111 protein-coding genes, 1 tRNA gene and 1 pseudogene (2 of these 113 running past the window's edge) are annotated in these 111,157 nt (G+C 69.1%); 73 read left to right on the top strand and 40 right to left on the bottom strand.

All coding sequences use genetic code 11. The features are described from left to right. A protein-coding gene (locus EJ913_RS09105; protein ID WP_126996953.1) for a porin crosses the window boundary here: on the bottom strand, window positions 1-435 show its start. It extends 657 nt beyond the left edge of the window; only the first 435 of its 1,092 coding nucleotides appear in the window; its start codon is at window positions 433-435; its stop codon lies beyond the left edge, outside the window. 304 nt (window positions 436-739) lie between these two features. Continuing rightward, window positions 740-1,900 (bottom strand): porin, encoded by a 1,161-nt coding sequence (locus EJ913_RS09100; protein WP_126997124.1) that lies wholly within the window; start codon window positions 1,898-1,900, stop codon window positions 740-742. Window positions 1,901-2,202: 302 nt separating this feature from the next. Here EJ913_RS09100 and EJ913_RS09095 point away from each other — a divergent pair, with 302 nt between their 5' ends. Genes EJ913_RS09095 through holA form a run of 4 tightly spaced genes read left to right on the top strand, consistent with a single transcriptional unit; the run spans window position 2,203 to window position 6,932 of the window. Beyond that, window positions 2,203-2,742 carry a DUF3576 domain-containing protein gene (locus EJ913_RS09095; protein WP_126996951.1) on the top strand — a complete coding sequence of 180 codons (540 nt, stop codon included), beginning with the start codon at window positions 2,203-2,205 and terminating at the stop codon, window positions 2,740-2,742. 55 nt (window positions 2,743-2,797) lie between these two features. Next, window positions 2,798-5,368, top strand: coding sequence for a leucine--tRNA ligase (leuS, locus tag EJ913_RS09090; protein WP_126996949.1), 2,571 nt, complete (start codon window positions 2,798-2,800; stop codon window positions 5,366-5,368). Further along, entirely contained in the window at window positions 5,355-5,885 is a 531-nt protein-coding gene (lptE, locus tag EJ913_RS09085; protein ID WP_126996947.1) for an LPS assembly lipoprotein LptE, read from the top strand. Before leuS ends, lptE begins: the two co-directional genes overlap by 14 nt. A gap of 21 nt (window positions 5,886-5,906) precedes the next feature. Beyond that, window positions 5,907-6,932 carry a DNA polymerase III subunit delta gene (gene holA, locus EJ913_RS09080; protein ID WP_126996945.1) on the top strand — a complete coding sequence of 342 codons (1,026 nt, stop codon included), beginning with the start codon at window positions 5,907-5,909 and terminating at the stop codon, window positions 6,930-6,932. Window positions 6,933-7,070: 138 nt separating this feature from the next. Here holA and EJ913_RS09075 read toward each other — a convergent pair whose 3' ends face one another. Beyond that, the gene (locus EJ913_RS09075) at window positions 7,071-8,225 is read right to left on the bottom strand and encodes a penicillin-binding protein activator (RefSeq protein WP_244939295.1); all 1,155 of its coding nucleotides are present in this window, start codon (window positions 8,223-8,225) and stop codon (window positions 7,071-7,073) included. A 41-nt stretch (window positions 8,226-8,266) separates the two neighbouring features. On the opposite strand from EJ913_RS09075, the gene rsmI reads away from it, so the two are divergent. The 6 genes from rsmI (at window position 8,267) to EJ913_RS09045 (ending at window position 13,518) form a co-directional block, all read left to right on the top strand. Further along, window positions 8,267-9,220 carry a 16S rRNA (cytidine(1402)-2'-O)-methyltransferase gene (gene rsmI / locus EJ913_RS09070; RefSeq protein ID WP_425321108.1) on the top strand — a complete coding sequence of 318 codons (954 nt, stop codon included), beginning with the start codon at window positions 8,267-8,269 and terminating at the stop codon, window positions 9,218-9,220. Then, on the top strand, window positions 9,213-9,581 hold the full coding sequence (locus tag EJ913_RS09065; protein ID WP_126996941.1) for a YraN family protein: 369 nt from the start codon (window positions 9,213-9,215) through the stop codon (window positions 9,579-9,581). The genes rsmI and EJ913_RS09065 overlap by 8 nt, the downstream gene beginning before the upstream one ends. A gap of 40 nt (window positions 9,582-9,621) precedes the next feature. Then, window positions 9,622-10,455: a SirB1 family protein gene (locus EJ913_RS09060; RefSeq protein ID WP_126996939.1), complete on the top strand. Its 834-nt coding sequence runs from the start codon at window positions 9,622-9,624 to the stop codon at window positions 10,453-10,455. A gap of 44 nt (window positions 10,456-10,499) precedes the next feature. Beyond that, window positions 10,500-11,447: a glutathione synthase gene (gene gshB, locus EJ913_RS09055; protein ID WP_126996937.1), complete on the top strand. Its 948-nt coding sequence runs from the start codon at window positions 10,500-10,502 to the stop codon at window positions 11,445-11,447. 438 nt (window positions 11,448-11,885) lie between these two features. Then, a complete protein-coding gene (gene trpS, locus EJ913_RS09050; RefSeq protein ID WP_126996935.1) occupies window positions 11,886-12,884 on the top strand; it encodes a tryptophan--tRNA ligase in 999 nt (332 codons plus the stop codon). Window positions 12,885-12,897: 13 nt separating this feature from the next. Continuing rightward, complete coding sequence (locus EJ913_RS09045; RefSeq protein ID WP_126996933.1) at window positions 12,898-13,518, top strand: pyroglutamyl-peptidase I; 621 nt, start codon at window positions 12,898-12,900, stop codon at window positions 13,516-13,518. A gap of 32 nt (window positions 13,519-13,550) precedes the next feature. Here the strand turns inward: EJ913_RS09045 and EJ913_RS09040 are convergent, their stop codons facing one another. Both EJ913_RS09040 and EJ913_RS09035 read right to left on the bottom strand, forming a co-directional pair. Beyond that, a complete protein-coding gene (locus EJ913_RS09040) occupies window positions 13,551-13,925 on the bottom strand; it encodes a helix-turn-helix domain-containing protein (RefSeq protein ID WP_126996931.1) in 375 nt (124 codons plus the stop codon). Window positions 13,926-14,353: 428 nt separating this feature from the next. After that, entirely contained in the window at window positions 14,354-14,551 is a 198-nt protein-coding gene (locus tag EJ913_RS09035; RefSeq protein WP_126996929.1) for a hypothetical protein, read from the bottom strand. A 268-nt stretch (window positions 14,552-14,819) separates the two neighbouring features. Between EJ913_RS09035 and EJ913_RS09030 the strand changes: the two genes are divergently transcribed. Next, the gene (locus tag EJ913_RS09030) at window positions 14,820-16,385 is read left to right on the top strand and encodes an alpha/beta hydrolase (protein WP_244939293.1); all 1,566 of its coding nucleotides are present in this window, start codon (window positions 14,820-14,822) and stop codon (window positions 16,383-16,385) included. A 66-nt stretch (window positions 16,386-16,451) separates the two neighbouring features. Here EJ913_RS09030 and EJ913_RS09025 read toward each other — a convergent pair whose 3' ends face one another. The 3 genes from EJ913_RS09025 to EJ913_RS09015 form a co-directional block, all read right to left on the bottom strand. Further along, a complete protein-coding gene (locus EJ913_RS09025; RefSeq protein WP_126996927.1) occupies window positions 16,452-19,355 on the bottom strand; it encodes a hypothetical protein in 2,904 nt (967 codons plus the stop codon). 124 nt (window positions 19,356-19,479) lie between these two features. Then, complete coding sequence (locus tag EJ913_RS09020) at window positions 19,480-19,674, bottom strand: hypothetical protein (RefSeq protein ID WP_126996925.1); 195 nt, start codon at window positions 19,672-19,674, stop codon at window positions 19,480-19,482. Window positions 19,675-20,107: 433 nt separating this feature from the next. Then, on the bottom strand, window positions 20,108-21,631 hold the full coding sequence (locus EJ913_RS09015) for a YifB family Mg chelatase-like AAA ATPase (protein WP_126996923.1): 1,524 nt from the start codon (window positions 21,629-21,631) through the stop codon (window positions 20,108-20,110). Between the two features lie 196 nt (window positions 21,632-21,827). Here EJ913_RS09015 and EJ913_RS09010 point away from each other — a divergent pair, with 196 nt between their 5' ends. The 4 genes and pseudogenes from EJ913_RS09010 (at window position 21,828) to EJ913_RS08995 (ending at window position 24,923) form a co-directional block, all read left to right on the top strand. Further along, window positions 21,828-22,574 (top strand): creatininase family protein, encoded by a 747-nt coding sequence (locus EJ913_RS09010; protein WP_126996921.1) that lies wholly within the window; start codon window positions 21,828-21,830, stop codon window positions 22,572-22,574. Between the two features lie 121 nt (window positions 22,575-22,695). Beyond that, window positions 22,696-23,736: a heat-inducible transcriptional repressor HrcA gene (gene hrcA / locus EJ913_RS09005; RefSeq protein ID WP_126996919.1), complete on the top strand. Its 1,041-nt coding sequence runs from the start codon at window positions 22,696-22,698 to the stop codon at window positions 23,734-23,736. 47 nt (window positions 23,737-23,783) lie between these two features. Next, window positions 23,784-24,401, top strand: a pseudogene (gene grpE, locus EJ913_RS09000) (nucleotide exchange factor GrpE); the annotation flags it as partial. Between the two features lie 156 nt (window positions 24,402-24,557). Further along, the gene (locus tag EJ913_RS08995) at window positions 24,558-24,923 is read left to right on the top strand and encodes a response regulator (RefSeq protein WP_126996915.1); all 366 of its coding nucleotides are present in this window, start codon (window positions 24,558-24,560) and stop codon (window positions 24,921-24,923) included. A gap of 7 nt (window positions 24,924-24,930) precedes the next feature. Here EJ913_RS08995 and EJ913_RS08990 read toward each other — a convergent pair whose 3' ends face one another. Then, entirely contained in the window at window positions 24,931-25,809 is an 879-nt protein-coding gene (locus EJ913_RS08990) for a DUF1848 domain-containing protein (RefSeq protein WP_126996913.1), read from the bottom strand. 127 nt (window positions 25,810-25,936) lie between these two features. On the opposite strand from EJ913_RS08990, the gene EJ913_RS08985 reads away from it, so the two are divergent. After that, the gene (locus EJ913_RS08985; RefSeq protein ID WP_126996911.1) at window positions 25,937-26,461 is read left to right on the top strand and encodes a hypothetical protein; all 525 of its coding nucleotides are present in this window, start codon (window positions 25,937-25,939) and stop codon (window positions 26,459-26,461) included. A gap of 27 nt (window positions 26,462-26,488) precedes the next feature. Here the strand turns inward: EJ913_RS08985 and EJ913_RS08980 are convergent, their stop codons facing one another. Next, window positions 26,489-26,692 (bottom strand): hypothetical protein, encoded by a 204-nt coding sequence (locus EJ913_RS08980; RefSeq protein WP_126996909.1) that lies wholly within the window; start codon window positions 26,690-26,692, stop codon window positions 26,489-26,491. Between the two features lie 585 nt (window positions 26,693-27,277). Between EJ913_RS08980 and dnaK the strand changes: the two genes are divergently transcribed. From dnaK to EJ913_RS08960, 4 genes are all read left to right on the top strand, one after another. Further along, window positions 27,278-29,200, top strand: a complete 1,923-nt coding sequence (dnaK, locus tag EJ913_RS08975; protein WP_126996907.1) for a molecular chaperone DnaK — start codon at window positions 27,278-27,280, stop codon at window positions 29,198-29,200. Between the two features lie 143 nt (window positions 29,201-29,343). Continuing rightward, window positions 29,344-30,504: a molecular chaperone DnaJ gene (gene dnaJ / locus EJ913_RS08970; RefSeq protein WP_126996905.1), complete on the top strand. Its 1,161-nt coding sequence runs from the start codon at window positions 29,344-29,346 to the stop codon at window positions 30,502-30,504. 188 nt (window positions 30,505-30,692) lie between these two features. Further along, window positions 30,693-31,844: a GGDEF domain-containing protein gene (locus tag EJ913_RS08965; RefSeq protein WP_126996903.1), complete on the top strand. Its 1,152-nt coding sequence runs from the start codon at window positions 30,693-30,695 to the stop codon at window positions 31,842-31,844. Window positions 31,845-31,933: 89 nt separating this feature from the next. Beyond that, window positions 31,934-32,662, top strand: a complete 729-nt coding sequence (locus tag EJ913_RS08960; RefSeq protein ID WP_126996901.1) for a hypothetical protein — start codon at window positions 31,934-31,936, stop codon at window positions 32,660-32,662. 78 nt (window positions 32,663-32,740) lie between these two features. Here EJ913_RS08960 and EJ913_RS08955 read toward each other — a convergent pair whose 3' ends face one another. The 3 genes from EJ913_RS08955 to EJ913_RS08945 form a co-directional block, all read right to left on the bottom strand. Continuing rightward, the gene (locus EJ913_RS08955; protein ID WP_126996899.1) at window positions 32,741-33,466 is read right to left on the bottom strand and encodes a Bax inhibitor-1/YccA family protein; all 726 of its coding nucleotides are present in this window, start codon (window positions 33,464-33,466) and stop codon (window positions 32,741-32,743) included. A gap of 149 nt (window positions 33,467-33,615) precedes the next feature. Beyond that, on the bottom strand, window positions 33,616-36,165 hold the full coding sequence (locus EJ913_RS08950) for an ABC transporter permease (RefSeq protein WP_126996897.1): 2,550 nt from the start codon (window positions 36,163-36,165) through the stop codon (window positions 33,616-33,618). Window positions 36,166-36,170: 5 nt separating this feature from the next. Then, entirely contained in the window at window positions 36,171-36,929 is a 759-nt protein-coding gene (locus EJ913_RS08945; RefSeq protein WP_126997118.1) for an ABC transporter ATP-binding protein, read from the bottom strand. A 40-nt stretch (window positions 36,930-36,969) separates the two neighbouring features. On the opposite strand from EJ913_RS08945, the gene EJ913_RS08940 reads away from it, so the two are divergent. From EJ913_RS08940 to EJ913_RS08910, 7 genes are all read left to right on the top strand, one after another. After that, the gene (locus EJ913_RS08940; protein WP_244939292.1) at window positions 36,970-37,632 is read left to right on the top strand and encodes an arylesterase; all 663 of its coding nucleotides are present in this window, start codon (window positions 36,970-36,972) and stop codon (window positions 37,630-37,632) included. 7 nt (window positions 37,633-37,639) lie between these two features. Next, window positions 37,640-38,806, top strand: coding sequence for an FIST signal transduction protein (locus tag EJ913_RS08935; RefSeq protein WP_126996893.1), 1,167 nt, complete (start codon window positions 37,640-37,642; stop codon window positions 38,804-38,806). Between the two features lie 12 nt (window positions 38,807-38,818). Continuing rightward, complete coding sequence (locus EJ913_RS08930) at window positions 38,819-39,862, top strand: NADP(H)-dependent aldo-keto reductase (protein WP_126996892.1); 1,044 nt, start codon at window positions 38,819-38,821, stop codon at window positions 39,860-39,862. 19 nt (window positions 39,863-39,881) lie between these two features. After that, window positions 39,882-40,451 (top strand): RNA 2',3'-cyclic phosphodiesterase, encoded by a 570-nt coding sequence (thpR, locus tag EJ913_RS08925; RefSeq protein WP_126996890.1) that lies wholly within the window; start codon window positions 39,882-39,884, stop codon window positions 40,449-40,451. 120 nt (window positions 40,452-40,571) lie between these two features. Then, on the top strand, window positions 40,572-41,147 hold the full coding sequence (locus EJ913_RS08920) for a Smr/MutS family protein (RefSeq protein ID WP_126996888.1): 576 nt from the start codon (window positions 40,572-40,574) through the stop codon (window positions 41,145-41,147). A gap of 43 nt (window positions 41,148-41,190) precedes the next feature. After that, window positions 41,191-41,589 carry a helix-turn-helix domain-containing protein gene (locus EJ913_RS08915; protein WP_126996886.1) on the top strand — a complete coding sequence of 133 codons (399 nt, stop codon included), beginning with the start codon at window positions 41,191-41,193 and terminating at the stop codon, window positions 41,587-41,589. Window positions 41,590-41,690: 101 nt separating this feature from the next. Continuing rightward, on the top strand, window positions 41,691-42,860 hold the full coding sequence (locus EJ913_RS08910; RefSeq protein WP_185909721.1) for a two-component system sensor histidine kinase NtrB: 1,170 nt from the start codon (window positions 41,691-41,693) through the stop codon (window positions 42,858-42,860). Between the two features lie 31 nt (window positions 42,861-42,891). On the opposite strand, the gene hslU is transcribed toward EJ913_RS08910, so the two are convergent. The 3 genes from hslU to EJ913_RS08895 all read right to left on the bottom strand — a co-directional run bounded on the left by hslU (window position 42,892) and on the right by EJ913_RS08895 (window position 46,415). Further along, the gene (gene hslU / locus EJ913_RS08905) at window positions 42,892-44,208 is read right to left on the bottom strand and encodes an ATP-dependent protease ATPase subunit HslU (protein ID WP_126996883.1); all 1,317 of its coding nucleotides are present in this window, start codon (window positions 44,206-44,208) and stop codon (window positions 42,892-42,894) included. Window positions 44,209-44,237: 29 nt separating this feature from the next. Beyond that, window positions 44,238-44,801 carry an ATP-dependent protease subunit HslV gene (hslV, locus tag EJ913_RS08900; protein ID WP_126996881.1) on the bottom strand — a complete coding sequence of 188 codons (564 nt, stop codon included), beginning with the start codon at window positions 44,799-44,801 and terminating at the stop codon, window positions 44,238-44,240. Between the two features lie 108 nt (window positions 44,802-44,909). Next, the gene (locus EJ913_RS08895; protein ID WP_126996879.1) at window positions 44,910-46,415 is read right to left on the bottom strand and encodes a serine protease; all 1,506 of its coding nucleotides are present in this window, start codon (window positions 46,413-46,415) and stop codon (window positions 44,910-44,912) included. Between the two features lie 133 nt (window positions 46,416-46,548). Here EJ913_RS08895 and hisB point away from each other — a divergent pair, with 133 nt between their 5' ends. The 7 genes from hisB to EJ913_RS08860 all read left to right on the top strand — a co-directional run bounded on the left by hisB (window position 46,549) and on the right by EJ913_RS08860 (window position 50,716). Then, on the top strand, window positions 46,549-47,172 hold the full coding sequence (hisB, locus tag EJ913_RS08890) for an imidazoleglycerol-phosphate dehydratase HisB (protein WP_126996878.1): 624 nt from the start codon (window positions 46,549-46,551) through the stop codon (window positions 47,170-47,172). 61 nt (window positions 47,173-47,233) lie between these two features. Next, complete coding sequence (gene hisH, locus EJ913_RS08885) at window positions 47,234-47,878, top strand: imidazole glycerol phosphate synthase subunit HisH (RefSeq protein WP_126996876.1); 645 nt, start codon at window positions 47,234-47,236, stop codon at window positions 47,876-47,878. Window positions 47,879-47,880: 2 nt separating this feature from the next. Further along, window positions 47,881-48,429: a GNAT family N-acetyltransferase gene (locus tag EJ913_RS08880; RefSeq protein WP_126996874.1), complete on the top strand. Its 549-nt coding sequence runs from the start codon at window positions 47,881-47,883 to the stop codon at window positions 48,427-48,429. Then, complete coding sequence (gene hisA / locus EJ913_RS08875) at window positions 48,426-49,172, top strand: 1-(5-phosphoribosyl)-5-[(5-phosphoribosylamino)methylideneamino]imidazole-4-carboxamide isomerase (protein ID WP_126996872.1); 747 nt, start codon at window positions 48,426-48,428, stop codon at window positions 49,170-49,172. Before EJ913_RS08880 ends, hisA begins: the two co-directional genes overlap by 4 nt. Beyond that, window positions 49,172-49,963, top strand: coding sequence for an imidazole glycerol phosphate synthase subunit HisF (gene hisF / locus EJ913_RS08870; RefSeq protein WP_126996870.1), 792 nt, complete (start codon window positions 49,172-49,174; stop codon window positions 49,961-49,963). The genes hisA and hisF overlap by 1 nt, the downstream gene beginning before the upstream one ends. After that, a complete protein-coding gene (locus EJ913_RS08865) occupies window positions 49,956-50,309 on the top strand; it encodes a phosphoribosyl-ATP diphosphatase (RefSeq protein ID WP_126996868.1) in 354 nt (117 codons plus the stop codon). The genes hisF and EJ913_RS08865 overlap by 8 nt, the downstream gene beginning before the upstream one ends. 38 nt (window positions 50,310-50,347) lie before the next feature. Beyond that, window positions 50,348-50,716, top strand: coding sequence for a histidine triad nucleotide-binding protein (locus EJ913_RS08860; protein WP_126996866.1), 369 nt, complete (start codon window positions 50,348-50,350; stop codon window positions 50,714-50,716). A gap of 79 nt (window positions 50,717-50,795) precedes the next feature. Here the strand turns inward: EJ913_RS08860 and mltA are convergent, their stop codons facing one another. Both mltA and EJ913_RS08850 read right to left on the bottom strand, forming a co-directional pair. Further along, window positions 50,796-51,953, bottom strand: a complete 1,158-nt coding sequence (gene mltA / locus EJ913_RS08855) for a murein transglycosylase A (protein WP_238521073.1) — start codon at window positions 51,951-51,953, stop codon at window positions 50,796-50,798. Between the two features lie 41 nt (window positions 51,954-51,994). Then, the gene (locus EJ913_RS08850; RefSeq protein ID WP_126996862.1) at window positions 51,995-52,669 is read right to left on the bottom strand and encodes a Tim44/TimA family putative adaptor protein; all 675 of its coding nucleotides are present in this window, start codon (window positions 52,667-52,669) and stop codon (window positions 51,995-51,997) included. Between the two features lie 201 nt (window positions 52,670-52,870). Here EJ913_RS08850 and EJ913_RS08845 point away from each other — a divergent pair, with 201 nt between their 5' ends. Continuing rightward, a complete protein-coding gene (locus EJ913_RS08845; protein WP_126996860.1) occupies window positions 52,871-53,476 on the top strand; it encodes an FxsA family protein in 606 nt (201 codons plus the stop codon). Window positions 53,477-53,600: 124 nt separating this feature from the next. Beyond that, complete coding sequence (secB, locus tag EJ913_RS08840) at window positions 53,601-54,107, top strand: protein-export chaperone SecB (protein WP_126996858.1); 507 nt, start codon at window positions 53,601-53,603, stop codon at window positions 54,105-54,107. 140 nt (window positions 54,108-54,247) lie between these two features. Here secB and rho read toward each other — a convergent pair whose 3' ends face one another. The 4 genes from rho to hemE form a co-directional block, all read right to left on the bottom strand. Further along, window positions 54,248-55,504: a transcription termination factor Rho gene (gene rho, locus EJ913_RS08835; RefSeq protein WP_126996856.1), complete on the bottom strand. Its 1,257-nt coding sequence runs from the start codon at window positions 55,502-55,504 to the stop codon at window positions 54,248-54,250. Window positions 55,505-55,822: 318 nt separating this feature from the next. Beyond that, window positions 55,823-56,251 (bottom strand): protoporphyrinogen oxidase HemJ, encoded by a 429-nt coding sequence (hemJ, locus tag EJ913_RS08830; protein WP_126996854.1) that lies wholly within the window; start codon window positions 56,249-56,251, stop codon window positions 55,823-55,825. A 29-nt stretch (window positions 56,252-56,280) separates the two neighbouring features. Further along, window positions 56,281-57,372: a ferrochelatase gene (gene hemH, locus EJ913_RS08825; RefSeq protein WP_126996852.1), complete on the bottom strand. Its 1,092-nt coding sequence runs from the start codon at window positions 57,370-57,372 to the stop codon at window positions 56,281-56,283. 64 nt (window positions 57,373-57,436) lie between these two features. Then, complete coding sequence (gene hemE, locus EJ913_RS08820) at window positions 57,437-58,462, bottom strand: uroporphyrinogen decarboxylase (protein WP_126997116.1); 1,026 nt, start codon at window positions 58,460-58,462, stop codon at window positions 57,437-57,439. 452 nt (window positions 58,463-58,914) lie between these two features. Between hemE and EJ913_RS08815 the strand changes: the two genes are divergently transcribed. Genes EJ913_RS08815 through dnaQ form a run of 5 tightly spaced genes read left to right on the top strand, consistent with a single transcriptional unit; the run spans window position 58,915 to window position 62,567 of the window. Then, window positions 58,915-59,766, top strand: a complete 852-nt coding sequence (locus tag EJ913_RS08815) for a pyruvate, water dikinase regulatory protein (RefSeq protein ID WP_126996850.1) — start codon at window positions 58,915-58,917, stop codon at window positions 59,764-59,766. Next, a complete protein-coding gene (locus EJ913_RS08810) occupies window positions 59,766-60,377 on the top strand; it encodes a Maf family protein (protein WP_126996848.1) in 612 nt (203 codons plus the stop codon). Before EJ913_RS08815 ends, EJ913_RS08810 begins: the two co-directional genes overlap by 1 nt. Beyond that, a complete protein-coding gene (locus EJ913_RS08805) occupies window positions 60,374-61,213 on the top strand; it encodes a shikimate dehydrogenase (RefSeq protein ID WP_185909720.1) in 840 nt (279 codons plus the stop codon). Before EJ913_RS08810 ends, EJ913_RS08805 begins: the two co-directional genes overlap by 4 nt. 21 nt (window positions 61,214-61,234) lie before the next feature. Next, window positions 61,235-61,894: a dephospho-CoA kinase gene (gene coaE / locus EJ913_RS08800; RefSeq protein ID WP_126996846.1), complete on the top strand. Its 660-nt coding sequence runs from the start codon at window positions 61,235-61,237 to the stop codon at window positions 61,892-61,894. Then, window positions 61,887-62,567, top strand: coding sequence for a DNA polymerase III subunit epsilon (dnaQ, locus tag EJ913_RS08795; RefSeq protein WP_126996844.1), 681 nt, complete (start codon window positions 61,887-61,889; stop codon window positions 62,565-62,567). The genes coaE and dnaQ overlap by 8 nt, the downstream gene beginning before the upstream one ends. Window positions 62,568-62,663: 96 nt before the next feature. On the opposite strand, the gene EJ913_RS08790 is transcribed toward dnaQ, so the two are convergent. From EJ913_RS08790 to EJ913_RS08780, 3 genes are read right to left on the bottom strand one after another with little or no spacing between them, the layout of a single operon-like run. Continuing rightward, complete coding sequence (locus EJ913_RS08790; RefSeq protein WP_126996843.1) at window positions 62,664-63,638, bottom strand: quinone oxidoreductase family protein; 975 nt, start codon at window positions 63,636-63,638, stop codon at window positions 62,664-62,666. A gap of 48 nt (window positions 63,639-63,686) precedes the next feature. After that, window positions 63,687-64,199 (bottom strand): methylated-DNA--[protein]-cysteine S-methyltransferase, encoded by a 513-nt coding sequence (locus EJ913_RS08785; protein ID WP_126996841.1) that lies wholly within the window; start codon window positions 64,197-64,199, stop codon window positions 63,687-63,689. 38 nt (window positions 64,200-64,237) lie between these two features. Continuing rightward, window positions 64,238-66,280, bottom strand: a complete 2,043-nt coding sequence (locus tag EJ913_RS08780; protein WP_126996839.1) for a thioredoxin domain-containing protein — start codon at window positions 66,278-66,280, stop codon at window positions 64,238-64,240. A gap of 189 nt (window positions 66,281-66,469) precedes the next feature. On the opposite strand from EJ913_RS08780, the gene EJ913_RS08775 reads away from it, so the two are divergent. The 7 genes from EJ913_RS08775 (at window position 66,470) to EJ913_RS08745 (ending at window position 72,790) form a co-directional block, all read left to right on the top strand. Continuing rightward, window positions 66,470-66,721, top strand: a complete 252-nt coding sequence (locus EJ913_RS08775) for a DUF6489 family protein (RefSeq protein WP_126996837.1) — start codon at window positions 66,470-66,472, stop codon at window positions 66,719-66,721. After that, window positions 66,718-67,077 (top strand): (2Fe-2S) ferredoxin domain-containing protein, encoded by a 360-nt coding sequence (locus EJ913_RS08770; protein WP_126996835.1) that lies wholly within the window; start codon window positions 66,718-66,720, stop codon window positions 67,075-67,077. Before EJ913_RS08775 ends, EJ913_RS08770 begins: the two co-directional genes overlap by 4 nt. Before the next feature lie 19 nt (window positions 67,078-67,096). Continuing rightward, window positions 67,097-68,428, top strand: coding sequence for a tRNA uridine-5-carboxymethylaminomethyl(34) synthesis GTPase MnmE (gene mnmE, locus EJ913_RS08765; protein WP_126996833.1), 1,332 nt, complete (start codon window positions 67,097-67,099; stop codon window positions 68,426-68,428). A gap of 115 nt (window positions 68,429-68,543) precedes the next feature. Beyond that, complete coding sequence (mnmG, locus tag EJ913_RS08760) at window positions 68,544-70,412, top strand: tRNA uridine-5-carboxymethylaminomethyl(34) synthesis enzyme MnmG (RefSeq protein WP_185909719.1); 1,869 nt, start codon at window positions 68,544-68,546, stop codon at window positions 70,410-70,412. After that, window positions 70,412-71,026, top strand: coding sequence for a 16S rRNA (guanine(527)-N(7))-methyltransferase RsmG (gene rsmG / locus EJ913_RS08755; RefSeq protein ID WP_126997112.1), 615 nt, complete (start codon window positions 70,412-70,414; stop codon window positions 71,024-71,026). Before mnmG ends, rsmG begins: the two co-directional genes overlap by 1 nt. A 49-nt stretch (window positions 71,027-71,075) precedes the next feature. Further along, window positions 71,076-71,873, top strand: a complete 798-nt coding sequence (locus EJ913_RS08750; protein ID WP_126996829.1) for a ParA family protein — start codon at window positions 71,076-71,078, stop codon at window positions 71,871-71,873. Next, window positions 71,870-72,790, top strand: coding sequence for a ParB/RepB/Spo0J family partition protein (locus EJ913_RS08745; protein WP_126996827.1), 921 nt, complete (start codon window positions 71,870-71,872; stop codon window positions 72,788-72,790). The genes EJ913_RS08750 and EJ913_RS08745 overlap by 4 nt, the downstream gene beginning before the upstream one ends. Here the strand turns inward: EJ913_RS08745 and EJ913_RS08740 are convergent, their stop codons facing one another. From EJ913_RS08740 to rph, 4 genes are all read right to left on the bottom strand, one after another. Further along, on the bottom strand, window positions 72,791-73,285 hold the full coding sequence (locus EJ913_RS08740) for a dihydrofolate reductase (RefSeq protein ID WP_126996825.1): 495 nt from the start codon (window positions 73,283-73,285) through the stop codon (window positions 72,791-72,793). Between the two features lie 163 nt (window positions 73,286-73,448). Then, window positions 73,449-74,630 carry a radical SAM family heme chaperone HemW gene (gene hemW, locus EJ913_RS08735; protein ID WP_185909718.1) on the bottom strand — a complete coding sequence of 394 codons (1,182 nt, stop codon included), beginning with the start codon at window positions 74,628-74,630 and terminating at the stop codon, window positions 73,449-73,451. Further along, the gene (gene rdgB / locus EJ913_RS08730; RefSeq protein WP_126996821.1) at window positions 74,618-75,217 is read right to left on the bottom strand and encodes an RdgB/HAM1 family non-canonical purine NTP pyrophosphatase; all 600 of its coding nucleotides are present in this window, start codon (window positions 75,215-75,217) and stop codon (window positions 74,618-74,620) included. The genes hemW and rdgB overlap by 13 nt, the downstream gene beginning before the upstream one ends. Before the next feature lie 26 nt (window positions 75,218-75,243). Beyond that, on the bottom strand, window positions 75,244-75,963 hold the full coding sequence (gene rph, locus EJ913_RS08725; RefSeq protein WP_126996819.1) for a ribonuclease PH: 720 nt from the start codon (window positions 75,961-75,963) through the stop codon (window positions 75,244-75,246). Between the two features lie 302 nt (window positions 75,964-76,265). On the opposite strand from rph, the gene EJ913_RS08720 reads away from it, so the two are divergent. The 7 genes from EJ913_RS08720 (at window position 76,266) to phoB (ending at window position 85,907) form a co-directional block, all read left to right on the top strand. Beyond that, window positions 76,266-78,530, top strand: coding sequence for an NADP-dependent malic enzyme (locus EJ913_RS08720; RefSeq protein WP_126996817.1), 2,265 nt, complete (start codon window positions 76,266-76,268; stop codon window positions 78,528-78,530). 156 nt (window positions 78,531-78,686) lie between these two features. Beyond that, window positions 78,687-80,234 (top strand): ATP-binding protein, encoded by a 1,548-nt coding sequence (locus EJ913_RS08715; protein ID WP_126996815.1) that lies wholly within the window; start codon window positions 78,687-78,689, stop codon window positions 80,232-80,234. Between the two features lie 202 nt (window positions 80,235-80,436). Continuing rightward, window positions 80,437-81,480 (top strand): PstS family phosphate ABC transporter substrate-binding protein, encoded by a 1,044-nt coding sequence (locus EJ913_RS08710; protein WP_238521089.1) that lies wholly within the window; start codon window positions 80,437-80,439, stop codon window positions 81,478-81,480. A gap of 109 nt (window positions 81,481-81,589) precedes the next feature. Then, a complete protein-coding gene (gene pstC, locus EJ913_RS08705) occupies window positions 81,590-82,972 on the top strand; it encodes a phosphate ABC transporter permease subunit PstC (RefSeq protein WP_126996811.1) in 1,383 nt (460 codons plus the stop codon). A 25-nt stretch (window positions 82,973-82,997) separates the two neighbouring features. Continuing rightward, window positions 82,998-84,263: a phosphate ABC transporter permease PstA gene (gene pstA, locus EJ913_RS08700; RefSeq protein ID WP_238521091.1), complete on the top strand. Its 1,266-nt coding sequence runs from the start codon at window positions 82,998-83,000 to the stop codon at window positions 84,261-84,263. A 5-nt stretch (window positions 84,264-84,268) separates the two neighbouring features. After that, window positions 84,269-85,087 (top strand): phosphate ABC transporter ATP-binding protein PstB, encoded by an 819-nt coding sequence (gene pstB, locus EJ913_RS08695; protein ID WP_126996807.1) that lies wholly within the window; start codon window positions 84,269-84,271, stop codon window positions 85,085-85,087. Window positions 85,088-85,202: 115 nt separating this feature from the next. Beyond that, window positions 85,203-85,907, top strand: a complete 705-nt coding sequence (phoB, locus tag EJ913_RS08690; RefSeq protein ID WP_126997110.1) for a phosphate regulon transcriptional regulator PhoB — start codon at window positions 85,203-85,205, stop codon at window positions 85,905-85,907. Between the two features lie 173 nt (window positions 85,908-86,080). On the opposite strand, the gene EJ913_RS08685 is transcribed toward phoB, so the two are convergent. The 4 genes from EJ913_RS08685 to EJ913_RS08670 form a co-directional block, all read right to left on the bottom strand. After that, on the bottom strand, window positions 86,081-86,938 hold the full coding sequence (locus EJ913_RS08685; RefSeq protein ID WP_126996805.1) for a bactofilin family protein: 858 nt from the start codon (window positions 86,936-86,938) through the stop codon (window positions 86,081-86,083). 125 nt (window positions 86,939-87,063) lie between these two features. Next, on the bottom strand, window positions 87,064-87,741 hold the full coding sequence (locus EJ913_RS08680) for an EI24 domain-containing protein (protein WP_244939291.1): 678 nt from the start codon (window positions 87,739-87,741) through the stop codon (window positions 87,064-87,066). A gap of 118 nt (window positions 87,742-87,859) precedes the next feature. Continuing rightward, entirely contained in the window at window positions 87,860-89,116 is a 1,257-nt protein-coding gene (gene fabF, locus EJ913_RS08675; RefSeq protein WP_126996803.1) for a beta-ketoacyl-ACP synthase II, read from the bottom strand. Then, on the bottom strand, window positions 89,113-89,598 hold the full coding sequence (locus EJ913_RS08670) for a winged helix-turn-helix transcriptional regulator (RefSeq protein ID WP_126996801.1): 486 nt from the start codon (window positions 89,596-89,598) through the stop codon (window positions 89,113-89,115). Before EJ913_RS08670 ends, fabF begins: the two co-directional genes overlap by 4 nt. A 134-nt stretch (window positions 89,599-89,732) precedes the next feature. Between EJ913_RS08670 and EJ913_RS08665 the strand changes: the two genes are divergently transcribed. Further along, window positions 89,733-90,728: an adenosine kinase gene (locus EJ913_RS08665; protein WP_126996799.1), complete on the top strand. Its 996-nt coding sequence runs from the start codon at window positions 89,733-89,735 to the stop codon at window positions 90,726-90,728. 92 nt (window positions 90,729-90,820) lie between these two features. Here EJ913_RS08665 and EJ913_RS08660 read toward each other — a convergent pair whose 3' ends face one another. Then, window positions 90,821-91,309 (bottom strand): hypothetical protein, encoded by a 489-nt coding sequence (locus tag EJ913_RS08660; RefSeq protein WP_126996797.1) that lies wholly within the window; start codon window positions 91,307-91,309, stop codon window positions 90,821-90,823. Window positions 91,310-91,464: 155 nt separating this feature from the next. Between EJ913_RS08660 and EJ913_RS08655 the strand changes: the two genes are divergently transcribed. The 4 genes from EJ913_RS08655 (at window position 91,465) to EJ913_RS08640 (ending at window position 94,301) form a co-directional block, all read left to right on the top strand. Continuing rightward, on the top strand, window positions 91,465-91,983 hold the full coding sequence (locus tag EJ913_RS08655; protein WP_126996795.1) for a hypothetical protein: 519 nt from the start codon (window positions 91,465-91,467) through the stop codon (window positions 91,981-91,983). Window positions 91,984-92,051: 68 nt separating this feature from the next. Beyond that, window positions 92,052-92,969, top strand: a complete 918-nt coding sequence (locus EJ913_RS08650; protein WP_126996793.1) for a sulfite exporter TauE/SafE family protein — start codon at window positions 92,052-92,054, stop codon at window positions 92,967-92,969. Beyond that, window positions 92,969-93,736 carry a TIGR02186 family protein gene (locus tag EJ913_RS08645; RefSeq protein ID WP_126996791.1) on the top strand — a complete coding sequence of 256 codons (768 nt, stop codon included), beginning with the start codon at window positions 92,969-92,971 and terminating at the stop codon, window positions 93,734-93,736. Before EJ913_RS08650 ends, EJ913_RS08645 begins: the two co-directional genes overlap by 1 nt. 67 nt (window positions 93,737-93,803) lie before the next feature. Continuing rightward, the gene (locus EJ913_RS08640; protein ID WP_126996789.1) at window positions 93,804-94,301 is read left to right on the top strand and encodes a universal stress protein; all 498 of its coding nucleotides are present in this window, start codon (window positions 93,804-93,806) and stop codon (window positions 94,299-94,301) included. A 39-nt stretch (window positions 94,302-94,340) separates the two neighbouring features. On the opposite strand, the gene nth is transcribed toward EJ913_RS08640, so the two are convergent. Continuing rightward, window positions 94,341-94,988: an endonuclease III gene (gene nth, locus EJ913_RS08635; protein WP_126996787.1), complete on the bottom strand. Its 648-nt coding sequence runs from the start codon at window positions 94,986-94,988 to the stop codon at window positions 94,341-94,343. Between the two features lie 326 nt (window positions 94,989-95,314). Here nth and EJ913_RS08630 point away from each other — a divergent pair, with 326 nt between their 5' ends. Both EJ913_RS08630 and EJ913_RS08625 read left to right on the top strand, forming a co-directional pair. Then, a complete protein-coding gene (locus EJ913_RS08630; RefSeq protein ID WP_126996785.1) occupies window positions 95,315-95,746 on the top strand; it encodes a hypothetical protein in 432 nt (143 codons plus the stop codon). Window positions 95,747-95,794: 48 nt separating this feature from the next. Beyond that, window positions 95,795-96,322, top strand: a complete 528-nt coding sequence (locus EJ913_RS08625; RefSeq protein ID WP_126996783.1) for a DUF2244 domain-containing protein — start codon at window positions 95,795-95,797, stop codon at window positions 96,320-96,322. Window positions 96,323-96,350: 28 nt separating this feature from the next. Here the strand turns inward: EJ913_RS08625 and EJ913_RS08620 are convergent, their stop codons facing one another. Together EJ913_RS08620 and EJ913_RS08615 are read right to left on the bottom strand one after the other, a co-directional pair. Beyond that, on the bottom strand, window positions 96,351-96,812 hold the full coding sequence (locus EJ913_RS08620; RefSeq protein WP_126996781.1) for a low affinity iron permease family protein: 462 nt from the start codon (window positions 96,810-96,812) through the stop codon (window positions 96,351-96,353). Window positions 96,813-96,919: 107 nt separating this feature from the next. Next, entirely contained in the window at window positions 96,920-99,256 is a 2,337-nt protein-coding gene (locus EJ913_RS08615) for a mechanosensitive ion channel domain-containing protein (RefSeq protein ID WP_126996779.1), read from the bottom strand. 146 nt (window positions 99,257-99,402) lie between these two features. On the opposite strand from EJ913_RS08615, the gene EJ913_RS08610 reads away from it, so the two are divergent. Both EJ913_RS08610 and EJ913_RS08605 read left to right on the top strand, forming a co-directional pair. Beyond that, a complete protein-coding gene (locus EJ913_RS08610; RefSeq protein WP_126996777.1) occupies window positions 99,403-100,101 on the top strand; it encodes a sulfite oxidase-like oxidoreductase in 699 nt (232 codons plus the stop codon). Window positions 100,102-100,168: 67 nt separating this feature from the next. Next, a tRNA-Arg gene (locus tag EJ913_RS08605) sits at window positions 100,169-100,245 on the top strand. A gap of 79 nt (window positions 100,246-100,324) precedes the next feature. Here EJ913_RS08605 and ybaK read toward each other — a convergent pair. Further along, window positions 100,325-100,807 (bottom strand): Cys-tRNA(Pro) deacylase, encoded by a 483-nt coding sequence (gene ybaK, locus EJ913_RS08600; RefSeq protein ID WP_185909717.1) that lies wholly within the window; start codon window positions 100,805-100,807, stop codon window positions 100,325-100,327. A 188-nt stretch (window positions 100,808-100,995) separates the two neighbouring features. Here ybaK and EJ913_RS08595 point away from each other — a divergent pair, with 188 nt between their 5' ends. Continuing rightward, the gene (locus EJ913_RS08595; RefSeq protein WP_126996775.1) at window positions 100,996-101,559 is read left to right on the top strand and encodes a helix-turn-helix domain-containing protein; all 564 of its coding nucleotides are present in this window, start codon (window positions 100,996-100,998) and stop codon (window positions 101,557-101,559) included. A gap of 21 nt (window positions 101,560-101,580) precedes the next feature. On the opposite strand, the gene folE is transcribed toward EJ913_RS08595, so the two are convergent. Together folE and apaG are read right to left on the bottom strand one after the other, a co-directional pair. Further along, window positions 101,581-102,237, bottom strand: coding sequence for a GTP cyclohydrolase I FolE (folE, locus tag EJ913_RS08590; protein WP_126996773.1), 657 nt, complete (start codon window positions 102,235-102,237; stop codon window positions 101,581-101,583). Between the two features lie 109 nt (window positions 102,238-102,346). Further along, complete coding sequence (gene apaG / locus EJ913_RS08585) at window positions 102,347-102,739, bottom strand: Co2+/Mg2+ efflux facilitator ApaG/CorD (RefSeq protein ID WP_126997106.1); 393 nt, start codon at window positions 102,737-102,739, stop codon at window positions 102,347-102,349. Between the two features lie 551 nt (window positions 102,740-103,290). Between apaG and EJ913_RS08580 the strand changes: the two genes are divergently transcribed. The 8 genes from EJ913_RS08580 to metK all read left to right on the top strand — a co-directional run. Continuing rightward, complete coding sequence (locus EJ913_RS08580) at window positions 103,291-103,911, top strand: GNAT family N-acetyltransferase (protein ID WP_126996771.1); 621 nt, start codon at window positions 103,291-103,293, stop codon at window positions 103,909-103,911. A 162-nt stretch (window positions 103,912-104,073) separates the two neighbouring features. Further along, the gene (miaB, locus tag EJ913_RS08575) at window positions 104,074-105,471 is read left to right on the top strand and encodes a tRNA (N6-isopentenyl adenosine(37)-C2)-methylthiotransferase MiaB (protein ID WP_126996769.1); all 1,398 of its coding nucleotides are present in this window, start codon (window positions 104,074-104,076) and stop codon (window positions 105,469-105,471) included. Then, complete coding sequence (locus EJ913_RS08570; protein WP_404322635.1) at window positions 105,468-106,508, top strand: PhoH family protein; 1,041 nt, start codon at window positions 105,468-105,470, stop codon at window positions 106,506-106,508. Before miaB ends, EJ913_RS08570 begins: the two co-directional genes overlap by 4 nt. Then, window positions 106,508-107,050, top strand: a complete 543-nt coding sequence (gene ybeY / locus EJ913_RS08565) for an rRNA maturation RNase YbeY (protein ID WP_126997102.1) — start codon at window positions 106,508-106,510, stop codon at window positions 107,048-107,050. The genes EJ913_RS08570 and ybeY overlap by 1 nt, the downstream gene beginning before the upstream one ends. Then, window positions 107,047-108,009 (top strand): hemolysin family protein, encoded by a 963-nt coding sequence (locus EJ913_RS08560; RefSeq protein WP_126996767.1) that lies wholly within the window; start codon window positions 107,047-107,049, stop codon window positions 108,007-108,009. Before ybeY ends, EJ913_RS08560 begins: the two co-directional genes overlap by 4 nt. 220 nt (window positions 108,010-108,229) lie before the next feature. Beyond that, the gene (gene lnt / locus EJ913_RS08555; protein ID WP_126996765.1) at window positions 108,230-109,831 is read left to right on the top strand and encodes an apolipoprotein N-acyltransferase; all 1,602 of its coding nucleotides are present in this window, start codon (window positions 108,230-108,232) and stop codon (window positions 109,829-109,831) included. Window positions 109,832-109,944: 113 nt separating this feature from the next. Continuing rightward, on the top strand, window positions 109,945-110,439 hold the full coding sequence (locus tag EJ913_RS08550) for a helix-turn-helix domain-containing protein (RefSeq protein WP_126996763.1): 495 nt from the start codon (window positions 109,945-109,947) through the stop codon (window positions 110,437-110,439). A 236-nt stretch (window positions 110,440-110,675) separates the two neighbouring features. Then, window positions 110,676-111,157, top strand: the start of a protein-coding gene (gene metK, locus EJ913_RS08545; RefSeq protein ID WP_126996761.1) for a methionine adenosyltransferase. It continues 688 nt past the right edge of the window; 482 of the gene's 1,170 nt are visible here — the first part of the coding sequence; the start codon lies at window positions 110,676-110,678; its stop codon lies off the right edge, out of view.

Here is a 111,157-nt window from a genome sequence, read left to right as displayed (position 1 = left end):
GTTCACGTAATAGTTGATGTACTGGGCGTCCGGCGAACCGGCGATGCCTTCGACGTTCGGGCTGATGATGCCGTATTCGTCCGACAGGCCGTTGATCACGCCGGCCTGGAGGGTACCGAACGAGCCGTTCGCGAAGATGAACGCGCGGTCGTTGTCGGTGCCGCGGCTGTTGCCGGCGCCGTTGTTGGCGCGCAGGCGCAGGCGAGCGCCGTATTCCAGACCGTTGTCGGCCTTGGCCGTCGGGGTGATGGTCAGGCGGAAGCGGTTGGCGAATTCGGTCTCGCGCAGGCCGGTGTCGATGTCCTGGTCGACGTAGGCGGCCTGGAAGTAGGCGTCGCCGCCGACCACGATGTCGAACTTGGATTGGGCGGAGGCGGTGGCGCAACCGGCGGCGAGGGCAACGGCGGCGCAGCCGAGAACGAGAGAACGCTTCATGGATTGTCCATCCTTTTGGCAGGCACCCCTGTTGCGGGGCCAAGCGGTTGTCTTTGTGACTTTGACTTAACCGCGCCGCTCGCCCTCAGGCAAGGGGCAAAGTGTCATCCACTCTCCCCTCGTGTCACATAGTGGCAAGGATGACACAACATTAGTGCGTTGATTTTAAAGAGAATTATCGCCTTGCTGCAAAAACAGCACATCTCCTGCCCAGAGAAAAGGCGATGCGCGCAAAAATTGAGCATAAAAAAAAAAGGCGGTGGCCGAAGCCACCGCCCTTCTTCATCCGAAACCGAACGTTCTATTAGAACGCCAGGATCGTGCGGACGAGGACGACGTTGCCCTTGTCGTCGCGGTCAACGGCCGCGGTCGACAGGTCGCTGTCAGCCTTGAAGTAGTCGTACTGAGCCTGCAGGGTCAGACCCGGAGCGACGGTGTAGCCGACGCCGATTTCGTAGACCTGCAGCTCGCGGTCGCCATTGACGGCCAGCGAACCGGCGTCCTTGCCGTTCTTGTAGTTGGCACCGACCACGATCGGACCGGCGGTGTACTGGACACCGGCCTGCCACATGCGGCTGTTCTCGGTGAAGAAGCCGGGACGCTCGTTCTGGCCCGACTTGCCGAAGTCGGTGTAGTTACCACCGACCACGAAGCCGGCGTAGCCCAGCTGGGCGCCGAGCTGGTAGGCGTTCAGGTCCTTGTAGTTCGAACCGACGACGTTGTCGACGGCCTGACCCCAGAAGTAGCCGGCGCTGGCCTTGACCAACACACCACCGAAGGTGTTGTTGTAGTTCGCACCGACTTCGACCATGTCCTGGAAGATCGGGTTGAACTGGCCGAGGGCGGCGCCGACCGGCTTGGTGCGGTTGACGTCGGTGGCCGAGCTGTCGTTGCGCGGCAGGTAGCTGGCGCCGAACTGGAAGCCGGCGAAGCGCGGCGAGAAGTACACGATCTTCGTCGAGTTGTTCTCAACGACCAGCGACTGGTTGATCATGCTGCCGTTCAGGCTGGCCAGACCACCGGTGATGTCGGCGTTGCCGAGCCAGGCGGTCACGCCGTCATAGATGCCGAGCGGCAGGTAATCCTGCGGCGCCGAGACGTAGGTCTCGTCGTTGAAGGAGTTCTGGACGCCGAGGCGGACCTGACCGAAGCTGCCCTGCGCGTAGATGTACGCACGGTCGGCATCGGTGGTGCGGGCGTTGCCGGCGCCGGCGTTGGCGCGGATACGGATGCGCGCACCGTACTCCAGGCCGTTGTCGGCCTTGGCGGACGGGATGATGTTGATGCGCATGCGGTTACGGAATTCCGTCGAACGGAGGCCCGAGTCGAGATCCTGGTCGACATAGCCCGCTTCGAAGTAGGCGTCGCCGCCCACCTTGACTTCGAACTTGGCCTGGGCGTTGGCAGCGCCAGCACCGAGGGCGAGAGCAACGGCGGCGGAGCCGGCCAGCAGATAACGGTTCATAATAGGTGCCTCCATCCTGGCAGCAGATGTTTTCAGCCTGGTTGACGTCCTGGCTGAGACTTTCGTACGCACCTGGGACCAAGCCAGCAAGCGTCAAATCGGAAGGAATGCAGCATTGAGGGGACAGTGTGTCGCACGGAGCACACTGAGTTCGCCCCCTTCGGCGGTGCACACAGAGCTGTCGGGCAGGGCTGCCCGAACGCTTCCGCTGTTGCGCGGCCCCGTCCAGTTATGGTCTTTACTGCGGCATTCCGCGCGCGGTTCGCGCGTGGCGCCCCCATTCTTGATCCGGGTTCCCGACCATGCGCCGCCTGACCGCCCTTCGCCTTGCTCCCGTCCTGCTCGCGGCCTCCCTCGGCGTCGCCGGTTGCGCCAGCTGGGGTGGCAAGACCGAGACCATGGAAGAGCAGATTAAGAACAAGGACTACAAGTTCGGCAGCCTGCTCGGCACCGAGGGTGGCCTGAACCTGTTCGGCAAGAACAAGCGCGGCGGCGACCAGGACAACGCCAACGGCCTCAGCGTCAACAGCTTCCTGTGGCGCGCCTCGCTCGACACGCTCTCCTTCATGCCGATCGCCTCGGCCGACCCGTTCGGCGGCGTGATCCTGACCGACTGGTACACCCCGCCCGACTCGCCGAACGAGCGCTTCAAGGTGAACCTCTACATCCTGGACCGCCAGCTGCGCGCCGACGGCGTGCGCGTGTCGGTGTTCAAGCAGCAGCGCAGCGGCGCCGACTGGCGCGACACCAACGTCGGGCCGGAAACCGCCGGCACGCTGGAGGACGCGGTGCTGACCCGCGCCCGCCAGCTCCGCGTCGCGCAGAACGCCGCCGCGCGCTAAGGCTGCGGCCGCTCTGAAGTCAAGCTGATCGAACAACGGGAAACGGCGTCTCCTCATGTCGCGTTACAATGTCAAGGAAACCGAGGCGAAATGGCAATCCGCGTGGGAGAGCCAAGGCTGCTTCACCGCGCGTGAGGACGCCTCCCGTCCGAAATACTATGTGCTGGAGATGTTCCCCTATCCGTCGGGGCGCATCCACATGGGCCACGTCCGCAACTACACCATCGGCGACGTGATCGCCCGGTTCAAGCGGGCCAAGGGCTTCAACGTCCTGCACCCGATGGGCTGGGACGCCTTCGGCCTGCCCGCCGAGAACGCGGCGCTGGAGAAGAAGACCCACCCGGCGAGCTGGACCCGCGAGAACATCGCGACCATGCGCGGCCAGTTGAAGACGATGGGCCTGTCCATCGACTGGGAGCGCGAGATCGCCACCTGCGACGTGGAGTATTACCGCCACGAGCAGAAGATGTTCCTGGACTTCCTGAAGGCAGGCCTCGCCTACCGCAAGGAATCCTGGGTCAACTGGGATCCGGTGGACAACACCGTGCTGGCCAACGAGCAGGTGATCGACGGGCGCGGCTGGCGCACCGGCGCGCTGGTCGAGAAGCGCAAGCTGTCCCAGTGGTTCCTCAAGATCACCGCCTTCGCGGAAGACCTGCTGAAGGGGCTGGAGACGCTGGACCGCTGGCCCGAGCGCGTCCGCATCATGCAGGAGAACTGGATCGGCAAGTCGACCGGCCTGCGTTTCCGCTTCGCGCTGAAGGACCGCGCCGATACCCTCGAGGTCTTCACGACCCGGCCCGACACGCTGTTCGGCGCCTCTTTCGCGGCGATCTCGCCCAACCACCCGCTGGCCGGCGAGCTGGCGGCGAACAACCCGGAACTGGCCGAGTTCATCGCCGAGTGCAACCGGCTGGGCACCAGCGAGGAGGCCATCGAGACGGCGGAGAAGCGCGGCTTCGACACCGGTCTCAAGGTGATTCACCCGCTCGACCCGAGCTGGGAGCTGCCGGTCTACGTCGCCAACTTCGTGCTGATGGAATACGGCACGGGCGCGATCTTCGCCTGCCCGGCGCACGACCAGCGCGATCTGGACTTCGCCCGCAAATACGGCCTGCCGGTCCGCCCGGTGGTGATCCCCGAGGACGCCGATCCCGCGACCTTCGACGTCGGCACCGAGGCCTACACCGGCCCCGGCCTGCTGCGGAATTCGTCCTTCCTCGACGGCCTCGACAGCGAGGCGGGCAAGCGGGCGGTCGGCGAGCGGCTCGAGTCGACCGGCCAGGGCGAGCGCACCACGCAGTACCGCCTGCGCGACTGGGGCGTGTCGCGCCAGCGCTATTGGGGCTGCCCGATCCCGGTCATCCACTGCGACGCCTGCGGCATCGTTCCGGTCCCGGCCGAGCAGCTCCCCGTGGTGCTGCCGGAGGACGTGACCTTCGACAAGCCCGGCAACCCGCTGGCGCACCACCCGACCTGGAAGCACACGACCTGCCCGCATTGCGGCAATCCGGCGACGCGCGAGACCGACACCTTCGACACCTTCATCGAGTCGTCCTGGTATTTCGCCCGCTTCTGCTCGCCCAAGGAGGAAGGCACCGCCTTCACCCGCGAGTCGGTGGACTACTGGCTGGGCGTCGACCAGTACATCGGCGGCATCGAACACGCGGTTCTGCACCTGCTCTACTCGCGCTTCTGGACCCGCGCGCTGAAAACCTGCGGCTACCTGAACCTGGACGAGCCGTTCACCGGCCTGTTCACCCAGGGCATGGTCAACCACGAGACCTACAAGGACGCCGACACCAACGCGTGGCTGGCTCCGACCGACCTGACGCGGAACGACAAGGGCGAGTGGGTCCGCGAGGACACCGGCGCGCCGGTCACCGTCGGCCGCGTCGAGAAGATGTCGAAGTCCAAGAAGAACGTGGTGGACCCGGCGCACATCATCGGCACCTACGGGGCCGACGCCGCCCGCCTGTTCATGCTGTCCGACAGCCCGCCGGAACGCGACCTGGAATGGACCGAGGCCGGCATCGACGGCGCGTGGCGTTACATCAACCGCCTGTGGCGGATGATCACGGAAGCCCCGGTCGCCCTGCCCGCCCCCGGCACGCCCAAGCCCGCCGCGTTCAGCCCCAAGGCCGAGGCCGCCCGCCGCCTGGTCCACAAGGCCATCGCCGGCATGTCCGACGACCTCGACAAGTTCCGCTTCAACAAGGCGGTGGCCCGCGTCCGCGAGCTGTCGAACGCGCTGGGCGAACTCGACGGCAAGGGTGACGGCGAGGCCTGGGTTCTGCGCGAGGGCTTCGAGTCGGTGGTCCGCCTGATCGGCCCGATGATGCCGCATCTGGCTGAAGAGCTGTGGGTTCAGCTGGGCCACGACGGCCTGCTGACCGACCAGCCCTGGCCGGAAGCCGACGCCGCGCTGGTGGTCGAGGACAGCGTCACCATGGCCGTGCAGGTCAACGGCAAGCTCCGCGCCACGCTGGAGCTGCCGCGCGACATGGCCAAGGACGCCGCCGAACAGGCGGCGCTCGCCGATCCGAACGTCCAGCGCGCGCTGGAGGGCAAGCCGGTGCGCAAAGTCATCGTCGTCCCGAACCGGGTGATCAATGTCGTCGTCTGACCTCGGCGGGCTCCGCCGCTTCCTCACGCGGGGGCTTCTCGCCCTCGCGGTCTCCGCCACGGCGGCCTGCGGCTTCCAGCCGCTCTACGGCGACCGCGGCGTCGGGGCCGGAGCGGCGGAGAAGCTGAACAGCGTCGAGATCGCCTCGATCCCCGACCGGGAAGGGCAGAAGCTGCGCAACCTGCTGATCGACCGCTTCTACGAGTCGAGCCGGCCGGGCAACCCGCGCTACCGCCTGGACGTCGTCCTGACGGCGACCGAGCAGAAGCTGGCCCTGCAGAAGGACGCCTCGGCGGTCCGTGCCCAGCTTCTGGTCAACGCGCCCTACCGGCTGACCGACACGGCGGACGGCAAGGTGGTGTTCGCGTCGAGCGCCCGGTCGATGATCAGTTACAACATTCTGGAACAGCATTACGCCGGAGTGCTGACGGTGGAGAACGCCTATGACCGGGCGTTGCAGGAGATCTCCAACGACATCACGACCCGCGTCGCGATGCATCTCGGCCGTGGGTCGTAACCCGGCGGAAGGCCGCTTCCGGTGAAGCTGCAAGCCAAGGCCATCGACGGTTTCCTGCGCAAGCCCGACCCCAAGGTGCGGGCGGTGCTGCTCTACGGTCCCGATTCCGGGCTGGTGCGCGACCGTGCCCAGACGCTCGGCCGCACCGTGGTGGAGGATCTGGCCGATCCCTTCCGCGTCGCCGAGTTCCATGGCCGCGCCATCGCCGACGACCCGGCCAAGCTGGCCGACGAGGCGGCGGCGCTGTCCTTCACCGGAGGGCGCCGCCTGATCCGCGTGCGCGACGCCGAGGACAACGCGACCTCCGCCTTCACCGCCTTCCTCGACAACCTGCCGCCCGGCGACAGCCTCGTGGTCGTCGAGGCGGGCGATCTCGGCGCGCGGTCGAAGCTGCGTCTGCTGTTCGAGGGGGAGGATTCCGCCGCCGCCATCCCCTGCTACGTGGAGGAGGAGGCCTCGCTCGGCCGGGTCATCGCCGACATCCTGCACGGCCACGGCCTGACCGCCGATCCCGACGCGCTGACCTTCCTGGCCGGCAACCTCGTCGGCGACCGCATGGTCGCGCGCGGCGAGGCGGAGAAGCTGGCGCTCTACATGGGCACGACCAAGCGCGTGACGCTGGAGGACGCCCAGGCCTGCATCGGCGACAGCGCCGCCCTGTCGATGGACGAACCGGTCTGGGCGGCGGCGGAGGGCGATTTCGCCACGCTCGACCGCTCCCTGGCCCGGCTGTTCGCGGAGGGCACCTCGCCGGTGCCGATCCTGCGCGGGGCGCAGCGCCATTTCCAGCGCCTGCATTTGATCGGCGCCCAAGTCGCGGCCGGAAAATCCGCCGAGGCCGCCATCGAGTCGATCCGCCCGCCGGTCTTCTTCAAGCTGAAAACCCGGTTGGTCGGGCAGACCCGCCGCTGGTCGCCAAACCTCGTCCGTCAGGCGCTGGAGCGGCTGGTGGATGCCGAGGCCGACTGCAAGCGCACCAACATGCCCGATCAGACCATCTGCGCGCGGGTGCTGTTCCAGCTCGCCTCGCTGGCGGCGCGGCGGTAGGGGAAGCCACAACGACGCTGTTGCCCCCTCCCCGACCCTCCCCCGCTTCGCGGGAGAGGGGGCCAGGAGCTTTGTCGAAATCCAGCGGCAGTCCCCTCTCCCGCGCAGCGGGGGAGGGTTAGGGAGGGGGCAAACGCCTCACTGTCCCAGAACGTCGAAGTTCGGCGGCGCCGGATCGACCACGCGCGATCCGGTGGGCGTCACCTCCAGCACCGCCAGACCACGTTCCACCAGACCGTTCGGGCGCAGGCGGAACAGCCCGTCGATGCCCTCGAAGCCGCTGGGGTTGGTCAGCGCCGTGCGGTCGAAGGGCGCCGCCGGTCCGCCGATCCGCGCCAGAACGGCGGCGATCGCCGTCGCGTCGTAGGACAGCGTCGCGATGCGCGGCGGCTTGCGCCCGTAGGTCTGCTCGAATTTCGCCTCGAACTCGGCGCGGGGCTGCGGGGCCGGGGCGGCGTACCACGCGCCGACCAGCGCCGGCTCCTGACCCAGATTGGTGGTCTGGGCGTCGTCCCACAGCCCGGTGCCCAGCAGCTTGACCTGCTGCGGCGCCACGCCATTCGACGCCAGCGCCGACGCGATGCCTTGCGCGCGGGCGCCACCCTCGGCCAGCAGCACCGCCTGCGGCTGGCTCTGGGCCTGCGCCACCTGCTTGGCCGGGATCGACAGATCCGGCACCGCCGGATCGTACCGTTCCACCTGCGCAACGGTCCCGCCCAGCCGCTGGCTGACCGTCTGCAACGCGCTGACCACCGCGTCGCCATAGGGGGTGCGCGGCGCCAGCGCGACGTAGCGGGTGATGCCCTGCGAACGGGCGTAGCCGGCGACGCGCTCCACCTGATAGGCCGGCACGAAGCCCATCACATAGGCGCCGGGACCGCCCTGGGTCCAATCGTTGGTGAAGGCCAGCAGCTCGACGCCGGCGTTCTGGGCCACCGGCTTGACCGCCGCGACCTCCGCCCCGAACAGCGGGCCGAGAATCAGCCGCGCCCCCTCGGCGATGGCCTGACGCGCCGCGTCGGCGGCGCCGTTGGGCGTTCCCTTGGTGTCGCGCGGCAGCAGCTCGAACCCCTCGCCGGCCATGTCGAACAGGGCGAGCTGCGCCGCGTCGAGCATCGGCTGGCCGATCTGGGCGCTCGGCCCGGTCAGCGGCAGCAGAAGCGCCACCTTGACCGTCTGGGGGGCGACCGGCTGCGCCATCGGGGCGGGAAGCGGTTGCGGCGCTTGTGCCACGGGCGGCGGGGCCTTTACAGTCGAGCAGGCCGACAGCCCGGCGACCAACAAGGCTGCCACGCCGTAACGTTTCAGACCTTGTGAGAAAGCTGTTGCCAAGCGTGCCACCGATCGTCTCCACATCCGCTGCGGCCCAAAGTGGCGCTCAAGGTAGCGGCCCGGACGCCGCAAGTAAACTCGCGCCCGGACTTTATGTCGTGGCTACCCCCATCGGAAACGCCGCCGACATCACCCTGCGTGCCTTGGACACCCTGACCCGCGCCACCGCGATCGCCTGCGAGGACACGCGGGTGACGGCGAAGCTGATGGGCATCCACGGCATCCACACGCCCTTCGTCTCCTACCACGAGCACAACGCGGCAAGGATGCGTCCGATCCTGATCGAGCGCATGAAAGCCGGCGAGTCCATCGCGCTGGTCACCGACGCCGGCACGCCGCTGGTCTCCGACCCCGGCTACAAGCTGGTGCGGGAGTGCGTGGCGGAAGGGGTGGCGGTCACCACCCTGCCCGGCGCCTCGGCCCCGCTGGTGGCGCTGGTGCTGTCCGGGCTGCCGACCGACCGCTTCCTGTTCGCGGGCTTCCTGCCCAACAAGAGCAGCGCGCGCCGCGCCACCGCTGGCGAGCTGAAGAACGTCCCGGCCACGCTGGTCTTCTTCGAATCCCCGCAGCGCCTGCCGGAGTCGCTGGCCGACCTCGCCGAGATCCTGGGACCGCGCGAGGCCGCCGTCGCCCGCGAGTTGACCAAATACTACGAGGAGGTCCGGCGCGGCCCCCTGCCCGAGTTGGCCGCCCATTACGCCGAGGCCGGCCCGCCAAAGGGCGAGGTGGTGCTGGTGATCGGCCCGCCCGGCGAGGAGGATACCCCCGGCGAGGCCGACATCGACGCCCTGCTGTGCGAAGCGCTGACCCGGCTGCGGGTGCGCGACGCCGCGGCCGACGTCGCCGCCCGCACCGGCCAGCCCAAGCGCGCGGTCTACGCCCGCGCCCTGGAACTGGCGCGCGAGCAGCCGGCGGATGAAAAGCCGGCGCGCGGCGGAGGGGAGCGCCATGGCTGAGCTGGACGCGCTGCGCCGCCGCGCGGAGTTCTTCGGCCGGCTGGCCGAGGGGCTGTGCCGGCTGTCGCTGCGTCTGAAAGGCTACCGCATCCTCGCCACCCGGCTGCGCACCCCGATGGGCGAGATCGACATCGTGGCCAAGCGCGGCCGCACCATCGCCATCGTCGAGGTCAAGGCGCGCAACGACTGGGACACCGCCAACGAGGCGGTCGGCGCCCGCCAGCGCGGCCGGCTCGCCCGCGCCGCCCACGTCTACCTCGCCGCCAACCCGCGCTACGCGGGCTATGTCTTGCGCTTCGACGTGATGCTCGTTACGCCTTGGGCCTGGCCGCGCCACCTGATCGACGCGTGGCGGATCTGAGAGAGCGACGGGAAGGACAGCCCCCCTTGAGGACAGCCCCTTGACCAGCGATGCCGAAGCCCGCGAGATCCTGCGCCGCACCGGCGACCTGCCGGACGACGAGATCGATCTGGCCGAAGCCGCCCTGGCGCTCGGTGCGCTGGAACGGCCCAACACCGATCTCGGCGGCTACCGCCGGCACATCCAGGCCATCGTCGCGGATCTGGCCGAGCGCGCCGACGCGGACGCCGACGGGCTGGAGGACCGCATCGCGTCGCTGCACGCGGTGATCGGCGAACGGCACGGCTATTCCGGCGACCACGACACCTACGACGACCTCCAGAACGCCAACATGCTGCGCGTGATCGACCGGCGGCGCGGGCTTCCGGTGGCGCTGGGCATCCTCTATCTGCACGCCGCCCGCTCGCGCGGCTGGGCGATGGTCGGGCTGAACTTCCCCGGCCATTTCCTGGTCCGCATCGACAAGGGTCCGGTCCGCGCCATCATCGACCCCTTCAACGAGGGGCAGGTCAGGACGGTCGTCGACCTGCGCGACCTGCTGAAGGCCACCGCCGGCAGCGCCGCCGAGCTGGAGCCCGAGCATTACCAGCCGGTGTCGAACCGCGACGTGCTGCTGCGGCTCCAGAACAACATCAAGCTGCGGCACCTGTCGGCGCACGACGTGCCGAAGGCGCTGGAGGTGCTGTCGGGCATGCGCCTGTTCGCCCCCCACGAGCCGGCGCTGTGGCGCGAGACCGGCCTGCTGGAAGCCCACGCCGGCAACCTCAAGGACGCCATCACGGCGCTGGAAACCTTCATGGCGCTGACCGGCGACGAGCACCACCGGCACCAGACCGCCTCGCTGATCCAGCAGTTGAAGAAGCGCCTGAACTGACGAAGACCCAACCGAATGGCCGATTCACCGGCCGGAGACCCGCCATGAGCCTCGCCGTCGCGTTCCAGATGGACCCCATCGAGTCGATCAACATCGACACCGATTCCAGCTTCATGATGGCGCTGGAGGCGCAGAAGCGCGGCCACCGCCTGTACCACTACCACCCGCGCGACCTCAGCCTGACCGGCAACAAGCTGACCGCCCGCGTGCGGGAGATGACCGTGGTGCGCCAGCGCGGCGCGCATTACACGCTGGGCGAGGCGAAGCTGGTGGATCTGAGCACGATGGACATCATCATGCTGCGCCAGGACCCGCCCTTCGACATGGCCTACATCACCTCCACCCATCTGCTGGAGCATGTGCAGCCCAAGGTGCTGGTGCTGAACGACCCGGCCGAGGTGCGCAACGCGCCGGAGAAGATCTTCATCACCCGCTTCCCCGACCTGATGCCGCCGACGCTGATCACCAGCGACAAGCAGGCCATTTTGGACTTCCGGGCCGAGCACAAGGACATCATCGTCAAGCCGCTGTTCGGCAACGGCGGGGCCGGCGTCTTCCACCTGAAGCCGGACGACGAGAATCTGGGCTCCCTGCTGGAGCTGTTCACCCAGCTCTACCGCGAGCCGGTGATCGTCCAGCGCTACCTGCCGGAAATCCGCCAAGGCGACAAGCGCATCATCCTGATCGACGGCGAGCCGGCCGGCGCCGTCAGCCGCATGCCGCAGGAGGGCGAGGCCCGCGCCAACTTCCACGCCGGCGGCAGCGCCAAGAAGACCGAGCTGACCGAGCGTGAGCGCGCCATCTGCGCCGCCATCGGCCCGGTGCTGCGCGAGAAGGGGCTGGTCTTCGTCGGCATCGACGTGATCGGCGACTACATGACGGAAATCAACGTCACCTCGCCGACCGGCATTCAGGAGATCAACCGGCTGGACGGCGTGCAATTGGAGGCCCAGCTCTGGGACGCCATCGAACGCCGCCGCGCGGCGGCGTGAGGAAGACTTTTACAGCTTCCCCGTGTCTTTCGAGCTGACCCACCCTTGAAGGCGGACGGGCTCGGGCGTATCTTGGTGACCATGGGGACGGCGGTTGCCTCCACCGCCCCCAGGTCCAGTCCTTAGCGGAAGAGATCGAGCAGGCGCTTGATCACTTCCAGCAGCAGGACCAGAAGGGTAAGGATGTCGCGCATCCTTCATCTCCTCCTGTGTGGCGGGGGCGGTCGGTCCGCCCCCTCCAGACCACACCGCGTTGCGGTAGCACACAAAGGCGTTCTTCGCAACCGAAGCGCTTATGTCCACGCTCCAACACACGTCTCTCCTCTCCCGCCACTCCGGTAGCCCTTGCCGCACCCTGGTTTTGCGCGGCGTGCCTTGACCACCGCGCCGGGGGGGGCGATAACTCCGGCCTCCCAGAGTTTTCGAGCGAGACGACCCGTGAACCGCATCTTTTCCGGCATGCAGCCGACCCGGCAGCTTCACCTCGGCAACTATCTGGGGGCGCTGCGCAATTGGGTGCAGCTGCAGAACAGCTACGAATGCATCTTCTGCGTCGTCGATCTGCACGCCCTGACCATCGACCAGGACCCCGAGGTCCTGCGCAACAACATCCGCGAGGTCGCCGCCGCCTACATCGCGGCCGGCATCGACCCGGAGAAGAACATCCTCTTCAACCAGTCCTATGTTTCCGGCCACGCCGAACTGGGGTGGATCCTGTCCTGCCACACGCCGCTCGGCTGGCTGAACCGGATGACCCAGTTCAAGGAGAAGGCCGGCAAGCAGAAGGACATGGCCAACCTCGGCCTCTACGCCTACCCGACGCTGATGGCCGCCGACATCCTGCTCTACAAGGCGACCCACGTCCCGGTCGGCGAGGACCAGAAGCAGCATCTGGAGCTGGCCCGCGACATCGCCGGCGCCTTCAACCGCCGCTACGAGACCGAGTTCTTCCCGCAGCCCGAGCCGCAGATCCTGGGCGAGGCGACCCGCGTGATGAGCCTGCGCGACGGCAAGAAGAAGATGTCGAAGTCGGACGAGTCCGAATACTCGCGCATCAACATGACCGACGACGCCGACACCATCGCGCAGAAGATCCGCAAGGCCAAGACCGACCCGGAACCCCTGCCCGAAACCGTCACCGAGCTGGAGGCGCGGCCCGAGGCCGACAACCTCGTGACGATCTACTCGGCGCTCGCCGGCCAGTCGCGCGAACAGACGCTGGCCCAGTTCGCGGGCGCCCAGTTCTCCGGCTTCAAGGCGGCGCTGGTCGACCTGTCGGTCGCCAAGCTGGCGCCGATGACGACGCGCATGAAGGAACTGCTCGACGACAAGGCGGAAATCGACCGTCTGCTGCGCCAGGGCGGCGAGCGCGCCGCCGCCATCGCCGAGAAGACGCTGAACGACGTCAAGGACACCATCGGCCTGCTGCGCCCGTAAGGACGATCCAGCGATGACGGCCCCCATCCTGCTCACCGGCTTCCAACCCATCGGCGAGGGAACGGTCGATCCGACCGCCTTGCTGATGGAGCGGCTGGCTGGGGAGCCGGGGGTCGTCACCGCCATCCTTACCCCGGTCTACGACCGCTGCGGCGACGAGTTCGCCGAACTGCTCGACCGGCACGCCCCGATGGCGGCGCTGGGCTTCGCCCTCGCGGAGGCGACCGATTACATCCGGGTCGAGCGCATCGCCTGGAACTGCGACGAAAGCCCCCGCCCCGACGAGGCCGGCACGATCCGGGAGCAACAGGCCATCGCTCCGGACGGACCGACCGCCTACGGATCGACGCTGCCGATCCCGCGCGTGATGCGGGAGCTGGCCATGGCCGGGCTGCCGGTGACCTTCGGGGATTTTTCCGGCGGCTTTCTCGGCAACCACCTGTTCTACCGCGCCCGCCACGCCATCGAGACGGCGGGGCTGGACGTGCCGATGGGGTTCTTCCACATGCCGCCGCTGCCCGAGCGGGTGGCGGAGGTGCGGGGCCGGGCCGGCCTGCCGCTGGAGCGCCAGGAACTGGCGGCGCGCGTCCTGCTGGACATGCTGTGGCGCGCGCTGGGCGGACCCCATAAATAAGGATGGGTAAGTAAGGATAGAGGAAGGACCCGTCAGGCCGATTTCGCGGCGCGGCGGCTGTCGGCCGGGTTGACGATGGCGCGCAGGTCGGCGAGGAACGCGCGGCCGGAATCGGTCAGCGTGACGATCTTGCGGCGGCGCTCGCGCGGGTCTTCCTGCGCCTGCACCAGATCCAGCCCGGCCTTGCCGAAGCTGTGCCAGCGACTGAGCGCCGCGACGTTGCGCGACGCCGACGATTGGGCGATGCCCAGGCGTTCCGCCAACTCGCCGATGGAAATGCCTTCGCTCTGCGCGATGGTCATGAAACTCAACGCGTATTGGATCGGCAGGTCGGGGTCGAGCTTGCGGAACGCCTCAAGCACCTGGACGACGGTGGCGACCTCGTCGTGACGCGCGCGGGCCGGCATTAAAGCGCCTCCGCGCCGTTCGGCGCTAGGTCGTGCGCGATGGTGGTCCCCAGCGGGCCGGTGTGTAGATGACGTTCAGGCGTCCAAGCCATAGGATGACTTCCCCGTTTTCCCGCCGCAGGTCGAACGACCCGGCCGGCGATGCCCAGAGGGCGTGTTCAACGAAGAGACGATGGCCGCAAAAGCCCAGAAACACTGACATGGGATCCTCTCGATATCCGGAATTCAAGCTCGCCCAAGGGGTCAAGGGCCGGGGTGCGATGGTTGCGCATGGTGGCGTGATTGGCGGCTTGGGCGGCCGGATCGCCGGATCGGATGATCCAGGTGGCGGGTACGACGGTTTTCATCGTGATGCTCCAGGGGTTGAGGAAGGCTTGAGGGTTGACTGATGCCGGGGGCGGCGCCACCGGCGAATCCGGTATCGCCGGTCAGCGATACGGTTGCAACGTCAAAAATGTCCGCGCGTCCGAAAGGTTCCGATCGCGGATGTGACGCGGCGCGTGGGACCGCTGGTCCTCGGCGCTGAGGGCGATGTCGCGCCGCAGATGCTCGCCGAGGCGATCCATCCCGGCGCCGCCGCCGGAATCGAGCCAGCGGCTCCGCATCGAGGTCCATAAGGTCGGCATGACGGTGCTCCTTCCGATGTCGCGCCGGCCGCGATGGCCGGCGCCCAAGATCGAAATAATTCCGCAGTCGGATGTGTTGCGTCAAGCGCTCATCCGACCTCGGATGGATGGATCGGCTTCCGCCTGTTGCCGTTATGCATCATACCGGCGGCGTTTTGTGGCATGGAAGACAACAGCCCGGCGCGGCTGGACAATTGCGGGTGGCTCGGTCAAACAAAACGGGGCCGCTTGGCCCACCCCGTTCACGCTTCTCCCGAGTGCTTGGCCCGTGTCCGTCTGCGCCCGTCCCGCGCGGCCCTGGTGGTCGCGGATCACCCCGCCGACGCCGGCCGGGACCGCCTTGGCCTGGGCGATGCTGGCCCAGGCGATTTTGGTTGGCGCAGCGCTTGTCGGCGTGCCCGCCCCGGCGGCGGCGGAGGCGCGCTTCACGCCCGGCCCCTGCTGGTTCAGCGTGCCGGAGGGCGAGGCGGCGCTGTGCGGCACCGTCACCGTCCCCGAACGGCGCGACCGCCCGGCGTCCGGCAGCTTCCGGCTTCCCGTCGCCGTGCTGCTGAGCACCGCCCGCCAGCCCGCCGCCGACCCGGTCCTGTTCCTGGAGGGCGGCCCCGGCGCCTCCCCCTTCGGCAGCGGCGAGGCGACGGAGGAGCGGATGGAGGTGTGGTGGGAGCTGTCCGCCCCCTTCCGCCGCTCGCGCAACGTGATCCTGTTCGACCCGCGCGGCGTCGGCCGGGCGGAACCGGACACCGATTGCCCGGAGCTGGACGCGGTCGGCGCCCAGCCCCGCCTCCGACCGCTGTCGCGCGACCAGCGCGCCACGGCGGAACGCACGGCGCTGGGCGCTTGCGTCAACCGGTTCAAGGCGGTCGGGTTGGACGGCGCGTCGTTCTCCACCCCCGTCGCCGCCGACGACGCGCTGGAGGTGGCGACCGCGTTGGGCGCCCAGCGCGTCAACCTGTTCGCGGTGTCCTACGGCACCCGCGTCGCGCTGGAGATCCTTCGCCGCAACGGCGGGCGCGTGCGCAGCGCCGTGCTGGACTCCGTCTACCCGCCCGACGTGAACGCGCAGGAGGAGGCGCCTTGGCTGGCCCAGCGCGCCTTCCGCCGGCTGTTCGACGATTGCGCCGCCAACCGGGCCTGCCGCGCCGCCTACCCCGATCTGGAAAAGCGCTTCCTCGACCTCGTGCAGCGGCTCGACCGCAACCCGGTCGATCTGATCGTCGGCGATTCCGATGGCCGCCACGCCCTGCGCCTGACCGGCGCCTCGGTCGTCTCCGCCGGGCTGGAGGCGATGTCCACCGGGGAGGCGGTGCCCACGGTGCCGGCGATGATCGACCGGGCCGTGCGCGGCCGTTATGACCTGGTGGCGGAATGGGCGCCGGCCAGCTGGCTGGGCGATTTGGAGATCGCCGATGGCTTGGCCTTCTCCGTCGAATGCCGCGAGACGGTGAATCCGGCCGACCCGCTGAAAAGGGCCGAGAGCGCCCGCCGCTTCCCGCCCTACGGCACCATCGCCGCCGACGACCCGTCGCAGCGGGTCTGCCGCCTGTGGCCGGCGGGCCAGCAGGAGCCGCTGGAGCGCCTGCCGGTGGCCAGCGCCGTCCCGGTCCTGCTGCTGTCGGGCGCCTACGACCCGGTGACGCCGCCGGAATGGGGCGAGCGCGCGGCGGCAACCCTGCCCAAGAGCCGCCATCTGGTGTTCCGCAGCGCCGGCCATCTCGTGACGTCGGGCGAGGACTGCGCGATGGCCGCCGCCGTCACCTTCGTGGAAACCGAGGCCCTGCCCGTCAACGCCTGCCCCGGCGCCGCCAAGCCGCCCCAGTTCGACGTGCCTTGAGGGCATCGGCCCGCCTTGCCCCGGCGGGGCCGCCCACCGCGCCATCGGGATGGACCAACGCCGGCGTCAGCCGGCCGGGCCGTCAACCTTGCCGGCTCGCGGAGCGCTGAACTTGAAGCGGCGCTTCCGCGCCGGCTGTTCCGGCGCGGCCGTCGGGGATGGGGCCGTTGAGGGTGCAGCGCTCCGCCGCGCGTTGCGTATGGCGGTAAGAAGCACGTTGGGCAGTTCCTCGGTCCAATCCGAGATGATCTCCAGCTCCCCGGCCATGCCGTTTCCGGCATTGTGCAAGGCAACGCACAGGCTGGCCAAGGCACAACGCCCGTCAGCGGAGAGCCCAGCGCCGTTCCGCCCGATCCAGTCCTTTATCAGCGGGCAAAGACTTTGGGCCTCCACCGCTTGGCCGGGCCAGTGATGCAGCAACCGGTCGATCATGTGCAGGAAAAGGGCGCGCGCCGGTCCTTCCCGCTCGGCGGACGCCAGCGCGGCAAGACCGGACGTCATCGCGACGCTGGAAGCCGCGGCGGCGGGAGCCGATTGTCCATGGACGAAGATGTCGGCCCATTCCCGCACGATGTTCATCCGGTCATGATCGTCGTACCGCTGATCGCCAAGCAGGTCACGGATTTCGATTTCGGCGTCGCGGCTGGTGCGGATGCGTTCGCTGCCATGCTGCTCCCTCCAATCCGCCTTGATCGGAAACGCAGCCTTGAGAAGCGAGCCGCAACGCTTCTCGACCAGTTTCTGAGCCTCTTCGAGCATCAGTCGGTCGCGGTCGAGCCTCAGCTTGCTGTAACGGCCCGAGGCGTTCGTCAGCACCCACGCGTCGCCATCGCCTTCCGGGGGCCGCAGTTCTCCGGAGATGCGCGCGCGGGCGCCTCCGATCAGGGTCGGATGCCCCAGCTTGGGCGACGCGGCGTCGTCCTGGTCCGATGGCGCGTCCTCCCCGATGACCAGATTGCAATACTCGTCGATCAGCCAGATGGCGACCCGATTTTCCGCCCGCAATTCGTCGAGGAAACCCTTCAACCGCTTGGACAGCGGCGTCATGCCGCCCGCCGGCTCGGCGTCCGCGTCCGGCTGGTCGGCCAGCACGAAGCACCGCTCCTTGGTCCAGGGCAGGTTCTGCTGATTGTAGACCATATGGCTGTGCATCTCGTGCGGTTTCAGCCAGCGCGGCGGGTGGGGATGGCCATACCGTTCGTCGGCGTCGATGACCGGGATCATCCGGGGCGGCAGGAAATGGCGCGCCAACCCGTCGATCAGGTCGGAGACCCGGCTGTAGGTCCACCAAGGATCGGAGATGTCCTCCTTCGGAACGAGGAGTTCCTTGAAGGTGAGCAGGACCGTCGTGTCGTAAAAGACCGGCGTCAGCAGCGAGCGCACCTGGATGGTGTCGGTCGCGTCGATGACCAGATCGACCAGAGGCTTGCCGGTTTCCCTCCCATAGGCGGTGGCCCGCCAGACATAGCGCGGCCATCCGGCCGTCATCACCCGAAGCGCCTCGGCGGACAAATTCCCCCGCACCTGCGCATCGCTTCTGTCGGCGAAACGGTCGCACGCGGTCAGCGCGTCGCGAACGGCGCTCTTGACCGCCGTGCTGTCGGCAACATAGACGTCCCACACCAGATGCTCGCCGGACACGCCGAAGAACGGCGTCAGCGACTCGATCGGCTCCGCGCCGGAGGCGAACAGGTAGCGGCCCAGCTCCTCGATGTATGGAATGACGTCCTTCAACTGCACGCGGATCTTATGGTAAGTCGCCAAGGCGACGAGACCGGGAACCTGGACCGTCGTGTCCGGATCGTGACCGCCGACGTTCAGCTTCGTGCCCTTGAATTCTTCCAACGCGTAGGACAGGACGGCGCTGGTCGTGATCGGGGTGCCGTGGATGCGGACCCGCCCCGGTTTCTTCCTGATGGCCATGGCACAGAACGGCCCCACCCGGTCGTCGTGCACAAGGAAGTGGGTTATGGCGTCGGCCCGCATGCGCAGCCCGCCGGACGCATCGGCCGGTGGCAGGCCCCCGCGACTTTCATCGAAGCGGTAGCCGAGAACCGTGATCGCGTGGCGGGCGAACCCCGCCGCCTCGCCGTCCTCCTCGCCGCCGGCCACGTCCTCACAGAGATAAACACCCATGATCGGAGCCGCCACGCCCCCGCGCAGATAGGCGTAGATGGTTCGCTTTGCCTCACAAATTCCATCACCCTCCCCCAGCGCCGTGTCTCCGGGCAAAGGGCGGAAGTCCTGCACCACCACCTCGTACTGCTCCCGTTTGAGGGCGCGGACGATCATGTCCATGTCCAGTCCCCGGTTTGGGAACATCCGCTGCGCGCCGCCTTGATCGGGAGCGGCCCGGCGCGTGATGTTGCCCGGCGACGGAATGAGGTGGTGGTCGCCGTGGGCGTTCAGGGCGAACCAGACCGCGCAGGTCGCACAGGCGGCGACGATGCTGTCCTGCTCCTGAAAGGCCACCGTGCCGCCCACGCTCAGATTGATGCCGAAGAGCCTGGCGGAGTAGCTCTGCAGAAGCGGCGTGGTCCAATCCTCGTCGATGGGTGTCTTCAGGCAGGTGCGGCCGATGAATTTTCCGGGAAGCGGGCGCACGATCATGAAGCCAAGATAGGAGTCCCGCAGCCCATCGATGGACGCCGCGTCCGTGGTCAGGCCGGTGACGATGGACTGGAAGAACGAGGGCGCCAGCGGGCGGTGGAAGAAGTGGAGGCGGGTGCAGAAGCGGTCGTAGGGCTGAAAGCTGCGCGCGTGGAAATGCGTGTAGTCGGACAGATAGTCGCGATCGACGTAGTTGCGCTCCACCACGAGGGTATGGGCGCCGACATCCTCCAGGCGCTTCATCATGAAAAGAAACTGGGCTGTTCCCAAGATGGTCGGAAGGGACAGGCCGGTCGTCTCGGCGATGACTGAAGCGACGGTGTTGTGCTCGTAGTTATAAACGGAAAACGCCTCTGCCATGACCGATCACCCTCTTGGCGGGATTTTCTCTCGCGCCGCTCGCCCAAAATATTCATTGCGGGGCAAAAAAAAATCTGGCAGAGAAATTCTGCCAGACCTCTTAAATTTTGCCCGAAAATAACAATCAGAAGTTGAAAACTTCTTTCATCCTCTCGGGGGAGGGCTCACGTTGTTCAGCGACCCGGTTGTGGCGCGCGCGCGCAAGCTCGGTCTCGGTCTGATAGCGCTTCAGAAATTCTTCGGTCCGCCGCGCCTCGCGCGCCCGCCGAAGATTGAGGATATCCGCTTCGCTTAACGCCCCCGCCTCGCTTAACGCCATCGATCCCTTCTCCCTGGGTGCGCCATGAGCACCGTCTGTGGCCAAGTTCAACCAGCGCCTCGGTGACTGACGCCATGCAAAAAAGCTCGCCCGGTCGCAAGCGACCAGCGTTGGCGGAAGGACTATAAGAATTTCTCTTCCCCTGTCAAGTCCAACATTGTCTCTAGTGGCTCGCAAACAATCCATGGGTCCAAGCCCCGCCTCTCGATCAAGCCAGCCGCTCCGTCGGCTCAAGCCGGCGCTTTGGGGGTGGATTACTCCTGTATTCATTATCCTTTTGGTTATCGGCACCGATGTGAACTCTCGTCATCCCTTGTGACGGCATCTGAAGATTTTCCACCCGCCAACGCCAAGACGTTACAATCGCTCTTCTTTGCGTAAGTTCCTTGCCGATGGAATGGAATCGAGGGCAGGCATGCCCCATGCCCCTCCCTCACCGTCCCGGCGCGATGCGGCGGTAGCTCAGCGCCTCGGCGATGTGGCGGCGGCGGACGCCCTCGGCGCCGTCCAGGTCGGCCAGGGTGCGCGCCACCCGCATCACTCGGTGGTAGCCGCGCGCCGACAGCTTCAACCGTTCCGCCGCTTCGGTCAGCAGGGCGCGGCCGGAGGCGTCGGGGCCGGCGACCCTCTCCAGCAGCTCCCCGTCGGCCTCCGCGTTGGTGCGCAAGGGCCGCGCCCCGCCCTGCCCCGCGTAGCGCTCCGCCTGGATGGCACGGGCCACGGCGACGCGGGCGGCGATCTCGGCGCTGCCCTCCGCCGGGGGCGGTAGGCTGAGGTCGGCCGGGCTGACGGCGGGCACGTCGATGTGCAGGTCGATGCGGTCGAACAGCGGACCGCTGATCTTCGACTGGTAATCGGCGGCGCATTTCGGCGCGCGGGCGCAGGCCAGCGCGGCGTCGTCGAGATGCCCGCAGCGGCACGGGTTCATCGCCGCGACCAGCTGCACCCGCGCCGGGTAGGTGACGTGGTGGTTGGCGCGGCTGACCACCGCCTTGCCGGTCTCCAGCGGTTGACGCAACGCCTCCAGCAGCGGCCGGGGGAACTCCGGCAACTCGTCGAGGAACAGCACGCCCTGATGCGCCAGCGAGATCTCGCCCGGCTTGGCCCGCGACCCGCCACCGACCAGCGCCGGCAGGCTGGCCGACTGGTGCGGCGCCCGGTAGGGCCGCTGGCGCAGCAGCCGGCCGCCCTCCAGCAACCCGCCGACGCTGTGGATCATCGACACCTCCAGCGCCTCCGCCGGGTCGAGCGGCGGCAGCAGGCCGGGCAGCCGCGCCGCCAGCATCGACTTGCCGGATCCGGGCGGCCCGACCATCAATAAATTATGAGAACCGGCCGCCGCCACTTCCAGCGCGCGCTTGGCGGTCTCGTTGCCCTTCACGTCGCGCAGGTCGGGCGGCCGGGCCTCCTCCTCCTGAAGGCGCGGCTTGGGCGGGGTCAGGACCTGGCTGCCCTTGAAGTGGTTGATCAGCGCCAGCAGGTTGACCGGCGCCAGCACGTCCAGCCCCGGCCCGGCCCAAGCCGCCTCCCCGCCACAGGCCGCCGGGCAGATCAGCCCGCGATCCTGGGCCAGCGCGTCGATCGCCGCCGGCAGCACCCCCGCCACCGGGGTCAGCGCGCCGTCCAACGCCAGCTCGCCCAGCGCCACGTAACGGGCCATCTCGACGTCGGGCAGCACGCCCATGACGGTCAGCAGGGCCAGCGCGATGGGAAGGTCGAAATGGCTTCCCTCCTTCAGCACGTCCGCCGGGGCGAGGTTGACGGTGATGCGCTTGGCCGGCAGCGCCAGCCCCAGCGCGTGGAGCGAGGCGCGCACCCGCTCCCGGCTCTCCCCCACCGCCTTGTCCGGCAGCCCGACCACGGTGAAGGCGACGATCCCGCCGGACATCTGGACCTGGACGTCGATGCCCAGAACCTCGATGCCCTGGAACGCCACCGTGTTGACGCGCGCAACCACCGACACTTCCCTTTCGGCCGTAATGCACGCGATTGTATGTCGCGATGACGGAAACCACCAGCGTCGGATGCGGGGAAACGGCCCGGCCCCGACGAAACCGCCGGGCGGACCGTACGATTGAACGATTGCCCGGACCCGCCGACGCTCTAGGATTGCTGGCTCGTGTCTTTCCCCGCATCCCGAAGGATCGTTGACCGTGCAGCTTCACCTGAGCACCTGGGCCGAGGTCGAGACCTACCTGCAATCCTCCAAGGGCGTCATCCTGCCCATCGGATCGACCGAGCAGCACGGTCCGAACGGCCTCGTCGGCACCGACGCCATCTGCGCGGAGGTCATCGCGCGCGGCGTCGGCGACGCGACCGGCGCGCTGGTTGGTCCGACCATCCCGGTCGGCATGGCCGTGCACCACATGGAGTTCCCCGGCTCCATGACGCTGAAGCCCTCCACCCTGATCGCGCTGCTGCGCGACTACGTCGGCTCGCTGGTCGAGCACGGGTTCGAGCGCTTCTTCTTCGTCAACGGCCATGGCGGCAACATCGCCACGGTGCGCGCCGCCTTCTACGAGATCCACGCCGAGCAGCGCGCGCTGAAGGGCCGCAGCGGCCCCGACCTGCGCTTCACCCTGGTCAGCTGGTGGGAGAACGCCGAGATCGGCCGGCTGTCGCGCGAGTTCTACCAGGGCAAGGAGGGCTCGCACGCCACCCCCAGCGAGGTCTCGCTGACGCAATACGCCTACCCCGACGCGATCAAGACCGTGGCGATGGAGCCCGAACAGGCCCCGGCCGGCGGTTTCCACGACGCCCGCGACTTCCGCCGCCGCTACCCGGACGGGCGCATCGGATCGGCGCCGGGCCTCGCCAGCCCGGAGCACGGCAAGCAGCTCTACGACGCGGCGGTCGGCGCCATCGCGGCGCAATACCGCAGCTTCCTGGCCGAGTCCTGACCGGAACCGCAGGCCTCCTTTCGGAAGGCCGGCGCCCGGCACGTTGATTCGGCCGCCCGACCCGCCTAAATTCGGACGCGTCGACGGACTTCCCGTCGATGCGTCCTTTCCTGTCCGGGTCATGATCAACGAGTTGAACCAGCGGTCGCGCGAAATTTTCCGGTTGATCGTCGACGCCTATGTGGCGTCGGGCGAGCCGGTCGGGTCGCGCACGATCTCGCGGCGGCTCGGCATGGCCCTGTCGCCGGCGACCATCCGCAACGTGATGGCCGATCTGGAGGAACAGGGGCTGCTCTACGCCCCCCATGCCTCGGCCGGCCGCATCCCGACCGACGCCGGCCTGCGCATGTTCGTCAACGGCCTGCTGGAGATCGGCTCGCTCAGCGAGGACGAGCGCGTTTCCATCGAGGCGAAATGCTCCGCCTCCGGCCGCGCCCTGCCCGACGTGATGTCGGAGGCCTCGGCGATGCTGGCCGGGCTGTCGCACTGCGCCGGGCTGGTGATGGCGCCCAAGACCGACCGGCCGCTCAAGCACATCGAATTCGTCTCGCTGGGGCCGGGCCGCGCGCTGGTCGTGCTGGTCAACGAGGACGGGCTGGTCGAGAACCGCGTCATCGAGGTGCCGCTCGGCCTGCCCGCCTCCACCTTGCAGATGGTGTCGAACTACCTCAGCGCCCGTCTGGTCGGCCGCACCCTGGACGAGGCGCGCCAGGACGTGCTGCAGGAAATCCAGGAGCAGAAGACCGAGCTGGACGAGCTGTCCCGCCGCGTCGTTGCCGCCGGTCTGGCGACCTGGGCCGGCAGCGGCGGGGCCAAGGCCGGGCAGCTCATCGTGCGCGGCCAGTCCAAGCTGCTGGAGGACGTCACCGCGCTCTCCGACCTGGAGCGCGTGCGCTCCTTGTTCGAGGCGCTGGAGACCAAGGAGGCCATGCTGCGCATGCTGGACGCCACCGGCAAGGGCGACGGCGTCCAGATCTTCATCGGGGCCGAGAATGTGTTGTTCAACCATTCCGGTTGCACGATGATCATCTCGCCCTTCCAGAACAGCCGCGAACAGGTCATCGGCGCCATCGGCGTCATCGGCCCGACGCGCATCAACTACGCCCGCATCATTCCCTTGGTGGATTACACCGCCAAGGTCGTCAGCCGGCTGGTCGGATAGCACCGATCGGCTGAGCTTCCGCCTCACCCCGCCTCAATCGACCGAACGAAGAAGCCGAGAATCCCATGAGCGAAGAGCAGAACAAGCCCGCCGACGCCGAGGTCGAGCCGACCGCCGCCAAAGACGCCGCCGCCGCTCCCGAAGCCGGCTCCACGGACGACCGCACCGCCAAGCTGGAGGCCGAGGTCGCCAGCCTGAAGGACCAGCTTCTCCGCGCCATGGCCGAGACGGAGAACACCCGCCGCCGCGCCCAGCGTGACCGCGAGGACGCCAGCAAATACGCCGTGTCCAGCTTCGCCAAGGAGCTGGTGACGGTGGCCGACAACCTGCGCCGCGCGCTCGACGCCGTTCCGGCCGAGGGCCGCGAGCAGGACGAGATGCTCAAGGGCCTGACCGTCGGCGTCGAGGCGACCGAGCGCCAGCTCTTCGCCGCCTTCGACCGCGCCGGCATCAAGCGCATCGACCCGACCGGCGAGATGTTCGACCCGAACTTCCATCAGGTGATGTTCGAGATCGAGCACACCGGCAAGCCGGCCGGCACCGTCGTGCAGATCCTCCAGCCCGGCTACACCATCCACGGCCGCCTGCTGCGCGAGGCGATGGTCGGTGTCGCCAAGGGCGGCCCGAACGAGCCCGGCGGCCAGCACGTCGATACGAAGGCGTAACGGTTTTTTCCTCCGCAAGCCCCGCACGCCATCGGTGACGGCGGGCGGGGCTTGCGGCCCTGTCTTGACGCGCGCCTTGAAAACCCCTACGCCTTTTGTCCGATTGCCGGTCGCAATCCTCGACGCCGCGCGACCGACCGATGAGAGAGCAGACCGATGCCCAAGAGCGTTCTGACCGTCGACGATTCCAAGACCATCCGCGACATGGTCAGCTTCACGCTGAAAAAGGCCGGCTACGACGTGACCGAGGCGGCGGACGGCAGCGCCGGGCTGACCATCGCCACCCGGCAGAAGTTCGACTGCATCATCACCGACCTGAACATGCCGGGCCTCGACGGGCTGGCCCTGACCAAGGCCATCCGCGCCAACCCGAGCAACCGGGCGACCCCCATCCTGCTGCTGACCACCGAGGCCGACCCGGCCAAGAAGGCCGCCGGCCGCGAGGCCGGGGCGACCGGCTGGCTGGTGAAGCCCTTCAACCCGGAAAAGCTGGTCGAGACGGTCCGCAAGGTCTGCCCGTAAGCGATCCTTACCCGGTTCGCCGGGGGAACAAAAACTCTCCCTCCGGGTCGTGCTCGGCGAAACGCCGTTGCGCGGTCGTCCGGTTCGCCACCGCGTAGCAATAGACGCAGCCGTGCGGGCAGGTGTCGTAATCGCCGATGTCCCGGCTTTCGGCGCAGAAGCAGCCCGGCCGGTTCCCCTTCTCCCGCACCGCCAGCGCCCGCCCGGCCAATTCCGACAGCCGCAGCGCGTCGACGCAGCGCGCCGCGCCCACCCCCGGAACCCCGGCCAATTCCGGCTGGGTGCAGAGCGTGAGCGCCATCCCCTCCCCGGCCGCAATGCCGGCCAGATCGGCCAGCAGCGCCCGCTTCTCGTCGGCCTCCGGGTCGCGCCAGTCGATCCCGGCGGCGGCGAGGTTGCGCGCCGTCTTGCGGTAGGGCTGGAGGAAGGACACCACCACCTCGTCGGTGACGCCGCGCAGCGCGCCGGCCAGCCGCCCGAAGGTCTCGCGGTGCCACGCGGGCGGCGTCGCGTCGGTCACCGCGACGGGGTCGTAGCGCCACACCCCGGCGCGCGGCCCCCAGCGGTCGCGCAAAATCTCCATCTGCGCGACCGAACGCCGCCAGTCGGGAACCGAGCGCTCCAGCGCGGTCGGCAGGCCGGTGATGCTGTACTGGACGATGAAGGGGAAGCCGGCCTCCGACACCGTGCCGAGCCCGTCGAGGAACGGCCCGAGATTCTTCGTCCAGAACACGAAGCCGTCCACCGCCGGCCGCGTCAGGTCGACGCGGTGGGTCTGCCCGCCGTAAGGATTCACCATCCGGCAGTAACCGGCGTCGAGACGGTTCAGGAACCAGCGGCCGTAGAAGGCCGGAATGTCGGTCTTGTAGCTGGCGGAGACGATCATCGCTCAAAGCATGGGAGGGAGGACGCTCCGCATCAAGAGCGGCGGAACGGGAGACTGCCAGGAAGAGGATTGGATCGCTCCGCTCGACCGCCTAAAGTGCGGCCCTCGGACAAGGGCGGGACACGGCATGAACGGCGAGCACAGCCACAGCGACAACGGGCGCGGCGACGACAGCGACGGCCGCATCATCGGCTGGAACGACACCGTTCGGTTCCGCCTGCCGTCCGGCTGGGCCGCCGAGGTGGAGGAGCACGAGGGGCAGCCCGTCGCCACCTTCCGCCCGCCACCGCCGGCCGGCGGCACGCTGCGTCTGGTGACCGACCGGGTGACGCCCAAGCCGGAGGCCGGCGGCGTCGCCGCCACGCTGCGGGAGATGGCGCTGCGCTTCGTGCGACCCCAGGACCAACGCGCGGGCGACCGCACGGTCGAGACCCGGGCCGACGGCGCCCTGGTCGCGCAGGCCGTGATGATGACCGACGAGGACGGCCGGGCCGAGACCCATTACCTCTGGCTGGTCGGGGCGGAACGCGACGGCCAAGCCGCCGTCGCGATGTTCAGCTACGCCCTGCCCGCGATCCTGGACGGGGACGAGTCCTGCGCGGCGATGCTGGGCCGCATCGACGCCGCCATCCAGACCGCGGAGCTTCTTTAAGCAGGCGCCGCCCCCAGCGCCCGCCCGTCAGCAGTGGCCGGCGCCACCCGACATCAGGGCCTTGAGCTGCGCGCTCTTGGCGTCGTTGGCGACCGCCGCTTCCTCGGCGGCCAGCGCGGCGAGGCCGAGAAAGCGCGCGAGATCGTCGAGATCGCAGCGCGACGCATCGTTCAGCAAGCTGTCCAGGCAGGATTTGATGGCCAGGGCCACGTCGCGCCGTTCGTCAATCATCGCGCTTCCCTTTCACGCTGGGCCGCTTGTCCGCTTGTCCGCCACGCCGGCGATGCCGCCCGAAGATGGGAGGGCCGTTTGCCGGCAAGGCAACGGACAGCAACGCCCTCGTACCTCCAAAGGAGATACCATAATCCTTTCTGGGTTTCACTATTAGAATCTCGAAAACGTGAATAAACGGGGCAACTGGCAATTGATTTCTCGCAACCAATCACACCGATGCTTGTTAATGAAAAGTTAATGACCGAGTCTACTTATCGGACTGCCTGTTAAAGACTTGTAACAATGGAAACGATATGATTCAAACGGGGTGAATACGCGGGTATATACTGCCGTGTGCTTGAATACGCGCGTATTCCATTCCGAAGCGAGGCCGCCGCCGCGCCGCCCCTCCGGCGCCCGTCCCGTGCCTTTCCCCGCTTTTGCGGGTTGAAACCGATCAGCGCACCGTTGCAGCCAGAAACCGACCCGCCTATATCTCCGCCAGCAGTGATCCACCCCAACCGTTCCACCGACCCCATGGGGATCGCGGCGGTGCCGGAAGCGACGGGCCGCCACGCATCTGCCGAACACAAGAGGCTGAACATGAGCAAAGTCATCGGTATCGACCTCGGCACCACCAACTCCTGCGTCGCCGTCATGGAAGGCGGCACCGCCAAGGTGATCGAGAACGCGGAGGGTGCGCGCACCACGCCGTCCATGGTCGCCTTCGCCCAGAGCGGCGAGCGTCTGGTCGGCCAGCCCGCCAAGCGTCAGGCCGTGACCAACCCGGAAAACACCCTCTTCGCGATCAAGCGTCTGATCGGCCGCCGCTACGACGATCCGCTGACCAAGAAGGACCAGGGCCTCGTCCCCTACAAGATCATTTCCGGCGACAACGGCGACGCCTGGACCGAGGCGCACGGCAAGAAGTACAGCCCGAGCCAGATCAGCGCCTTCATCCTCGGCAAGATGAAGGAGACGGCCGAGAACTACCTGGGTGAGAAGGTCACCCAGGCGGTCATCACCGTCCCGGCCTACTTCAACGACAGCCAGCGCCAGGCCACCAAGGACGCCGGCAAGATCGCCGGCCTGGAAGTGCTGCGCATCATCAACGAGCCGACGGCCGCCGCGCTCGCCTACGGCATGGAGAAGAAGGGCACCGGCATCGTCGCGGTCTATGACCTCGGCGGCGGCACCTTCGACATCTCGGTGCTGGAGATCGGCGACGGCGTGTTCGAGGTGAAGTCGACCAACGGCGACACCTTCCTGGGCGGCGAGGACTTCGACGCGCGGATCATCGAGTACCTCGCGGAGGAGTTCAACAAGGAGCAGGGCATCGACCTGCGCAAGGACAAGCTCGCCCTCCAGCGGCTGAAGGAAGCCGCCGAGAAGGCGAAGATCGAGCTGTCCTCGACGACGCAGACCGAAGTCAACCTGCCCTTCATCACCGCCGACCAGACCGGTCCGAAGCACCTGAACATCAAGGTGACCCGCGCCAAGCTGGAAGCCCTGGTGGACGATCTGGTCCAGCGCACGATCGAGCCCTGCAAGGCGGCCCTCAAGGACGCCGGGCTGAAGGCGAGCGAGATCGACGAGGTGATCCTGGTCGGCGGCATGACCCGCATGCCCAAGGTCATCGACGCGGTGAAGCAGTTCTTCGGCCGTGAGCCGCACCGCGGCGTCAACCCGGACGAGGTCGTCGCCATCGGCGCCGCCATCCAGGGCGGCGTGCTGAAGGGCGAGGTCAAGGACGTCCTGCTGCTCGACGTGACCCCGCTGTCGCTCGGCATCGAGACGCTGGGCGGCGTGTTCACCCGCCTGATCGACCGCAACACCACGGTGCCGACCAAGAAGGGCCAGACCTTCTCGACCGCCGAGGACAACCAGAACGCCGTCACCATCCGCGTCTTCCAGGGCGAGCGCGAGATGGCGCAGGACAACAAGCCGCTCGGCCAGTTCGACCTGGTCGGCATCCCGCCGGCCCCGCGCGGCGTGCCGCAGATCGAGGTGATCTTCGACATCGACGCCAACGGCATCGTCAGCGTCACCGCCAAGGACAAGGCGACCGGCAAGGAGCAGCAGATCCGCATCCAGGCCTCCGGCGGCCTGTCGGACGCCGACATCCAGAAGATGGTGAAGGACGCCGAGGCGCACTCGGCCGACGACAAGAAGCGCCGTGAGCTGGTCGACGCCCGCAACCACGCGGACGCGCTGATCCACACCACGGAGCGGACCATCAAGGAGAACGCGGACAAGATCCCGGCCTCCGACAAGTCCGCCGCCGAGGCCGCCGTCACCGAGCTGAAGGGCGTGCTCGACAGCGAGGATCTGGAGACGCTGAAGGCGAAGACCGAGGCTCTGGCCCAGGTCTCGATGAAGCTGGGCGAGGCGATGTACAAGGCCGGCCAGGGCGAGGCCCCGGCGGCCGGCGGCGACGCCGGTCCCGACGCCCAGAAGCCCAACGAGTCGGGCGTCGTCGACGCCGACTTCGAGGAAGTGCACGACGACAAGAAGAAGTCGGCCTGACCCGGCCCTCTTCTTTTTGACACGGACCTGACGCGAGCATCGACGGCCCGCCGCCTTTTCCCGGCGGCGGGCTTTCGGTATGCTGGGGTCGAGGTCCAGCGTGACCCGGACAGTTTGGACCAGATGTAAGGCGGTCGGCCCCCATGGCGAAACAGGATTATTACGAGCTGCTCGGCGTGGAAAAGGGCGCCAGCGCGGATGAGCTGAAAAAGGCTTATCGCAAGATGGCGATGCAGTACCACCCGGACCGCAACCAGGGTGACAAGGACGCCGAGCACAAGTTCAAGGAAGTCAGCGAAGCCTACGAGATTCTCAAGGACGACCAGAAGCGCGCGGCCTACGACCGCTTCGGCCACGCCGCCTTCGAGAACGGCGGCGGTCGCGGCGGACCGGGCGCCGGGGGCGGCGGCTTCAACTTCGACTTCGGCGGTGGGGGCGGCGGCTTCGCCGACATCTTCGACGAGATGTTCGGGGAGTTCATGGGCGGCCGGCGCGGCGGTGGCGGCGGGGCGTCCGGCCGTGGCCAGGATCTGCGCTACAACCTGGAGATCGGGCTGGAGGAGGCCTTCAAGGGCACCCAGACCAACGTCCGCGTGCCGACGTCGGTCCAGTGCGACGGCTGCAACGGCTCGGGCGCCGCGGCCGGGACCCAGCCGATCACCTGCCCGACCTGCCAGGGCCACGGCAAGATCCGCGCCCAGCAGGGCTTCTTCACCATCGAGCGCACCTGCCCCGGCTGCCACGGCGCCGGCAAGGTGATCAAGGACGCCTGCAAGACCTGCGGCGGCGCCGGACGGCTGCGCAAGGAGAAGACCCTCCAGGTCAACATCCCGGCGGGCGTCGAGGACGGCACCCGCATCCGTCTGGCCGGCGAGGGCGAGGCGGGGCTCAGAGGCGCGCCGGCGGGAGATCTCTACATCTTCCTCGCCATCGCGCCGCACCCGATCTTCCAGCGCGACGGGGCCAACATCCAGTGCCGCGTGCCGATCCCGATGACCACGGCGGCGCTGGGCGGCACGGTGGAGGTGCCGACCATCGACGGCACCCGCACCAAGGTGACGGTGCCGCCCGGCACCCAGTCCGGCCACCAGTTCCGCATCAAGAGCAAGGGCATGTCGGTGCTGCGCAGCGCCCAGCGCGGCGACATGTACATCCAGGCGGTTGTGGAGACCCCGGTCAACCTCACCAAGCGCCAGCAGGAATTGCTGCGCGAATTCGAGAGCGGCGGGAAGGAAGGCTCCAACCCGCAATCGGAAGGTTTCTTCGCCAAGGTCAAGGAACTCTGGGAAGACCTGAAGGACTGATATATCGGATCGGCAGGAAACATTGTGGAGGCGGCCCCTGGCCGCCTCTTTTTTTGCATGTTGTTTGTCCCAGCCAACCTATCCTGATAGGGTACCATCTTTGGCGAGGAACACCCCGCCGGGCGCCAGCGTCCGCGTGACCCGCCGCCGTGCTTCCTCCATTCAGCTCTGTCGGGAACTGCCGCGTCATGCTCGGTGCCTCGTCCTTTGCGGATTTCATCCGTGGCGACCAGATCGGGGATCTGATCCTTCCGGGCGGGCATTCGCCCATCCTGAACCGGCGGCGTGCCGCGATGATCCATTCGCGCGTGCGGATGGTGGCGATGGTCTTCGGGCTGTTGACCCCGCTGTGGATCATCATCGACGTGACGGTGTTCACGTGGCCGCTGTCCGCCGGTCTGGCGGTGCTGCGGCTGATCGCCAGCGCCGCCTTCCTGGCGCTCGCGCTCGACCGCCGCCCTTGCGAGGACATCGTGGGCGCGTGGTGGCGGCTGGCCGCGCTGCTGGCGATCCCGACGCTGTTCTTCTGCGTCTCGCACCCGCTGCTGTACGAGCAGGGGGTGGACGATCTGCGGATCGCCGTCACCGCCGGCTATGGCTATCTGCCCTTCGTCATGGTGGCGGGCCTCAGCGTGTTCCCGCTGACGGCCACCGAGGGGGCGGCCTTCGCCACGCCGATGCTGCTGGCGCATCTGGGCGCCGGCTTCTACGGCTCGCTGGTGCTGCCCTTCCCGTCCTACCTCAGCGCGCTCTGGCTGCTGGTGCTGATCGCGGTGGTGGCGACGCTGGCCGCCATCAGCCAGCTGCATTTCATGATCGCCCTGCTGGAGCAGGCGGCCCACGACGTGCTGACCGGCGCGCTGTCGCGCCGCATCGGCGAGGAGCTGCTGAAGCTCCAGGTGGCGCACGCCCAGCGGGTCGAGCAGCCGCTCTCGGCGATCTTCGTCGACCTCGACGACTTCAAGGCGGTGAACGACCGCTTCGGCCACGACGAGGGCGACCGCGTGCTGCGCCACGCCGCCAACACGATCCGCAGCCTGCTGCGGGAGTCCGACGCGCTGGTCCGCTGGGGCGGCGAGGAGTTCCTGGTCATCATGCCCGACACCCCGGTCGGCGGCGCGATGGTCGCGGTGGAGCGGATGCGCAAGGCCGGCTTCGGCAAGCGCCCGGACGGCGCCTTCCAGACCGCCAGCATCGGCGTCGCCGAGCAGGGCGCCGACCGGTCCATCGGTTGGGAAGCCCTGGTCGAGCTGGCCGACCAGCGGATGTACCAGGCCAAGCAGGCCGGCAAGAACCGCGTGGTCGGCGTCGGGTTGGACGCCGCCGCGGCACCCCCCTGACGGGCACACCGGTGACCGGCACACCAGCGGCGTGGTAGCTTCAGGCTTGCACCCGTCACGACGGCGGGTCTGCCTCCCGGAGACGATTCGTGCCCTTCAGCAGCATGCTCGGCAAGTCCCTGACCGTCCTGACCGCCCATCGGTTCAACGCGCAGCGACCGGTTTCGCAAGTCATCGATGTCGGACCGGGGCTCGGGACCTATGGGCGCCTGCTGCGCCCCGTCCTTCCCGACGCCCGCTTCGTCGCGGTCGAGATCTGGGGGCCCTACGTCAAGGAATACGGTCTGGCTGAGATTTACGACGCCGTTCACGTCGCCGATGCGCGTGTCTTCGACTACCGCCATCTCGACCGTGGCGGCATCGCCGTGCTGGGCGACGTCCTGGAACACATGACCAAGGACGAGGCGCAGCGTGTGGTGCTGGCGCTGCTGGAACGCTGCGACATGGTCATCCTGTCGATCCCCATCGGGAATTGGCCGCAGGACGAGTATATGGGAAACCCTTGGGAAGCCCATGTCGCCAGCTACGGCCCGGGCGACGTGCGGCGTGTGTTCCCCTACAACGTCGCGGAAATAACCTTCAACATCAACGATGACGCCAGCGCCGGCATCGGTGTCTTCGTGCTGTCCCAGAAGCTCGGCTTGCAGGATTCGATCTCTTCCTGCTTCATAGAGTCCATCGATCTGGTCAAGGCCAACCCCGGTTTGATGTTCTGCGGCCTGCCGAACATGACCGATCTCTCGGACCCGGCGCTGGTCGCGCGCTTCTTCGAGGAACTCTCCCCCTTCCTGGACGCCTTCCCCGGCCAGCCCGCCTGAGCCAAAGAAAAACCGCCCGGAAGCGGCTGCTTCCGGGCGGTTCGTCATGTGTCGGAGCCCTACGCGACGGGCGGTGGCTCAGTCGTTGTTGCGCACGCCCAGGAACTGAAGCAGGAACTGGAACAGGTTGACGAAGTCCAGGTACAGCGTCAGGGCGCCCATCAGGGCCAGCTTGCCGGTGCTCTCGTGGTCGTAGCCCTCGGCGTAGCTTTCCTTGATCGCCTGGGTGTCGTAGGCGGTCAGGCCGGTGAAGATCAGCACGCCGATGGCCGAGATCGCGAAGTGCAGGGCCGGCGACTGGAAGAAAATGTTCGCCAAGCCGGCGATCACCAGACCGATCACGCCCATCATCAGGAACGAGCCCATCTTCGACAGGTCGGCCTTCGTCGTGTAGCCGTAGAGGCTCATCGACAGGAAGGTCGCGGCGGTGACGAAGAAGGTCAGCGCGATCGAGGCCCCGGTGAAGACCAGGAAGATCGCCGACATCGACAGGCCCATCGCGCCGCAATAGGCCCAGAAGATCATCTGCGCCGAGGCGAAGGACAGGCGTTGGATGCCGAACGACAGCACCATGACGAAGGCCAGCGGGGCCAGCATGACGACCCACTTCAGCGGCGTGCCGAAGATGGCGGCCATCATCGCCGGGCTGGACGACACGAGCGCCGCCACCAGACCCGTCAGGACCAGGCCGGCGCCCATGTAGTTGTACACGCGCAGCATGTGCTGCCGCAGGCCCTCGTCGAAGTATCCCCGATCTGTCGCGCGGCCTGCGGTCGCGAAGCGGTTGAAGGTCGGGTCAGCCATGGTGGTTTCCTCTTAGGTCAAAAGAAGGTTGTCCCGTCGACCTGACATATTGGCGAGTCCGCCAAGCCGTTCAATAGGAATCGCGGCGGAGTCCGCAGGATGAAAAAGCTTTCACGATTCGGTCAAGACACCGCTTCGTCCCGGCCTCGTCATTCGTTGCGAAGCAAAGGCGCCGACGGCTGTCCCAAGGCCCGCCAAGTACCATAGAACCCGAAGGCCAACGTGATCGCCGTGCTGAGCAGCGCCGTCGTCAGCACCGAGGACGGCAGGAAGGTCCACTCCCAGCGCATCAGGAAGCGCATCACCGCCCAGGCGGTCAGCGTGCCGATGGCCCCGGCGATGATCGCGGTCAGCACCCCCAGCAACCCGTATTCCAGCAGGAAGGCGCGCAACACGTCGGCCCGCGTCGCCCCCAGCACCTTCAGCACCACCGCGTCGTAGACCCGGCGGCGGTGCCCGGCGGCGACGGCCCCGGCCAGCACCAGCGTGCCGGCGATCAGCGTGATGCCGGCGACGATGCGCACCGCCGTGCCGATGTGCGACAGCATGTCGCCCACCGTGTCGAGCGCGTCCTTCACCCGCACCAGCGTGATGTTGGGAAAGCGGTGCAACACCGCGCGCTGGACCGCCTCCTCGGCCTCAGGGGCGGAACGGATCGTGGCGATCCAGGTCTGGGGGGCGCCTTCCAGCGCGCCGGGGGCGAAGACCATGGTGAAGTTGATCGCCATGGTGCTGAAATCGGCGGCGCGGACGTTGGCCACCGTCGCCTCGATGGTCCGGCCCAGGATGTTGACCGCCAGCTTGGCGCCGGGACCGATGTTGAACGCCTCGGCGACGCTCTGGTGGATCGAGATCAGCGGCGGCCCGGCGTAGTCCGCCGCCCACCACGACCCGGCCACCACCTGCGAGCGCTCCGGCAGCTTGGCGGCGTAGGTGATGCCGCGGTCGCCGGCCAGGATCCAGGCCTGCTCGGGGTTGGCCAGCGCCTTTTCGGCCTCCACCCCGTTGACGCTCTCGATCCGGCCACGCAGGCTCGGCACCGCCTCGAAGGCGCTCGTGCCGGGCACCTCGGTGACGGTGGCCTTCAGCGGCTCGAACTGGTCGCGCTGGATGTCCACGAAGAAGAAGCTGGGCGCGTCCTTGGGGATCGTCTCCGACACCCGGCGGGCGAAGTTGCCCTGCACCAGCGCGATGGCGACCAGCACGGTCAGCCCCAGCCCCAGCGACAGCACCACCGCCGCCGTCGGGTTGCCCGGCCGGTGCAGATTGGCGAGCGCCAGCCGCAGCCCCGGCCGCCGCACCCGCCCGATCCTGGCGGCGCCCCACGTCACCAGCCCGGCCGCCGCGCGGAAGGCGCCGAAGGTGGCGATGGAGCCGCCGACGAACCACAGCGCGAACAGCTTGTTGTCGGCCGTCGCCACCGCCAGCCCGGCCAGCGCCAGCGCCGACAGCCCCATGGCGGCGAGGTACGGCGCCTTCGGCCGTCCCTGCGCCGGGGCGATCACGTCGCGGAACAGGGCGCCGGCCGGGACCTCGCGCGCCCGGCCCAGCGGCCACAGCGAGAAGGTCAGCGCGGTCAGCACGCCGTAGAGCGCCGCCAGCGCCAGCGCGCCCGGATAGACGCCGATGTGCGCCGACACCGGCAGCACGTCCTCCAGCAAACGGCTCAGCGCCAGCGGCGCCACGGCGCCCAGCGCCAGCCCGAACAGGATGCCGACCAGCGCCAGCGCCAGGATCTGCGCCAGATAGAGCTGGAACACCAGGGCGCCCGGCGCGCCGATGCACTTCATCATGGCGATGGTGCGGGCGCGGGAGTCGAGATGGCTGCGCACCGCGTTGCCCACCCCGACCCCGCCGACCAGCAGCGCGGTCAGCCCGACCAGCGTCAGGAACAGCGTCATCCGGTCGATGAAGCGCTCGATTTGCGGCGAGGCGTTGGTGAAGTCGCGGACGCGCCAAGCGGCGTCGGGGAAGCGGGCCTTCACCCCCTCCTGCCACGCCAGCCGGTCGGTGCCGTCGGGCAGCGCCACCTTGGCGCTCCACCATGTCAGGCTGCCCGGTTGCAGCAGCCCCGTCTCCGGCAACGAGTCCAGCGCCACCAGCAGGCGCGGCCCGAGCGAAAAGGCGTTGGAGGAGGCGCGATCGGGCTCGCGGTCGAGGATGCCGGCCAGACGGTAGACGCTGTCGCCCAGATGGACCGGGTCGCCCAGCTTGACGCCCAGCCGGTCCACGAGGCTGGCCTCGACCACCGCGCCCCAGCGCCCGTCGCGCTTGGCCAGCGCCGCCTTGACGTCGCCGCCGTCGCGCAGGGTCACGGCACCATAGAGCGGGTAGACATCGTCCACCGCCTTCAGCTCGACCAGCGAGGCGCGGACCTCGTCGTCGGCCCGCGCCATCGCCCGCATCTCGGCGGAGTTGGAGACGCGTCCGCCGCCCTCGGCCAGCGCCGCCTTCTGCTCGTCGGTCGGCGGGGTGTAGAGCTGGCGGAAGGCCACGTCGCCGCCCAGGATGGCGCGCCCGTCGCTGGCCAGCCCGTCGAGCAGCCCACTCGACACCGACTGGACCGAGGCGATGGCCGCGACCCCCAGCGTCAGGCAGGCCAGGAAGATCCAGAACCCCTTCAACCCGCCCCGCAGCTCGCGGCGGGCCAGTCGCAAGGCGAGCGGCAGATTGGCGAAAAACCCGTTGGCGGCGCCCATCCCCCTTATTCCCCCGCCAGCCGGACGCGCTCGCGGCGCGACGACTGGCCGTCGTCGGCGATCCGCCCGTCGGCCAGCCGCACCGTGCGGTCGCAACGCGCCGCCAGCGCCGGGTCGTGGGTGATCAGCACCAGCGTGGTGCCGCGCCGCTCGGCCAGATCGAACAGCAGCTTGACGATGGTGGCGCCGGTGTCGATGTCGAGGTTGCCGGTCGGCTCGTCGGCCAGCAGCAGGGCCGGCTCGGCGACGAAGGCGCGGGCCAGCGCGGTGCGCTGCTGCTCGCCGCCCGAGAGCTGCCCCGGGTAATGGTGGATGCGGTGGCCCAGCCCGACCGCCTCCAGCCCCAGCCGGGCGCGGTCGAAGGCGTCGGACACCCCGGCGAACTCCAGCGGGATCGCCACGTTCTCCAGCGCCGTCATGGTCGGCACCAGATGGAAGGCCTGGAAGACGATGCCGACATGGTCGCGGCGGAAGCGCGCCAAGCCATCCTCGTTCAACGACCCCAGATCCCGACCGGCGACCCGGATCCGGCCGGCGCTGGGGCGTTCCAGCCCGGCCATCACCATCATCATGGTGGACTTGCCCGAGCCGCTGGGGCCGACCACGCCGACCCGCTCGCCACGACCGACCTGAAGATTAACGCCCCTCAGGATGTTGACGGGTCCGGCCCCGCTGTCCAATCTCAAGTGGACGTCGTCGAGATCGACAATGATTTGATCGGCGATGGTTTTGGACGACGTTGCATCGGATTGGACCTTGGACATGCGTCTCTCGATCATGCGGAACGGACCTTCGCCATATGGCATGACCCGCCGCGCTTTCAACACGGGGCTGGCGCTGCTGGCCGCCCTGGGGGTGTCGATGACGATTCTTCCGGCCGCGCAAGCCGCCAACGCCCCGGTCAAGCTTCTGGCGCTGGGCGACAGCCTGACCGCCGGCTACGGCCTGCCCGAGCCGCAGGGCTTCGCCAGCCAGTTGCAGAAGGCGCTGACCGCCAAGGGCTACGCCGTCACGGTGGTCAACGCCGGCGTGTCGGGCGACACCACGGCGGGCGGTCTCGCCCGGCTCGACTGGGCGCTCGCCGACAAGCCGGACGCGGCGCTCGTCGAACTCGGCGCCAACGACATGCTGCGCGGGCTGGATCCGGGGGCGGCGAAGGCCAATCTGGACGCCATCCTGGCCAAGCTTGGGGAGCGCAGGATCCCGACCCTGCTGGCCGGCATGCTGGCCTCGCCCAGCCTCGGCCGCCCCTACACGGAGCGCTTCAACGGAATGTATCCCGATCTGGCGAAGAGCCACGACGTGCCGCTCTACCCCTTCTTCCTCGACGGGGTGGCGACCGAGCGGACGCTGGTCCAGCCGGACGGCCTGCACCCCAACGCCCAGGGCGTCGCCATCATCGTCGAGCGCATCCTGCCCCACGTCACCCGCCTGCTCGATTCCCTGCCCACCAAGACCGGAGGCTGACCCCATCATGACCAGCGCAACGGCCACCAGCTCCTTAGCCGGGGAGCCGTTCTTCCGCGCGGCCAGCGCCGCCGGCAACGATTGGGGACCGACGGTGAAGGCCTGCCTCGACCGGCTGGGGCCGGTGGAGGGCTGCAACCTCGGCATCCTCTACATCACCGACGGGCTGGCGGAGCACGCCACCAGCATCGTCACGCTGCTGCGCGGCGTCACCGGCATCCGCGACTGGACCGGAACGGTCGGCATCGGCGTCTGCGCCAACGGCGACGTCCTGTTCGACGAGCCGGGGCTTGCGATCATGGTCGCCCGGCTGCCCGAAGACGGCTTCCGTCCCTTCCCGCCGGTCAAGGCCGGGCTGGAGCCGTTGCGCGACGCGGCCGGCGGCTGGCTCGACAAGCACGGCGCGGCGCTCGCGCTCGTCCACGCCGACCCGCGCGTCCAGGGGCTGGCCGGGCTGGTCGCCAGCCTGTCGGAAACCACCGGCGCCTTCCTGGTCGGCGGCACCAGCGCGTCGCGCGCCGAGTACCCGCAATTCACCACCCCCGGCGGCTCCAGCGGGCCGGTCGAGGAGGGCGGCGTGTCGGGCGTGCTGTTCGCGCCCTCGGTCGCGGTCGCCACGGCGCGCACCCAGGGCTGCCTGCCCATCGGGCCGAAGCGGACCATCACCGCCAGCGACGACAACGTCGTGTTGGAGATCGACGGCCGCCCCGCGCTCGACGTGTTCAAGGAGGACATCGGACCGGATCTGGCCGCCGACTTGCGTCAAGTGGCCGGGCTGATCAGCGCCGGACTGCCCATCGCCGGGTCCGACACGCAGGATTACCTGGTGCGCGACCTCGTCGCCATCGACCCGCGCGCCGGCTGGCTCTCCATCGCCGAGCCGGTGACGACCGGCCAGCCCATCCTGTTCACCCGCCGCGACCGCGACAGCGCCACCGCCGATCTGCGCCGGATGCTCGACGGGCTGAAGAAGCGGGTGAAGACCCCGCCCAAGGGCGCCGTCTACGTCAGCTGCATCGCGCGCGGCCCCAGCCTGTTCGGCGAAGCCAACGCCGAGCTGACGATGATCCGCGAGACCTTCGGCGAGGTGCCGCTGGTCGGCTTCTTCGCCTCGGGCGAGATTTCCCACAACCGCCTGTATGGTTACACAGGCGTACTGACCCTTTTCCTGTAAGGATCGTTTCGGATGCAATACCGTTCGCTTGGCCGCACCGGCCTGTCGGTCAGCGCCATCGGCCTGGGCACCATGACCTGGGGAAGCCAGAACACGGAGGCCGAGGGCCACGCCCAGATGGACGCGGCGCTCGACCGCGGCATCAATTTCTGGGACACGGCGGAGATGTACGCCATCCCGCCGACCGCCGAAAGCTACGGCCGGACCGAATCCATCATCGGCTCCTGGTTCCAGGCGCGCGGCGGGCGCGACAAGGTGATCCTCGCCTCCAAGATCATCGGGGCGCCGGCCGGTGGCTTCGGCTGGGTGCGCGAGGGCAAGTCGCGGCTCGACCGCGCCAACCTGTTCGCGGCGGTCGAGGCCAGCCTGTCGCGGCTGAAGACCGACTACATCGACCTCTACCAGCTCCACTGGCCCGACCGCGTTTCCAACCGCTTCGGCAACCGCGTCTACACCCACAAACCCGAGAAGGACGGCGTTCCCATCGAGGAGACGCTGGCCGCGCTGGGCGAACTGGTCGCCGCCGGCAAGATCCGCCACGTCGGCCTGTCGAACGACACGCCCTGGGGCGTCATGCGCTTCCTACGCGCCGCCGAAATGGCCGGGCTGCCGCGCGTCGCCTCGATCCAGAACGCCTACAACCTGCTGAACCGCACCTTCGAGCAGGGGCTGTCCGAAGTCGCGTTGCGCGAGGAGGTCGGCCTGCTGGCCTACGCGCCGCTGGGCGCCGGCACGCTGACCGGCAAGTACCTGAACGGCGCCATGCCCGCCGGTTCGCGCCGCTCCATCGACCCGCGCCCGTCGCGCTACGTCACCGTCAACGCCGACGCGGCGACCGAGGCCTACCTCGACATCGCGCGGCGCCACGGGCTGTCGCCGTCGCAGATGGCCATCGCCTTCACCCTGCGCCAGCCCTTCGTCGCCTCCTCGCTGATCGGCGCCACGACGATGGAGACGCTGGTCTCCAACATGGACGCCATCGACGTGACCCTGTCCGACGAGGTGCTGGCGGAGATCGACGCGGTGCACAACCGCCTGCCCGACCCCTGCCCGTAACCATGAGGGGGGACGGCGCATGATCCGCCTCTTCGTCGCGCTCGACGTCACCGACGCCGTCCGCCAGCGCCTCGCCGGCCTGTCCGGCGGGGTGCCGGGCGCACGCTGGATGGATCCGGAGAGCCTGCACCTGACCCTGCGCTTCATCGGCGAGGTGCCGGAGGACCAGGCCATCGACATCGACGAGGCGCTCGCGGGTCTGCGCGCGCCGCCCTTCGAGCTGATGCTCGACGGCGTCGGCGTCTTCGGCACCGGCCGCCGCGCCCGCGTGCTGTGGGCCGGGGTGGAGCGGAACGAGGCGCTGAACCACCTCCAGGCCAAGGTCGAATCCGCCCTGGTCCGCTGCGGGCTGCCGGCGGAGGAGCGGAGGTTCACGCCCCACATCACGCTGGCCCGGCTGAAGGACCCGGCGCAGGAACGGCTCGGCCGCTTTCTGACCGACCGGGGGATGTTCCGGGCCGGGCCGATGCCGGTCGACCATGTGACGCTCTACCGCAGCCATCTCGGCAACGGCGGGTCGGTCTACGAGGCGCTCGGCGAATACCCGCTGGGCGCCACGTTGGGCGCCGGGTCGGCCAGCGGAACCTGAGAGGGGGGTTGACCCCCTTTTTCTTCGCGGCGCAGCGACACACATTGACAGCGGGGCGGCGGCGCGTTTTATCCCGGACCGCCCCGCTTCCACATCCAGACGCAGGAAGGTTCCGCGCCGATGACCCGCCGCCGACTGCCCACGCCCGACGAGCGGCGCCTGTGGCGGATCGCCATGCGCGACGCGGAGCCGATGCCGGGCCGGGCGGTGGAACCCGAACCGGATCCGCCCCCCTTCCCCGGCTACGACGAGCCCGTCGCCACCACGCTGGCCCCGCCGCCGACCGTGCCGGCGCGCGGCGCGCCCTCGCCGGCGTCCAGCCGTCCGTCCCTGCCGCCGCTCACCCCCGGTTCGACCGCCAACATCGACCGCCGCACCGGCGACCGTTTCCGGCGCGGCGAGTTGGAGATCGACGGGCGCATCGACCTGCACGGCATGACCCAGGCCCAGGCCCACGGCGCGCTCGCCGCCTTCGTCCACCGCGCCTGGAACGAGGGACGGCGCTGCGTGCTGGTCATCACCGGCAAGGGCAGCTTCACCGGCGGGGCCGGGGTGCTGCGGCAGGCGGCGCCCCGCTGGCTCGGCGACCCGGCGCTGCGCCCGATGGTGTTGGCGATCCAGCCGGCGCGGCCCAAGGACGGCGGCGACGGCGCGCTGTATGTCTTGATCAAACGGCGCCGCGACCGTAAGGACTGAGTCCCAAACCCAAGCCTCGAACCCCAGGGAAAGCCCACTTCCGATGACCCCGTTCGGCGAACGGGTCCGTTCGCTGCGCGACGCCAAGGGCGTGACGCTGAAGCAGATGGCGACGGATCTGTCCATCTCCTCCGCCTATCTGTCGGCCCTGGAGCACGGCAAGCGCGGCCAACCCTCGCCCCAGCTGGTCCGCCAGATCTGCGCCTATTTCGGCATCATCTGGGACGAGGCCGAAGAGCTGGAGCGGCTGGCGGATCTGTCCCACCCGCGCGTGACGGTGGACACGTCGGGCCTCAGCCCCAAGGCGACCGAACTCGCCAACCGCCTGTCGGAACGCATCGCCGGGCTGGACGACGCGGCGCTCGACCGGCTGCTGGAGGTGCTCGACGCGGTTCCCGCTCTGAAGGCAGGCCGCCGCCGGCTGCCCGCGCGGCGACGCTGAAACAGGCTCCCACCCGGCCTGCGACATGTTTGGAGTCGAAATTTCCCGTCATTGGGTCTATGACGTTCGGACAGCTGGGACAGCGCCAGGGCGACCGCAGCATGACCGACCAGACAAACGGGGCGGATCCCGTTCTCTCTCCCGAGGAAGCGCTGCGCCGCAGCGAGGCGCAGAACCGCGCCATCGTCGAGCAGGCGGTGGACGCGATCCTGACCGCCGACGCGACCGGAACGATCCTGTCGGCCAACCGGGCGGCCGAGCGCCTGCTGGGCTACGCGCCCAACGAGCTGGTCGGCCGGCCCATCGACATCCTGATGCCGGTGGGCACGTCGCACGGCGGCTATCTCGGCCGCTACCTGTCCACGTTGAAGCCGCACGTCGTCGGCATCGGCCGCGAGGTGACGGCGCGGCGGCGCGACGGGGTGGAGATTCCGGTCTGGCTGACCCTGTCGGACGTGGACCTGCCCGGTTTCCGCATCTTCGTCGCCATGCTGCGCGACATCGCCGCCGCCAAGGAGGCCGAGCGGGTCCTGCTGGCGGCGAAGACCGCCATCGAGTTGGCCGACCGCGCCAAGACCGTCTTCCTGTCGAACATGAGCCACGAGCTGCGCACGCCGCTGAACGGCATCCTCGGCTTCGCCGATCTGCTGCGGCGGCGGTTGGACGGAAAGCCCGGCGATCCGCTGGCGCTCAACTGCATCGAGGAGATCCGCCAGTCGGGCGAACTTCTGCTCGCCAACGTCAACGACCTGCTGGAGATCGCGACCATCGAGGCCGGGCGCAACGAGCTGGAGGAATCGCTGGTCGACGTCGCCGAGCTGGTGGTGTCCTGCCTGCGCCTGATCGCCAAGCGGGCCGAGCGCGGCCGGCTGACCGTCGCCCTGACCCCGCCCGGCGAGCTGCCGCCGCTGATGGCCGACCCCCGCGCGTTGAAGCAGTCGCTGCTGCATCTGCTGTCGAACGCGGTGAAGTTCACGCCCGAAGGCGGCCGGATCGGCATCGCCACCGGGCTGGACGGCGCCGGCGACCTGTTGATCGAGGTGCAGGACACCGGCTGCGGCATCACGGAGGAGCAGATGGAGACCGTGTTCCAGCCCTTCGTCCAGGGCGAGGAGGGGCTGACCCGCTCCTACGAGGGGATCGGGCTGGGGCTGACGCTGGCCAAGTCGATGGTCGAGCAGCACGGCGGCTCGCTGGCGATCCGCTCGCAAGCCGGAGCCGGAACGGCGGTGACCGTCCGGCTGCCGAAGACGCGGTTCCTGGCGGTGTGATTTTCCCTCTCCCGCCCCGGGAGAGGGCGTTTTACAGAATGAACTTCGACAGGTCGGCGTTCTTCGCCAGACCGCCGACCCGCTCCCGCACATAGGCCGCGTCGACGGTGATCGTCTCCCCCGCGCGGTCGTTGGCGGCGAAGCTGACCTCCTCCAGCAGGCGTTCCAGCACGGTGTGCAGACGCCGCGCGCCGATGTTCTCGACCGAGGCGTTGATCTCCGTCGCCAGCAGGGCCAGCTCGTCGATGCTGTCGTCGGTGAAGACCAAATCGACCTCCTCCGTCTTCAGCAGCTCGCGGTACTGGCGGATCAGGCTGGCTTCCGGCTCGGTCAGGATGCGCTTGAAGTCGTCGCGGGTCAGCGCCTTCAGCTCCACCCGGATCGGCAGGCGGCCCTGCAGCTCGGGCAGCAGGTCGGACGGCTTGGCGACGTGGAAGGCGCCGGACGCGATGAACAGGATGTGGTCGGTCTTCACCGGGCCGTGCTTGGTCGAGACGGTCGTGCCCTCGATCAGCGGCAGCAGGTCGCGCTGCACGCCCTCGCGGCTGACGTCGGCGCCGCCGCGCGTGTCCGACCGCGCGGTGATCTTGTCGATCTCGTCCAGGAAGACGATGCCGTTCTGCTCGACCGCGCGGATCGCCTCCGAGACCACCTTCTCGTTGTCGAGCAGCTTGTCGGATTCCTCGGCCATCAGCACGGTGTGGCTTTCGGCGACGCTGAGCCGGCGCGTCTTGGTGCGGCCGCCCATCATCTTGCCGAACATGTCGTTCAGGTTCAGCATGCCCATCTGGGCGCCCGGCATGCCGGGAATGTCGAAGGACGGCATCGCCCCGGCGCCGGTGTCGGCGACCTGGATCTCGATCTCCTTGTCGTTCAGCGTGCCCTCGCGCAGCATCTTGCGGAACTTGGCGCGGGTCTCGGCACTGGCGCTCTCACCGCACAGCGCGTCGAGCACGCGCTCCTCCGCGCGCAGCTCGGCCTTGGACTCGACCTCCTTGCGCAGACGCTCGCGGGTCAGGCCGATGGCCGCCTCGACCAGATCGCGGACGATCTGCTCGACGTCACGGCCGACATAGCCGACCTCGGTGAACTTGGTCGCCTCGACCTTCAGGAAGGGCGCCTGCGCCAGCTTGGCCAGACGCCGGGCGATCTCGGTCTTGCCGACGCCGGTCGGGCCGATCATCAGGATGTTCTTGGGCAGGACCTCCTCGCGGAGCGCCTCGGGAAGCTGCTGGCGGCGCCAGCGGTTGCGCAGCGCGATGGCGACGGCGCGCTTGGCGTCGTTCTGCCCGACGATGTAGCGGTCGAGCTCCGAAACGATCTCGCGGGGGGTGAAGGAGGCGGTCATGGCGGTGTCCCGGTCAGAGCTTTTAGCGGTCAGAGCTTTTCGAGGGTGACGTTTTCGTTGGTGTAGACGCAGATGCCGGCGGCGATCCTCATCGCCTTGCGGGCCACCGCCTCGGCGTCCATGCCGTCGATGTCGATCAGCGCGCGCGCCGCCGACAGGGCGTAGGAGCCGCCCGACCCGATGCCGATCAGCCCGTCCTCGGGCTCCAGCACGTCGCCGTTGCCGGTCAGCACGAGGCTGACGTTCTTGTCCGCCACCGCCATCAGCGCCTCCAGCCGGCGCAGGTAGCGGTCGGTCCGCCAGTCCTTGGCCATCTCCACGCAGGCGCGGGTCAACTGGCCGGGGTGCTGCTCCAGCTTGGCTTCCAGCCGTTCGAACAGGGTCATCGCGTCGGCGGTGGCCCCGGCGAAGCCGGCCATCACGGCGCCGCCGGCCAGCCAGCGCACCTTGCGGGCGTTCGACTTCATGACGGTCGGGCCGACCGAGACCTGCCCGTCGCCGGCGATGACCACCTGCCCGTTCTTGCGCACCGACAGGATGGTGGTGCCGTGCCATTGGATCGGGTCATGCGGGTTGGAAGCTGAGGAGGTCATGCGCAACCATGCTGTGGAAAAGGACAGGCCATGCCCACGCCCGTTCCCCCGTGGCGGAGCGGAACGGACGGTCGAACCGTCAAGGTGACACGCGTTCGGGCATGCGGTCTATGTGGGAGGGTCCTCGGCCTCGTCAAGTTCTTCGTCAGGAACCGCCACGCGCGACCGCCGGGGGTGGGATGGAACGCGCGCCGCCGGTTGACGCAAGCGTGGCCCCTCCTCCAACAGATCCACCCCCAGCCGCCCCAGCAGCGGCCCCAGCGGCACGAAGGCGGCCAGCCCCGGCGGGACCGCCGCCGACAGCCCGCCCGGCCCCAGCGCCAGTCCGACCACCGCCCCCGCCTCGTCCAGCAGCGGATCGCCGGCCTCCACCGAGGCGCCGAGCAGCCCCAGCGCCCCCAGATCCGCCTGGATCACGTCGATGCCGCGCGCCGGGTCGGGGCGGATGGCGCCGACGAGGCCGAGCGCGGATTCCGACCCCTGCCGCATCGCCACGCTGACCGGCTCGCTGACCGCGACGGTGCCGCCGCGCACGGGAACGGCGGTCAGCCGCGCCGGAACCCGGACCAGCGCCAGACCGCTGGCGGCGTCCCGCCCCTCGACGATCCCGGTCAGCACCACCCCGCGCGCCGGCCGCACGGCGACGGTGCCGCCGGGCGGGGCATCCGGAACCAGCAGGACGGATTCCCGCCCCGTCTCCCCGTCGACCTCGCCGATGACGAGGCCATGCCCCTGCCCCACCCGCAGCCGGGCGGTGCCGGCCCGCGTCGTCGGGTCCTCCGCCGCGCTGCCGTCCGTCGGCGGCGTCCGGATCGTCAGCGCCGCGTGCAGGCGCGGGGTTTCCGGCCCGTTGTCGTCCGCGAGGGGGGGCGAAGATTGCGTCAACCGGGGCGTCAGGCTCACCGGCGAGGCCCCGCCCGTTGACGACACCCGCGCCGTCACCGCCGCGCCGCGCGCCAGCACCGCCCGAAAGCCCGGATCCGCCGCCAGCCGCTCCGTTGCCGCCGCGAAGGCCTCCTCGACCAGCAGCGTGTCGCCCTGGGGAACGCCGCGCTCCTGGCGGCCGATGCCGCTGGTGCTGACGCGATGGACCAGCCGGCCGCTGCGCGCGTCGTAGACGGTCCAGTCCACCCGCGCCCTGCCGGTGCCGGACACGCCCTTGTCGGCGCCGGTCAGCCAGTTGGTGCGACGGCACAGCTCCAGCTTCACGTCGCGCAGGTCGCCCTGCACGGTGAAGCGCGCCCGCCCGAGGTTGCCGCCGGGGCTGTCCGGTCCGCCCGGCCGCCCGACCACGTCGAAGCCGGCGCCGGTCATCGCCTCCGCGAAACGCTCGTCGAAGGTCGCGCCGCGCCGCATCCCCGCCCCGCTGGTCCAATAGACCTCGTCGTAGGGCGGCGCGCAGTCGATGTCCCAGACATGCCGCCCGATCTCCATCCCGCGCCGCATCGACCCCAGCGACAGCTCCCCGAAGCGCAGCGGTTCGGTCGTCCCGGCGGTGACCGGCGGCGCCAAGGGCGGGGTCGGCGCGTCGGCCGTGGTCAGGCAGCCGCCCAGCATCGCCACGGCGAGACCGAGCGACAGGACGGCGATGAGGCGGCGCGGAGAAAGGGTCATAATCCCATATGCACGTATCGCGTGTGAAAGACCATAACCCACACACCATCGTACGACAATCGTCGGAATGGACAGGCGACGAAACGCCTTGCCGCCGCTGGCGCGGACAATCGCTTCCTGCTACAAAATCGTCATGGACCAGAGCCCTTCCCCCGGCGCCCGCCGCGCCACGATCGAGCGGAACACGACCGAGACCCGGATCCGGGTGGCGGTGGATTTGGACGGCACCGGCGTCTACGACGTGAAGACCGGCATCGGCTTCCTCGACCACATGCTGGAGCAGCTGTCGCGCCACAGCCTGATGGATCTGATGGTGCGCGCCGACGGCGACCTGCACATCGACTTCCACCACACGACCGAGGACAGCGGCATCGCCATCGGCATGGCGGTGGCCAAGGCGCTGGGCGACCGCAAGGGCATCCAGCGCTACGGCCACGCCTACTTGCCGATGGACGAGACGCTGACCCGCGTGGCTCTGGACTTCTCCAACCGGCCCTACCTGATCTGGAAGGTCGCCTTCACCCGCGACAAGATCGGCGATTTCGACACCGAGCTGTTCCGCGAGTGGTTCCAGGCCTTCGCCATGGCCGCCGGGGTGACGCTGCACGTCGAGACCCTGTACGGCGAGAACAACCACCACATCGTGGAAAGCTGCTACAAGGCGCTCGCCCGCGCGCTGCGCGCCGGGATCGAGATCGACCCGCGCAAACGCGACGCCGTTCCGTCCACCAAGGGCACGCTGGGCGGGTCCCTGTAAGGCGGGCAACGCATCAAGGCGGGACAACCACCGCCGCTTCTGACTGGGGTTCTTGACGTCCATGGAAACGGTCGCGCTGATCGACTACGGCTCCGGCAACCTGCGCTCCGCCGCCAAGGCGATCGAGCGGGCCGCCGGCGAGGCCGAAGCCTCCTACACCATCCTCGTCACCGCCGACGCCGACGCGGTGCGCCGCGCCGACCGCATCGTGCTTCCCGGCGTCGGCGCCTTCGCCGACTGCAAGCGCGGCCTGTCGGAAGTGCCCGGCATGCTCGACGCGCTGGAGGAGGTCGTCCACCGCCGCGCACGCCCCTTCCTGGGCATCTGCGTCGGCATGCAGCTGATGGCCGAGCGCGGCCGCGAATACGGCGTCACCGAGGGGCTGGGCTGGCTGCCCGGCGAGGTGGTCAAGCTGGAACCGGCCGACCCGGCGCTGAAGATCCCGCACATGGGCTGGAACGAGCTGAACATCCGCCACCCCCACCCGGTGCTGGCCGGACTGCCGGAGGGCGCCCACGCCTATTTCGTCCATTCCTACCAGTTCAAGCTGGCCGATCCCGACACGATGATCGCGTCCGCCGAATACGGCGGGCCGTTCGCCGCGGTGGTCGGGCGCGACAATCTGGTCGGCACCCAGTTCCACCCGGAAAAGAGCCAGGCGACCGGCCTCGCTTTGATCGCCAACTTCCTGCGCTGGAAGGCCTGACGATGGCCGACAGCGCCATCGAGCGGGTCGAAACGCTCAAGACCGGCGATCTGCACGATCTGTGCGACGCCGCCGACGACGCCATCAAGGCGGGCGGCGGCTTCGGCTGGGTCGAGCCGCCGCCGCGCGACGTGATGGAACGCTACTGGAAGGGCGTGCTGGTCGTGCCCGAGCGCATCCTGTTCGTCGCCCGGCTGGACGGGGTGATCGCCGGATCCGCCCAGCTGGTCAAGCCGCCGCGCAACAACGAGGCGCAGGCCCACGCCGCGTCGCTGACCACCGCCTTCGTCGCGCCCTGGGCGCGCGGCCACGGTCTGGCCCGTCGGTTGACGCAAGCGGTCGAGGCCGAGGCGCGCGCCTGCGGCTTCCGCACCCTCAACCTGGACGTCCGCGCGACCCAGGAGGCGGCGATCTCGCTCTACGAGACGCTGGGCTTCAAGCGCTGGGGCACCCACCCCTTCTACGCGCTGGTGAAGGGCGCCCCCCTCGCCGGCCACTATTATTCCAAAGACCTCGATCAAGCCACGCCACAGGACGAGACGCCGCGATGATCATCTACCCCGCCATCGACCTCAAGGACGGTGCCTGCGTCCGCCTGCTGCGCGGCGAGATGAGCCAGGCCACGGTCTTCAACACCGACCCCGGCGACCAGGCCCGGCTGTTCCAGAGCCAGGGCTTCGAATGGCTCCATCTGGTCGACCTCAACGGCGCCTTCGAGGGTAAGCCGGTGAACGGCGCCGCCGTGGAGAGCATCCTCAAGGCCGTGACCATCCCGGTCCAGCTCGGCGGCGGCATCCGCGACCTGAAGACCATCGGGATGTGGCTGGAGAAGGGCGTCAGCCGCGTCATCCTCGGCACCGTCGCGCTGCGCGACCCGGAGCTGGTCAAGGCCGCCTGCCGCGAGTTCCCCGGCAAGGTCGCCGTCGGCATCGACGCGCGGGAAGGCTACGTCGCGGTCGCCGGCTGGGCCGAGACCTCGGACATCAAGGCGCTCGACCTGGCGCTGAAATTCGAGGATTGCGGCGTCGCCGCCATCATCTACACCGACATCAACCGCGACGGCGCCATGGGCGGCGTCAACGTGGAATCCACCTCCGACCTCGCCTTCCACCTGACGACGCCGGTCATCGCGTCGGGCGGCGTGTCGTCGATGGAGGATCTGCGCGCGCTGAAGGTCGAGGAGGACACCGGCATCGAGGGCGTCATCTGCGGCCGGGCGCTCTACGATGGGCGGATCGACCCTCGGGAAGCCCTGGAGCTTCTCTCCGCCCCCGCCGTCGAGGACGCCGACTGATGCTGAAGATGCGCGTCATCCCCTGCCTGGACGTCAAGGACGGCCGGGTCGTCAAGGGGGTCAACTTCGTCGATCTGGTGGACGCCGGCGACCCCGTCGAGCAGGCCCGCGTCTACGACCGCGAGGGGGCCGACGAGCTGACCTTCCTCGACATCACCGCCAGCCACGAGAACCGCGACACCATCTACGACGTGGTGCGCCGCACCGCCGAACAGGTGTTCATGCCGCTGACCGTCGGCGGCGGCGTCCGCGTGGTCGAGGACATCCGCAAGCTGCTGCTGGCCGGCGCCGACAAGGTGTCGATCAACACCGCCGCCATCCACCGGCCGGAGTTCGTGCAGGAAGCGGCCGAGAAGTTCGGCGCGCAGTGCATCGTCGTCGCCATCGACGCCAAGCGGGTCGCGCCCGGCCGGTGGGAGGTCTTCACCCATGGCGGCCGCAACGCCACCGGCATCGACGCGGTGGAGTGGGCCAAGCGCATGGAATCGCTGGGAGCCGGCGAGATCCTGCTGACCTCGATGGACCGCGACGGCACCAAGAGCGGCTTCGACCTGGAGCTGACCCGCAAGGTCGCCGATTCCCTGCGGGTGCCGGTGATCGCGTCGGGCGGCGTCGGCACACTCGACCATCTGGTGGAGGGAATCCGCGAGGGCCACGCCACCGCCGTGCTCGCCGCCTCGATTTTCCATTTCGGCACCTACACCATCGGGCAGGCCAAGGCCGCGCTGGGCGCCGCCGGCATCCCGGTGCGCCCGGCCGTTCCGGCTCGGGAGGCCGCGAGCCATGGGTGACGGCAAGTCCGGTAAGGCGCCCGCCGCCTCGGCCGAGGTGCTCGACCGGCTCTACGCCACCGTGCTGTCGCGCAAGGGCGGCGACCCGGAAAGCTCCTACACCGCCAAGCTCTACAGCCGGGGCACCGCCAAGATCGCCCAGAAGGTCGGCGAGGAGGCCGTCGAGGCCATCCTGGAGGCCGTGCGCGGCGACAAGGCGGCGCTCGCGGCGGAGTCGGCCGACCTGCTCTATCACCTGATGGTGCTGTGGGCCGACGCCGGGCTGGATCCGGCCGAGGTGTGGGAAAAGCTGGGCCAGCGCGAGGGAACCAGCGGCATCGACGAAAAGAAGGCCCGCAAGTCCTAAGGACCGGCGCGGCACGACCAAGGAGGACAGCGAACCCCATGGCCAAGAGCTACGACCCGAACAACGTCTTCGCCCGCATCCTGCGCGGGGAAATCCCCTCGAAGAAGGTCCGCGAGACCGAGCACACGCTGGCCTTCCACGACATCCAGCCGCTGGCGCCGACCCACATCCTGGTGATCCCGAAGGGCGCCTATGTGGACATGGACGATTTCACCGCCAACGCCTCGGACGCCGAGGTCACCGATCTGTTCCGCACCGTCGGTAGCATCGCCCGCGAGGTCGGGGCGGCCGAAACGGGTTACCGCGTGCTGTCGAACTGCGGCACGGACGCGAACCAGGACGTGCCGCATCTGCACATCCACATCCTGGCCGGGCGCAACCTGGGCCGGATGATCAATCCGGCGTGATCCACGCGCGGTTCCGATCCACGTGAAACATTGAGGGCGCCGGACACCGGATCCGGCGCCCTTTCCATGTCAGCCCACCCTATTTCTGAGCAACGACCGTCACCGTCTTCGGCAGCAGCAGGAAATAGCCGCCCCGACTCTTCATGACGCCGGCCCGCTGTTCGGCCTCCGCGCCGTGGCCCCAGAACACGTCGCCGCGCACCGGGCCGCGAATGGCACCCCCGGTGTCCTGGGCGATCAGCAGCCGTTGCAGGGGCCGCGCGCTGTCGAGCGGGTCTTCGGCGTCGAGCCAGACCGGCGCGCCGTACGGCAAAAACTTGGAATCCACCGCGAGGCTGCGCCCCGGCGTCAGCGCCACGTTCTGCGCGCCGATGGGTCCGTCGCCCGTCAGGGTCTGGAAAAAGACGAAGGACGGGTTCGTGTTCATCAGGGCCGCCGCTTGATCGGGATGGGCGGCCAGCCACGCGCGGATGGTCTGCAACGAGACCTCCTCCCGTTTCAGCTCGCCCCGGTCGATCAGCGCCTTGCCGATGGCGACGTATTTGTGCCCGTTCTGCCCGGCGTAGCCGACCCGCATCTCGCCGCCGTCGGCAAGGCGGATCCGGCCGGACCCCTGGATGTGCAGGAAGAAGGTGGCGACCGGGTCCTTGAGCCAGACCAGTTCCAGCCCCTTGCCGCGCAGCGCGCCGGCCTCGATGGCGGCGCGGTCCTCGAAGGGCTTCAGCCGGCCGTCGACGACGCGACCGGCGGTGCGCTCGCCCTTCCAGCGCTCGGCGAACTCGCCGAGATCGACCATGACCAGATCCGCCGGGCGCTTGTAGAGCGGCACCGGGTAGGCCGGATCCGGGGCGCGGCTGCCCTCCAGCTCGACCTCGTAATAGCCGGTGAAGAGGCCCTTGCGGTCGTCGTTGTTGGCGGCGGCGTAGGGGGTGAACTGCGCCTGGAAGAAGGCACGGGCGGCACCGTCGTCGCCCTTGGGAACGGCGGCCAGGGCGGCGCAAGGGCCCCGCCAGTCAGCGGCCTTGCCGCCCACCGCGCTCGGCCCGACCGGGCGGTCCGGCGGCAACGCGGCGAACCGGCCGCAGGAGCGGTCCAGAGCTGGAAGCGCCTCGGCCACACGGTCGGCGGTCCAGCCCGGCAGGTCGGTGAAGGCGACGGGGGTGAGGGTCAGCGCCTCGGGCGGCGGAGGGGCCTTGGCCTCCTCCTTGCGGTCGCAGGCGGCAAGGGACAGCGCCAAGACCCCGAAAAGGGCAAGGCCGCGTCCCCGGCTTTGCGCGATCAATTGGTGACGCGCGTCTCGACCAGCGCCCAGTTGGGATCGCGGGCGCGGGTGTTGCGGGCGAAGGTCCAGACGTCGGTCGCCTCGACCACCGCGTCGGGATCGCCGTCGATCACGGCGCCGTTGCGGTCGCGCAGCACGTTCATCTGGTCGGAGACCAGCTTGACCGTGACCCGCGCGGTGTGGTCGGCGCCGAGCTTGGCCTCGACCACGTCGGCCTCGCGGACGAGGTCGACGCGGGTCTCGTACTGCTCGCCGGCGGCTTGGCGGTCACGGATGGCGCGGGCGAAGTTCTCGTAGACGTCGTCAGCCAGCAGTGGACGCAGCGCCGCCGTGTCACCGCGGGCGAAGGCCTCGACGATCATCTGGAAGGCGGCCTTGGCGCCCTCCAGGAAATGCTTCTCGTCGAAGCTGGGGTCGGCGGCCTTGATCTGCTCCAGCGCCACGGCCAGCGAGACCGGCTCGTCCGACAGGGGTGCGGCATCGGGACGCGGGCGGTTGCGGTCGGGCAGCGTCACGACGTTGTCGGGCTGGTTGGGCCGCGCGGTGAAGGGATTCGGCCGCTGCTGCTCCTCGCCGGTGCGGCGGCCGAGGACGCTGCGCAGCCGATAGACGAGGAACGCCGCGATCATCGCGAAAATTATGATCTCGATGAACACGAACCCATCTCCCATCGTCCGATCCTTCCGATTCCAGGCCCGCTTTCATGCGTTCCGGTTCATGAGGCCCATTCGGGACGCGCCGCCCCCTGGACCGACCGGCACGGCCACATTACGTGTAACCCGAGCCACCGAACACGCGGACGTCCAAATCATCGACCGGACGTCCTAGCCCAGTGTAGATAGGGCCTGAAAGCCCGAAGAGCAAGGACAGCCATGAATCCCCTGCTGTTGATCCTCCTCCTGCCGATCCTGGAGATCGTCGGTTTCATCCAGGTCGGCGACTGGATCGGCGCCGGACCGACCATCGGACTCTTGCTCCTGTCCGCCGTGGTCGGCGTTTTTCTGGTGCGTCACCGAGGCCTCGCCGCGCTGACCCGCGCCCAGACCGCCACGGCGGGGGGCCAAGCGCCGATCGGCGCGGTGCTCGACGGCTTCTGCGAGGTCATCGCCGGCATCCTGCTGATCGTTCCGGGGTTCTTGAGCGATCTGGTCGCGATCGCCCTGCTGATCCGCCCGCTGCGCCGGGGCCTGGGCCGCTGGCTGCTGGCCCGGATGGTCGGAAAGGGCGCTTTTCCAATGTTCGGCGGCCCCGGTTTCGGCCGTCCGGCGGCCGGATCCGGGGCCGGATCTGCCCCCGGATCCGGTCCGGGCTTCGGCGGCGGTCCCCGGCCCGGCCAGCCCTTCCCGCCGCCGCCGGGCGTGATCGACGGCGACTACCGCGACGTGTCGGAGGACCCGGCGGCCGACCCCGCCGACACCCGCCGGCTGGAGGATTCCCAGTGGGGAAACCGCCGGCCGGGCGGCCCGGAGCGGGGCTGAGCGCTTTCCGTTGGCAGGGTGGCGGATCCGTGCTAGCCAGCCATTCCGCGAACCCTTTTTCCACCCCGAACCATCACCGCCCGCCGCCGTCTCGACGGCCGGACCGGCGATCCAGGAGTCCGTTATGTCCGATCAGCTGAGCAACGGCGCCGAGCAATCGTCCCAGGCGTCTTCGCTGCCGATGCACGTCCTGGCCCAGTATGTGAAGGACCTGTCCTTCGAGAACCCCAACGCGCCGCAGAGCCTGCTGCCCAACCAGCCGCAGCCCCAGGTCAACATCGGCGTCGACGTCCAGGCCCAGATGGTCGGCGAGGACGTCTACGAGGTGACCCTGCAGCTGCGCTGCGAGGCCCGCCAGGGCGAGGGCGTCGCCTTCATCGTCGAGCTGTCCTACGGCGGCCTGTTCCAGCTGCCGGGCCTGCCGCAGGAGCATCACCGTCCGGTGCTGATGATCGAAGGCCCGCGCATGCTGTTCCCCTTCGCGCGCGCCATCGTGTCCTCGGCGACCCGCGACGGCGGCTACCCGCCGCTGATGGTCAACCCGATCGACTTCGCCGACCTGTACCACCGCCAAGGCGCCGCCGCCGCTCCCCAGGCCGGCGGCACCGAGCCGCAGCAGCCCCCGTTCTAAGGCTGCCGTCTTCCGCTCGGGCGAGGCCGGATCCGGTCCGGCACCGCCCAAGCGGAACAGCGAGCATGAAAAAGGCGAGAGGCCGCAAAGCCCCTCGCCTTTTTCATGCCCGGAGTTTTTACCTCCGGATCCGGGTCGAACTACTGGTTCATGCTTTCGAAGAACTCGCCGTTCGACTTGGTGTGCTTGAGCTTGTCGACCAGGAAGTCGACCGCGTCGGTCACGCCCATCGGCATCAGGATGCGGCGCAGGATCCACATCTTCGACATGGTGCCCTTGTCGACCAGCAGTTCCTCCTTGCGGGTGCCCGACTTGGAGATGTCGATGGCCGGGAAGGTGCGCTTGTCGGAGAGCTTGCGGTCCAGCACGATTTCCGAGTTGCCGGTGCCCTTGAACTCTTCGAAGATCACCTCGTCCATGCGGCTGCCGGTGTCGATCAGCGCGGTGGCGATGATGGTCAGCGACCCGCCCTCCTCCACGTTGCGCGCGGCGCCGAAGAAGCGCTTGGGCCGTTGCAGCGCGTTGGCGTCGACGCCGCCGGTCAGCACCTTGCCCGACGACGGCACGACGGTGTTGTAGGCGCGGGCGAGACGGGTGATCGAGTCCAGCAGGATGACGACGTCGCGCTTGTGCTCGACCAGCCGCTTGGCCTTCTCGATGACCATCTCGGCGACCTGGACGTGGCGGGTCGCCGGTTCGTCGAAGGTCGAGCTGATGACCTCGCCGCGCACCGAGCGGGCCATGTCGGTGACTTCTTCCGGACGCTCGTCGATCAGCAGGACGATCAGGTAGGCTTCCGGGTGGTTGGTGGCGACGGAATGCGCGATGTTCTGCAGCATCACCGTCTTGCCGGTGCGCGGCGGCGCCACGATCAGGCCGCGCTGCCCCTTGCCGAGCGGCGAGACCAGATCGACGATGCGGCCGGTCAGGTTCTTCTTGGTGGGGTCCTCGACCTCCATCCGGATGCGCTCTTCGGGGTAGAGCGGCGTCAGGTTGTCGAAGTTGATGCGGTGACGGACCTTGTCGGGCGCGTCGAAGTTGATCGTGTTGACCTTGAGCAGGGCGAAGTAGCGCTCGCCGTCCTTGGGGGACCGGATCTGCCCCTCCACCGTGTCGCCGGTGCGCAGGCTGAAACGGCGCACTTGGCTCGGGCTGACGTAGATGTCGTCGGGACCCGGCAGGTAATTGGACTCAGGCGAGCGTAGAAAACCGAAACCGTCCTGAAGAACCTCCAACACCCCGTCGCCGAAGATCGGCACGTCGTTTTCGGCCAGCTGCTTGAGGATCGCGAACATCATGTCCTGCTTGCGCAGGGTGCTGGCGTTTTCGATCTGCAGCTCCTCCGCGAACGCCAGAAGTTCGGCGGGGCTTTTGCACTTCAGCTCTTGGAGATGCATGGGAATGCCTGTGGAATCATCGTCGGATGGGGCTTTGCGGGGGAGTGCCTGAAAAATCCGGCCGACCGCGCTTCGCGTGGAAGCGGTCGCGTCGGTTGGGCGGCGGATGGCGTGGTGGACGAGCGGAACGGACTCGCCAGCCACCCTGCCCGGCTCAAGAACAGAGCGTCGGATCGGCAGATGTGGGTGTGGGGTGCCATGGGGCGAAAACCCCGTGGTGTTGAAAGGATTATCGGATCGACGGCATCAAGTCAAACGAAAGCGGAACCGCCCATGCATCTTTCCGCCACGTTTTCAACCCTGTTCGACAAGGCCTGTTCAGAAGGGTTTGACGATGACGAAGACGACGATGCCCATCATCAGCAGCGTCGGCACCTCGTTGACGATGCGATAGAAGCGCTGGGGCCGGGTGTTGCGATCGAGCGCGAAGTCCTTCTGCCAGCGGCCCATCAGGATGTGGCTGGCGGTCAGCAGCAGCACGAACAGGAGCTTGGCGTGCAGCCAGCCCTGCTTCATCCAGGCCGGCTCCAGCACGAGCATCGTGATGCCGAAGACGTAGGCGGCGGTCATCGCCGGGTCCATGATGGCGCGCAGCAGGCGCCGTTCCATGACCTTGAAGGTCTCCGACGCCTCGGATCCGGGGGCGGCCTGGGTGTGGTAGACGAACAGGCGCGGCAAATACAGCAGACCGGCCATCCAGGCGATGATGCTGATGACGTGCAGCGCCTTGATCCACAGATACAGCACCGGAAGCCCCCTCAACCCATGTCTTGCGGTTAGCGGCGGCCCTGCGGGCAGCCGGAGAAATGCGCCGGGCAGATCCGGTCGCCGTACTGGGCGCAGACCGGCCGGTCGTTGGCCACCGATTGCCTCACGAGCCGCGCCAGCCCGTCGATGAAGGGCGGCGCCACCCCCACCGTCGGCACGCGGGCGAAGTGCGGCACCCCGGCTTCCTTGGCGAGGTGGCGGTACTCGATCTCGATCTCGACCAGCGTCTCGGAATGCTCCGACACGAAGGCCATCGGCACCACAAGGATGGGCCGTCCCTCCTGACCTGCCCGGCGGATCTCGGCGTCGGTGCTGGGGCCGATCCACTCCATCGGGCCGACGCGGCTCTGGTAGCAGTTGACCCAGTCGAGGTCGTCGATGCCCAGCGCCGCGGCGATGGACTCCGCCGTCCGCTCGCACTGCCACTGGTAGGGATCGCCGGACGCGACGATCTTCTTCGGCAGCCCATGGGCGGAGAACAGGACGCGCGGGGTGCCGTGGCGCGCCGCCGCCGTGTAGAGCGGGCGGATCCGGTCGGCGGTCGCGTCGATGAAGCCGGCCTCGGTCGGGTAGCAGCAGAGCAGCCGCGTCGGCGCGGTCAGCCCCACCGTGTCGGCCGCCTCGCGCCACGCCTTGGCGCTCGACGCCGTGGTGGTGGTGGAGAATTGCGGGTAGAGCGGCAGAAGCACGACCAGATCCGGGTCGTAGGCCTTCACCTGCGACGCCGTCTCCGCGCTCATCGGGTGCCAGTAGCGCATCGCGACGAAGACGCGCGACTCGACGCCGTCCAGCCCGGCGGATCCGGCACCGGATCCGGGGGCAGATCCGAGCCGCTCCTGCAGCGCCGCCGCCTGCGCCTGGGTGTTTTCCAGCAGCGGCGACTTGCCGCCAAGATGCGCGTAAATCTCCGTCGCCGGCTTGGCCCGCCGCTTGGAGATCAGGCTGGCGACCAGGAACCGGAACGGGTTCGGCAACCGGATGATGGCCGGATCCGCGAACAGGTTGAACAGGAACGGGCGCACCGCCTCGGGGGCGTCGGGGCCGCCGAGGTTGAACAGGACGACGGCGACGCGTCGCGGATGGGGCTGGGAAGCGGACATGGTCCGGTAAACTGGAGCCTCGCCGTGCCCGTGTCCAGCCCCCTCGCCGAGTTTCTGTCGGTCCTTACCCGCGCTCGGGCCAGCGGCGCAGCTGTTCGGCCAGGGCGGCGACGTTCTCCGGCGGGGTCGTCTGGATGACGCCGTGGCCCAGGTTGAACACGAAGGGCCGGGCCGACAGCGCGTCCAGGATCTCGTCGGCCCCGTCGCGCAGCGCCTTGCCGCCGGTCGCCAGCAGGATCGGGTCGAGGTTGCCCTGCACCGGCAGCCGGCTCTGGAGGTTGCGCGCGGCCCACAGCGGCGACACGGTGGTGTCGAGCCCGACGGCGTCCACCCCGCTGTCCGACACGTAGTCCTCGTAGGCGTGCCCCGCCCCGCGCGGGAAGCCGATCACCGGCACGGTCGGGTGGCGTTCCTTGACCAGCGCCACGATGCGGCGCGTCGGCTCGATCACCCAGCGGCGGAACGGACCGATCGGCAGGACCCCCGCCCAGCTGTCGAACAGCTGCACGACCTCCGCCCCGGCGTCGATCTGGGCGCAGAGGTAGTCGGCGGTCACCTCGACCAGCAAATCCATCAACCGGGCGAAGCCGACAGGGTCGCCGTAGGCCCAGCGCTTGACGTGGGCGTACTCCTTCGACCCGCCCCCCTCGACCATGTAGCACGCAATGGTCCAAGGAGCCCCCGCGAAGCCGATCAGCGTGGTGTCGGCGGGGATGGCACCGGACAGCCGGCGGACCGTCTCGTAGACCGGCGCCAGCGTCTCGTGGAAGCGGTCGCGCGACAGGCGGGACAGCTCCTCGACGTTACGGATCGGATCGAGCTTCGGCCCCTCCCCTTCCAGATAGGCCAACGGCTGGCCCAGGGCGTGCGGCACCACCAGGATGTCGGAGAACAGGATGGCCGCGTCCATGCCGTAGCGGCGCAGCGGCTGCAAGGTCACCTCGACGGCGAAGTCGGGCGTGTAGCAGAGGTCGAGGAAGCCGCCCGCCTTGGCCCGCAGCTCGCGGTATTCCGGCAGGTAGCGGCCGGCCTGCCGCATCAGCCAGAAGGGCGGACGCGCGCGCGTCTCGCCCGCCAAGGCGGCGAGCATCGGCTTGAGGGCGGGCTTGGCGGCGGTGTCGGGCAGGCTGGTGACGGACAAGGCGATGCGTTCCCGGATCGGGTTTCTTTGTCCCCCTTCACTATTCTTTTTTTTTTAGGTTGGAAAGGAAGAGGATGTAGTGGGTGCCTGTGGATAACGGTAATCCCCGTCGTCCACGAATCCATCCACAGATCCGGGGCCGGATCCGGGGCTGTGCGGCAGCCTGTGGACGATTCGGAGGGCTACCCCCGGAAACGGCGGAAATGCTATAGGTGGAAGCGCGGGAATCCCGTGGATAACAAGGCGGGGATCCGGGGATTCTCCCGTCTCGCGGACCGTTCGGCGGAGTTGTTCCGCAGGGGGCCGAGAGGGGGAGGGGGAGTCCCGGTTTCCGGATGGAATCGAGGGGGATCCGGTTGTCCACAAAAGACGCCGTTTTCTCCACAGCATGTTGGGGACGGATGAAACAGTTCCATCTACATCTCGTGTCCGATGCGACGGGCGAGACGATCAACAGCGTGGCGCGCGCCTGCGTGATCCAGTTCGACGATGTGCGCCCGGTCGAGCATTTCTGGAACCTCGTGCGGACCGACCGGCAGCTCGATCTCGTGCTGGAGGGGATCAAGGACAACCACGGGCTCGTCATGTTCACGCTGGTGGATGAGACGCTTCGCCGCAGGCTCCAGGATTTCTGCCGCGAGCTGCAGGTTCCCTGCATTCCGGTTCTCGATCCGCTGATCAACGCGCTCGCCGCCTTCCTCGGCGTCGAATCCCAGCGTCAGCCCGGCCGCCAGCACGCGCTGGACGCGGAGTACTTCAGCCGCATGGACGCGGTGGACTTCGCGCTGTCCCACGACGACGGCCAGTCGAACTGGGATTTGCACGAGGCCGACGTGGTGCTGATCGGCGTGTCGCGCACGTCGAAGACGCCGACCTGCATCTATCTGGCGAACCGGGGCATCAAGGCGGCCAACATCCCGCTGGTGCCGGGCACCACCCTGCCGCCGGAAATCAGCCTGCTGACCCGCCCGCTGATCGTCGGGCTGACCAAGGACCCCGACCAGCTGGTCCAGATCCGCCGCAACCGGCTGAAGCTGCTGAACCAGGGCGAGGATTCCGACTACGCCGACCCGGAGATCGTGCGCAACGAGGTGGCCGAGGCGCGCCGCCTGTTCAGCCGCCACAAATGGCCGGTCATCAACGTGTCGCGCCGCTCCATCGAGGAGACGGCCTCGGAGATCATGATGCTGCTCGCCCGCCGCCAGAGCACCGGCCTGATGCCGGACGGGCGCAAGCCCGAAGGCGGCATCTGATGAGCCCGCCAACCCAGCCGGCGCTGGTGCTGGCGTCCGGGTCGCGGACCAGGGCCGCCATGCTGGAACGCGCCGGGCTGACCGCCATCCTCGACAAGCCTCTGGTGGACGAGGAGGAGGTGAAGCTCGCCGGCCGCGCCGAGGGCGTCCCCGCCGACGCCGTGGCCGAGGCCCTGGCCGAGCTGAAGGCGCAGCGCGTGACCCGCCGCCATCCGGGCGCGCTGGTGATCGGCGCCGACCAGATGCTGGATTGCGAGGGAATCTGGTTCGACAAGCCGGCCGACCGCGCCGGCGCCCGCGACCAGTTGCTGAGCCTGCGCGGCAAGACCCACCAGCTTGTGAGCTGCGCGGTGGTCCTGCGCGACGGCCAGCGGCTTTGGCACAAGGTGGACCGCGCCAAGCTGACCATGCGCTGGTTCAGCGAGGCCTTTCTCGACGACTACCTCGACCGGGCCGGCGAGGAGGTGCTGCATTCGGTCGGCGCCTATCAGTTGGAAGGTTTGGGCGCCCAGCTGTTCCAGAAGGTCGAGGGCGACTTCTTCACCATCCTCGGGCTGCCGCTGCTGCCGCTGCTCGGGTTTCTGCGCGTGCACGGAGTGGGAACGGAATGACGATCAGCGGCAAGGCGAGGCTGGCCGGCGTGATGGGCTGGCCGATCGGGCATTCACGCTCCCCCCGGCTGCACGGGCATTGGCTGGAGCGCTACGGAATCGACGGCGCCTATGTGCCGCTGGCGGTGCCGCCCGAGCGCGCCGAACAGGCGATCCGCGCCCTGCCCGCTTTGGGCTTTCGTGGCTGCAACGTCACGGTGCCGTTCAAGGAGATCGCCTTCCGCACCGTCGACCGGCTCGACGCGACGGCCCGGCGCATGGGCGCCGTCAACACCATCGTCGTCCACGCGGACGGCACGCTGGAGGGCGGCAACACCGATGGTTTCGGCTTCCTTGAGAACGTCAAGGCCGGCTGCCGCGACTGGAGCGCCGAACAGGGTCCGGCCGTGGTGATCGGCGCCGGTGGGGCCGCGCGCGCGGTCGCCGTGGCGCTGCTCGACGCCGGTGCGCCGGAGATCCGCCTCGTCAACCGCACCCGCGCGCGGGCCGAGGAACTGGCCGCGGACATCGGCGGTCCGATCGCGGTGGTGGATTGGGTTTCACGTGAAACCGCCCTGGAGGGCGCCGCCCTGCTGGTCAACACCACGACCCAGGGCATGACCGGGCATCCGCCGCTCGATCTCGACCTGCGCGCCCTGCCCGTTGCGGCGGTCGTCAACGACATCGTCTACACGCCGCTCGACACGCCGCTGCTGGTGGCGGCGCGGTCGCGCGGCAACCGGGCGGTGGACGGGCTGGGCATGCTGCTGCATCAGGCCCGTCCTGGCTTCCAGGCGTGGTTCGGCGTCGAGCCGGAGGTGACGCCGGATCTCGCCCGCATCGTCCTGGAAGGCTGAGCCGGCGATGGTGATTGGGCGATGATCGTGCTTGGCCTCACCGGCTCCATCGGCATGGGCAAGAGCACGGCCGCGCGGATGCTGGCGGCGATGGGCGCGCCGGTCTGCGATTCCGACGCGGTCGTCCATGGGCTGCTGGCCAAGGGGGGCCGCGCCGTTCCCGCCATCGACGCCGCCTTTCCCGGTGCCGTCATCGACGGGGCGGTGAGCCGCCCGGCGCTGGGCGCGGCGGTGTTCCGCGACCCGGCGGCGCTGACCCGGCTGGAGGCGATCCTTCACCCCATGGTCCAGGCGACGCAGCGCGACTTCATCGCCCGCGCGGCGCGGCGCGGCGCGAAGGTTGTGGTGCTCGACATCCCGCTGTTGTTCGAGACCGGGGGCGAGCGCCGGGTTGACGCAACCGTCGTGGTCTCCGCCCCCTTCGTCGTGCAGAAGGCCCGCGTCCTCGCCCGCCCCGGCATGACACCGGAGAAGTTCGCCGGAATCCTCGCGCGCCAGACCCCTGACGCCGAGAAGCGGCGGCGCGCCGACCACGTCGTTCCGACCGGAGCCGGTCGGCTGGTGACGCGGCGGGCGCTTGCGTGCATTCTGCGCGCCGTTCGGCACCGTCCCGGCCGGCATTGGCCGGTGCGGGGGTACCAACCCAAATTCGGGAAAATGGGGCAGGTCCATCATGCGTGAAATCGTTCTCGACACCGAAACCACGGGCTTCAAGCCGGAGGAGGGACACCGGTTGGTCGAGATCGGCTGCATCGAGCTGGTCAACCACGTCGCCACCGGCGAGCGCTTCCACGTCTACCTGAACCCCGAGCGCGACATGCCGGCCGAGGCCTTCGCGGTCCACGGCCTGAGTTCCGACTTCCTGGCGGACAAGCCGCTGTTCAACGACGTCGCCGCCGAGTTCGTCGCCTTCATCGGCGACGCGCCGCTGGTCATCCACAACGCCGCCTTCGACATGACCTTCCTGAATTGGGAGCTGAAGATCGCCGGCTACCCGACGATGCCGAAGGAACGCGCCATCGACACGCTGCTGATGGCGCGGCAGAAGTTCCCCGGCTCGCCCGCGTCGCTCGACGCGCTGTGCAAGCGCTTCGGCGTCGACAACGCCGGCCGCACGCTGCACGGCGCCTTGCTCGACGCCCAGCTGCTGGCGGAAGTCTATCTGGAGCTGCGTGGCGGCCGTCAGGCCGGTCTGGCGCTTGCCTCCGGTCCGGTCAATAAGGGCGGCGTTGCCTCGGTCCGCATCGACCGCCCCTTCCGCGAAGCCCGCATCTTCGCCCTCAGCGCGGAGGAGACCGCCGCGCACGGCGAGCTTCTCAAGAAGCTGAAGAGCCCGCTCTGGCTGGCGGAGTAAGATGGAGTGGGTGCAGCCCCGCTTGCTCCCTCCCTAACCCTTCCCCCGCTTGTCAGCGGGAGAGGGTTGGTGAGGAGGCAAACGAGGCAGGACTTTTTACGGCAACAGCACCGTCGAGCCGGTCGTCTCGCGGGCTTCCAGCGCGCGGTGCGCGGCGGCGGCCTCGCGGAGTGGGAAGCTCTGGTTGACCTTGATGCTGACGCCGCCGGCCTTCACCGCGTCGAACAGGTCTGCCGCCGCGCCCATCAAATCCTCGCGCTTGGCGACGTAGGTGTACAGCGTCGGGCGGGTGACGTAGAGCGATCCCTTGGACGCCAGCAGGCCGAGGTCGAACGGCTCCGGCGCGCCGGACGCCGCCCCGAACAGCGCCATCAGCCCGCGCGGGCGCAAGCAGTCCAGACCTTTCAGGAAGGTGGTCTTGCCGACGCCGTCGTAGACGACGGGAACGCCCTGCCCGTCCGTCAAATCCTTCACCCGCGCGACGAAATCCTCGCGGGTGTAGACGATGGTGTGGTCGCAGCCATGCGACTTGGCGAGTTCCGCCTTCTCGTCGGAGCCGACCGTGCCGATGACCGTGGCGCCGAGATGCTTGGCCCATTGGCACAGCAGCAACCCGACCCCGCCGGCGGCGGCCTGGACCAGGATGGTGTCGCCGGGCTGCACCGCGTAGGTCGAGCGCAGCAGATACTGCGCGGTCAGCCCCTGCAACAGCATGGCGGCGGTCGCCTGCTCGTCCATCCAGGACGGCAGCGGCACCAGCCGGTCGACGGGAACCAGCCGGGCTTCGGCGTAGGCGCCGATCAGCGGCGCGTAGCCGACCCGGTCGCCGGCCTTCAGCGTCGTCACGTCCGGGCCGACCGCCTCGACCACGCCGGTCGCGGCGGTGCCGAGGATGGCCGGGAAGCTCGGCAGCTTGTAGGCACCGGAGCGGTGGTAGGTGTCGATGTAGTTCAGCCCGACCGCCGTCTGGCGAATTCGGGCCTGACCGGGGCCGGGCTCCCCGACCTCGATTTCCTCCCAGCGCAGGACGTCCGGTCCGCCCTGTTCGTGGATGCGGATGGCATGAACCATGATGGTGTCGTTCCCTTCGGTTTGGATTTTCTTGTCGGATGCCGCGTGTCAGAGCAGCGCGAACTGGACCGCCGCCTGGGGGACCGGCTTTGCCGCTTCGGGCGCGTGGCGGCGCTCCAGGTCGAGCAGCCACGCCTTGGTCTCCAGCCCGCCCTGTCCCGAATAGCCGCCGGGTGCGCCGCCCCCGCCCAGGATGCGGTGACAGGGGATGATGACCGGGATCGGGTTGGCTCCGCAGGCTCCGCCGACCGCGCGCGGCGCGCTGCCCAAGACACGCGCCACCCCGCCATAGGTCAGGGTGCCGCCATAGGGGATTGCCAGCATCGCCGCCCAGACGCTTTGCCGGAAGGCCGTCCCCGCCGGTTTCAGCGGCAGGTCGAAGCGGTGAAGCCGTCCGGCGAAATACGCCTCCAACTGCCGGGCCGTCTCGTCCAGCACCGCGTCGGAGGCTTCACACTCTGCCTGTCCCCAACCCAGCACGGTCAGGGCGCCGTCCTGGCTGGTCAGCCGCAGAGGCCCGAGCGGGCTGTCTACGGTCAGCTGTCCGGTTCGGCGGTCCATGGGTGTCCTCCTATCTTATCCTTACTTGGCCTTGAGGCTCAGGGCTGGCGGCGCGGCAGCGCCCCGCCCAGATCCGCCGGGCTGGTGACCGGTGCGGAGCAGGTCGTGCCGGTGCAGACATAGGCGGTGGCCCGGCCCTCCTTCATGCCCTTTCCCTGCGCCGGATGACCGGCCGGCAGATCCGCCCCAGGCGGCAGCAGGGTCAGGATACGGTTCGGCAGCGAGCGGTCCAGCACGGCGCGGCGCAGCGCCTCGGTCTCCGGTGCCTTGGGTGGGCCGACGATGACGACCTGCGTCGGCGTGTGCAGGAACTCTACGGCGTTGAGGAAGGTCGTCAGCGGGAAGAAGTTGCGCGTCAACTCGCCGGAAAAGGCGGCGGCCACGGCCTCGGCGCGTTCGCGGTAGGCATCCTCCCCGGTGCGTTGGAACAAGGTCGCCAGCACGGCCAGCATCGTGCCGTTGCCGTTGGGGGTGGCGTTGTCGTAGGCGCTCTTGGTGCGGACGATCAGCCCTTCCGCGTCGTCGGCGGTGAAGAAATAGCCGCCCGCCGCCGCGTCCCAGAAATGGGCGTCGAGCACCGCCGTCCAATCCCGCGCCTGATCGAGCGCCGCCGGATCCCCCGTCGCATCGTGCAGCGCCAGGGCGGCCCGCGCCATGCCGGCGTAGTCGTCCAGCATGCCCGGTGTCCGCAACTGCCCGGCCCGCCAGCTGTGGTGCAGCCGGTTCCCGCCGTCGTTCATCCGGTCGCGCACGAAGGCGAAGGCCCGCCAGGCGGCGTCGATCCATTCCGGTTCGTCCAGCGCCAGCCCGGCGTGGACGAGCGCCGCGATCATCTGCCCGTTCCAGTCGGCCAGCACCTTGTCGTCCCAGCCCGGCCGCACCCGCTTGGCCCGCGCCCGCAGCAGCGTCTCGCGGTTCGCCGCCAGCCGGGCCTCGGCCTCCGGCTCGGCCAGCTCCAGCCGGCCCAGCCGGTTCAGGATCGTGGTTCCCTCCCAGTTGCCGTGCGGCGTGACGTCGTAGACCTGCTTGAAGAAGCCCGCGTCGGGGCCGAGCAGCCGGTCGATCTCCGTCTCGCTCCAGACGTAGAAGCGGCCCTCCTCCCCCTCGCTGTCGGCGTCGAGCGTCGCGGCGAAGCCGCCGCCCTCCGCGATCATCTCGCGCTGCACCCAGCCGACGGTCTCGCGGATGCGTGCCTCCAGCAGCGGGTCGCGCGCGTCCTGCCAGACCAGCGTCATCAAGTCGACCAACGCGGCGTTGTCGTAGAGCATCTTTTCGAAATGCGGCGCCAGCCAGCGTTCGTCCACCGAATAGCGCGCGAAGCCGCCGCCGAGATGGTCGTAGATGCCGCCCTGCGCCATGTTCGCCAGCGTGTTCACCACCGCCTCGCGGTAGGGCGCCTGTCCGGTGCGCTGCCAAGCCCGCCACAGCAGCTCGAACAGCGGCATCTGCGGGAATTTCGGCGCGGAGCCGATGCCGCCATGGACCGGATCGACCTCGCGCGCCAGCCGGGACGCGATCTGGTCGAGCATCGACGGGTCGATCGCCCCGGCGGCGCGGTTCTCGGCCTGGCTTTCCAACGCGGCCTTCAGGGCGGAGACGTTGCGGGTCACCTTGTCGGGTTCCTCCGCATAGCTCTCGGCGACGCCGCGCAGCACGTCGGGAAAGCCGCCCCGGCCGTAGCGCGGGGCGGGCGGGAAATAGGTCCCGCCCCAGAAGGGCTCGGCGTCGGCGGTCAGGAACATGGTCAGCGGCCAGCCGCCCTGCTGCCCGAGCAAGGCCAAGGCCGACTGGTAGATGTGGTCCACGTCCGGCCGTTCTTCGCGGTCGACCTTGATGTTGACGAACAGCTCGTTCATCAGCCCGGCGATGGCCGGGTTCTCGAAGCTCTCATGGGCCATGACGTGGCACCAGTGGCAGGCGGCGTAGCCGACCGACAGCAGGACCGGCTTGTTCTCGGCGCGGGCGCGGGCGAAGGCTTCGGGTCCCCAAGGCATCCAGTGAACGGGGTTGTCCTTGTGCTGGAGCAGGTAGGGGCTGGTTTCCCGGCCCAGCAGGTTGGTTCCCGGCGGAGTGGCCGTCATGGCGGTGTCCCATCGATGAGGCGTTGAAAGCCGTTGTTCCCGGTGAAGCGCTTGGCAACAAGGTGGCACTGTGGTGGCGTTGCGCCAATGCATCCTATCTGTATAGTGGGGCATGAGCCGATGCGGCGCTCAACCCCAAAATTTCCTTCGACGGGCACCCCCGCCCGTCCGCATCGGGAGGGCTCGGGCATGAAGATCACCGTGGACATCGACTGCACGCCTGAGGAGGCCCGGCATTTCCTGGGCCTGCCGGACGTCAAGCCGATGCAGGACGCCATCATGCAGGACATCCAGGAGAGCATGCGCGCCAACCTCCACGCCATGGACCCGGAAACCCTGCTGAAGACCTGGCTTCCCGCCGGCATCCAGGGAATGGAACAGTTGCAGAAGATGTTTTGGTCCCAGATGGCGTCGGCCCTGGGCCAGGAAGGACGAAAGTGAGCGATCCGAAACCTTATTTTGAAGCGCACGTCTTCTGCTGCACGAACCGCCGCCCCGATGGGCACAAGCGCGGATCCTGTGCCGCCCACGGGGCGGAGAAGCTGCGCGATTACATGAAGGCCCGCGCCCGCGAGCTGGGCTTCGACGGCAAGGTCCGGATCAACTCCGCCGGCTGCCTGGACCGCTGCGAACTGGGGCCGACCCTGGTCATCTACCCGGACGGCGTCTGGTACACCTACCGCAGCCCGGCCGACGTGGACGAGATCCTGCAAACCCACATGGTCGAAGGCCGCCGGGTCGACCGCCTGATGCTGACGACCGAGCAGCGCGCCCTTCGCCCCGACCAGCGCGGCTGAGACCGGATCCGACACAGACATGACCGCGACGATTTTCGCGCTCGCCACCGCCCCCGGACGCTCCGGTGTGGCGGTGGTTCGCGTTTCAGGCCCCGGCGCCGGATCCGCCCTCACCGCGCTGAGCGGACGGCCGCTGCCCGAACCGCGCCGTGCCACCCTCGCGACCTTGCGCGATCCCGCGACCGGCGACGCGCTCGACGACGCGCTGGTGTTGCGCTTCACGGCGCCCGCCAGCTTCACCGGCGAGGATGTGGTGGAGCTTCACCTGCATGGCGGACGGGCCGTGGTGACCGGGGTGATCGAGGCCCTGGCCGCCCTGCCCGGCCTGCGCCTTGCCGAGCCCGGCGAGTTCACCCGCCGCGCCTTCGAGAACGGCAAGCTCGACCTGACGGAGGCCGAGGCGGTCGCCGACCTGATCGACGCCGAGACCACCGCCCAACGCCGGCAGGCCCTGCGTCAGATGGACGGCGCGCTGGGGCGACTCTACGACGGCTGGCGGGACCGGCTGACCCGCGCCCTCGCCCACATCGAAGCCGACATCGACTTCGCTGACGAGGATTTGCCGGGCGGTGTCGCCGACGCGGTGCGGCCGGTGGTGGAACGCCTGATCGCGGAGATTGCCGCGCATCTGGACGACGGCGGGCGTGGCGAGCGGCTGCGCGAGGGGCTGCACATCGCCATCGTCGGCGCCCCCAACGCCGGCAAGTCCAGCCTGCTGAACGCGCTCGCCCGGCGGGACGCGGCCATCGTCTCGGCCCGCGCCGGCACCACCCGCGACGTGATCGAAGTGCACCTCGATCTCGGCGGCTATCCCGTGGTGCTGGCCGACACGGCCGGCTTGCGCGAGGCGGCGGCCGACGAGGTCGAGGAGGAAGGCATCCGCCGCGCCCGCGACCGGGCGGCCCGGGCCGACGTGAAGGTCGCCGTGTTCGACGCGACCGCCCTGCCCGACCTCGACCCGGCCACCCTGGCGCTCATCGACGCGGACACGGTGGTGGCGGTCAACAAGCGCGACCTGTCCGACTCCCCGCTTCCGCTGATCGGTGGACAGACTCCTATTCCGGTCTCCGCCCGCAGCGGTGCCGGTCTGGTCGATCTTGAAAAGTGTTTGGCGGCGTTTAGCGCGGAGCGTCTGGCGGTAGGCGGCACCCCGTCCCTGACCCGTGCGCGCCACCGCGCCGCGCTGGAGGAATGCCGAGCTTCGCTGGAACGCGCGTTGTCGGCGCCCTTGCCGGAGCTGGCGGCGGAGGACATCCGCTTGGCCAGCCGGGCGCTAGGCCGCATCACCGGGCGGGTCGATGTGGAAGACCTGCTGGAGATCATCTTCCGGGATTTCTGCATCGGCAAATGAGCCGCAACCGACCGGACCGGGACGCCCGTGTTTCACGTGAAACATCGGTGACCCGCGTCCGGCGTCGGGGAGCAACCCCTTGGCGTCAGGGGACGCTTCGGTTATGGTCCCGCCCATGCGTATATTCGATGTCATCGTTGTCGGCGGCGGTCACGCCGGCTGTGAAGCGGCGGCGGCCTCCGCGCGCATGGGCGCGCGCACGTTGCTGCTGACCCACAAGGTCGAAACCATCGGCGAGATGTCCTGCAACCCCGCCATCGGCGGCTTGGCCAAGGGTCATCTGGTGCGGGAGATCGACGCCCTGGACGGCGTGATGGCCAAGGCCATCGACCGGGGCGGCATCCAGTTCCGCATTCTGAACCGCAGCAAGGGACCGGCCGTGCGCGGCCCGCGCGCCCAGGCCGACCGCAAGCTCTACCGTCAGGCCATGCAGAGCCTGCTGGCCGAACAGCCCAACCTGACCATCGGGGCCGGCGGCGCCGAGGATCTGATCGTCGACGCCGAGGGGCGGATCGCCGGTGTCGTCACCGGGGCCGGCGAGTCCATCGCCGCCGGGGCGGTGGTGCTGACGACCGGCACCTTCCTGCGCGGCCTGATCCACATCGGCGAGGAACGCACCCCCGCCGGCCGCGTCGGCGAGGCGCCCGCGCTCGGGCTGTCGGACACGCTGGCCCGGCTCGGCTTCCCGCTTGGCCGGCTGAAGACCGGCACGCCGCCCCGGCTCGACGGGCGCACCATCGATTGGGACGCGTTGGAGAAGCAGCCGGGCGACACCCCGCCGCCGCCCTTCTCCTATCTGACGGACCGCATCGACACGCCGCAGATCGATTGCGCGATCACCTGGACGACGCCCGAAGCGCACGACCTGATCCGCGCCAACCTGCACCGGGCGCCGATGTATTCCGGCCAGATCACCGGCACCGGCCCGCGCTATTGCCCGTCCATCGAGGACAAGGTGGTGCGCTTCGCCGACAAGGAGCGGCACCAGATCTTCCTGGAGCCCGAGGGGCTGGACGACCCCACCGTCTATCCGAACGGCATCTCGACCTCCCTGCCGCGCGACGTGCAGCTCGGCATTCTCAAGAGCATGCCGGGGCTGGAGCGGACCGTGATGATCCGGCCCGGCTACGCCATCGAATACGACTACGTCGATCCGCGCGAACTGAAGCCGACGCTGGAGACCCGCCGCGCGCCGCGCCTGTTCCTCGCCGGCCAGATCAACGGCACCACCGGCTATGAGGAGGCGGCGGCCCAGGGGCTGATGGCCGGGATCAACGCCGCACTGGTGGCGGGCGGCTCGACTGAAGGCTTCGTGCTCGACCGCGCCGACGCCTACATCGGCGTGCTGATCGACGACCTGATCGGGCGCGGCACCAACGAGCCCTACCGCATGTTCACCTCGCGCGCCGAATACCGGCTGCTGCTGCGCGCCGACAACGCCGACCAGCGGTTGACCGCCAAGGGTGTCGCCATCGGTTGCGTTGGCTCGCACCGCCGCGACGTGTTCGCCGCCAAGAGCGACGCCTTGCAGGCCGGCCGTGCGCTGGTCGGCGCGCTTCAGGCGACGCCGCCGGAGCTGCTGCGCCAGGGCATCGCGGTGAACCAGGACGGTGTCCGCCGCAGCGCCGCCGATCTGCTGCGCTACCCCGACGTGGACCTCGCCGCCCTCGCCCGCCTGTGGCCGGAGCTGTCGGAGATCGCGCCGGACATCGCCGAGCAGCTGGAGATCGACGGCAAATACGCCGGCTATCTCGGCCGCCAGGAGGCCGACATCCGCGCCTTCCGCAAGGACGAGGCGCTGGCCCTTCCCGAGACGCTCGACGTCGACGGCATCGGCAGCCTGTCGGCCGAGATCCGGCAGAAGCTGCGTCAGTCACGCCCGGCGACGCTGGGGGCCGCGGCTCGCATTCCCGGCATGACCCCGGCGGCGCTGGTGGCGCTGCTGCGCCACGTGAAGCGGCGCGACTTGCAGGCGGCGGAATGATGAACCAATTCGACGTGACCGCCTTCCAGGAGGCCACCGGTGTTTCACGTGAAACGCTGGAACGCCTCTCGGCCTACGAGGTTCTGCTGCGCAAGTGGCAGCCGAAGATCAACTTGGTCGGCCCCTCCACCCTGCCGGATCTGTGGCGCCGCCACTTCCTGGATTCCGCCCAGCTCTTCCCGCTGCTGCCGGACGCGACACGGGTGCTGGTCGATCTGGGCAGCGGCGCCGGCTTCCCCGGTCTGGTGCTGGCGATCCTCGGCGTGCCGGAGGTTCACCTGATCGAAAGCGATTCCCGCAAGGCAGTCTTCCTGCGCGAGGCCGCGCGCGCGGCCGGCGTGACGGTGACCGTCCACAACAAGCGGATCGAAACCGTCACCGGCATCGAAGCCGACGTCGTGACGGCCCGCGCCTTGGCCCCACTGGCGGACCTGCTCGGCTGGTCCTTCCCGTTCCTGGGATCGCGCGGCACCGCGCTGTTCCTCAAGGGCCAGGCGCTCGACGACGAACTGACCGCCGTTGCCGGCGGATGGACCCTGCGGAGCGAACGCTTCGACAGCCGCAGCGATCCGACCGGCACCATCCTGCGCGTGAGTGACCTTGACCGTGCCTGACACCGTGAACCCGCCCTCTTCCCGCCCTCCGGCTTCCCAAGAGGCTTCCATGTCCGCCGTCACCAACTCCCTTGCCCGCGTGGTCGCGATCGCGAACCAGAAGGGTGGCGTCGGCAAGACGACGACGACCATCAACCTCGCCACGGCGCTCGCCGTCATCGGCAAGCGGGTGCTGGTCATCGACCTCGACCCGCAGGGCAACGCCTCGACCGGCCTCGGCATTCCGCGTTCGGACCGCCGCGTCGGCATCTACGACGTGCTGTTCGACAACGTCGCGCTGGAGGACGCCGCCATCGACTCCGCCGTGCCGAATCTGTCGATCATCACCTCGTCGGTCGATCTGTCGGGCGCCGAGATCGAGCTGGTTGGCGCCGAGCGCCGCGAGTTCCGCCTGCGCGAGGCGGTCGCCAACAGCGCGCTGGAATACGACTACGTGCTGATCGACTGCCCCCCGGCGCTGGGTCTTCTGACGCTGAACGCGCTGGTGGCGTCGCACGCCGTCATGGTGCCGTTGCAGTGCGAGTTCTACGCGCTGGAAGGCCTCAGCCATCTGGTCCGCACCATCGAGCGGGTCAAGCGGGCGTTCAACCCGAACCTCGACATCCACGGCGTCGTGCTGACCATGTTCGACAAGCGCAACAACCTGTCCGACATGGTGGCCGCCGACGTGCGCGGCTTCTTCGGCGAGAAGGTCTACGACACCGTCATCCCGCGCAACGTCAAGGTCTCGGAGGCGCCGTCGCACGGCAAGCCGGTGCTGATCTACGACATGCGCTGCCCCGGATCCCAGGCTTACATTCATCTGGCCGGCGAGGTGCTGCGCCGCGAAAAGAGGTTGTGCGCATGATCGACGACGCCAAGCGTATGGATGGCGCGGGGGCGCGGCGCGCCAGCCTCGGCCGTGGGCTGTCCGCCCTCTTCGGCGAGACGACGGAGGATTACTCGCAGCTCGACAAGGTGCGCCAGTCCAAACAGGTGCCCATCGAGTTCGTCCACCCCGGCAAGTACCAGCCGCGCCGCAAATTCGACGAGGAGGCCATCCAGGGCCTCGTCGACTCGGTGCGCGACAAGGGCATCCTCCAGCCGCTGCTGGTCCGTCGCGATCCGGAGACGGCGAACTCCTACGAGCTGATCGCCGGCGAGCGCCGCTGGCGCGCGGCGCAGATCGCCGGGCTGCACGAGGTGCCGGTCGTCATCCGCGACCTCAGCGACCGCGAGGCGCTGGAAATCGCGCTGGTCGAGAACATCCAGCGCCAGGATCTGACTCCACTGGAAGAGGCGGAGGGTTATCGCCGTCTGATGGAGGAGTTCGAGCACACCCAGGAGGATCTGGCCCGCGCTGTCGGCAAGAGCCGCAGCCACGTCGCCAACATGATGCGTCTGCTGGCCTTGCCGGATCCGGTCAAGGGCATGGTGCAGGAGGGCGCGCTCTCCGCCGGCCACGCCCGCGCGCTGCTGACCTCGGCGGATCCGGTCTCGGTGGCGCGCGAGGTGGTGAAGCGCGGCCTGAACGTCCGCCAAACCGAAGACCTGATGCGCGGCGACCAACCGGCGAAACCCCGCAAGGGCGCCGCCGGATCCGTCCCCGCTCCGGGGCCGGCGATCAAGGACGTCGACCTGCTCAATCTGGAGGAGGAGATTTCGGCGCGCATCGGGCTGAAGGTCGCCATCGACCCCCAGGGGCAGCGCGGCACCATCACGATCCATTATCAGACGCTCGACCAGCTCGACGATGTGCTGCACCGGCTGGGCGGCGAGGACTGATCAGGCGGAGCGGCGTTCGTAGTCGATGTAACGGAACGGCAGACCGTTTTCCTCGAAGCGGTCGCTGGACCAGCGCTCGACCCACTCCGGTCCGATCGCCGGCATGAATGTGTCGCCCTCCACCGCCCGTTCGACGCGGGTCAGGTGCAGGGCATCGGCCAGCGGCAGCGTTTCCCGGAACAGCGCGGCTCCCCCGATGACGCAGAGTTCGGCGGCGCCGGACTCGCGTGCCCAGGCCAGGGCCTTGTCCAAGGCCGGGAACCAGTGGGCGCCGTCGCGGTCCCCCTCAGGCTGGCTGTGGCTGACGACGAGGTTGTCGCGGCCCGGCAAGGGGCGGCGCGGCAGCGACTCCCAGGTCTTGCGGCCCATCAGGAGGGGTTTGCCGAAGGTCAGTTCCTTGAAGCGCTTCAGGTCGCTCGGCAAGTGCCAAGGAAGGCCGCCATCGCGGCCGATGACGTGGTTGGCGGAGACGGCGACGACGAGGCTGATGAGCATTGGAAAGGCTCCGAAGGGATTGAGTTCCGCCCCCTCCCCATCCCTCCCCCGCCTCCGGCGGGAGAGGGGGCTGGACCCTTGCCGGCGTTCGGCGGAGTTCCCTCTCCCGCAACGCGGGGGAGGGTTAGGGAGGGGGCAAGCGTTGGCCGAACCTTGGAAAGGTTTACGCCAGCAAAGCCCCCAGCACCGCGTTCAACCGCTGACGGCCGTCATGAGTTGCGCGCAGGCGCTCCGCGTCGATTTCCAGGAAGCCGCCCTCGACCAGACGCTTCAGCGCGGCGGGGTCGAGAACGTCCAGCGGAGCCCGCCCGCTTTCCTCGGTCAGCCGGGCGAGGGGAACGCCTTCGGTCAGGCGCAGGCCCATCATCATCAGTTCGGTGCCGCGCGCAGCGCGGTCGATGGGATCGGGGGGCGCGGCGCCATGGCCGTCACGCTCGACCCGCTCCAGCCAGATTTCCGGAGCGCGGTGAGCGCGGGTGGCGAATTTCTCGCCGTCCAAGGTCAGCCGACCATGGGCGCCCGGACCGACGCCGACGTAATCGCCGTAACGCCAGTAAGTCAGGTTGTGACGGCTTTCCTCGCCGGGGCGGGCGTGGTTGGAAATCTCGTAGGCGGGAAGCCCAGCGGTTCCAAGAAGGCTCTGCGTCGCCTCGTAGAGGTCGCCGGCCAGATCCTCGTCGGGCAGCACCAGTTCACCGCGCGCGTGCAGGGGGAAGAAGGCGGTCCCCTCCTCGATCGTCAACTGGTAGACCGACAGATGCCCGACCGCGTGGTCCAGCGCTTGCGTCAACTCCGCCTCCCAGGCGGCGACGCTTTGCCCCGGCCGGGCGTAGATCAGGTCGAAGGAGAAGCGGTCGAAGATCGTCGCCGCCAGCCCGATGGCGCCGGTCGCCTCGGCGGCGTTGTGCTGGCGGCCGAGAAAGCGCAGCGACGTGTCGTCCAGCGCCTGGATGCCGAGCGACACCCGGTTGACCCCGGCGCTGCGGAAGGCGCGGAACTTGTCGGCCTCGATGGAGGTCGGGTTGGCCTCCAGCGACACCTCCAGCCCGGCGGCGACGGGCCAGCGTTCGGCGATGCGGTCCAGCACGGCGCCGACCGTCGCCGGCTCCATCAGCGAGGGCGTGCCGCCGCCGAAGAAGACCGAGGTGACCGTCCGGCCGGCGGTGAGGTCGGCGTAATGATCCAGCTCGCGGATCAGGGCGGCGCGCCACCGCGCGTGATCGACCCGCTCGCGGACATGGCTGTTGAAGTCGCAGTAGGGGCACTTCGACTTGCAGAAGGGCCAGTGGATGTAGATCGCGAAGCCCGGAGCGCCGCCTACGGGAGCAAAGGTCACTGGAAGCACCGCTCCACGAGCTGCTGGAAGGCGTCGGCGCGGTGGCTCATCTCGTGCTTCTTGTGCGGATCCATCTCGCCGAAGGTCATCGCGAAACCGTCGGGCCGGAACATCGGGTCGTAGCCGAAGCCCTGCGGACCCTGCGGCGGCCAGACCAGAGTGCCGTAACAGCGTCCCTCCACCGTCTCGACATGGCCGTCGGGCCAGGCGAGCGACAGGGCGCAGACGAAATAGGCGGAGCGGTCGGCCTTGCCGGCCAGACCGTCCTCCACCTTTCGCATCGCCATGGCGAAGTCCTTCTCCGGACCGGCCCAGCGGGCGGAGTAGATGCCGGGATCGCCGTTCAGCGCCGGCACCACCAGACCGCTGTCGTCGGCGAGCGCCACATGACCGGCCGCCGCCGCCGCTTTCGCCTTCAGCTCGGCGTTGGCGACGAAGGTGCTGCCGGTCTCCTCCGGTTCGGGCAGGCCCAGCTCCCCGGCCGAGGTGAAGGTCGCCACGTAGGGGCCGAGCAGGTCGGCGATCTCGCGGACCTTGCCCTTGTTGTGGCTGGCGATCACGAGCGTGTCGCCGGTGAAGCGGCGGGGAGCGGCCATGGGAGGAACCCTTCCTTATTCAGGCGTCAGGAAATGCCGAGGACGGACTTCTGCAGCGCCACCAGCTCGTTCACGCCCTTGCGGGCGAGCGCCAGCAGCTCCATGAACTGCGGCTCGGAGAAGGGGGTTTCCTCGGCGGTGCCCTGGATCTCGACGATCCCGGCCTTGCCGGTCAGCACGAAGTTGGCGTCGGCCTGGGCGTTCGAATCCTCGGGGTAGTCGAGGTCGAGCACCGCGTTGCCCTTGTAGATGCCGCAGGAGACAGCGGCGACCTGATCGGTCAACGGCATGGTCTTCAGCGCGCCGATCTGCATCAGGTGCTGGAAGGCCAGATGCAGGGCGACGTAGCTGCCGGTGATGGCGGCGGTGCGGGTGCCGCCGTCGGCCTGGATCACGTCGCAGTCGATCTTGATCTGCTTCTCGCCCATCGCCGCGCGGTTGGTGACGGCGCGCAGTGCGCGGCCGATCAGGCGCTGGATCTCCTGGGTGCGGCCGGACTGCTTGCCCTTGGCGGCCTCGCGGTCGGTGCGGCTGTGGGTGGAGCGCGGCAGCATGCCGTATTCCGCCGTGACCCAGCCCAGACCCGTGTTCTTCAGGAAGCGCGGCACCGTCTCGTCCACGCTGGCCGTGCACAGAACATGCGTGTTGCCGAACCGCACCATGCAGGACCCCTCGGCGTATTTGCTGAAGCCGGGTTCGAGCGAAACGGTACGCAATTGGTCGAGGGCGCGGCCGGAGGGGCGCATGGGCATCATCCAGAAAATCGGTTGTGAACGGCCGGCAAGCTACCGGCTATGCCCCGTGGCGTCCAGCCTCGCATCCGGGGCATGCGCGCGCCTGAGAGGATGCCGAGGAAAGCGGCCCAAGTTACCGCTGACATGATGCGATGTGTCGCAGAAGACTGGATTTTTGCATGATTCGTGCGAGAGCGGACTTGGCGACCGCCATCTCCGGGGTCTAACATCCGGCCCCCACCGTCGGCAGCGCAACCGCATCAGGGTCAAAGACGACCGACGGGCATCAATATCCGTTGAGGAACACGACACTCATGTCCGACACCAAGCGCGTCACCGACGAGGAAGCCCTGCTGCTGCATTCCAGCGGGCGCCCCGGCAAGCTGGAAATCACGCCGACCAAGCCGCTGACGACCCAGCGCGACCTGGCGCTCGCCTATTCGCCGGGCGTGGCGGTTCCCTGCCTGCGCATCGCGGAGGACCCGTCGCTCGCCTACGACTACACGGCCAAGGGCAACATCGTCGCCGTCATCTCCAACGGCACGGCGGTGCTGGGGCTGGGCGACTTGGGCGCGCTGGCCAGCAAGCCGGTGATGGAAGGCAAGGCGGTGCTGTTCAAGCGCTTCGCCGACGTGGACGGCTTCGACCTGGAGGTCGACACCAAGAACGTCGACGAGTTCATCAACTGCGTGCGCTTCCTCGGCCCCAGCTTCGGCGGCATCAACCTGGAGGACATCAAGGCGCCCGACTGCTTCATCATCGAGGAGCGGCTGCGCGAACTGCTCGACATCCCGGTCTTCCACGACGACCAGCACGGCACCGCGATCATCGCCGCCGCCGGCCTGATCAACGCCTGCGACATCACCGGGCGCAACATCAAGGACGTGAAGATGGTGGTGAACGGCGCGGGTGCTGCGGGCATCGCCTGCGCCGAGCTGTTCTGCACCATGGGCGTGCCGCGCGAGAACATCGTCCTGTGCGACACCAAGGGCGTGGTCTATCGCGGTCGCACCAGCGGCATGAACCAGTGGAAGTCCTCCTTCGCGGTCGAGACCGACAAGCGGAGCCTGGAGGACGCCGTCGCCGGGTCGGACGTGTTCGTCGGCCTGTCGGCCAAGGGCGCGATGACCCAGGAGATGGTCACGTCGATGGCGGCCAAGCCGATCATCTTCGCGCTGGCCAACCCCGACCCGGAAATCACCCCGGAGGAGGTCAAGGCCGTGCGCAGCGACGCCATCGTCGCCACCGGCCGGTCCGACTACCCCAACCAGGTCAACAACGTCCTGGGCTTCCCCTACCTGTTCCGGGGCGCGCTCGACGTCCGCGCCACCACCATCAACGAGGCGATGAAGGTCGCCGCCGCCAAGGCGCTGGCGGCATTGGCGCGCGAGGACGTGCCGGACGAGGTGGACGCCGCCTATTCCGGCCGACGCCTGCGCTACGGGGCGGAATACATCATTCCGGTGCCCTTCGACCCGCGCCTGATCGTCACCGTGCCGGCCGCCGTGGCGCAGGCCGCGATGGAGAGCGGCGTGGCGCGCAAGCCGATCGTCGACCTGTCGGGCTACCGCCATTCCCTGCGCACCCGCCTGGATCCGACCGCCGACAGCCTGGAGCTGATCCTGGAGAAGGTGCGGACCAACCCGCGCCGCGTCGTCTTCGCCGAGGGCGAGGAGGAGCGCACGATCCGCGCCGCCATGGCCTTCCGCTCCGCCGGCTACGGCACCCCGGTGCTGATCGGCCGGGAGGCGGTGATCAAGGAACAGCTGGTCGCGATGGGGCAGCCGAACGTCACGTTCGAAATCCACAACGCCCGCCTGTCCGACGCCAACCGCCGCTACAGCGATCACCTCTACCGCCGCCTCCAGCGCAAGGGCGCCCTGCTGCGCGACTGCCAGCGGATGGTCAACCAGGACCGCAACGTCTTCGCCGCCTGCATGGTGGCGCAGGGCGACGCCCACGCCATGGTGACCGGCCTGACCCGCAGCTTCGGCGTGGCCTTCGAGGAGGTCCGGCGGGTCATCGACGCCAAGGCGAACGCGCCGGTCTTCGGGCTGCACGTCTTCGTGACGCGCAACCGCACCGTCTTCATCGCCGACACCACGGTGCATGTGCGTCCCGACGGGGCGACTCTGGCCGACATCGCCATCGGCGCCGCCGCCAAGGCCCGCCAGATGGGGCACGAGCCGCGCGTGGCGCTGCTGTCCTTCTCGAATTTCGGGCAGACCCCGCATCCCAACACCGACCCGCTGCGCGAGGCGGCGGCCATCCTCGACCAGCGGCGGGTCGATTTCGAGTATGACGGCGAGATGTCGGCCGACGTGGCGCTGGACTACACGCTGATGAAGCGGGTCTACCCGTTCTCCCGCCTGTCCGGCCCGGCCAACGTGCTGATCATGCCGGGGCTGCACTCCGCCAACATCTCGGCCAAGCTGCTGAACAAGATGGCCGGCGGGCAGATGATCGGCCCGCTGCTGATCGGCTTGGACAAGCCGGCGCAGATCGTCAGCATGGGGTCCTCGGTGAACGACATCGTGACCGCCGCCGCCTTGGCCGCGCACGACTCCCTGCCCTGGTAAGACGCGGGAGCCGGTAAACGGGTGCAACGCCGCTCAACGCGTCCCCGGACGGGTTGGGCGGCGTCCCCGGTGAAAGTTTTGTGAACGCCGCGCAGGGGCCGTGGCGATGGTGTAGAAGGGCTTAACGTCCGTTCCTTCACCAATCCGGTCCCAGCCATGCGCCTCAAGACGCTGCCGCCCGCCCGCCTGATCCTTGCCGCCGCCCTGACGCTGGGGCCGCTGCTGGCGGCGCTGGTGCTGGCGGTGCGGTCGGGCGCCCTGTCCGGTCCGCTCGCGTTCTGCGGGGCGGTGCTGGGGCTGGCCGGCGCGGCGCTGGCGGTGCGGACCTACCACCGCGACGCGGCGGCCGTCGCCCATTACGTCGCCCGGCTGGCCGAGGATGGCGACCCGTCCTCCACCGCGGGCACGCCGGCCGCGTTGGGCGGGCTGGTGGCCTCCATCGCCCGCCTGCACCGCTCGGCGGCGTGGCGGACCGGACGGGTGCAGGCCCAGCTCGACACCAACGAGTCCATTCTCGACGCCCTGCCCGCCCCGCTGCTGCTGATGGACGCCGAGCGGCAGGTGACCCGCGTCAACGCCGCCGGGCGCGGCCTGTTCGGGGACAAGGTGCTGGGGCGGGATCTGGCGTCGACCCTGCGCAATCCGAACGTGCTGGAGGCGGTGGACTCGGTGCTGCGCGGCGGCGCCTCCCGCACCATCGAGTTCACGCTGCCGGTTCCGGTCGAGCGCATCTTCGAAGCGCAGGTGAAGCCCTTCCAGCGCACCCTGCCCGCTCCGGATCTGGCCCCGGATCCGGGTCCCGGCGCGCCGGGCGGGGAAACCCCGGCCGTGGCCACGGTCGTCACCCGCATGGCGATCCTGACGCTGCACGACGTCACCGCCGCCCGCCGGTCGGAGCAGATGCGCGCCGACTTCATCGCCAACGCCAGCCACGAGCTGCGCACGCCGCTCTCCTCGCTGCTGGGCTTCATCGAGACGCTGCGCGGCCCCGCCCGCGACGACGCGGAGGCTCAGGAGCGCTTCCTCTCCATCATGCACGACCAAGCCAGCCGGATGACCCGTCTGGTCAACGACCTGCTGTCGCTGTCGCGGATCGAGCTGGACGAGCACATGCCGCCCAACGGCCGGGTCGACGTGGCGGAGGAGCTGGAGAACGTCATCGCCGCCCTGGAGCTGAAGGCCGCCCAGCGCCGGATCCGCCTGCGGCTGGACGCGCCGGAGGATCTGCCGCGCGTGGTGGGCGATGAGGACCAGTTGACGCAAGTCTTCCAGAACCTCGTCAGCAACGCGATCAAATACACCCGGGAGGACACCGACGTGACGGTGTCGGTGGCGCTGGTCGACGGCGCGACGGTCGGTTTCACCGGCCTGCCCACCTCGGTGCGACGGGGCGGCCAGGGCGGCCGTGGCGGCACCGCCATGGTGTCGGTCTCGGTGCGCGACCGGGGCGAGGGCATCGCCCGTACCCATCTGCCGCGCCTGACCGAGCGCTTCTACCGGGTGGACGCGGCGCGGTCGCGGGCGATGGGCGGCACCGGGCTGGGGCTGGCCATCGTCAAGCACATCCTCAACCGCCACCGGGGCCGGCTGACCATCGAGAGCGAGGTCGGCACCGGCAGCGCCTTCACCGTCTACCTGCCGGCCGCTCCCGAGGCGGTCTCGACGGCCGCTTCCGACGCGGCGGGACAGCGCAAGGCGGGGTGAGTCCGCCCGCTTCGCCCGGCTGGTTACCCCTCCGGCGACGGCGTCATGAAACTGTCATGAAACCGTAATCATTGCGTCGCCCTTGCCGACTAAGGTCCGCCGCAACGCAGCCGGGGGAAACCCGGCCGCATCGGCGCGAGGCCACCGGGCCGCGCCCCCAATCCCTGGCCGACGGCCAATGGTTCATCTGGAGGGTTTACCCGTGATCAGCAGGAAGCACGTCTTCACCGCGGCGGCCGCCGTCGCCCTGTCCGTCGCCGTCACCGGCGGCGCCAACGCACAGTCGCGCGACCAGATCCGCGCGGTCGGCTCCTCGACCGTGTTCCCCTTCACCACCGCCGTCGCCGAGGCCTTCGGCAAGGGCGGCAAGTTCAAGACCCCGGTCGTCGAGTCGACGGGCACCGGCGGCGGCCTGAAGCTGTTCTGCGCCGGCGTCGGCCCGTCCCACCCGGACATCGCCAACGCCTCGCGCCGCATCAAGAAGTCGGAGGTCGAGCAGTGCGCCGCCAACGGCGTCACGCAGATCACCGAGCTGAAGATCGGCTTCGACGGCATCGCGCTGGCCTATTCCAAGAAGGCCCCGGAGGTCGCCCTGACCACCGCCATCCTGTGGAAGGCGCTGGCCAAGGAAGTCCCGGTCGACGGCAAGCTGGTCGCCAACCCCTACAAGAAGTGGTCGGACATCGACCCCAAGCTGCCGAACGCGGAGATCGAGGTCCTCGGCCCGCCCCCGACCTCGGGCACGCGCGACACCTTCAACGAGCTGGCGATGCTCGAAGGCTGCAAGAAGACCCCCGAGGTCAAGGCGGTCGTGGCCGACGAGAAGGCGCGTGAGAAGGTCTGCATGACCATCCGCGAGGACGGCGGCTACGTCGAGGCGGGCGAGAACGACAACCTGATCGTCCAGAAGCTGAACGCCAACCCGGCCGCCTTTGGCGTCTTCGGCTACAGCTACATCGAGCAGAACCGCGACAAGCTGCAGTCGGCCAAGATGGACGGCGTCGACCTGACCGCCCCGAACGTCGCCAGCGGCAAGTACGAGCTGTCGCGTCCGCTCTACGTGTATGTCAAGAACGCCCACGCCGGCGTCATTCCGGGCATCCGCGAGTTCATCGCGGAGTTCACCTCGGAGCGCGCGGTCGGCGACGAGGGTTATCTGGCCGACAAGGGCCTGATCCCGGAGCCCAAGGACGCCCGCGACGCGGCGCGCACCTCGGCCGTCAACCTGACGCCGCTCCAGCTCTGATCCGACGCGATGCGCGCCCGGCGGCCTTGAACGAGGCCGCCGGTTCGCCGTATCGAACAGCGGGCTTTCTCTTTCGCCCACCACGTCGCCCTTGTCCCGGCGGTTCCGCATGCAGATCACCGTTCTTGTCCTGATATTGGCCCTGCTCACCGTGATCGGCTTCCAAATGGGCCGGACGCGGGCGGCCGCCTCCGTTGGCGGGCGCGTCGTGGAGCTTCACTCCGTCCCCTCCTACCACGGCTTCTACGTCGCGCTGTGGGCCGGCCTGCCGGCCCTGTTCCTGTTCGTGCTGTGGACCGCCTCGGAAGGCTGGCTGATCATGCAGATGGTCCTCGCCTCCCTGCCCGCGCGCCTCACGAGCGGCGACCCGCAGGCGCTGAACCTGCTGAAGGCCGACATCCTCAACATCGCCCACGGCATCTCCACCGGCCGCGAGTCCGACCCCGACGTGGTCGCCGCCGCCCAGCATTACGGCACCCTGCGCGACATCGGCGACTGGAGCCTGCTGGCCGTCGGCTCCTGCCTCGCGGTGGTGGGGCTGGCCTACGGGCACCGGCGCATCGGCCCCGATCTGCGCGCCCGCAACCGGGTGGAACGGGTCGTCAGCGTCGCGCTGATCGTCTGCTCTCTGGTCGCCATCCTGACGACGGTCGGCATCGTCCTGTCGCTGCTGTTCGAGGCCCTGCGCTTCTTCGCCGTGGTGTCGCCGCTGGAGTTCCTGTTCGGCACCCACTGGAGCCCCCAGATGGCGATGCGGGCCGACCAGGTCGGCTCCTCGGGCTCCTTCGGCGCCATCCCGCTCTTCGCCGGCACGCTGCTGATCACCGTCATCGCGATGGTGGTCGCGGTGCCGATCGGCCTGATGTCGGCCATCTACATGTCGGAATACGCCAACCCGGCGGTCCGCACTTGGCTGAAGCCGATCCTGGAGATCCTGGCCGGAATTCCGACCGTGGTCTACGGCTTCTTCGCGGCGCTGACCATGGCGCCCTTCGTGCGGGTCATCGGCCAGGATCTGGGGCTCGACGTCAGCTCGGAATCGGCGCTGTCGGCCGGCATCGTCATGGGCGTGATGATCATCCCCTTCGTCAGCTCGCTGTCGGACGACGTCATCAACGCGGTGCCGCAATCCTTGCGCGACGGTTCCTACGGGCTGGGCGCCACCAAGTCGGAGACGATCCGGCAGGTCGTGGTGCCGGCGGCCCTGCCCGGCATCGTCGCCGCGATCATGCTGGCGGTCAGCCGCGCCATCGGCGAGACGATGATCGTGACCATGGCGGCGGGGTTGACGGCCAACCTGACGGCCAACCCGCTGGAGGCGGTCACCACCGTGACGACGCAGATCGCCACGCTGCTGGTCGGCGACCAGGAGTTCGACAGCCCCAAGACGCTGTCGGCCTTCGGCCTCGGGCTGGTGCTGTTCCTCGTCACGCTCTCCCTCAACATGGTCGCCCTGCGGGTGGTCCAGAAGTATCGAGAGAAATATGACTGATCTCGTGCAACAGGATACGCGGGCCATGTCCGTCACCACCGCCAAATCCCATTACCAGAGCGAGGCCTTCGCCCGCCGGCTGCGCGCCCGCTACGCGGCCGAGCGCAACTTCAAGATCGCCGGCATCGCCGCCATCGCCATCGCCTCGCTGATGCTGGTGGTGCTGCTGACCTCGATCGTGAGCAAGGGCTACACCGCCTTCTGGCAGGCGCAGGTGCGGGTCGAGGTGACCTTCGACAAGGCCCAGGTGGAGGAGCGCAACTACGCCGCCATCCTGCGCCAGGGCCTCTACGCCCAGTTCCCGCAGATCACCGAGCGGTCCGGCCGCCGCATGCTCAACGAGCTGCTGTCGTCCGGCGCGCCGTATGAGCTGGAGGCGCTGGTCGCCCGCGATCCGTCCATCGTCGGCACGACGCGGACGGTCTGGGTGCGGGCGGACGACGAGGTCGACCAGTTCGTGAAGGGTTATTTCCCGCGCACCGGCCCCGAGGCCGAGCGCCGGCTGAACGACGCCAAGATCGCCGCCGTCGACGCGATGACGGCCAGCGGGGCGCTGGTCCAGAGCTTCAACACCACCCTGTTCAGCGCCGGCGACAGCCGCGAGGCCGAACAGGCGGGCATCTGGGGCGCGGTCGTCGGCTCGCTGCTGACGCTGCTGATCACCATGGCGCTGTCGGTTCCCATCGGCATCGCCGCGGCGGTCTACCTGGAGGAGTTCGCGCCCAAGAACAAGTGGACCGACCTGATCGAGGTCAACATCAACAACCTGGCCGCCGTGCCGTCGATCATCTTCGGCCTGCTGGGCCTGGCGGTGTTCCTCGGCTTCTTCGGCCTGCCGCGCTCGGCCCCGGTGGTCGGCGGCCTGGTGATGGCGCTGATGACCCTGCCGGTGATCATCATCTCGGCCCGCGTCGCGCTGAAGTCGGTGCCGCCGTCGATCCGCGAGGCCGCGCTGGGCATCGGCGCCTCGCCGCTCCAGACGGTGACGCACCATGTGCTGCCGCTGGCGATGCCGGGCATCCTGACCGGCACCATCATCGGCATGGCGCGTGCCTTGGGCGAGACGGCGCCGCTGCTGATGATCGGCATGGTCGCCTTCATCGTCGACGTGCCGCACGGCCTGACCGACAGCGCCACCGTGCTGCCCGTGCAAATCTACATGTGGGCCGACAGCCCCGAGCGCGCCTTCACCGAACGCACCTCGGCGGCGATCATGATCCTGCTGGGCTTCCTGATCCTGATGAACGGGTTGGCCGTTTTCCTGCGCAAGAAATTCGAGAGGCGGTGGTAAGAGCCATGAACGTCCAGACCCACATCCCCACCAGCGCCCAGGCCGGCGCGCGCTCCGCCCCGGCCGTGCCGAACAAGATGGTCGCCCGCGACGTGAAGGTGTTCTACGGCGCCAAGCAGGCGCTCAAGGGCATCAACGTCGACATCCAGGAAAACAAGGTGCTGGCGCTGATCGGCCCCTCGGGTTGCGGCAAGTCGACCTTCCTGCGCTGCCTGAACCGGATGAACGACACCATCGAGAACTGCCGGGTCGAGGGCCTGATCGCGCTCGACGGCGAGGACGTCTACGGCAAGAGCATCGACGCCGTGCAGCTGCGCGCCCGCGTCGGCATGGTGTTCCAGAAGCCGAACCCCTTCCCCAAGTCGATCTACGACAACATCGCCTACGGCCCGCGCATCCACGGCATGGCGACCGGCCGCGAGGAGCTGGACGAGGTGGTGCAGACCTCGCTCCAGCGCGCCGGCCTGTGGAACGAGGTGAAGGACCGCCTGCGCGAGCCCGGCACCGGCCTGTCCGGCGGCCAGCAACAGCGTCTGTGCATCGCGCGCGCCATCGCCGTCAGCCCCGAGGTGATCCTGATGGACGAGCCGTGCTCCGCGCTCGACCCCATCGCGACCGCCCACATCGAGGAGTTGATCGACGAGCTGCGCGAGAACTTCACGATCGTCATCGTCACCCACAACATGCAGCAGGCGGCGCGCGTGTCGCAGAAGACCGCGTTCTTCCACCTAGGCGACATGGTGGAGTGCGACGACACCGAGGAGATCTTCACCAACCCGCGCGACGAGCGCACCCAGGGCTACATCACCGGCCGCTACGGTTGATGCCGAGCCTGAAGCCCTTCTCCCCTTACGGGAGAAGGGCCACAGAAAGCCTGTCGTGTTGAAGGAATTGAAAATGCTGGGTAACGTCGAAGCGCGCGCAGTGAACGGAGCCACCATGAACGCGGCGCTGAAGCCGCTCGTCCTGATCGTCGAGGACGAGGCCGACATCGTTACCCTCCTGAAGTACAATCTGGAGAAGGACGGCTTCCGCGTGGTCACCGCGACCGACGGCGAGGAGGCCTTGCTGCTGGCCGGGGAGCAGACCCCGCACATCGTGCTGCTCGACTGGATGCTGCCGCTGATGAGCGGGCTGGAGGTCTGCCGCCAGCTCCGCCGCAACGCCAAGACCCGCGACATCCCGATCATCATGCTGACGGCGCGCGGGGAAGAGGGAGACCGGGTGCGCGGCCTGAACTCCGGCGCCGACGACTACATCACCAAGCCCTTCTCGCCGACCGAGCTGGTCGCCCGCATGCGCGCGGTGCTGCGCCGGGCCTCGCCGGGGATGACCGACGAGACGCTGCAATTCGCCGACGTGACGATGGATCTGGCGGCCCACCGCGTGCGGCGCAACGGCCGCGACATCCATCTGGGGCCGACCGAGTTCCGCCTGCTGCGCCACTTCATGCAGCACCCGGGGCGCGTCTTCTCGCGCGAGCAGCTGCTGGATCTGGTCTGGGGCCACGACGTCTACGTCGAGCCGCGCACCGTGGATGTTCACATCCGCCGACTGCGCAAGGCGATGAACGAGGAGACCGAGCTGGACCTGATCCGCACCGTGCGGTCGGCCGGCTACGCGCTCGACACCAAGTCGGTGTGACGGGTGAGGGGGCGGTTTGTCCCCTCATCGCACACGGCCCCCTCCCACCCGCGTCGCGGGCACCCTCCCCCGCCTTTGGCGGTGGAGGGATTTTTGTTGGCGGCGGTCCCCTCTCCCGCGTCAGCGGGGGAGGGTCAGGGAGGGGGCAAGGCTTACTTTAAAAAACGCGGCCCTCAGACCACGTCCGCCGAAGCCAGTTCCGGCACCACCGGCGCCGCGACCGGAGCGGCCGCCTTCGGCGCCGCGACGTAGAGCTGGATGTCGCCGCTCAACTGGCCGCCGGCTTCCACCGCCAACTCGCCGTACTTGATCGAGCCGGTGATCTTGCCGGTCGACCGCACGGTCAGGCGGCCGCGCACGGCGATGTCGCCTTCGAAGCGGCCACCGATGTCGGCCTCCTCGATCTCGACCGAACCCTTGAACAGGCCGCCGTCGGCGATCTCGATGGAGCGGCCGTTGCGCAGCTTGGCCTCGACCGTGCCCTCGACCACCAGCACGTCGCAGGAACCGATCTCGCCCGACAGCGAGATGTCGCGGCCGACCGTCAGGCGGCGCTGTTCCGGCAGGGTCGGCATCGCCGGGGCCACCGGCGCGGCGGGAGCCGTCGCGCCGAGCGGGGACGAGGGGGGCGCGAGGCCGCCCGGCTGGCGCGGGGTCAGGCCGGGCGTGTCGACGACGCGGCGCGGCACGTCGGTCTTGAAACCGGCGCCGGGGATGGAGGGGGCGGTCGGGGGCTTGGGGCTGCTGCTGTTCATCTCGGATCCCTTGGGGGAAGACGTCGGATCGGGAAAGGGCGAACGGGCGCCGGGGCCGGCCATGCTGGGCAGGGAGGAAGCCGGCAGGGAGGAGGCCGGCTGGGCGGGCGCCGTCGCGGGGATGGGGGCGGGCGTCGTCAGCGACGCCAGCGGGGACGCGTGGATGGCCGTCCCGCCGGTTCCGGCACCCGGCGCGGAGGCCGGAGTCGCGGCGGCGCTGTCGGTCTTGGGCGCGTTGGAGGGCGCGGCGGGCGGAGTCTTTCGTCCGAACAGCATGAACGTTGATCCCCAATCAGGAAGCGCGGGTGGTCTCGATAAGGCGACGCCGCGTCACGACACGGCGTTCCGTCGGATCGTCCGGTGAGCCCGGACGCGACCGCGCCGCTAGCGGCGTAACACGGTCATTCGGCCCGCCGCAAGTAGCCTGTCATGGACTGCAGGACATGAACCATGAAAGCGCTGGCGACGACCGGGACCAGCAAGTTGACGAAGGGAATCGACGAAAGAAAGGCGATGATGACCCCGGCCAAAAAAGGTTTCAGCGGGCGCGCCCGCCGCAGAGCCCTGGCTTCCCCCCGGTCCATCCGGCGGTGCGCCACCATCTCGAAATACTCGCGGCCCAGCAGATAGCCGTTGACCGTATAGAAGACGACGAGGTTCAGGCCGGGGGCGGCGATGTAGAGCGGCAGCGCCAGGAGGTTGATCGCCAGCACCAGCGCCAGGAAGCGCAGCGCCGTCCCCAGCTCCGCCAGCCAGCCGTTGCGGCGGGGCGGCGGAAGCTGCGGGTAGTGGCGGGCCTCGACCCGTTCCACCACCTCGTCCAGGAAGAAGCTCGACACCGCGCCGACGGTGGCGGGGAACAGCAGCCAGGCCAGCAGCAGCACGACCAGCCCGCCCAGCAGGTCGATCACGCCGTCGACCCAGGCGTAATCGGTCAGCGGGGTCTGGAACAGCACCGCCCAGACGGTCCCGGCGAGCGCCGCGTAGGCGACGGCGGCGGACAGCACCGCCACCCAGACGACCCGGCGGGCGCGCGGGTCGGAGAGCTGGCCGAAGGCGAGGAACAGGGCGCGGATCATGCGGGGTCCTGGGTGGGGAGAGCGGAAGCCACGGGACGGGCGCCCGCTTATCTACGCTTCCACCCTCCGCGATTCCAGGCCGCTCCGGCGGATTTCCCGCCCCGGTTGACGCAACCGCTCAGGGAGCCGGGCTGAACAGCAGCGCCGCGTTGGTCCCGCCGAAGCCGAAGGAGTTGGACAGGACGTGGCGGATCCGCCGTTCCTTGGGCACCCGTGGCACGAGGTCGAGGTCGCAGCCCTCCGACGGGCTCTCCAGGTTGAGCGTCGGCGGCGCCACCTGGTCGCGCAGCGCCAGGATGCCGTAGATCGCCTCCACCGCCCCGGCCGCCCCCAGCAAATGGCCGGTCGCCGATTTGGTGGAGGACATGGAGACCGCGCTGGCCGAAGGCCCGAACAGCCGTTTGACCGCGACGATCTCCACCGGGTCGCCGGCCGGGGTCGAGGTGGCGTGGGCGTTCACGTAATCGACCGAATCCGCCGCCACGCCCGCGCGCTTCAGCGCGGCGCGCATCGCCCGGAAGGCGCCGTCGCCGTCCTCGGCCGGCGAGGTGATGTGGTAGGCGTCGCCCGACAGGCCGTAGCCGGTCACCTCGGCGTAGATGGCCGCGCCGCGCCGCTTGGCGTGCTCCAGCTCCTCCAGCACCAGCACGCCGGCGCCCTCGCCCATCACGAAGCCGTCGCGGTCGCGGTCCCACGGACGCGAGGCCCGCGCCGGGTCGTCGTTGAAGCCGGTGGACATGGCGCGGGACGCGCAGAAGCCGGCGATGCCGAGCCGGCAGAGCGCCGCCTCCGTGCCGCCGGCCAGCATGACGTCGGCGTCGTCGAAGGCGATCAGCCGCGCCGCGTCGCCGATGGCGTGGGCGCCGGTGGCGCAGGCGGTCACCACCGCGTGGTTGGGTCCCTGGAAGCCGAAGCGGATCGACACGTGGCCCGACGCCAGATTGATCAGGTTCGACGGCACGAAGAAGGGCGAGACGCGGCGCGCCCCCTTCTCGTGCAGGATCAGCGCCGTCTCGGCCATGCCCGGCAGCCCGCCGATGCCCGAGCCGATCAGCACCCCGGTGCGCTCCAGCGCCGGCTGTTCGGTCGGGCGCCACCCGGAATCGGCGACGGCCTCCTCGGCGGCGGCGAGCGCCAGCAGGATGAAGCGGTCCATCTTGCGCTGGTCCTTGGGCGGGACCAGCGCGTCGGCGTCGAAGGCGCCCTCGCCCTCGCTCGGGACGTGCCCGCCGATGCGGCAGGGCAGATCGCCGGTCTCGAAGCCCGACAGGCGGCCGATGCCGCTGTCGCCGTTCAGGATGCGGCGCCAGTTGTGCGCCACGCCGGTCCCCAGCGGGGTGACGGCGCCCAGGCCGGTGACCACCACTCGTCTCATGGAACGTCTTCCCTGTATAGTGTCTCGACGTCTCGTGCGCCGGCGCCGCCCGTCATCTCAGGGGTGACCCGCGCGGCGATGATGGGCCGCCCGCTGTCGCGGTCGACCAGCACCGGATGAAGGGTAGCGCCCGTGTCCTTGCAGACCAGCCGGAAATCCCCCTCCGGCATCAGCCAGCGGTTGCCCCAATCTGCCATCGCCAGCAGCACCGGCAGGAAATCGCGGCCCTTGTCGGTCAGATGGTATTCGTGGCGCGGCGGGCGCGGCTGGTAGAGGCGGCGCTCCAGCAACCCGGCCTCCACCAGCGTCTGGAGGCGGCGCGCCAGCATGTTGGTGGCAAGCCCGATGCCGCGCTGGAACTCGTCGAAGCGGGTGCTGCCGAGCATGGCGTCGCGCAGGATCAGCAGCGACCACCACTCCCCGACCGCGTCGAGGCTGCGGGCGATGGGACAAGGGGCGTCGGCGAGACTGGTGCGTTTCATGGCCGCGACTCTCCCACAGTCACTTTCATGATGCAAGTATCCGGCCGGCCGGCGCGCTTGTGAACGCCGCCGCCGCCGTTATACTCGCGCCGCATTCAACCTCCCCTCCCCCAGCCCTACTCCAAGGAGCGCCCATGGCCTCGGCCGCCTTCGATGTCACCGGCATCGGCAACGCCATCGTGGACGTCATCGCCCACGCCGACGACGCCTTCCTCGCCGCCAACACCATCGAGAAGGGCGCGATGACCCTGATCGATTCGGCCCGCGCGGAGGAGCTGTACAGCCGCATGGGCTCGGGCGTCGAGGTCTCGGGCGGCTCGGCCGGCAACACGATGGCCGGCTTCGCCCTGCTGGGCGGCACCGGCGCCTACATCGGCAAGGTCGCCAGGGACCAGCTGGGCGACGTGTTCGGCCACGACATCCGGGCGGCCGGCGTCCAGTTCGCCAGCGCCCCCCTGCTGGGCGGCGCGCCGACCGCACGCTGCCTGATCCTGGTGACGCCGGACGCCCAGCGCTCGATGAACACCTATCTCGGCGCCTGTGTCGAGCTGGGGCCGGAGGACATCGACGAGACGCTGATCGCGTCCTCGCAGGTGACCTATCTGGAAGGCTATCTGTGGGATCCGCCCCGCGCCAAGGAGGCCTTCCGCAAGGCGGCCGCCATCGCCCACGCCGCCGGGCGCAAGGTGTCGCTGTCGCTGTCGGACAGCTTCTGCGTCCACCGCCACCACGCCGAGTTCCTGGAGCTGGTGGAGAACCACGTCGACATCCTGTTCGCCAACGAGCACGAGATCGGCGCCCTCTACGGCACCGACCGTTTCGAGGACGCGCTGGAGGCGGTGAAGCGGCTGGGCAAGACCGCCGCCCTGACGCGCAGCGAAAAGGGCTCGGTCATCGTGTCGGGCGGCTCGGTGGTCGAGGTTCCGGCGGAGCCGGTGGAGCGCGTGGTCGACACCACCGGGGCCGGCGATCTCTACGCCGCCGGCTTCCTGTTCGGCTTCACCCGCGATCTGGCCCCGGCGGCCTGCGGCCGTCTCGGCGCGCTTGCGGCCGGCGAGATCATCGGCCATGTCGGCGCCCGTCCGGAGGTGAACCTGCGCGAGCTGGCCGCCGCCAAGGGCGCCCTGTAAGCCGCGCCCAAAATCGTCCTGCGTCCCAAATTGCAGTCACAGCCCCGTCGTGACTGCAATTTGCGGGACCGGGACCCCGCGTTCCAAGCCGCTCAGAGCTGCCCCTCCACCGCTGGGGCCGACGCCGCGGTGACCTTTTTCGACAACAGTTCCGCCGCCGTCTGCGCGTCGGGGGCGGCGACGGCCCAGCGCGCCGGCTTGCCGCCCTGGGGCACCGCCAGAAGCCACAGCTTGTCCTTGTCGCCGAAGCGCTCGGTCAGCATCTGGTATTCGGGCAGGCCGTTGCCGCGCAGCGCGGCCAGCGTCGCCTCGGCCGCCTCCAGCTCCTCCTGCTTGGCCGCAAAAGCCTTTTCCACGGTGTGAAGCGCGCTTTCCTGCTGGCGCACCGAGTGCTGGACGGTCTCCAGGTCGCGTTCCAGGGTGTTGTGGCGCTTGGAAAGGCTGGAGCGGCGCCGTTGGACCGCGAGGATGTGGCTGAGGATGCGGACCACCGAGGCCAGCACCCACACGGCGCAGGCCAGCAGCAGCAACGCTTCCATGGTCAGGACCATCAGGTCCGAACGGCCCAGGGCGACGAGCATGGCGCGCACTCCAAAAACAACCCCGAAAACCGGATGACTGGCGACCGGGTGGGGAGGTTCGCCGAGGGTGCCGAATTCGGCACGGTCCTTGCTGATCTCTTCCACACGCACCGCCGAGGCAGCAATCGGCGTGCCAAGCGGAAAGGGAGGCGGACATGGGCGACTCGTTCGGGGCGATCTTCCCCATCGCGGTGGCGATGGGGGTTCTGGCGCAGCTGGCGCTGTGCGCCGTGCGGCGCGGGTGGGAGTCGGTGGCCGGGCTCGACCGTCTGCGCCGGGCGCTGGCCCCGCTACGCGACCGCTGGTCGGTGGAGAACGAGGCCTTCCTCGAAACCCGCCGCCAAGTGGAGGACGCCGAAAAGCGCCTCGCCGCCGCCGAGGCGCGGCTGCGGCAGGTCCAGCGCGAGACCACGGCGCTGGAGCGCACGCCGCCCAGCTTCATCCACACGCTGGGCCAGCCCGGTCCCCGCGTCCGCTCGTTCCGGGGCGAGGTGATGTTCGACCGCAACGGCGCCCACGCGGTCGGCCGCACGGTCAGCCCGGTGTGGCACCGCAACAACCGCATGGTCGTCCACGCCTCCGACCTCGAGGCCGCGCGCCGCGAGGCCGACCGCGTCTTTCCCGAAAAGGGCGGCTTCATGAAGATGTTCGGCACGGCGGCCACGGCGCGCTGACGCGGCTTTCGCCGGCCGGTGGGGTCGGGTAAGCTGCCGCACCTCGATCCAGGCCGGCGCCCCATTCCATGCAAGTCTATCTGCCGATCGCCGAGATGTCGGTCAACGCGCTGCTGGTGCTCGGCATGGGCTGGCTGGTCGGTTTCCTGTCGGGCATGTTCGGGGTGGGCGGCGGCTTCCTGATGACGCCGCTGCTGATCTTCATCGGCGTGCCGCCGGCCATCGCGGTCGGCACCCAGGCCAACCAGCTGGTCGCCGCCAGCGTGTCGGGCGTGCTCGCCCACTGGCGGCGCGGCAACGTCGACGTCAAGCTGGGGGTGGTGATGCTGGGCGGCGGCGTGGTCGGCACCGCCTTCGGCGTCTGGATCTTCGGCATCCTCCAGCGGCTGGGCCAGATCGACATCGCGATCACCCTGTCCTACGTCTTCTTCCTCGGCACCATCGGCGGCATGATGCTGGTGGAGAGCAGCCGCGCCATCGTCCGCCGCCGCGCCCCCACCGCCCGGCGCGGCAAGCTGCACCGCCACATCTGGCTGCATGGCCTGCCCTTCAAGATGCGGTTCCACCGCTCCAAGCTCTACATCTCGGCGCTGCTGCCGGCGGGGATCGGCGCGGTTGGCGGCATGCTGGTGGCGATCATGGGCATCGGCGGCGGCTTCCTGCTGGTGCCGGCGATGATCTACCTGCTGAACATGCCGGCCGGGCTGGTGGCCGGGACCTCGCTGTTCCAGATCATCTTCACCACCGCCGCCGCCACCCTGCTCCAGGCGGCGACCAACCAGACGGTGGACGCCATGCTGGCGCTGCTGCTGCTGATCGGCGGCGTCATCGGCGCCCAGTTCGGCACCAAGGCCGGGACCCGGCTGCGCGGCGAGCAGGCCCGGCTGCTGCTGTCCTGCATCGTCGTCGCGGTGGCGCTGAAGCTGGCCTGGGACCTGTTCTCGCGCCCGGCGGATCTCTTCACCCTGACCATGGGGGCGGGGTGATGGTTTCGGTTGCGAAACGACGCGCCGTCCAGGCCGTGGCGGCGCTGGGCGGGCTGCTGCTGGGCGGTACGGTGGCGGCGAATGTCTGGGCGCAGCAACTCGTCGCCGACCTGTCGAGCCATCTGATCGCCATCACCACCGGCTTCACCGGGACGGAGGTCGTGCTGTTCGGCACCACCGACGGCGCGGGCGACGTCGCCATCGTCGTGACCGGGCCGCGCGGTTCCGCCACCGTCCGCCGCAAGGAGCGGATCGCCGGCATGTGGATCAACACCGACAGCGCCCGGTTCGAGCAGGTGCCGGGATTCTACACGGTGGCGACCAGCCGGCCGCTCGACCAGCTGGTCGGCCGCCCGGTGCTGGAGCGCCACCAGATCGGGCTGCCGCAGTTGCAGCTCGGGCCGCGCGAGACGCTGGACCCGCAGGAGCTGGCGGCCTTCCGCGCCGCGCTGATCCGCAACAAGCAGCGCGCCGGGCTCTACGCGCTGACCTTCGGGCAGGTCGCCTTCCTGGGCGAGCGGCTGTTCCGGACCAACATCTATTTTCCAGCCAACGTGCCGACGGGGTTGTACAATGTCGAAGCCCTGCTGATCCGCGACGGCGAGGTGGTGAGCGCCCAGACCACGCCGCTGGTGGTGTCGAAGATCGGCTTCAGCGCCGAGGTCTACGACATCGCCCGCCACCGGCCGATCACCTACGGGGTGGTGGCGGTGGTCGGCGCGATCGCCGCCGGCTGGGCGGCGGGCGCCGCGTTCCGCCGCGTGTAAAAGGCGGGCCTGTGGGAAGTGGGCCGGCGTCCGAACCGGCCGTGATCCGAACCGAGGGGGGCATGCGATGACCGAGACGACCACGACCGAATCCTCACCGCCGCCGGTGCGCATCTTCCTGGTGGTCGTCGACGACAGCCCGGAACTGAAGGTGGCCCTGCGCTACGCCTGCCTGCGCGCCCGCAAGTCGGGCGGCAAGGTGGCTCTGCTGACCGTGCTGGAGCAGGGCGAGATGCAGCATTGGATGGCGGTGGAGAACCTGATCCGCGAGGAGCAGCGCGGCGAGGCCGAGCAGAAGCTCCAGAAGCTGGCCCGCGAGGTCAACCAGCTGACCGGCACCCTGCCCGCCCTCTACGTCCGCGAGGGCACCGTGCACGAGGAGGTGCTGGCCCTGATCGCGGAGGAGCCCAGCATCTCCATCCTGGTGCTGGCGGCCGGCACCGATCCGGAAGGGCCGGGACCGATGATCTCCTACTACACCGGGCGTGGGCTGGCGCGGCTGCGCATCCCGCTGACCATCGTGCCGGGCGGCCTCAGCACCGAGGCGCTGGACGCGATCACGTAAGTAAGGATAGCGGCGGGGCCATGCCGGGGGCCGCGCCCGTCAGGCGATGATCTTGTCCTTGAAAGCGCAGAGGTCGTTGACCGGGCAGACCGGGCATTCGGGCTTGCGCGCCTTGCAGACGTAGCGGCCGTGCAGGATCAGCCAGTGATGCGCGTGGCGCCGGTAGAGCTTCGGCACCGCCTTCAGCAGCTTGGCCTCCACCGCGTCGGGGGTCTTGCCGGGGGCCAGCCCCGTGCGGTTGCCGACCCGGAAGATGTGGGTGTCGACGGCGATGGTCTCCTCGCCGAAGGCCACGTTCAGCACGACGTTCGCGGTCTTCCGGCCGACGCCGGGAAGCTGCTCCAGCGCCTCGCGGTCCTGGGGGACTTCGCCGCCGTGGCGCTCGATCAGCAGCTCCGACAGGCGGATGACGTTCTTGGCCTTGGTGTTGAACAGGCCGATCGTCTTTATGAAGCCGCGCAGGCCCTCCTCGCCCAGTTCCACCATCCCTTGCGGGGTGGTGACCGTGCGGAACAGCGGCCCGGTGGCCTTGTTGACGCCGACGTCGGTCGCCTGCGCCGACAGCACGACGGCGACCAGCAGCGTGTAGGGGTTGACGTATTCCAGCTCGCTCCGGGGTTCCGGATTGGCGGCGGCGAGGCGGCGGAAGAATTCCTGGACGGCGGCGGGCTTCATGGGCGTCAGCATAGCCGCAAGCGCCCCCTCCGGGCCAGCGTCGCCGCAGGGTTTTGCCCGATGCCCGCGCGGCCGGAAGCCGCACGGTCTCTCAACCATTCGTCGATGCATCGACTTTGGCAGAAATTCGAGGAAATTAAACGAAGAGGGTCAAGAAAACGTCGATTTTCGACAGATTTCGCAAACAGAACGCGCTTTCAACCCTCTCGTCTTTTTGCTATCCGTAGTAGAGACGCCCATTTCGATTGGTCGTTGATTCAGAAACAAGATCGCTTCCGAAACGACCGGGAGCCGGCATGGCGGCGGCAGCGCAGCCGCGACGAGGCGGGAGGCGGACGATGGGGTCTTTTTTTGTCGAGGTGCGGGACTGGGGCCTGCACATCCGCCTTCAGGGCAAGCTGTCCATCGAACGGCGCGACGATCTGGCGCGGCAGATGGAGCATTGGTGCGCCGCCTTCGCTCTCCAGGCGCGGTCCTGGTCCAGCCTGATGGAGTTCGACCATTTCGAGGCCGACGGCTTCCGTTCCGAACGGTTGGTCGAACTGATGCGCCTGGCGCGGGCCTGCGGGCACCAGCGCAGCGCCATCGTGCTGACCGACTGGCGCTGGGCCTCCACCCTGGCCGACGCGATGATCGCCGCCGGCACCGACGACCAGGTCCGCATCTTCGTCCAGCCCGAGGGTTTCGCCGCGCCTTGCGAGAGCGCCATGGACTGGACCCTGCGCGGCGGGGCGTCGTTGCCGCCGCCGTCATCGTCGCGGGCGGCGTAACCGTCCGCGCCTGTTCTCCGCGCGGGCGTTCTCCGCTACCATTCCGGCATGCCCAGCGACGAACCCAAGAGCGATTCCGCAAGCGGCGCGTCCCGCGTGTTCTTCGACGCCATCCTCCACCCGCACCGCAGCCTGGGGCGCGGGGGATTCAAGGTGCTGATGGGCGTGGTCGTCGCGCTCAACCTCGCGGTCGCCGGGGTGCTCGTCGCGTACGGGGCGTGGCCGGTGGCGCCGTTCTGCGGGCTCGACGTGCTGGTGCTGTGGCTGGCCTTCCGCGTCAACTACCGCGCCGCCCGCTCCTATGAACGGGTCCGCCTGACCACGGCCGACCTGACGGTGCAGCGGGTCCACTGGAAGGCGCCGGAACGGCGTTGGACCTTCCATCCTTACTGGCTCCGCGTCAGCCACGACGAGGCGGGCGAGCCGGGACACCCGGTGACGCTGTCGTCGCACGGGCAATCGGTCGGGGTCGGGGCCTTCCTGTCGCCGGAGGAGCGCTCGGCCTTCGCCCGCTCGCTGGACGACGCGTTGCGGGCGTGGCGCCGCCCGCCCTGCCCGCCGGCCCCGGCGGGGTAGAGCGGGTTGTGGAGTCGGCCGTGTCCGCTCAGTCGCGGATGCCCCGTTCGTTCAACTCCTCGTCGACTTCGCGCTCCACCTCGCGTTCCACCGCCCGCTCGACCTTCTCGTCGATCCGGTGGTCGAGGCAATCGGCGGCCTTGGCGAGCTTCTCGAAGCTGCTCTTCACCTTGGCCAGATCCTTGTCCGGCAGGTTCTCCAGATCCATCATCCCGTCGCGGGCGGCCTTGGTGACGCGGATCAACTCGTCGAGCTTCAACTGCATCGCCTGGGTGTCGCGGTTCTGGGCGTTCTGGATCACGAACACCATCAGGAAGGTGACGATGGTGGTGCCGGTGTTGATGACCAGCTGCCACGTGTCGGAGAAATGGAACAGCGGCCCGGTGACGGCCCAGACCAGCACCACGCCGAAGGCCGTGACGAAAGCCCCCGGCCGTCCGGACTGACGCTCCGTCCAGCGGGCGAAACGCGAAAACACTTCAGAACCCATGATGCACTCCGGCCGGCTCGATCCACGGGAACGAAAACACCGTGGACCGCCGAACGTCCCTTTCGGGCGTTCGGCGTAGCCCCGCCAAGCCGGTGTGCGGAATCGGTTTACGAGCCCTGGCTCAGCGCCTCCGCCAGCGCGCGGTCGTGGGCACCCTGCCCGACGACCAGCTGCATCGACTGGGTCGGCATGGTGATGCCCAGCTCGTCGAAACGCTTCTTCATGCGGCGGTTGAACTCGCGCGCCACGCCCCATTGCCGGGTCGGGCGGGTCTTGAACTGGGCCAGGATGATGATGCCGGTGTCCGACAGCTTGTCGACGCCCAGCACCTCCAACGGGTTGAGGATGTCGGCGGCGTAGGGGGCCTCGGCCTGCACCTCGGCGCCGACCTCCTTGAGCACGGCGATGACGCGGTCGGGATCCTCGCGGTTGGCCACCACCACGTTGAAGGCGATCACCGAGAAGTCCTTGCTCATGTTCTTCACCGTGGTCACGGCGCTGAACGGCACGGAATGCACCGCGCCCGACCCGTCGCGCAGGCGGATGGAGCGGATCGAGATCGCCTCCACCGTGCCGGCGTGGCCGCCGCCGACGTCCACCGAATCGCCGACCGACACCGTGTCCTCGAACAGGATGAACAGGCCGGTGATGATGTCCTTGACCAGGGTCTGCGACCCGAAGCCGATGGCCAGACCGACGACGCCGGCGCCGGCCAGCAGGGGGGCTATGTTGACGCCCAGCTCCGACAGGGTGATCAGCGACACCATCGTCACCAGCAGGATCAGGAAGGCGTTGCGCAGCAGCGGCAGCAGGGTCCGCATGCGGGCGCTGCGCTCGATCTTCGTGCCGTTGCGGTCGGTGGAGGCCAGGAAATGCTCGATCATCGCGCTGACCACCTCCCACGCCACCACGGCGCCGGCCAGCAGCAGGCTGATCGAGACCACGCTGCCGACGATGCGCCGGCCGATGGCCGATTCCGCCCAGCCCAGCGTGTCGATGCCCCAGCCGTTCAGCACCACCCCCAGCGCCAGCAGCCAGATCACCGTCTTGCCGAAGCGCTGGACGATGGGCAGGTAGAAATAGGCGCGCTCGTGCAGCTGCGGCATGGTGCCGGTCAGTTCGCGGTTCATGCGCAGGCCGCGCCGCAGCGTGCGGTTCAGCCCGCTGACCAGCAGCCGGGCGACGGCGACCGCCACCACGGTGACGGCGGTGGCGCGGGCCAGATACTCGAACCCGCCATAGACGTTCAGCACCCAGACCCCGAAGGTGACGACCACGTAGAGGATCGCCAGGACGTGCCAGATCTCGGCGAAGCGCCGCCGGGCCGAACGCAGAACGGCGCCCTGCCCTTCCGCCTCGCGTTCCGCGGTGGCGACCGGGTCGCCGTTGCCCGACAGCGGGTTGCCGCGCATCCAGTCGGCGACGTCGGTGCGGTTGCGCAGGATCAGGGTGATCAGCATGCCGGCGATCAGCACGCCCAGCAGCTTCAGGAGCGCCCCGTAGGCCCCCAGCGGCAGGCCCAGCACATAGGCGCCCTCGGCCAGGAAATAGCCGTAGACCGACGCCGCGATCAGCCGGCGGGTCCAGACATAGGCGCGCTTGGCGCCCTCGTCGCTGGTGCGGATCAGCCGCAGGTTGGCGGCTTCGGGCGCGAAGAGCAGGCGCACGCCGATCAGCAGGACCTGCACGATCACCGTGGCGTTGACGACGGCCAGCGCCACCAGCCGCACGCGCGGCCCCGGCTCGGTCACCGACAGGATGGCGTAGGCGACGACGATGAAGGCGACGATCGGCGCCAGCTCCAGCAGGGCGCGACCGAGCAGCAGCGGGATGCGGATCAGCGTCGAGGACACCGGGCGCGAGGCCAGCGCGTGGAGCGGCCGTTTCAGCAGCCACTGGACGCCCCGCCCGACCACCGAGCCGATGGCGAGGATCAGGGCCAGTTGGATGGCGATCTGCACCCAGCGCTCGCGGGCCGAGGAATCCTCGGCCTGCCGCTGCATCCAGGCGATGGCGCCCGGCAGATCGGCGAAGACGTTGGCGACCTGCACCAGCTGGCGGCTGACCACGTCCATGCGCTGGGCCAGGAAGGACAGCGCGCGGGCGCCCAGCGTGTCCGGCAGGGCGGATTCACCCTCCGACGCCTTGGCGATGGTCAGGCCCTTCTGCGCCGCGACCAGGGCGCGAAGCTGTTCGACCAGCCGGGTCCGCGCCTCGGGGTTCTCCAGGGTGGAGACCATGGCTTCCAACTGCTGGATCGTCGGCTCGCCCGCCGCGACCGCCGCCTCGGCGGGGGCCGGCGTGGCGGCCGCGACCGGCGCGGCACCCGCTGCGGGCGCCGCCGCGAAGACGGGCTGGGACAGGCCGCAGAGCGAGGCCAGAAGAAGCAGGGCGGCCAATCCGCCGCGAAGGCGGGCCGACCAGCGGTCTCGTGCGACAGGCATTCCGTACCGATCCATCTACAGCTTCACCAAGGCTCCGGGAAGTTAGTCCTCCTGTCCGCGCTTGCCAACCCGACCGGCCGGTCCTTTTTTAAGCCCTGGGCCTGGAGACGTCCTTTGCTCCGGCCTTCACCGCAGCGAGGACACCCATGGCCGACATTCCCCCCACCACCCCCGACGAGGCGCCCGATCCCGGCAGCGAGGGCGCCGTCCGCCCCAAGCTGGTCGCCGCCAAGGAGCAATGGGCGCGCGACGGCCGGGCGCTGACCGGCCACGCCGCCGACCCGGCCCGCGACCGCCTGCCGCCCGGCCAGAGGCTGGTGGAGGATTGGCCGGTGCTCGACCTCGGCGTCACGCCGGGGGTGACGGAGCGAAGCTGGGGCCTGACCGTGGACGGGCTGGTGGAAAACCCGCTGCGCTGGCGCTGGGACGATTTGCTGGCCCAGCCGCAGGAGCGCTTCGTCTCGGACATCCACTGCGTCACCACATGGTCGCGCTACGACAACGCCTGGGAGGGGGTGGGCGCCCGCCATCTGCTGGCGCTGGCCCGGCCCAAGCCCGACGCGCGTTTCGTCGTCTTCCATTCGTCGGACGGCTACACGACCAACGTGGCGCTGGCGGATTTCGACGCCGACGATGTGCTGCTGGCGACGCGCTGGGAGGGGCGGCCGATCAGCCGCGAGCACGGCGGCCCGGTCCGCGTCGTGCTGCCCAGGCTCTATTTCTGGAAGAGCGCCAAATGGGTGAAGCGGATCGAGCTGCTGGCCGAGGACCGCCCCGGTTACTGGGAGGTTCGCGGCTATCACAACCACGCCGACCCGTGGACCGAGGAGCGCTATTCCGACTGAGTCCGGGTGGCGGCGGCGTGTCTGCACGGTTGGCATCCCGCGTCAAAGCCGCTATGTTCTGCGCAGTGGCCCCGTAGCTCATCTGGATAGAGCACAAGTTTCCTAAACTTGGGGCAGCAGGTTCGAGTCCTGCCGGGGTCACCAGCGCCTTTCAGCGTTCATCCTTACCGCTTCAGGGCCGCCTTGCTCGGGCGGAACACCGCCTCGGCGGCGCGCCCAATCCCTACCCCGCCGTGATCGCGCAGACCGTCGCCTTGGTCGCGCGCGCCAGACCGGCCGGGGCCAGCACGATCTGCAACCCGCGCCGGCCGCCGTTCACCACCATTTCCGGCAGGGCGTCGGCGCTGGAATCGACGAAGGTCGGCAGGGCCTTCTTCTGGCCCAGCGGGCTGATGCCGCCCACCATGTAGCCGGTCGTCTTCTCCGCCAACGCCGGGTCGGCGAGGTCGGCCTTCTTCGCCTTGGCCGCCGCCGCGATGGCCTTCAGGTCCAGCTTTGCCGCCACCGGGATCACCGCGCAGGCCAGCCCCTTCGGCTCCAGCTGGACGATCAGCGTCTTGTAGACGACCGTCGGATCCAGCCCCAGGGCGGAGGCGGCGTGCAGGCCGATGGCGTCGGCCGAGGGGTCGTAGTCGTACTCCATCAGGCGGAAGTCGATGCCCGCCGCCTTCGCGGCGTTGACCGCCGGTGTCACCTTCGCCGCCATGGCCCGGACCAATCCCACGAGAATGCAAGGGGCCGGAAGCTTAGCAGAGGGACCGGCGGCGATGCACCCCGTTCGGTGCCACGATTTTGCCGAAATTGCGCGTCGCCTCATGCCAACGCGCGTTGGACAGCGCGGCCCGCCGCCGTGATTCTTGCGAACCGTTCCTAACCCCCTCGCCTGGGAGCCCCATGGTCCCCCGTATCTTGCTGATCGTCGACGACACGCCCGTTCTGGCCGCAAGGCTGCGCGATGCGGTTCCGGTCAGCCACGCCTACCTCGCCGAGGACCGCGACTCAGCGCTCGACCTCCTGCGCCGGCACAAGCCGCCGGTGATCCTCCTGCCGATCGGAGAGCCGGAGACCGAGGCGCTGGCCACCCTGTCGCGCCTGCTGGCGGAGGCCCCGTCCACCAAGATCGTCGCCCTGACTCCGGCCGACCGGCGGATCCTGGCGGTGCGGGCGGTGGCGCGCGGCGCGCACGACGTGTGCAGCACGCCGCTGGACGTGGAGGAGCTGGTGGCGGCGGTCCGCCGGGCCTTCCAGCGCGCCGATCTGGAGCAGGAGGGCCGCCGGCTGGTCGACCAGGACGCGCCGCCGCCGCTGCGGGTGCTGCGCGACGACATGGAGCGCCGCGCGATGCTCGACGCGCTGGCGCGGGCGGGCGGCAATTTGTCGGCCACGGCGCGGTTGCTGGGCGTCAGCCGGCCGACGCTCTACGCCTTGATGAAGCAGCACGGGGTGCGGACGGAGTGACGCCCGCGTCCCAAGTAAGGATCACTCCGCGCGGGAGACCGGGTTGCCGATCATGGTCAGGAACTCCCGCCGGGTCGACGGGTCGGTGCGGAAGGCGCCCAGCATGCGGCTGGTCACCATGGTGACGCCGGTCTTGTGGATGCCGCGCGTCGTCATGCACTGGTGCTGCGCCTCGATGACCACCGCGACGCCTTCGGGCTGCAACACCTCGTCGATGGTGTTGGCGATCTGGGCCGTCATCTTCTCCTGGATCTGCAGGCGCTTGGCGTAGGCCTCGACCAGCCGGGCCAGCTTGGAGATGCCGACCACCCGGCGCCGCGGCAGATAGGCGACGTGCGCCCGGCCGACGATCGGCACCATGTGGTGCTCGCAGTAGGATTCGACGCGGATGTCGCGCAGGATCACCATCTCGTCGTAGCCGTCGGTCTCCTCGAAGGTGCGCTGGAGGATCGCCACCGGGTCCACGTCGTAGCCGGCGAAGAACTCCTCGTAGGAGCGCACCACCCGGTCCGGCGTGCCGGTCAGCCCCTCGCGCTCGGGGTCGTCGCCGGCCCAGCGCAGCAGGGTGCGGACCGCCTCCTCGGCCTCGGCGCGGGACGGGCGCCGGTCGTCGGGCGCGCGGAGACGCTGGAGGCCGCGAAGCTTGGTCTCGGCGGGCGGAAGCGTGGGAGCCGTCACGGGGAAAAACCTTTCGATGGCGGAAGGACCGGCCGCCGGTTGCGGCCGCGTCCGGTGCCGGGCCTCATGAAAAGGCGGAGATAGCGCCGGTCCGGGGACTGTCAAGCGGTCAGTTCAGCCGCATGGGCTGGTGCGGGCTGTCCAGCGAGAAGGCCGGGATCGCCACGTCGAACGCGCCGCCCTGGACCGACTCCATGCTGTAACTGCCCGCCATGATGCCCGATGGCGTACCGAGCGGCGTGCCGCTGGTGTATTCGAAATGGCCGCCCGGCTCCAGCACCGGCTGCTCGCCGACGACGCCCGGCCCGCGCACCTCCTGCACGCGGCCCATGGCGTCGGTGATGCGCCAATGGCGGCTGCGGAGCTGCACCGTCTCCTTGCCCTCGTTCTCGATGCGGACGTGGTAGGCCCAGACGTAGCGGCCCTCGGCCGGGGCCGACTGGTCCTCCAGGAACACGGGCTGGACGGTGACGCGGATGGCGCGGGTGACGGCGGTGTACATGGATTTGGCTTGCATCGCGAATCGCTGATGCCCACCAGCATAAAGGCGGCAATCGGGCGCTGTCCAGACGCGGCGGGCGACCCGCTCCGGAGAGGATCGTTTTAGGACACGGATGAACACGGATCAGAAATCCTGTGTTCATCCGTGCGCCGGCAAAGCCGGCATCCGTGTTCATCCGTGTCGAAAATTGGTCGCGAAACCCTTTTCGACGCTGGCGGAAACACTGTTGCGCTTCCCCGCCGCCGGTGCCGGAAAACCACGCGCGCAGAGTGATGCAGTCATGCGTTCCCCCCGTGCCAACCCGGTCTTGCCGAGGGGGGGTGTCGATGATATATGCGCAAGTCCCAGCAACGGCCGATGAGCCCACCACATGTCCCGTTCGCACGCCCTTCGCATCCGACGACGGAGCCTCGCACCGCAACACGCGGGTGCGGCCGTCCTTGGGTCGCGTGCGAACGCCGAAGGCACCGAAGGGACCTGATCCCTCGAAGCCCCGGCGACGGCGCGACCCGCTCTGAGAAGACCTTCTTCCGACCGGGAGCCATCGCAGCATGATCATCACCGTCGAACAGCCCAAGCACGCCGCCGCCATCGAAGCCCTGCTGGACGCGTCCTTCGGCCCCGACCGCTTCCAGAAGACCGCCTACCGACTGCGGGACGGCGTCGACTCGATCCCCGAGCTGAACCTCGTCGCCATCGAGCACGACGAGCACGGGAACGAGATCCTGGAAGGCACCATCCGCTACTGGCCGATCACGGTCGGCGGCACGACCTCCCTGCTGCTCGGCCCCATCGCGGTGGCCGGGCGCCTCCAGGGCGGCGGGCTGGGCAGCAAGCTGATCCGGATGAGCCTGAACAAGGCCATCGCCCACGGCCACAAGTCGGTCATCCTGGTCGGCGACGCCCCCTATTACGAGCGGTTCGGCTTCTCCCGGTCGCTGACGCTCGGCATGCAGATGCCGGGTCCGGTGGACATGAACCGGCTGCTGGGTCTGGAACTGGTCGAAGGCGCGCTGGACGGCGTGTCCGGCATGATCGGCCCGGCCGAGGCGACCGCTCCGGTGCTGCCGGGCGTGGCGGAAACGGCGGCGCCGCTGTCTTTTCTCTTCGCCCGGCCCTGGCCTCGGATGGGACGGGAGCGGATGTGGGCCGACGCCACCAACGCCGCGTGACGGCGAAACGGCACCTTAAGAACAGCGGGGCGGACGAACGTTGACTCCGTTCGCCCCGCCCATGCTACCATCGCGAAAGGAGCGGCCCCGGAAGACAGGCGCCGCGCGCGCCACGCCGTGCCGCGTGAGCGCGCTATTCGCTTTTGTGCGGAAGGGAGCGGGTTGAGCAAGACGCTGTTCATCAAGACCTGGGGTTGCCAGATGAACGTCTACGACTCCGCCCGCATGGCGGATGTCCTGGCTCCGCTGGGTTACCGTCCGGTCGAGGAGCCGGACGGCGCCGACATGGTGATCCTCAACACCTGCCACATCCGCGAAAAGGCGGCCGAGAAGGTCTTCTCGGAACTCGGTCGGCTGCGCATCCTGAAGGACGAAAAGGCGACTGCCGGAAACGGCCGGATGATCCTCGCCGTCGCCGGCTGCGTCGCCCAGGCCGAGGGCGAGGAGATCGTCGCCCGCGCCCCCCAGGTCGACATGGTCTTCGGCCCGCAGACCTACCACACCCTTCCGGAGATGGTCGCCAAGGCGACCCGCGCCACCGGCAGCGTGCTGAACACCGATTTCCCGGCCGAGTCCAAGTTCGACCACCTGCCCGAGGAATCGAACAGCCAGGGTGTCTCCGCCTTCCTGGCGGTGCAGGAGGGCTGCGACAAGTTCTGCACCTTCTGCGTCGTCCCCTACACCCGAGGCGCCGAGTTCTCGCGGCCCGCCGCGCAGATCGTTCTGGAAGCGAAACGGCTGGTGGCCGGCGGCACGCGCGAGATCAGCCTGCTGGGCCAGAACGTCAACGCCTGGCACGGCGACGGGCCGGACGGCTCGACCTGGGGCCTCGGCCGGCTGATCCGTGAACTGGCGGAGATCGACGGGCTGGCGCGCATCCGCTACACCACCTCGCACCCGCGCGACATGGACGACGACCTGATCCGCGCCCATGCCGAGGTGCCGCAGCTGATGCCCTACCTGCATCTGCCGGTGCAGGCGGGGTCGGACCGCATCCTGGCGGCGATGAACCGCAAGCACACCGCCGACGACTACCGCCGCGTGGTCGACCGGCTGCGCGCGGTGAATCCGGATCTGGCGCTGTCGGGCGACTTCATCGTCGGCTTCCCCGGCGAGAGCGACGCCGATTTCGCCGCGACGCTGAAGCTGGTGAGCGACGTCGGCTACGCCCAGGCCTACACCTTCAAATACAGCCCGCGCCCCGGCACCCCGGCGGCGCTGGAGGGCAGCCAAGTCGCCGAAGAGGTGAAGGAGGCCCGGCTCGCCGCGCTCCAGCAGCTCATCGCCGCCCAGCAGGCCGCCTTCAACCACGGCTTCGTCGGCCGCACCATACCGGTGCTGTTCGACCGGGTCGGGCGCCGCGACGGGCAATTGCACGGGCGCAGCCCGTGGATGCAGTCGGTCCACGCCGTGGCGGACGAACGGTTGCTGGGCCGCATCGTCGAGGTCCGCATCGACGAGGCGCGGCCCAACAGCCTCGGCGGCACCGTGGTGACCGGCGAACACATTTCGACGCCGCAGGGCATGCGGCGGGTTCCTTCCCTGGAGGCAAGCGCTTGAACGGTCAGCCCGATCGGCGAATCGACGTTCAATTCGACGACAACCGGCTTCTGCCGATGCTGTACGGGGAGCACGACCGCCACCTCGCCCGCATCGAGACTCTGCTGGGCGTCTCCCTGATCTCGCGTGGCAACACGCTGACCGTCTCCGGTCCGCCCGATGCCGCCGACGCGGCCAAGGCGGTGCTGGATTCCCTGTACGAGCGCCTGACCCGCGGCCAGCCCGTCGGCAGCGGCGAGGTGGACGGCGCCGTCCGCATGGCGACCGCCCCCGCCATCGTCGAGGAGACCCGCCCGGCCGGCAACGGCCCCGGCGGCGGCATCCTGCGCGCGGAGATCGCGCTGCGCACCCGCAAGCGCGGGGCGATCACCCCGCGCTCGCCGATGCAGGCGGCCTACCTCCAGGCGCTGTCGGAAAGCGAGCTGGTCTTCGGGCTGGGTCCGGCCGGCACCGGCAAGACCTATCTGGCGGTGGCGCAGGCCGTGGCGCTGCTGACCACCGGCCAGGTCGACCGCATCGTCCTGTCGCGCCCGGCGGTCGAGGCCGGGGAGCGGCTGGGCTTCCTGCCCGGCGACCTCAAGGAGAAGGTCGATCCTTACCTGCGCCCGCTCTACGACGCGCTGCACGACATGCTGCCGGCCGAGCAGGTGAAGAAGCGCCTGGAATCCGGCGAGATCGAGATCGCCCCGCTCGCCTTCATGCGCGGCCGGACCCTGGGCAACGCCTTCGTCATCCTGGACGAGGCGCAGAACACCACGCCGATGCAGATGAAGATGTTCCTGACCCGGTTGGGCGAGGGCGGGCGGATGGCGGTGACCGGCGACATCACGCAGATCGACCTGCCGTCCGGCACCCGGTCGGGGCTGCGCGACGCGCTGGACATCCTCCAGGGGGTCGAGGGCGTGCGCTTCGTCCACTTCACCGACGCCGACGTGGTGCGCCATCCGATGGTCGCCCGCATCATCCGCGCCTACGACCGGGCCGAAGCCCAGCGTCTTGCCCCGCGCAACGGCGCCACTGGGGAAAGGGCGTCGTGATGGCCGTCGACGTCACCGTGTCCCGCGAGGCGGGCGACTGGGCCGAGAACGCCGAGTGGCTGGCGGAAAAGGCCGCGCTGGCGACGCTCGCCGCCATCTACGACGCGGAGGACGGCCCGGCCGAACTCTCGGTCGTGCTGGCCGACGACGCGCTGGTGCAGCAGCTCAACCGCGACTACCGCGGCAAGGACAAGCCGACCAACGTGCTGTCCTTCGCCCTGACCGAAGCCGAGGAGCCGGAGCCGGAGGAGGGCGTGCCCGTCCTGCTGGGCGACGTCATCCTCGCCTTCGAAACGGTGCGGCGCGAGGCCGCCGAACAGAACAAATCCCCCGACGATCACCTGACCCACCTTGTGGTGCATGGCGTTCTGCATCTGCTGGGGTATGATCACGAGACGGACGACGAGGCCGAGGAGATGGAGGCGCTGGAGACCCGGCTGCTCGCCAGCTTCGGCATCGCCGATCCGTACGCAACCAACCGCCTTCCGCCGGACGACCCGGCGGAAACGGAACCGACCAACCACGAACCGCCGGACCGATGAGCGAGATATCCGACAGTCGCACGCCCCGTGAGGACGGGGCCGAAGACCAGCATTCCCTGGGCCACCTGTTCAAGGGGTGGCTCCGCACCGTCTGGGGCGGGCGCGCCGATTCGACGCTCCGCGCCACGATCGAGGAATTGATCGTCGACCTGGGCGAGGACGAGGAATCGGTGGGAGCGGGCGAGCGCGCGCTGCTCACCAACATCTTGAAGCTGAACGGGCGCACCGTGGCCGACGTCATGGTGCCGCGCGTCGACATCGTCGCGGTGGAGATCGACACGCCGCTTCCGGCGCTGGTCCAGAAGGTCGCCGAGGAGGGGCATTCCCGCCTGCCGGTGTACCGCGAGACGCTCGACGACGTCATCGGCGTCATCCACATCAAGGACGTGCTGAGCCTGATGGCGCGCAAGGCGCTGGGACCGGCGTTGGGGGGCCAGGCACTGGACGGCGCTGCGCTGGCCGACGACCTGAAGGGCATCGTCCGCGACGTGAAGATCGTGGCGCCCTCCATGCCGGTGCTCGACCTGCTGGTGCAGATGCGGCAGAGCCGCCGCCATCTGGCTTTGGTGGTGGACGAGTTCGGCGGCATCGACGGCCTCGTCACCATCGAGGATCTGGTCGAGGAGATCGTCGGCGAGATCGAGGACGAGCACGACGAGGACGCCGCACCGCGCCTCTTGGAAAAGCCCGACGGCAGCCTGATCGTTGACGCCCGCCTGCCCATCGAGGAGTTCGAGCGGCGGGTCGGCCCGGTCCTGACCGAGGACGAGCGCGAGGAGATCGACACGCTGGGCGGTCTGGTCGTCTCGCTCGCCGGCCGCGTACCGGCGCTGGGTGAACTGCTGACCCACCCGTCGGGGCTGGAGTTCGAGATCGTCGAGGCGGATTCCCGCCGCCTGAAGCGCCTGCGCGTGCGCAACGCCCCGGCCAACGGCGTGAAGCTGGCCGAGACGGCGTAACGTCGGCTTCGATGCCCCCACCCTGACCCTCCCCCGCTGGGCGGAGGAGGGGATGGACATTGGATGTTCGTGAGGGGCCAACCGTCCCCCTCCCCCGCCCAGCGGGGGAGGGCCGGGTTGGGGGCAACCCGCTTCACCACCTTACCAAACACTTGGCGCCCTCCCCCCGCCGCCCCACCTATGGCGCGCCGTTCCCGCAGCCTGCCGGAGTTCCCTGCTCTTGACCGCCACCGACACGCTGCCCGTTCCGGCCCGGTTGGGCCGTGTTTCCGCGCGCCTTGCCTCCCTCACCGGCTGGCGGCGGTTGGCCGTGGCGGCGGCGCTGGGGGGGCTGGCGACCTTCGCCCTGCCCCCGGCCTACACCCTGCCCGTCCTGCTCGTGGCCTTTCCTGGACTGGTGTGGCTGCTGGACGGCGCCGGCACCGGCCGGCGGGCCTTCGCCATCGGCTGGTTCTTCGGCTTTGGGCATCATGTGCTGGGGCTGTACTGGATCAGCGCCGCGCTGTTCACCGACATCGAGCGCTTCTGGTGGGCGCTGCCGCTGTCGGCGGTCGGATTGCCGATCCTGCTGGCCATGTTCAGCGGCACCGCCGCGTGGCTGTTCCACGCGCTGCGGGCGCGCGGCTTCGGCGGCGGGCTGGCCAAGCCGCTGCTGTTCGCGTTCTGCTGGGCGCTGCTGGAATGGTTGCGCGGGCACGTCCTGACCGGCTTTCCCTGGAACCTGATCGGCTATGGCTGGGTCGGGGTGCTGCCGGTGCTGCAAAGCGTCTCGCTGGTCGGCGTCTACGGCCTGACCCTGCTGACCGTGCTGGTCGCCGCCCTGCCCGCCGCCCTGCCCGATCCCGGCCTCGCGCCGCGCCGCGCCGCGACGGCGCTGGTCGCCGGGCTGGCGCTGTTCGCGGCGCTCGGCGGCTGGGGCGCGTGGCGGCTCGCCGGCGCGTCGGACGAGACGGTCCCCGGCGTGCGGCTGCGTCTGGTCCAGGCCGCCATCGACCAGCGCCTGAAATGGGCGCCGGGCGAGCGCGAGAAGAACGTGCAGCTCCACATGAACCTGTCCGCCGCCCCGCCCGTCTCCCCATCGGCCGAACCGGTCACCCATGTGATCTGGCCGGAGACCGCCGTTCCCTTCTTCGTCGACGGCGACGCGCGGATCCGGCAGGCGCTGGCCTCGGTCATTCCCTCGGGCGGGTTGCTGATCACCGGGGCGCCGCGCAGCGCCGTCGACGCGGAGGGGGAGCGGCGCTACCACAACAGCCTCGTCGCGCTGGACGGCAGCGGCGCCGTGGAGGGGGTTTTCGACAAGTTCCACCTCGTGCCCTTCGGAGAATACATGCCCCTGCGGCGCTGGATGCCGGTCGGCGCCATCGCCGGCAACGGGGCGGAGTTCTCGCCCGGTCCCGGCCCGACCACGCTGCGCCTGAAGGGCCTGCCGCCGGTCAGCCCGCTGATCTGCTACGAGGGCATCTTCCCGGGCGCGGTGGTGGACGAGGCCGATCGTCCGCAGTGGTTGCTCAACCTGACCAACGACGCGTGGTACGGCCGCACCGCCGGCCCCCACCAGCACTTCGCCATCAACCAGGTGCGCGCGGTGGAGGAAGGTCTGCCGCTGGTGCGTGTTGCCAATACGGGTATTTCCGGTCTGGTGGACGCCTACGGACGTGTGACACACTTTCTCAGTCTTGGTGAGCGCGGTTTCATCGATACCTCGTTGCCGAAAGCAACGGATGGCATCACGCCTTACGCCCGTTTCGGCGATAGGATGTTCGGGCTAATGCTTGTTGGTTGTTTGCTTGGATCGTTGATCCCTCGATATCACCGTTGACTAGAAACGGGGCGAAAAGCCCCCCGCGCACGGCGGACGCGCCCCTCACGGGCTTGACTGCATACGTGGATATGTCGTATCTAAGTTGCACAACTGTTACAGGGATAAACGAGATGCAAGCAACAACTGGGGCGCCGCGCGGGCGCCGTGCGGGCGCCGGCCGTCCGAAGACCGGAAAGCCGAACCCGATCGACGTTCACGTCGGGTCGCGGGTCCGTCTGCGCCGGACGCTGCTGGGCATGAGCCAGGAAAAGCTGGGCGAGGCCATCGGCCTGACCTTCCAGCAGGTGCAGAAGTACGAGCGCGGCGCCAACCGCATCGGCGCCTCGCGCCTGTTCGACCTCAGCCGCGTGCTGGACGTTCCGGTCTCCTTCTTCTTCGACGACATGCCCGCCGAAGCCGCCGCCGCCCGCGTGGACGACGACGAGGACGGCACGCCGGGTGAAGAGCGGCCGGTCAACGTCTACGAGCCGGATCCGATGGCCAAGCGCGAGACGCTGGAACTGGTCCGCGCCTATTACAAGATCAACGACCCGTCGGTGCGCAAGCGCCTGTTCGAGTTGACCAAGGCCGTCGCCAACGCCGCCGTGGCCGAAGCCGCCGAGTAACGGCACGGGCCTGTCACACACCGAAGGGGGATGCGCTTCTCGGCCGCATTCCCCTTTCGATGTCTGGAGCGACACCGATTTGGCGGTCTGTGCCATCGCGGGTTTCCATCGGGAGTTTGCTTGACCCCGGTAGAATTCCTTGTCAATAACGGGATTGGGTCGGTGTCCTGCGGGCGCTGTACCGATCTGTCGTTTCGACCTGTGAAATAGCGCGCCGCACAAAGCCGAGGTTCCCCGTGGCTAAGCTGAACTACGTCTTCACCAGCGAGTCCGTGTCGGAAGGCCATCCCGACAAAGTCTGCGACCGTATTTCCGACGCCATCGTCGATCTGTACCTCTCGCACGACCCGCAGGCCCGCGTCGCGGTCGAGACGCTCGCCACCACCAACCAGGTCGTTCTGGCCGGTGAAGTGCGCGGCCCCGACAGCATCAAGGCCGACCAGCTGGTCGAGGTCGCCCGCGCCGCGGTGAAGGACATCGGCTACGAGCAGGACGGCTTCCACTGGGAGAAGATGGACGTCAAGTGCCTCGTCCACTCGCAGTCCGCCGACATCGCGGTCGGCGTCGACGCCGCCGGGAACAAGGACGAGGGCGCGGGCGACCAGGGCATCATGTTCGGCTACGCCTGCCGCGAGACCCCGGCGCTGATGCCGGCCCCGATCTATTACTCCCACGCCATCCTGAAGTCGCTGGCCGAGGCGCGCCATTCCGGCGCCGC

The sequence above is a fragment of the Azospirillum doebereinerae genome, from assembly GCF_003989665.1.
GTDB lineage: Bacteria > Pseudomonadota > Alphaproteobacteria > Azospirillales > Azospirillaceae > Azospirillum > Azospirillum doebereinerae.
Note: the sequence above shows the minus strand (reverse complement) of the source record. Positions and strands in the feature narration are given on the sequence as shown.

Bases quoted from the DNA above. Each gene is read 5' to 3' on its own strand.
- EJ913_RS09100 (WP_126997124.1), bottom strand. From the start codon at position 1,900: ATGAACCGTTATCTGCTGGCCGGCTCCGCCGCCGTTGCTCTCGCCCTC.
- EJ913_RS09095 (WP_126996951.1), top strand. From the start codon at position 2,203: ATGCGCCGCCTGACCGCCCTTCGCCTTGCTCCCGTCCTGCTCGCGGCC.
- leuS (WP_126996949.1), top strand. From the start codon at position 2,798: ATGTCGCGTTACAATGTCAAGGAAACCGAGGCGAAATGGCAATCCGCG.
- lptE (WP_126996947.1), top strand. From the start codon at position 5,355: ATGTCGTCGTCTGACCTCGGCGGGCTCCGCCGCTTCCTCACGCGGGGG.
- EJ913_RS09065 (WP_126996941.1), top strand. From the start codon at position 9,213: ATGGCTGAGCTGGACGCGCTGCGCCGCCGCGCGGAGTTCTTCGGCCGG.
- gshB (WP_126996937.1), top strand. From the start codon at position 10,500: ATGAGCCTCGCCGTCGCGTTCCAGATGGACCCCATCGAGTCGATCAAC.
- EJ913_RS09045 (WP_126996933.1), top strand. From the start codon at position 12,898: ATGACGGCCCCCATCCTGCTCACCGGCTTCCAACCCATCGGCGAGGGA.
- EJ913_RS09040 (WP_126996931.1), bottom strand. From the start codon at position 13,925: ATGCCGGCCCGCGCGCGTCACGACGAGGTCGCCACCGTCGTCCAGGTG.
- EJ913_RS09035 (WP_126996929.1), bottom strand. From the start codon at position 14,551: ATGCCGACCTTATGGACCTCGATGCGGAGCCGCTGGCTCGATTCCGGC.
- EJ913_RS09025 (WP_126996927.1), bottom strand. From the start codon at position 19,355: ATGGCAGAGGCGTTTTCCGTTTATAACTACGAGCACAACACCGTCGCT.
- EJ913_RS09020 (WP_126996925.1), bottom strand. From the start codon at position 19,674: ATGGCGTTAAGCGAGGCGGGGGCGTTAAGCGAAGCGGATATCCTCAAT.
- hrcA (WP_126996919.1), top strand. From the start codon at position 22,696: ATGATCAACGAGTTGAACCAGCGGTCGCGCGAAATTTTCCGGTTGATC.
- EJ913_RS08995 (WP_126996915.1), top strand. From the start codon at position 24,558: ATGCCCAAGAGCGTTCTGACCGTCGACGATTCCAAGACCATCCGCGAC.
- EJ913_RS08990 (WP_126996913.1), bottom strand. From the start codon at position 25,809: ATGATCGTCTCCGCCAGCTACAAGACCGACATTCCGGCCTTCTACGGC.
- EJ913_RS08985 (WP_126996911.1), top strand. From the start codon at position 25,937: ATGAACGGCGAGCACAGCCACAGCGACAACGGGCGCGGCGACGACAGC.
- EJ913_RS08980 (WP_126996909.1), bottom strand. From the start codon at position 26,692: ATGATTGACGAACGGCGCGACGTGGCCCTGGCCATCAAATCCTGCCTG.
- dnaK (WP_126996907.1), top strand. From the start codon at position 27,278: ATGAGCAAAGTCATCGGTATCGACCTCGGCACCACCAACTCCTGCGTC.
- dnaJ (WP_126996905.1), top strand. From the start codon at position 29,344: ATGGCGAAACAGGATTATTACGAGCTGCTCGGCGTGGAAAAGGGCGCC.
- EJ913_RS08965 (WP_126996903.1), top strand. From the start codon at position 30,693: ATGCTCGGTGCCTCGTCCTTTGCGGATTTCATCCGTGGCGACCAGATC.
- EJ913_RS08955 (WP_126996899.1), bottom strand. From the start codon at position 33,466: ATGGCTGACCCGACCTTCAACCGCTTCGCGACCGCAGGCCGCGCGACA.
- EJ913_RS08950 (WP_126996897.1), bottom strand. From the start codon at position 36,165: ATGGGCGCCGCCAACGGGTTTTTCGCCAATCTGCCGCTCGCCTTGCGA.
- EJ913_RS08945 (WP_126997118.1), bottom strand. From the start codon at position 36,929: ATGTCCAAGGTCCAATCCGATGCAACGTCGTCCAAAACCATCGCCGAT.
- EJ913_RS08940 (WP_244939292.1), top strand. From the start codon at position 36,970: ATGACCCGCCGCGCTTTCAACACGGGGCTGGCGCTGCTGGCCGCCCTG.
- EJ913_RS08935 (WP_126996893.1), top strand. From the start codon at position 37,640: ATGACCAGCGCAACGGCCACCAGCTCCTTAGCCGGGGAGCCGTTCTTC.
- EJ913_RS08930 (WP_126996892.1), top strand. From the start codon at position 38,819: ATGCAATACCGTTCGCTTGGCCGCACCGGCCTGTCGGTCAGCGCCATC.
- thpR (WP_126996890.1), top strand. From the start codon at position 39,882: ATGATCCGCCTCTTCGTCGCGCTCGACGTCACCGACGCCGTCCGCCAG.
- EJ913_RS08920 (WP_126996888.1), top strand. From the start codon at position 40,572: ATGACCCGCCGCCGACTGCCCACGCCCGACGAGCGGCGCCTGTGGCGG.
- EJ913_RS08915 (WP_126996886.1), top strand. From the start codon at position 41,191: ATGACCCCGTTCGGCGAACGGGTCCGTTCGCTGCGCGACGCCAAGGGC.
- EJ913_RS08910 (WP_185909721.1), top strand. From the start codon at position 41,691: ATGACCGACCAGACAAACGGGGCGGATCCCGTTCTCTCTCCCGAGGAA.
- hslU (WP_126996883.1), bottom strand. From the start codon at position 44,208: ATGACCGCCTCCTTCACCCCCCGCGAGATCGTTTCGGAGCTCGACCGC.
- hslV (WP_126996881.1), bottom strand. From the start codon at position 44,801: ATGACCTCCTCAGCTTCCAACCCGCATGACCCGATCCAATGGCACGGC.
- EJ913_RS08895 (WP_126996879.1), bottom strand. From the start codon at position 46,415: ATGACCCTTTCTCCGCGCCGCCTCATCGCCGTCCTGTCGCTCGGTCTC.
- hisB (WP_126996878.1), top strand. From the start codon at position 46,549: ATGGACCAGAGCCCTTCCCCCGGCGCCCGCCGCGCCACGATCGAGCGG.
- hisH (WP_126996876.1), top strand. From the start codon at position 47,234: ATGGAAACGGTCGCGCTGATCGACTACGGCTCCGGCAACCTGCGCTCC.
- EJ913_RS08880 (WP_126996874.1), top strand. From the start codon at position 47,881: ATGGCCGACAGCGCCATCGAGCGGGTCGAAACGCTCAAGACCGGCGAT.
- hisA (WP_126996872.1), top strand. From the start codon at position 48,426: ATGATCATCTACCCCGCCATCGACCTCAAGGACGGTGCCTGCGTCCGC.
- hisF (WP_126996870.1), top strand. From the start codon at position 49,172: ATGCTGAAGATGCGCGTCATCCCCTGCCTGGACGTCAAGGACGGCCGG.
- EJ913_RS08865 (WP_126996868.1), top strand. From the start codon at position 49,956: ATGGGTGACGGCAAGTCCGGTAAGGCGCCCGCCGCCTCGGCCGAGGTG.
- EJ913_RS08860 (WP_126996866.1), top strand. From the start codon at position 50,348: ATGGCCAAGAGCTACGACCCGAACAACGTCTTCGCCCGCATCCTGCGC.
- EJ913_RS08850 (WP_126996862.1), bottom strand. From the start codon at position 52,669: ATGGGAGATGGGTTCGTGTTCATCGAGATCATAATTTTCGCGATGATC.
- EJ913_RS08845 (WP_126996860.1), top strand. From the start codon at position 52,871: ATGAATCCCCTGCTGTTGATCCTCCTCCTGCCGATCCTGGAGATCGTC.
- secB (WP_126996858.1), top strand. From the start codon at position 53,601: ATGTCCGATCAGCTGAGCAACGGCGCCGAGCAATCGTCCCAGGCGTCT.
- rho (WP_126996856.1), bottom strand. From the start codon at position 55,504: ATGCATCTCCAAGAGCTGAAGTGCAAAAGCCCCGCCGAACTTCTGGCG.
- hemH (WP_126996852.1), bottom strand. From the start codon at position 57,372: ATGTCCGCTTCCCAGCCCCATCCGCGACGCGTCGCCGTCGTCCTGTTC.
- hemE (WP_126997116.1), bottom strand. From the start codon at position 58,462: ATGCTCGCCGCCTTGGCGGGCGAGACGCGCGCGCGTCCGCCCTTCTGG.
- EJ913_RS08815 (WP_126996850.1), top strand. From the start codon at position 58,915: ATGAAACAGTTCCATCTACATCTCGTGTCCGATGCGACGGGCGAGACG.
- EJ913_RS08810 (WP_126996848.1), top strand. From the start codon at position 59,766: ATGAGCCCGCCAACCCAGCCGGCGCTGGTGCTGGCGTCCGGGTCGCGG.
- EJ913_RS08805 (WP_185909720.1), top strand. From the start codon at position 60,374: ATGACGATCAGCGGCAAGGCGAGGCTGGCCGGCGTGATGGGCTGGCCG.
- coaE (WP_126996846.1), top strand. From the start codon at position 61,235: ATGATCGTGCTTGGCCTCACCGGCTCCATCGGCATGGGCAAGAGCACG.
- dnaQ (WP_126996844.1), top strand. From the start codon at position 61,887: ATGCGTGAAATCGTTCTCGACACCGAAACCACGGGCTTCAAGCCGGAG.
- EJ913_RS08790 (WP_126996843.1), bottom strand. From the start codon at position 63,638: ATGGTTCATGCCATCCGCATCCACGAACAGGGCGGACCGGACGTCCTG.
- EJ913_RS08785 (WP_126996841.1), bottom strand. From the start codon at position 64,199: ATGGACCGCCGAACCGGACAGCTGACCGTAGACAGCCCGCTCGGGCCT.
- EJ913_RS08780 (WP_126996839.1), bottom strand. From the start codon at position 66,280: ATGACGGCCACTCCGCCGGGAACCAACCTGCTGGGCCGGGAAACCAGC.
- EJ913_RS08775 (WP_126996837.1), top strand. From the start codon at position 66,470: ATGAAGATCACCGTGGACATCGACTGCACGCCTGAGGAGGCCCGGCAT.
- mnmE (WP_126996833.1), top strand. From the start codon at position 67,097: ATGACCGCGACGATTTTCGCGCTCGCCACCGCCCCCGGACGCTCCGGT.
- mnmG (WP_185909719.1), top strand. From the start codon at position 68,544: ATGCGTATATTCGATGTCATCGTTGTCGGCGGCGGTCACGCCGGCTGT.
- rsmG (WP_126997112.1), top strand. From the start codon at position 70,412: ATGAACCAATTCGACGTGACCGCCTTCCAGGAGGCCACCGGTGTTTCA.
- EJ913_RS08750 (WP_126996829.1), top strand. From the start codon at position 71,076: ATGTCCGCCGTCACCAACTCCCTTGCCCGCGTGGTCGCGATCGCGAAC.
- EJ913_RS08745 (WP_126996827.1), top strand. From the start codon at position 71,870: ATGATCGACGACGCCAAGCGTATGGATGGCGCGGGGGCGCGGCGCGCC.
- EJ913_RS08740 (WP_126996825.1), bottom strand. From the start codon at position 73,285: ATGCTCATCAGCCTCGTCGTCGCCGTCTCCGCCAACCACGTCATCGGC.
- rdgB (WP_126996821.1), bottom strand. From the start codon at position 75,217: ATGGCCGCTCCCCGCCGCTTCACCGGCGACACGCTCGTGATCGCCAGC.
- rph (WP_126996819.1), bottom strand. From the start codon at position 75,963: ATGCGCCCCTCCGGCCGCGCCCTCGACCAATTGCGTACCGTTTCGCTC.
- EJ913_RS08720 (WP_126996817.1), top strand. From the start codon at position 76,266: ATGTCCGACACCAAGCGCGTCACCGACGAGGAAGCCCTGCTGCTGCAT.
- EJ913_RS08715 (WP_126996815.1), top strand. From the start codon at position 78,687: ATGCGCCTCAAGACGCTGCCGCCCGCCCGCCTGATCCTTGCCGCCGCC.
- pstC (WP_126996811.1), top strand. From the start codon at position 81,590: ATGCAGATCACCGTTCTTGTCCTGATATTGGCCCTGCTCACCGTGATC.
- pstA (WP_238521091.1), top strand. From the start codon at position 82,998: ATGTCCGTCACCACCGCCAAATCCCATTACCAGAGCGAGGCCTTCGCC.
- pstB (WP_126996807.1), top strand. From the start codon at position 84,269: ATGAACGTCCAGACCCACATCCCCACCAGCGCCCAGGCCGGCGCGCGC.
- phoB (WP_126997110.1), top strand. From the start codon at position 85,203: ATGAACGCGGCGCTGAAGCCGCTCGTCCTGATCGTCGAGGACGAGGCC.
- EJ913_RS08685 (WP_126996805.1), bottom strand. From the start codon at position 86,938: ATGCTGTTCGGACGAAAGACTCCGCCCGCCGCGCCCTCCAACGCGCCC.
- EJ913_RS08680 (WP_244939291.1), bottom strand. From the start codon at position 87,741: ATGATCCGCGCCCTGTTCCTCGCCTTCGGCCAGCTCTCCGACCCGCGC.
- fabF (WP_126996803.1), bottom strand. From the start codon at position 89,116: ATGAGACGAGTGGTGGTCACCGGCCTGGGCGCCGTCACCCCGCTGGGG.
- EJ913_RS08670 (WP_126996801.1), bottom strand. From the start codon at position 89,598: ATGAAACGCACCAGTCTCGCCGACGCCCCTTGTCCCATCGCCCGCAGC.
- EJ913_RS08665 (WP_126996799.1), top strand. From the start codon at position 89,733: ATGGCCTCGGCCGCCTTCGATGTCACCGGCATCGGCAACGCCATCGTG.
- EJ913_RS08660 (WP_126996797.1), bottom strand. From the start codon at position 91,309: ATGCTCGTCGCCCTGGGCCGTTCGGACCTGATGGTCCTGACCATGGAA.
- EJ913_RS08655 (WP_126996795.1), top strand. From the start codon at position 91,465: ATGGGCGACTCGTTCGGGGCGATCTTCCCCATCGCGGTGGCGATGGGG.
- EJ913_RS08650 (WP_126996793.1), top strand. From the start codon at position 92,052: ATGCAAGTCTATCTGCCGATCGCCGAGATGTCGGTCAACGCGCTGCTG.
- EJ913_RS08645 (WP_126996791.1), top strand. From the start codon at position 92,969: ATGGTTTCGGTTGCGAAACGACGCGCCGTCCAGGCCGTGGCGGCGCTG.
- EJ913_RS08640 (WP_126996789.1), top strand. From the start codon at position 93,804: ATGACCGAGACGACCACGACCGAATCCTCACCGCCGCCGGTGCGCATC.
- nth (WP_126996787.1), bottom strand. From the start codon at position 94,988: ATGCTGACGCCCATGAAGCCCGCCGCCGTCCAGGAATTCTTCCGCCGC.
- EJ913_RS08630 (WP_126996785.1), top strand. From the start codon at position 95,315: ATGGGGTCTTTTTTTGTCGAGGTGCGGGACTGGGGCCTGCACATCCGC.
- EJ913_RS08625 (WP_126996783.1), top strand. From the start codon at position 95,795: ATGCCCAGCGACGAACCCAAGAGCGATTCCGCAAGCGGCGCGTCCCGC.
- EJ913_RS08620 (WP_126996781.1), bottom strand. From the start codon at position 96,812: ATGGGTTCTGAAGTGTTTTCGCGTTTCGCCCGCTGGACGGAGCGTCAG.
- EJ913_RS08615 (WP_126996779.1), bottom strand. From the start codon at position 99,256: ATGCCTGTCGCACGAGACCGCTGGTCGGCCCGCCTTCGCGGCGGATTG.
- EJ913_RS08610 (WP_126996777.1), top strand. From the start codon at position 99,403: ATGGCCGACATTCCCCCCACCACCCCCGACGAGGCGCCCGATCCCGGC.
- ybaK (WP_185909717.1), bottom strand. From the start codon at position 100,807: ATGGCGGCGAAGGTGACACCGGCGGTCAACGCCGCGAAGGCGGCGGGC.
- EJ913_RS08595 (WP_126996775.1), top strand. From the start codon at position 100,996: ATGGTCCCCCGTATCTTGCTGATCGTCGACGACACGCCCGTTCTGGCC.
- apaG (WP_126997106.1), bottom strand. From the start codon at position 102,739: ATGTACACCGCCGTCACCCGCGCCATCCGCGTCACCGTCCAGCCCGTG.
- EJ913_RS08580 (WP_126996771.1), top strand. From the start codon at position 103,291: ATGATCATCACCGTCGAACAGCCCAAGCACGCCGCCGCCATCGAAGCC.
- ybeY (WP_126997102.1), top strand. From the start codon at position 106,508: ATGGCCGTCGACGTCACCGTGTCCCGCGAGGCGGGCGACTGGGCCGAG.
- EJ913_RS08560 (WP_126996767.1), top strand. From the start codon at position 107,047: ATGAGCGAGATATCCGACAGTCGCACGCCCCGTGAGGACGGGGCCGAA.
- EJ913_RS08550 (WP_126996763.1), top strand. From the start codon at position 109,945: ATGCAAGCAACAACTGGGGCGCCGCGCGGGCGCCGTGCGGGCGCCGGC.